At 41.6% G+C, this 115343-nt stretch carries 128 protein-coding genes (2 of these 128 cut by a window edge); 88 read left to right on the top strand and 40 right to left on the bottom strand.

Features of this window, described 5'->3' with window-relative positions; genetic code table 11:
* From FO442_RS02305 to FO442_RS02155, 31 genes are all read left to right on the top strand, one after another.
* Window positions 1–250 carry the 3' portion of a VOC family protein gene (locus FO442_RS02305; protein ID WP_144331520.1) on the top strand. The gene continues 167 nt to the left of window position 1, outside the view, so the window shows 250 of its 417 coding nt (coding positions 168–417); its start codon lies off the left edge, out of view; its stop codon occupies window positions 248–250.
* Between the two features lie 8 nt (window positions 251–258).
* Entirely contained in the window at window positions 259–648 is a 390-nt protein-coding gene (locus FO442_RS02300; protein ID WP_144331519.1) for a VOC family protein, read from the top strand.
* 318 nt (window positions 649–966) lie between these two features.
* Window positions 967–1869 (top strand): hypothetical protein, encoded by a 903-nt coding sequence (locus FO442_RS02295; protein ID WP_144331518.1) that lies wholly within the window; start codon window positions 967–969, stop codon window positions 1867–1869.
* Between the two features lie 54 nt (window positions 1870–1923).
* On the top strand, window positions 1924–2448 hold the full coding sequence (locus FO442_RS02290; RefSeq protein WP_144331517.1) for a GNAT family N-acetyltransferase: 525 nt from the start codon (window positions 1924–1926) through the stop codon (window positions 2446–2448).
* A gap of 23 nt (window positions 2449–2471) precedes the next feature.
* Window positions 2472–4277 carry a BspA family leucine-rich repeat surface protein gene (locus tag FO442_RS02285; RefSeq protein ID WP_144331516.1) on the top strand — a complete coding sequence of 602 codons (1806 nt, stop codon included), beginning with the start codon at window positions 2472–2474 and terminating at the stop codon, window positions 4275–4277.
* 138 nt (window positions 4278–4415) lie between these two features.
* Window positions 4416–5504 (top strand): serine hydrolase domain-containing protein, encoded by a 1089-nt coding sequence (locus FO442_RS02280; protein ID WP_144331515.1) that lies wholly within the window; start codon window positions 4416–4418, stop codon window positions 5502–5504.
* Window positions 5505–5598: 94 nt separating this feature from the next.
* Window positions 5599–6312, top strand: coding sequence for an SIMPL domain-containing protein (locus FO442_RS02275; RefSeq protein ID WP_144331514.1), 714 nt, complete (start codon window positions 5599–5601; stop codon window positions 6310–6312).
* Window positions 6313–6407: 95 nt separating this feature from the next.
* The gene (locus FO442_RS02270; protein ID WP_222101963.1) at window positions 6408–7019 is read left to right on the top strand and encodes a VOC family protein; all 612 of its coding nucleotides are present in this window, start codon (window positions 6408–6410) and stop codon (window positions 7017–7019) included.
* Window positions 7020–7155: 136 nt separating this feature from the next.
* Window positions 7156–7755 (top strand): hypothetical protein, encoded by a 600-nt coding sequence (locus FO442_RS02265; protein ID WP_144331513.1) that lies wholly within the window; start codon window positions 7156–7158, stop codon window positions 7753–7755.
* Window positions 7756–7902: a helix-turn-helix domain-containing protein gene (locus FO442_RS02260; RefSeq protein WP_144331512.1), complete on the top strand. Its 147-nt coding sequence runs from the start codon at window positions 7756–7758 to the stop codon at window positions 7900–7902. It abuts the gene before it with no gap.
* A 68-nt stretch (window positions 7903–7970) separates the two neighbouring features.
* Entirely contained in the window at window positions 7971–8822 is an 852-nt protein-coding gene (locus FO442_RS02255) for a VOC family protein (RefSeq protein WP_144331511.1), read from the top strand.
* A gap of 129 nt (window positions 8823–8951) precedes the next feature.
* Window positions 8952–9821 carry a L,D-transpeptidase gene (locus FO442_RS02250; RefSeq protein WP_342777655.1) on the top strand — a complete coding sequence of 290 codons (870 nt, stop codon included), beginning with the start codon at window positions 8952–8954 and terminating at the stop codon, window positions 9819–9821.
* 61 nt (window positions 9822–9882) lie between these two features.
* Window positions 9883–10575: an SMUG2 DNA glycosylase family protein gene (locus FO442_RS02245; RefSeq protein WP_425459991.1), complete on the top strand. Its 693-nt coding sequence runs from the start codon at window positions 9883–9885 to the stop codon at window positions 10573–10575.
* 32 nt (window positions 10576–10607) lie between these two features.
* Window positions 10608–11432 (top strand): helix-turn-helix domain-containing protein, encoded by an 825-nt coding sequence (locus FO442_RS02240; RefSeq protein WP_144331509.1) that lies wholly within the window; start codon window positions 10608–10610, stop codon window positions 11430–11432.
* Window positions 11433–11589: 157 nt separating this feature from the next.
* On the top strand, window positions 11590–11916 hold the full coding sequence (locus tag FO442_RS02235) for an ArsR/SmtB family transcription factor (RefSeq protein ID WP_144331508.1): 327 nt from the start codon (window positions 11590–11592) through the stop codon (window positions 11914–11916).
* Window positions 11913–12419, top strand: a complete 507-nt coding sequence (locus FO442_RS02230) for an SRPBCC family protein (RefSeq protein ID WP_144331507.1) — start codon at window positions 11913–11915, stop codon at window positions 12417–12419. The genes FO442_RS02235 and FO442_RS02230 overlap by 4 nt, the downstream gene beginning before the upstream one ends.
* A gap of 241 nt (window positions 12420–12660) precedes the next feature.
* Entirely contained in the window at window positions 12661–14115 is a 1455-nt protein-coding gene (gene bchE, locus FO442_RS02225; RefSeq protein ID WP_144331506.1) for a magnesium-protoporphyrin IX monomethyl ester anaerobic oxidative cyclase, read from the top strand.
* A complete protein-coding gene (locus FO442_RS02220) occupies window positions 14112–14564 on the top strand; it encodes a GNAT family N-acetyltransferase (RefSeq protein ID WP_144331505.1) in 453 nt (150 codons plus the stop codon). Before bchE ends, FO442_RS02220 begins: the two co-directional genes overlap by 4 nt.
* The gene (locus tag FO442_RS02215; protein WP_144331504.1) at window positions 14561–15106 is read left to right on the top strand and encodes a hypothetical protein; all 546 of its coding nucleotides are present in this window, start codon (window positions 14561–14563) and stop codon (window positions 15104–15106) included. Before FO442_RS02220 ends, FO442_RS02215 begins: the two co-directional genes overlap by 4 nt.
* Window positions 15107–15189: 83 nt before the next feature.
* Window positions 15190–16275, top strand: a complete 1086-nt coding sequence (locus tag FO442_RS02210) for a DUF998 domain-containing protein (RefSeq protein ID WP_144331503.1) — start codon at window positions 15190–15192, stop codon at window positions 16273–16275.
* A gap of 18 nt (window positions 16276–16293) precedes the next feature.
* Window positions 16294–16632: a hypothetical protein gene (locus tag FO442_RS02205; RefSeq protein ID WP_144331502.1), complete on the top strand. Its 339-nt coding sequence runs from the start codon at window positions 16294–16296 to the stop codon at window positions 16630–16632.
* A 111-nt stretch (window positions 16633–16743) separates the two neighbouring features.
* On the top strand, window positions 16744–17136 hold the full coding sequence (locus FO442_RS02200) for a DUF1801 domain-containing protein (RefSeq protein ID WP_144331501.1): 393 nt from the start codon (window positions 16744–16746) through the stop codon (window positions 17134–17136).
* 6 nt (window positions 17137–17142) lie between these two features.
* Entirely contained in the window at window positions 17143–17889 is a 747-nt protein-coding gene (locus FO442_RS02195; protein WP_144331500.1) for a sterol desaturase family protein, read from the top strand.
* 428 nt (window positions 17890–18317) lie between these two features.
* Complete coding sequence (locus FO442_RS02190; protein WP_144331499.1) at window positions 18318–19181, top strand: SDR family NAD(P)-dependent oxidoreductase; 864 nt, start codon at window positions 18318–18320, stop codon at window positions 19179–19181.
* A 64-nt stretch (window positions 19182–19245) separates the two neighbouring features.
* Window positions 19246–20169, top strand: coding sequence for a helix-turn-helix domain-containing protein (locus FO442_RS02185; protein WP_144331498.1), 924 nt, complete (start codon window positions 19246–19248; stop codon window positions 20167–20169).
* Between the two features lie 235 nt (window positions 20170–20404).
* Window positions 20405–20719 (top strand): TfoX/Sxy family protein, encoded by a 315-nt coding sequence (locus tag FO442_RS02180; RefSeq protein ID WP_186279834.1) that lies wholly within the window; start codon window positions 20405–20407, stop codon window positions 20717–20719.
* Between the two features lie 3 nt (window positions 20720–20722).
* Window positions 20723–21280, top strand: coding sequence for a GNAT family N-acetyltransferase (locus FO442_RS02175; protein ID WP_144331496.1), 558 nt, complete (start codon window positions 20723–20725; stop codon window positions 21278–21280).
* A 7-nt stretch (window positions 21281–21287) separates the two neighbouring features.
* Window positions 21288–21779, top strand: coding sequence for a GNAT family N-acetyltransferase (locus FO442_RS02170; protein WP_144331495.1), 492 nt, complete (start codon window positions 21288–21290; stop codon window positions 21777–21779).
* A 106-nt stretch (window positions 21780–21885) separates the two neighbouring features.
* A complete protein-coding gene (locus FO442_RS02165; protein WP_222101962.1) occupies window positions 21886–22311 on the top strand; it encodes a DUF1801 domain-containing protein in 426 nt (141 codons plus the stop codon).
* Window positions 22312–22322: 11 nt separating this feature from the next.
* Entirely contained in the window at window positions 22323–22682 is a 360-nt protein-coding gene (locus FO442_RS02160) for a hypothetical protein (RefSeq protein ID WP_144331494.1), read from the top strand.
* A 69-nt stretch (window positions 22683–22751) separates the two neighbouring features.
* Entirely contained in the window at window positions 22752–23129 is a 378-nt protein-coding gene (locus FO442_RS02155; protein WP_144331493.1) for a hypothetical protein, read from the top strand.
* Window positions 23130–23236: 107 nt separating this feature from the next.
* Here FO442_RS02155 and FO442_RS02150 read toward each other — a convergent pair whose 3' ends face one another.
* Together FO442_RS02150 and FO442_RS02145 are read right to left on the bottom strand one after the other, a co-directional pair.
* On the bottom strand, window positions 23237–23479 hold the full coding sequence (locus tag FO442_RS02150) for a hypothetical protein (RefSeq protein WP_144331492.1): 243 nt from the start codon (window positions 23477–23479) through the stop codon (window positions 23237–23239).
* 218 nt (window positions 23480–23697) lie between these two features.
* Window positions 23698–23937 (bottom strand): hypothetical protein, encoded by a 240-nt coding sequence (locus FO442_RS02145; protein WP_144331491.1) that lies wholly within the window; start codon window positions 23935–23937, stop codon window positions 23698–23700.
* Window positions 23938–24410: 473 nt separating this feature from the next.
* Between FO442_RS02145 and FO442_RS02140 the strand changes: the two genes are divergently transcribed.
* From FO442_RS02140 to FO442_RS02105, 8 genes are all read left to right on the top strand, one after another.
* Window positions 24411–24809: an OsmC family protein gene (locus FO442_RS02140; protein ID WP_144331490.1), complete on the top strand. Its 399-nt coding sequence runs from the start codon at window positions 24411–24413 to the stop codon at window positions 24807–24809.
* A 92-nt stretch (window positions 24810–24901) separates the two neighbouring features.
* Window positions 24902–25192, top strand: coding sequence for a hypothetical protein (locus FO442_RS02135; protein ID WP_144331489.1), 291 nt, complete (start codon window positions 24902–24904; stop codon window positions 25190–25192).
* 54 nt (window positions 25193–25246) lie between these two features.
* Window positions 25247–25690: a DinB family protein gene (locus FO442_RS02130; RefSeq protein WP_144331488.1), complete on the top strand. Its 444-nt coding sequence runs from the start codon at window positions 25247–25249 to the stop codon at window positions 25688–25690.
* Window positions 25691–25898: 208 nt separating this feature from the next.
* Complete coding sequence (locus FO442_RS02125) at window positions 25899–26351, top strand: hypothetical protein (RefSeq protein WP_144331487.1); 453 nt, start codon at window positions 25899–25901, stop codon at window positions 26349–26351.
* Between the two features lie 4 nt (window positions 26352–26355).
* Complete coding sequence (locus FO442_RS02120) at window positions 26356–26916, top strand: GNAT family N-acetyltransferase (protein ID WP_144331486.1); 561 nt, start codon at window positions 26356–26358, stop codon at window positions 26914–26916.
* Window positions 26917–27025: 109 nt separating this feature from the next.
* A complete protein-coding gene (locus FO442_RS02115; RefSeq protein WP_144331485.1) occupies window positions 27026–27595 on the top strand; it encodes a hypothetical protein in 570 nt (189 codons plus the stop codon).
* 99 nt (window positions 27596–27694) lie between these two features.
* Complete coding sequence (locus tag FO442_RS02110) at window positions 27695–28369, top strand: hypothetical protein (RefSeq protein WP_144331484.1); 675 nt, start codon at window positions 27695–27697, stop codon at window positions 28367–28369.
* A gap of 112 nt (window positions 28370–28481) precedes the next feature.
* The gene (locus tag FO442_RS02105; RefSeq protein WP_144331483.1) at window positions 28482–29387 is read left to right on the top strand and encodes an NAD(P)/FAD-dependent oxidoreductase; all 906 of its coding nucleotides are present in this window, start codon (window positions 28482–28484) and stop codon (window positions 29385–29387) included.
* A gap of 67 nt (window positions 29388–29454) precedes the next feature.
* Here FO442_RS02105 and FO442_RS02100 read toward each other — a convergent pair whose 3' ends face one another.
* The gene (locus FO442_RS02100; RefSeq protein WP_144331482.1) at window positions 29455–30432 is read right to left on the bottom strand and encodes a GlxA family transcriptional regulator; all 978 of its coding nucleotides are present in this window, start codon (window positions 30430–30432) and stop codon (window positions 29455–29457) included.
* Between the two features lie 131 nt (window positions 30433–30563).
* Here FO442_RS02100 and FO442_RS02095 point away from each other — a divergent pair, with 131 nt between their 5' ends.
* From FO442_RS02095 to FO442_RS02065, 7 genes are all read left to right on the top strand, one after another.
* Window positions 30564–31043 carry a DinB family protein gene (locus FO442_RS02095; RefSeq protein ID WP_144331481.1) on the top strand — a complete coding sequence of 160 codons (480 nt, stop codon included), beginning with the start codon at window positions 30564–30566 and terminating at the stop codon, window positions 31041–31043.
* Window positions 31044–31048: 5 nt separating this feature from the next.
* A complete protein-coding gene (locus tag FO442_RS02090; RefSeq protein ID WP_144331480.1) occupies window positions 31049–31480 on the top strand; it encodes an SRPBCC family protein in 432 nt (143 codons plus the stop codon).
* 150 nt (window positions 31481–31630) lie between these two features.
* Entirely contained in the window at window positions 31631–32137 is a 507-nt protein-coding gene (locus tag FO442_RS02085; protein WP_144331479.1) for a PepSY domain-containing protein, read from the top strand.
* Between the two features lie 233 nt (window positions 32138–32370).
* Window positions 32371–32841 carry a helix-turn-helix transcriptional regulator gene (locus FO442_RS02080; protein WP_144331478.1) on the top strand — a complete coding sequence of 157 codons (471 nt, stop codon included), beginning with the start codon at window positions 32371–32373 and terminating at the stop codon, window positions 32839–32841.
* 78 nt (window positions 32842–32919) lie between these two features.
* Window positions 32920–33447: a DUF4199 domain-containing protein gene (locus FO442_RS02075; protein WP_144331477.1), complete on the top strand. Its 528-nt coding sequence runs from the start codon at window positions 32920–32922 to the stop codon at window positions 33445–33447.
* Window positions 33448–33496: 49 nt separating this feature from the next.
* Complete coding sequence (locus FO442_RS02070; RefSeq protein WP_144331476.1) at window positions 33497–34216, top strand: hypothetical protein; 720 nt, start codon at window positions 33497–33499, stop codon at window positions 34214–34216.
* A 30-nt stretch (window positions 34217–34246) separates the two neighbouring features.
* Window positions 34247–34651, top strand: coding sequence for a hypothetical protein (locus FO442_RS02065; protein ID WP_144331475.1), 405 nt, complete (start codon window positions 34247–34249; stop codon window positions 34649–34651).
* Between the two features lie 89 nt (window positions 34652–34740).
* Here FO442_RS02065 and FO442_RS02060 read toward each other — a convergent pair whose 3' ends face one another.
* Entirely contained in the window at window positions 34741–35025 is a 285-nt protein-coding gene (locus tag FO442_RS02060) for a helix-turn-helix domain-containing protein (RefSeq protein ID WP_144331474.1), read from the bottom strand.
* Window positions 35026–35291: 266 nt separating this feature from the next.
* On the opposite strand from FO442_RS02060, the gene FO442_RS02055 reads away from it, so the two are divergent.
* From FO442_RS02055 to FO442_RS01920, 28 genes are all read left to right on the top strand, one after another.
* Entirely contained in the window at window positions 35292–35543 is a 252-nt protein-coding gene (locus FO442_RS02055) for a hypothetical protein (protein WP_144331473.1), read from the top strand.
* 247 nt (window positions 35544–35790) lie between these two features.
* A complete protein-coding gene (locus FO442_RS02050; RefSeq protein ID WP_144331472.1) occupies window positions 35791–36084 on the top strand; it encodes a hypothetical protein in 294 nt (97 codons plus the stop codon).
* A gap of 106 nt (window positions 36085–36190) precedes the next feature.
* Window positions 36191–38464, top strand: coding sequence for a GH92 family glycosyl hydrolase (locus tag FO442_RS02045; RefSeq protein WP_144331471.1), 2274 nt, complete (start codon window positions 36191–36193; stop codon window positions 38462–38464).
* 72 nt (window positions 38465–38536) lie between these two features.
* Window positions 38537–39001 (top strand): DinB family protein, encoded by a 465-nt coding sequence (locus FO442_RS02040; RefSeq protein ID WP_144331470.1) that lies wholly within the window; start codon window positions 38537–38539, stop codon window positions 38999–39001.
* Between the two features lie 8 nt (window positions 39002–39009).
* Complete coding sequence (locus FO442_RS02035; protein WP_144331469.1) at window positions 39010–39495, top strand: YdeI/OmpD-associated family protein; 486 nt, start codon at window positions 39010–39012, stop codon at window positions 39493–39495.
* A 39-nt stretch (window positions 39496–39534) separates the two neighbouring features.
* The gene (locus tag FO442_RS02030; protein WP_144331468.1) at window positions 39535–39957 is read left to right on the top strand and encodes a DUF1801 domain-containing protein; all 423 of its coding nucleotides are present in this window, start codon (window positions 39535–39537) and stop codon (window positions 39955–39957) included.
* A 161-nt stretch (window positions 39958–40118) separates the two neighbouring features.
* Window positions 40119–41477, top strand: a complete 1359-nt coding sequence (locus FO442_RS02025) for a PQQ-dependent sugar dehydrogenase (RefSeq protein ID WP_144331467.1) — start codon at window positions 40119–40121, stop codon at window positions 41475–41477.
* A 116-nt stretch (window positions 41478–41593) separates the two neighbouring features.
* On the top strand, window positions 41594–42184 hold the full coding sequence (locus FO442_RS02020; RefSeq protein ID WP_144331466.1) for a TetR/AcrR family transcriptional regulator: 591 nt from the start codon (window positions 41594–41596) through the stop codon (window positions 42182–42184).
* A gap of 68 nt (window positions 42185–42252) precedes the next feature.
* Complete coding sequence (locus FO442_RS02015) at window positions 42253–42711, top strand: hypothetical protein (protein ID WP_144331465.1); 459 nt, start codon at window positions 42253–42255, stop codon at window positions 42709–42711.
* A gap of 1 nt (window position 42712) precedes the next feature.
* Window positions 42713–43033, top strand: coding sequence for a DUF3817 domain-containing protein (locus tag FO442_RS02010; RefSeq protein WP_144331464.1), 321 nt, complete (start codon window positions 42713–42715; stop codon window positions 43031–43033).
* A gap of 1 nt (window position 43034) precedes the next feature.
* Entirely contained in the window at window positions 43035–43388 is a 354-nt protein-coding gene (locus FO442_RS02005; protein ID WP_144331463.1) for a rhodanese-like domain-containing protein, read from the top strand.
* A 56-nt stretch (window positions 43389–43444) separates the two neighbouring features.
* Window positions 43445–43795: an MmcQ/YjbR family DNA-binding protein gene (locus tag FO442_RS02000; RefSeq protein WP_144331462.1), complete on the top strand. Its 351-nt coding sequence runs from the start codon at window positions 43445–43447 to the stop codon at window positions 43793–43795.
* Window positions 43796–43806: 11 nt separating this feature from the next.
* Window positions 43807–44367, top strand: coding sequence for a hypothetical protein (locus FO442_RS01995; protein ID WP_144331461.1), 561 nt, complete (start codon window positions 43807–43809; stop codon window positions 44365–44367).
* 69 nt (window positions 44368–44436) lie between these two features.
* Window positions 44437–44877: a hypothetical protein gene (locus tag FO442_RS01990; protein ID WP_144331460.1), complete on the top strand. Its 441-nt coding sequence runs from the start codon at window positions 44437–44439 to the stop codon at window positions 44875–44877.
* 187 nt (window positions 44878–45064) lie between these two features.
* Window positions 45065–46117, top strand: coding sequence for a WG repeat-containing protein (locus FO442_RS01985; protein ID WP_144331459.1), 1053 nt, complete (start codon window positions 45065–45067; stop codon window positions 46115–46117).
* A 6-nt stretch (window positions 46118–46123) separates the two neighbouring features.
* A complete protein-coding gene (locus FO442_RS01980; RefSeq protein WP_144331458.1) occupies window positions 46124–46915 on the top strand; it encodes a hypothetical protein in 792 nt (263 codons plus the stop codon).
* A 136-nt stretch (window positions 46916–47051) separates the two neighbouring features.
* Window positions 47052–47834, top strand: coding sequence for a CPBP family intramembrane glutamic endopeptidase (locus tag FO442_RS01975; RefSeq protein ID WP_144331457.1), 783 nt, complete (start codon window positions 47052–47054; stop codon window positions 47832–47834).
* 16 nt (window positions 47835–47850) lie between these two features.
* Window positions 47851–48186 (top strand): hypothetical protein, encoded by a 336-nt coding sequence (locus FO442_RS01970; protein WP_144331456.1) that lies wholly within the window; start codon window positions 47851–47853, stop codon window positions 48184–48186.
* A 416-nt stretch (window positions 48187–48602) separates the two neighbouring features.
* A complete protein-coding gene (locus FO442_RS01965; RefSeq protein WP_144331455.1) occupies window positions 48603–49151 on the top strand; it encodes a GNAT family N-acetyltransferase in 549 nt (182 codons plus the stop codon).
* A gap of 218 nt (window positions 49152–49369) precedes the next feature.
* Window positions 49370–49702 (top strand): T9SS type A sorting domain-containing protein, encoded by a 333-nt coding sequence (locus FO442_RS01960; RefSeq protein ID WP_144331454.1) that lies wholly within the window; start codon window positions 49370–49372, stop codon window positions 49700–49702.
* 77 nt (window positions 49703–49779) lie between these two features.
* On the top strand, window positions 49780–50784 hold the full coding sequence (locus FO442_RS01955; RefSeq protein ID WP_144331453.1) for an LLM class flavin-dependent oxidoreductase: 1005 nt from the start codon (window positions 49780–49782) through the stop codon (window positions 50782–50784).
* A 41-nt stretch (window positions 50785–50825) separates the two neighbouring features.
* Window positions 50826–51542, top strand: a complete 717-nt coding sequence (locus FO442_RS01950; RefSeq protein ID WP_144331452.1) for a hypothetical protein — start codon at window positions 50826–50828, stop codon at window positions 51540–51542.
* A gap of 77 nt (window positions 51543–51619) precedes the next feature.
* The gene (locus tag FO442_RS01945; protein WP_144331451.1) at window positions 51620–52267 is read left to right on the top strand and encodes a tetratricopeptide repeat protein; all 648 of its coding nucleotides are present in this window, start codon (window positions 51620–51622) and stop codon (window positions 52265–52267) included.
* 180 nt (window positions 52268–52447) lie between these two features.
* Window positions 52448–53848: a tetratricopeptide repeat protein gene (locus FO442_RS01940; RefSeq protein WP_144331450.1), complete on the top strand. Its 1401-nt coding sequence runs from the start codon at window positions 52448–52450 to the stop codon at window positions 53846–53848.
* 44 nt (window positions 53849–53892) lie between these two features.
* Window positions 53893–54714 (top strand): phosphosulfolactate synthase, encoded by an 822-nt coding sequence (locus tag FO442_RS01935; RefSeq protein WP_144331449.1) that lies wholly within the window; start codon window positions 53893–53895, stop codon window positions 54712–54714.
* Window positions 54714–55607: an outer membrane protein assembly factor BamB family protein gene (locus FO442_RS01930; protein WP_144331448.1), complete on the top strand. Its 894-nt coding sequence runs from the start codon at window positions 54714–54716 to the stop codon at window positions 55605–55607. The genes FO442_RS01935 and FO442_RS01930 overlap by 1 nt, the downstream gene beginning before the upstream one ends.
* 130 nt (window positions 55608–55737) lie before the next feature.
* Window positions 55738–56589, top strand: a complete 852-nt coding sequence (locus FO442_RS01925) for a site-2 protease family protein (RefSeq protein ID WP_144331447.1) — start codon at window positions 55738–55740, stop codon at window positions 56587–56589.
* The gene (locus tag FO442_RS01920; RefSeq protein WP_144331446.1) at window positions 56582–57118 is read left to right on the top strand and encodes a Smr/MutS family protein; all 537 of its coding nucleotides are present in this window, start codon (window positions 56582–56584) and stop codon (window positions 57116–57118) included. Before FO442_RS01925 ends, FO442_RS01920 begins: the two co-directional genes overlap by 8 nt.
* Before the next feature lie 535 nt (window positions 57119–57653).
* Here FO442_RS01920 and FO442_RS01915 read toward each other — a convergent pair.
* From FO442_RS01915 to FO442_RS01890, 6 genes are read right to left on the bottom strand one after another with little or no spacing between them, the layout of a single operon-like run.
* Window positions 57654–57992 (bottom strand): MliC family protein, encoded by a 339-nt coding sequence (locus FO442_RS01915; RefSeq protein WP_186279832.1) that lies wholly within the window; start codon window positions 57990–57992, stop codon window positions 57654–57656.
* A 19-nt stretch (window positions 57993–58011) separates the two neighbouring features.
* On the bottom strand, window positions 58012–58521 hold the full coding sequence (locus FO442_RS01910; protein ID WP_144331444.1) for a GNAT family N-acetyltransferase: 510 nt from the start codon (window positions 58519–58521) through the stop codon (window positions 58012–58014).
* A gap of 1 nt (window position 58522) precedes the next feature.
* Window positions 58523–59023: a hypothetical protein gene (locus tag FO442_RS01905; RefSeq protein WP_144331443.1), complete on the bottom strand. Its 501-nt coding sequence runs from the start codon at window positions 59021–59023 to the stop codon at window positions 58523–58525.
* Between the two features lies 1 nt (window position 59024).
* Window positions 59025–60257, bottom strand: coding sequence for a nucleoside recognition domain-containing protein (locus FO442_RS01900; RefSeq protein ID WP_144331442.1), 1233 nt, complete (start codon window positions 60255–60257; stop codon window positions 59025–59027).
* Window positions 60258–60285: 28 nt separating this feature from the next.
* A complete protein-coding gene (locus tag FO442_RS01895; protein ID WP_144331441.1) occupies window positions 60286–60852 on the bottom strand; it encodes a glutamine amidotransferase-related protein in 567 nt (188 codons plus the stop codon).
* Window positions 60849–61466 carry an L-threonylcarbamoyladenylate synthase gene (locus FO442_RS01890; RefSeq protein WP_144331440.1) on the bottom strand — a complete coding sequence of 206 codons (618 nt, stop codon included), beginning with the start codon at window positions 61464–61466 and terminating at the stop codon, window positions 60849–60851. The genes FO442_RS01895 and FO442_RS01890 overlap by 4 nt, the downstream gene beginning before the upstream one ends.
* A gap of 202 nt (window positions 61467–61668) precedes the next feature.
* On the opposite strand from FO442_RS01890, the gene FO442_RS01885 reads away from it, so the two are divergent.
* Window positions 61669–62136, top strand: coding sequence for a hypothetical protein (locus tag FO442_RS01885; RefSeq protein WP_144331439.1), 468 nt, complete (start codon window positions 61669–61671; stop codon window positions 62134–62136).
* 56 nt (window positions 62137–62192) lie between these two features.
* Here FO442_RS01885 and FO442_RS01880 read toward each other — a convergent pair whose 3' ends face one another.
* Together FO442_RS01880 and FO442_RS01875 are read right to left on the bottom strand one after the other, a co-directional pair.
* Entirely contained in the window at window positions 62193–62687 is a 495-nt protein-coding gene (locus FO442_RS01880) for a DUF1573 domain-containing protein (RefSeq protein WP_246073802.1), read from the bottom strand.
* A 1-nt stretch (window position 62688) separates the two neighbouring features.
* Window positions 62689–64302: a S41 family peptidase gene (locus FO442_RS01875; RefSeq protein ID WP_144331438.1), complete on the bottom strand. Its 1614-nt coding sequence runs from the start codon at window positions 64300–64302 to the stop codon at window positions 62689–62691.
* A 185-nt stretch (window positions 64303–64487) separates the two neighbouring features.
* Between FO442_RS01875 and FO442_RS01870 the strand changes: the two genes are divergently transcribed.
* On the top strand, window positions 64488–65399 hold the full coding sequence (locus FO442_RS01870) for a C40 family peptidase (RefSeq protein WP_144331437.1): 912 nt from the start codon (window positions 64488–64490) through the stop codon (window positions 65397–65399).
* A gap of 98 nt (window positions 65400–65497) precedes the next feature.
* Here FO442_RS01870 and FO442_RS01865 read toward each other — a convergent pair whose 3' ends face one another.
* From FO442_RS01865 to efp, 6 genes are all read right to left on the bottom strand, one after another.
* Window positions 65498–66016: a hypothetical protein gene (locus FO442_RS01865; protein ID WP_144331436.1), complete on the bottom strand. Its 519-nt coding sequence runs from the start codon at window positions 66014–66016 to the stop codon at window positions 65498–65500.
* Window positions 66006–69317 carry a SpoIIE family protein phosphatase gene (locus FO442_RS01860; RefSeq protein WP_144331435.1) on the bottom strand — a complete coding sequence of 1104 codons (3312 nt, stop codon included), beginning with the start codon at window positions 69315–69317 and terminating at the stop codon, window positions 66006–66008. Before FO442_RS01860 ends, FO442_RS01865 begins: the two co-directional genes overlap by 11 nt.
* Window positions 69318–69409: 92 nt before the next feature.
* Window positions 69410–70462: an agmatinase family protein gene (locus tag FO442_RS01855; RefSeq protein WP_144331434.1), complete on the bottom strand. Its 1053-nt coding sequence runs from the start codon at window positions 70460–70462 to the stop codon at window positions 69410–69412.
* Window positions 70455–71738 carry a polyamine aminopropyltransferase gene (gene speE, locus FO442_RS01850; protein WP_144331433.1) on the bottom strand — a complete coding sequence of 428 codons (1284 nt, stop codon included), beginning with the start codon at window positions 71736–71738 and terminating at the stop codon, window positions 70455–70457. Before speE ends, FO442_RS01855 begins: the two co-directional genes overlap by 8 nt.
* 158 nt (window positions 71739–71896) lie before the next feature.
* A complete protein-coding gene (locus FO442_RS01845; RefSeq protein WP_144331432.1) occupies window positions 71897–72682 on the bottom strand; it encodes an alpha/beta fold hydrolase in 786 nt (261 codons plus the stop codon).
* Window positions 72683–72836: 154 nt separating this feature from the next.
* A complete protein-coding gene (efp, locus tag FO442_RS01840) occupies window positions 72837–73403 on the bottom strand; it encodes an elongation factor P (RefSeq protein WP_144331431.1) in 567 nt (188 codons plus the stop codon).
* Between the two features lie 262 nt (window positions 73404–73665).
* On the opposite strand from efp, the gene FO442_RS01835 reads away from it, so the two are divergent.
* A complete protein-coding gene (locus FO442_RS01835; protein WP_144331430.1) occupies window positions 73666–74085 on the top strand; it encodes a twin-arginine translocase TatA/TatE family subunit in 420 nt (139 codons plus the stop codon).
* A 33-nt stretch (window positions 74086–74118) separates the two neighbouring features.
* Here the strand turns inward: FO442_RS01835 and FO442_RS01830 are convergent, their stop codons facing one another.
* The 3 genes from FO442_RS01830 to FO442_RS01820 all read right to left on the bottom strand — a co-directional run bounded on the left by FO442_RS01830 (window position 74119) and on the right by FO442_RS01820 (window position 76731).
* Complete coding sequence (locus tag FO442_RS01830; protein ID WP_144331429.1) at window positions 74119–74685, bottom strand: T6SS immunity protein Tdi1 domain-containing protein; 567 nt, start codon at window positions 74683–74685, stop codon at window positions 74119–74121.
* A 153-nt stretch (window positions 74686–74838) separates the two neighbouring features.
* Window positions 74839–75378 carry a hypothetical protein gene (locus FO442_RS01825; protein WP_144331428.1) on the bottom strand — a complete coding sequence of 180 codons (540 nt, stop codon included), beginning with the start codon at window positions 75376–75378 and terminating at the stop codon, window positions 74839–74841.
* Between the two features lie 216 nt (window positions 75379–75594).
* Window positions 75595–76731 (bottom strand): NAD(P)/FAD-dependent oxidoreductase, encoded by a 1137-nt coding sequence (locus FO442_RS01820; RefSeq protein ID WP_144331427.1) that lies wholly within the window; start codon window positions 76729–76731, stop codon window positions 75595–75597.
* Between the two features lie 102 nt (window positions 76732–76833).
* On the opposite strand from FO442_RS01820, the gene FO442_RS01815 reads away from it, so the two are divergent.
* Both FO442_RS01815 and FO442_RS01810 read left to right on the top strand, forming a co-directional pair.
* A complete protein-coding gene (locus FO442_RS01815; RefSeq protein ID WP_144331426.1) occupies window positions 76834–82209 on the top strand; it encodes a hypothetical protein in 5376 nt (1791 codons plus the stop codon).
* Window positions 82210–82315: 106 nt separating this feature from the next.
* Window positions 82316–83683 carry a UDP-N-acetylmuramate--L-alanine ligase gene (locus FO442_RS01810; RefSeq protein WP_144331425.1) on the top strand — a complete coding sequence of 456 codons (1368 nt, stop codon included), beginning with the start codon at window positions 82316–82318 and terminating at the stop codon, window positions 83681–83683.
* Here the strand turns inward: FO442_RS01810 and FO442_RS01805 are convergent.
* Entirely contained in the window at window positions 83660–84232 is a 573-nt protein-coding gene (locus tag FO442_RS01805; protein ID WP_144331424.1) for a DUF4199 domain-containing protein, read from the bottom strand. The two genes, FO442_RS01810 and FO442_RS01805, sit on opposite strands and share 24 nt — an antisense overlap.
* A 47-nt stretch (window positions 84233–84279) precedes the next feature.
* A complete protein-coding gene (gene rho, locus FO442_RS01800; protein WP_144331423.1) occupies window positions 84280–86160 on the bottom strand; it encodes a transcription termination factor Rho in 1881 nt (626 codons plus the stop codon).
* Window positions 86161–86420: 260 nt separating this feature from the next.
* Here rho and FO442_RS01795 point away from each other — a divergent pair, with 260 nt between their 5' ends.
* Window positions 86421–87821: a dicarboxylate/amino acid:cation symporter gene (locus FO442_RS01795; RefSeq protein WP_144331422.1), complete on the top strand. Its 1401-nt coding sequence runs from the start codon at window positions 86421–86423 to the stop codon at window positions 87819–87821.
* 92 nt (window positions 87822–87913) lie between these two features.
* Here the strand turns inward: FO442_RS01795 and FO442_RS01790 are convergent, their stop codons facing one another.
* Together FO442_RS01790 and uvrA are read right to left on the bottom strand one after the other, a co-directional pair.
* Complete coding sequence (locus FO442_RS01790) at window positions 87914–88111, bottom strand: hypothetical protein (RefSeq protein ID WP_144331421.1); 198 nt, start codon at window positions 88109–88111, stop codon at window positions 87914–87916.
* 127 nt (window positions 88112–88238) lie between these two features.
* Window positions 88239–91025: an excinuclease ABC subunit UvrA gene (uvrA, locus tag FO442_RS01785; protein WP_144331420.1), complete on the bottom strand. Its 2787-nt coding sequence runs from the start codon at window positions 91023–91025 to the stop codon at window positions 88239–88241.
* 285 nt (window positions 91026–91310) lie between these two features.
* Here uvrA and FO442_RS01780 point away from each other — a divergent pair, with 285 nt between their 5' ends.
* Window positions 91311–91910 carry an RNA polymerase sigma factor gene (locus FO442_RS01780; RefSeq protein ID WP_144331419.1) on the top strand — a complete coding sequence of 200 codons (600 nt, stop codon included), beginning with the start codon at window positions 91311–91313 and terminating at the stop codon, window positions 91908–91910.
* A 300-nt stretch (window positions 91911–92210) separates the two neighbouring features.
* Here the strand turns inward: FO442_RS01780 and FO442_RS01775 are convergent, their stop codons facing one another.
* The 8 genes from FO442_RS01775 to elbB all read right to left on the bottom strand — a co-directional run bounded on the left by FO442_RS01775 (window position 92211) and on the right by elbB (window position 100026).
* Window positions 92211–92654, bottom strand: coding sequence for a carboxymuconolactone decarboxylase family protein (locus FO442_RS01775; RefSeq protein WP_144331418.1), 444 nt, complete (start codon window positions 92652–92654; stop codon window positions 92211–92213).
* A gap of 66 nt (window positions 92655–92720) precedes the next feature.
* Window positions 92721–93296: a Crp/Fnr family transcriptional regulator gene (locus tag FO442_RS01770; RefSeq protein ID WP_144331417.1), complete on the bottom strand. Its 576-nt coding sequence runs from the start codon at window positions 93294–93296 to the stop codon at window positions 92721–92723.
* Window positions 93297–93301: 5 nt separating this feature from the next.
* On the bottom strand, window positions 93302–94045 hold the full coding sequence (bla, locus tag FO442_RS01765) for a subclass B1 metallo-beta-lactamase (protein WP_144331416.1): 744 nt from the start codon (window positions 94043–94045) through the stop codon (window positions 93302–93304).
* Window positions 94046–94063: 18 nt separating this feature from the next.
* Entirely contained in the window at window positions 94064–94612 is a 549-nt protein-coding gene (locus FO442_RS01760; RefSeq protein WP_144331415.1) for a hypothetical protein, read from the bottom strand.
* Window positions 94613–94790: 178 nt separating this feature from the next.
* Window positions 94791–96401: a phosphoenolpyruvate carboxykinase (ATP) gene (gene pckA, locus FO442_RS01755; protein WP_144331414.1), complete on the bottom strand. Its 1611-nt coding sequence runs from the start codon at window positions 96399–96401 to the stop codon at window positions 94791–94793.
* Window positions 96402–96620: 219 nt separating this feature from the next.
* Entirely contained in the window at window positions 96621–97577 is a 957-nt protein-coding gene (locus FO442_RS01750; protein WP_186279830.1) for an extracellular catalytic domain type 1 short-chain-length polyhydroxyalkanoate depolymerase, read from the bottom strand.
* Entirely contained in the window at window positions 97574–99343 is a 1770-nt protein-coding gene (locus tag FO442_RS01745; RefSeq protein ID WP_144331412.1) for a MutS-related protein, read from the bottom strand. The genes FO442_RS01750 and FO442_RS01745 overlap by 4 nt, the downstream gene beginning before the upstream one ends.
* Window positions 99340–100026, bottom strand: coding sequence for an isoprenoid biosynthesis glyoxalase ElbB (gene elbB, locus FO442_RS01740; RefSeq protein ID WP_144331411.1), 687 nt, complete (start codon window positions 100024–100026; stop codon window positions 99340–99342). Before elbB ends, FO442_RS01745 begins: the two co-directional genes overlap by 4 nt.
* A gap of 123 nt (window positions 100027–100149) precedes the next feature.
* Here elbB and FO442_RS01735 point away from each other — a divergent pair, with 123 nt between their 5' ends.
* The 7 genes from FO442_RS01735 (at window position 100150) to FO442_RS01705 (ending at window position 108618) form a co-directional block, all read left to right on the top strand.
* The gene (locus FO442_RS01735) at window positions 100150–100554 is read left to right on the top strand and encodes a thiol-disulfide oxidoreductase DCC family protein (RefSeq protein ID WP_144331410.1); all 405 of its coding nucleotides are present in this window, start codon (window positions 100150–100152) and stop codon (window positions 100552–100554) included.
* A gap of 130 nt (window positions 100555–100684) precedes the next feature.
* Window positions 100685–101686: a CBS domain-containing protein gene (locus FO442_RS01730; RefSeq protein WP_144331409.1), complete on the top strand. Its 1002-nt coding sequence runs from the start codon at window positions 100685–100687 to the stop codon at window positions 101684–101686.
* The gene (aroF, locus tag FO442_RS01725; protein ID WP_144331408.1) at window positions 101683–102681 is read left to right on the top strand and encodes a 3-deoxy-7-phosphoheptulonate synthase; all 999 of its coding nucleotides are present in this window, start codon (window positions 101683–101685) and stop codon (window positions 102679–102681) included. The genes FO442_RS01730 and aroF overlap by 4 nt, the downstream gene beginning before the upstream one ends.
* A 62-nt stretch (window positions 102682–102743) precedes the next feature.
* Window positions 102744–103367: a KdsC family phosphatase gene (locus FO442_RS01720; protein WP_246073801.1), complete on the top strand. Its 624-nt coding sequence runs from the start codon at window positions 102744–102746 to the stop codon at window positions 103365–103367.
* An 8-nt stretch (window positions 103368–103375) separates the two neighbouring features.
* Window positions 103376–104599: an NAD(P)-dependent oxidoreductase gene (locus FO442_RS01715; RefSeq protein ID WP_144331406.1), complete on the top strand. Its 1224-nt coding sequence runs from the start codon at window positions 103376–103378 to the stop codon at window positions 104597–104599.
* Between the two features lie 9 nt (window positions 104600–104608).
* Window positions 104609–105961: an MFS transporter gene (locus FO442_RS01710; protein ID WP_144331405.1), complete on the top strand. Its 1353-nt coding sequence runs from the start codon at window positions 104609–104611 to the stop codon at window positions 105959–105961.
* A gap of 212 nt (window positions 105962–106173) precedes the next feature.
* The gene (locus FO442_RS01705; protein WP_144331404.1) at window positions 106174–108618 is read left to right on the top strand and encodes a PKD domain-containing protein; all 2445 of its coding nucleotides are present in this window, start codon (window positions 106174–106176) and stop codon (window positions 108616–108618) included.
* A gap of 227 nt (window positions 108619–108845) precedes the next feature.
* On the opposite strand, the gene FO442_RS01700 is transcribed toward FO442_RS01705, so the two are convergent.
* From FO442_RS01700 to FO442_RS01670, 7 genes are all read right to left on the bottom strand, one after another.
* On the bottom strand, window positions 108846–110369 hold the full coding sequence (locus FO442_RS01700; protein WP_186279828.1) for a thioredoxin-like domain-containing protein: 1524 nt from the start codon (window positions 110367–110369) through the stop codon (window positions 108846–108848).
* Window positions 110370–110433: 64 nt separating this feature from the next.
* A complete protein-coding gene (locus FO442_RS01695) occupies window positions 110434–111615 on the bottom strand; it encodes a hypothetical protein (protein ID WP_144331402.1) in 1182 nt (393 codons plus the stop codon).
* Window positions 111616–111618: 3 nt separating this feature from the next.
* Window positions 111619–112260, bottom strand: coding sequence for an ATP-binding cassette domain-containing protein (locus FO442_RS01690; RefSeq protein ID WP_144331401.1), 642 nt, complete (start codon window positions 112258–112260; stop codon window positions 111619–111621).
* A 52-nt stretch (window positions 112261–112312) separates the two neighbouring features.
* The gene (gene miaA / locus FO442_RS01685) at window positions 112313–113212 is read right to left on the bottom strand and encodes a tRNA (adenosine(37)-N6)-dimethylallyltransferase MiaA (protein WP_144331400.1); all 900 of its coding nucleotides are present in this window, start codon (window positions 113210–113212) and stop codon (window positions 112313–112315) included.
* Between the two features lie 27 nt (window positions 113213–113239).
* On the bottom strand, window positions 113240–114664 hold the full coding sequence (locus tag FO442_RS01680; RefSeq protein ID WP_144331399.1) for an MltF family protein: 1425 nt from the start codon (window positions 114662–114664) through the stop codon (window positions 113240–113242).
* A gap of 43 nt (window positions 114665–114707) precedes the next feature.
* Entirely contained in the window at window positions 114708–115277 is a 570-nt protein-coding gene (locus FO442_RS01675) for an acyl carrier protein phosphodiesterase (RefSeq protein WP_144331398.1), read from the bottom strand.
* Window positions 115278–115334: 57 nt separating this feature from the next.
* On the bottom strand, window positions 115335–115343 hold the 3' end of the coding sequence (locus FO442_RS01670; protein WP_144331397.1) for a GNAT family N-acetyltransferase. 525 nt of this gene lie beyond the right edge of the window; 9 of the gene's 534 nt are visible here — the last part of the coding sequence; its start codon lies beyond the right edge, outside the window; the stop codon is at window positions 115335–115337.

Genomic DNA, 115343 nt, shown 5'->3' with positions numbered 1-115343 from the left:
TTTGGAAATCGGTGAAGCTTGCCTGATGATTAGCCAGGCACGTGGGCAGTTTGAAGGAATGAGAACGGCGCTTTACCTGTATGTAGACGATGTGGAGGGTATTCATAAAAGAGCGGTTGACAATGGCGCGAAAGTTGAATTTGAACCAACAGATATGCCTTACGGAGACAGGCAATCTGGAATAATTGACCCTTGTGGGAACTATTGGTGGATTTCAAAGCGACAAGTTCAGAAAGGCTATCACGAATAAGTAAGCAGATGACAAAAATCGACCCGATAATAGCCGTGAAGGACGTAACTGAAAGTGCCAAGTGGTACCAAGCGGTTTTTGACTGTAAAAGAACCCATGGAGGAGATCATTTTGCCGTATTGGCGGATGAGAACGATGAAGTTCTGGTTTGCCTTCATAAATGGGGTGAACACGAACATCCGACCATGAAAAATTCCGGGATCCCGCCGGGAAACGGGTTGATACTTTATTTCAAAACAGATCGTTTGGACATGATCCGGGCGAATGTGGAGAAAATGGACTACCCGGTAGAAGAAGAAATGCATGTGAACCCGAATTCAACAAAAAGGGAATTTTCATTACGTGATCCTGATGGGTACTATTTAACCGTAACGGAGTACCACCGATATGAAGGTTGAAATACCTGATGCTTGAACTAATCGGCGTCGCACCCCTGAAATAACCGTACTGTTCGCTGTCAAAAATGTTTTGAAACCGACTTACCGCTGCTGAAAACTCCTGAGGATACATTGCAGAAAATACTATATTTGAACCGGTTTTGTTGCTGCATTAGCAGCGCTGAACAGGAAAAGGGTTAATGACAAACAAATCTAAAAGAAGACCATGAAAGGAAGTATTCAGTTTATTTTTCTTGCCTTTTTAATCATCCCGTCACACGTTTTGTTTTCTCAAAGCAGAACAGAAATATTCAATAATCTGCAAAAAAAGCGGAGATCTTGAATGGCGGGGTTTTATTCCAGGATAAAGAACAGGGAATTACTTATAAAATAAAAACGTATAAAATTACTGAGAAAGAAATGTCGTTGGTACTGGATATTAAGGTAAAAGAGTTTAAGTTTCTCAGCCACGATAGAAAAGGAGTCTACTCAGGGACGGATTGGGATCAGTTTTCAGACTTTAGTATAGAAGAATGTGAAGAAAATAATAAGTTGACAACCTTTAATTTACAGTTTAAAAATTATTTTTTTCTCCGGATGGAAGAGGATGGTGTGACGGAAGAAAGTGCGGTCAATAGCATTCCGTTGCTTTTTTTCGATAAGGACAAACAATACGTGATGGATGAACTCTCCAAACTAAAAGCCATGTCGGCCTGTAATAAAAAAGTACCGGAAACAACCGAATCTGAAGAACCGTTGGATCTTGAATTTTATGAAAATTTTCTGAATGACACGATGTTCAAAATTGATTTAACAGATCTCAAAGAAGTTGCTGAAACAGTATGTGAAGAGATCAATGAGTTGGTAAACAACAAAGATGGTAACCTGGTGTTCCAAAATGAAAAGGCCAAGGTGACCATAAAAGATTGTTCCATTAGCAATAAAGAGTTTAAACTGACCTCCGTGCTGGAAGAAGGATCTGCTAAGGATACAAGAAGATTGAGGTACTATGAAATTCCCTGGAATAAACTGGAAGACTTTACCATTACTTCTGCTTCAGACAATCCTGTTTTAAGAATTAGCCTGAAGTTTAAAGATTCTCTGATGCTGGAGAATACTTCAGAATCGGGAGGGGATATTAAAACGGAAAAAGTGGGTTCTATCGATTTTTATGCACTCAAAACAAGCGAGGAAAAACTTAAAGAGGACCTGATTTTTCTTCTGAATGTGTATGGAAATTAGGCCGTTTGATCGCATTCATATGAGCAGAAAGTTGGAAAATTCGGATGACAGGGGATGGACATAAGAAAAGCAACAGGTCAGGACGTCGAGGAATTAGCAGCGATTGGAAAGCAGACATTTGCCGAAACATTTTCTTCCCAAAACAGTGAGGAAAACATGAATGCGTATTTGGAAAGCGGTTTTTCAATTCAAAAACTGGAAGCGGAACTGGCTGATCCCGATACGGACTTTTACTTTGCCGAACTTAATGGAAAAACCATCGGATATTTAAAGGTCAATACCGGAAATTCCCAAACCGAACTAAAGGATAAAAATGCACTGGAAATCGAACGGATCTATGTTCTGAAGAAATTTCACGGAAAAAAAGTCGGACAAATCCTGTTTGAAAAAGCGATCGAACTGGCGAGTGAAAAGAACCTGGAGTATGTGTGGCTGGGAGTTTGGGAACAAAATCCGCGCGCGATCCGTTTTTATGAAAAAAATGGATTGGAGGCATTTGATAAGCATATATTCAAACTTGGGAATGACGAGCAGATCGACATCATGATGAGGCGGAAAATACGGACAGGAGACCTATAAATTGAAAGATAAAAGAGAATGATATGAAAAGCGTAAAACTACTGCTGCTGTTAATGTTGATTGCAAATAATGCTTATACCCAAATGGTGTTGGAACATCACCTGGAGTCTGTCGGTATGACTGTTGAGCTTCCATTGAAAGGTCCATACAACGTTACCATTGATTGGGGAGACGGTTCAAAAAAAGAGTCATTCCAGGAGGCCAGTGCGCCAACAGGTTTGTTTATCAGAAGTGATCGATTCGTATCACACACCTATTCCAATCCGGGAACCAAGATCATAACAATTACAGGGGCTTTGAATGCATACGGTTCGGCCAGTCCCGATCTCAATAATTCCTCACTGGTAAAAGTATTGAGCTGGGATGGCTTAGGAATTACTTCTTTTGAGAATGCTTTTAATGATGCGAAAAATCTTCAAAGTGTTCCCAATACGCTGCCGGCCTCGGTTACGAATTTAGGCGGTATGTTTTCACATGCTGCTGAATTTAACGGAGAGATCGGAACCTGGAATACTTCAAATGTCACGAATATGAATGCCTTGTTTTTCTGTGCAATAGCTTTCAATCAACCCATTGGTAACTGGAATACGTCACGGGTAACGGATATGGGAGAAATGTTCTGCTATGCAAGAAAATTTAATCAGCCTATCGGGAATTGGAATACAGCGAATGTGGTCAATATGTCGAAAATGTTCAATATGGCATTCTCTTTCAACCAGCCGATCGAAAACTGGAATACGTCCAAAGTAACAGACATGAACGGGATGTTCTGTGATGCGGTCGTGTTCAATCAGCCGATAGGAAAATGGAATACGGGAAATGTGACTAAAACTTACGACATGTTTAACGGGGCACTTTCTTTTAACCAGCAGATCGGTGATTGGAACATGTCTCGCGTAACCACTTTCAACCGGATGTTTCTGGGGGCCTCTGAATTCAATCAGCCCTTAAACAATTGGAATACGGAAAGCGTAACGAATATGAGTGATATGTTTGCCTGGGCAATGTCATTTAATCAACCCATTGGTAACTGGAATGTTTCCAATGTAACCAAGGTGAAAGATATGTTCCGGAATGCGAATTCATTTGACCAGGATCTGAGCAATTGGAAACTTCCGGCTGCTGTAGATAAAACGGAACTGTTTTGGGGAGCTGTTGAAACTCCACGGATAAAGGGAGCTTTTAAAAAGGGACGTAAAATTGGTACCTGGAATTATTACTACGAAAACGGGAAGTTGGAAGCTTCGGGAAATTATGACAACAATGGATTTCCTCAGATCGGATCCTGGGTTTTTTACACTAAATCAGGAAAAGTTGAGCCCGATTGCGGTCAACCCGATAAAGATGCTAAAACAGGTTTTTGTCACCAGGTGTATACTCAGCAGGAATATACAGGTCCGGAGGAAGGAGGAAATCGCTTTAATTTTGATTTTCAGCATGATCTGTGGGAATTGGCATGTGCGGATCCTTCGTATAATTCCTTTGAAGTTGCGCGGGTGAAAATTCAAATCATGTGGCTGAAAAACCGGGAAAATTTTATTGCCTACGGTTATGTTAACAGTTTGGCGTCAGATTTGAATGTGACGAAATTGGACGTCGACATGTCTGTTCAGCGCTTGCTTTATGAAGCACAAAAAAAATATTACCTGGACATGAACTTTATTGATCCTGCCGATAACAGAACCCTGATGGATTTCGTTCGGGATCAGATAAAGCGGGAAATGGGGTATGAACCTATTTACGTAGATAAGCTAAAGGAGTATGAAAGAATGTACTACCTGCTGAAAAAATACCTGAATGCAAAAACAGCATCCGAATTAAAGAACTAAACGGACAAACAAGTCGGGAAACAGTTGCAATAATGAGATGAATTAGCTGGGTAATCCGCATGAGAAATAGATGTTAACTGTTAGGTAAGCCGGCTGAAAGTCGTTAACTTACCTGTCGGTATCATTTTGGATTCAACAATGAAACAGATCTTACATATCAGTATTTCGGGAACAATGAAATTGGTTGCCAAAACAGGCTTGTTCTTTGTCGTTTACAATCTTTCTTCACACATCACAACCGGACAAACGATCTCGGAAAAAATTGACCGGGTTGTTCATGAATACGATAGCATGGGCGGGTATAACGGAATTATTATCGTGGGATTCGGTGCAGACAGTGTGTTGACTTTCAATTACGGCTACCAAGATCCCCTAACAAAAAAAGAACGTATTTCTTTAACTGACCGGTTTGACCTGGCTTCGCTGGCTAAAGAATTTACTGGTCTGGCAACAGTGAAACTGATTGAAAAAGGAACGATCCATCCGGATGATTGCATCGGTAAGTATCTGCCTGAACTCAAACCCGCTTTACAAAAGGTAACCATTAAGCAGCTGGCAAATCACACGAATGGGATTCATGATTTTTATTCATTGACAACGAGACACGATACCGTAAACAAACAAGAGGCACTTGAAATGCTGTTCCAGTTGGATACGACCGTGTTCCCGCCCGGAAGCAAATGGGGGTATAGTAATTCGGGGTATTTGTTACTTTCTGAAATCATTGAGCGGGTCACTAAAATGCCTTTCCAGGACCATTGCCTTTCAGAAATACTTGTGCCCCTGGGCATGACATCAGCCTGTTATTTGCCCGCATGTGGTGAAAAACTCTATGGGTATACCGATGAATTAAAACCGGTCGTTTACAACGCCTTTAGTTCGGGTGAAGCAGGAATGTATGCATCCGGAGAGGATATGATTGCCTATTACCAGACTGTTTGCAGGAATCCGGAAAAATGGCAGAAGTATTTTGCGCTCACTTATAAGTTTTCTGAAGCAAGTAATACGGAAAACTGGAATTATGGTTTTGGCTGGTACTTTACGGAAGACAGGCTTGGAAAATTCAGGGCGCATTCCGGAAGAAACTGGGGCGCTCATACATACATCAGGTGGTACGAAAAGTCCAATACCTTCTTATGCCTGCTTTCGAACAAAAAGAGCGATCATTTTTTTAAAAAAATGCGGGAAGAACTCAGCGATTTGCTGGTAGAAGAAATGTGCAGATGAATTCCGGTTCGGGAGCAGGATATTGGATACCATGTTTTTATGAATTGGCACAACTCTTGTTCCCCGGGTAACATCATTAAATAAAACAGCGATCATGAAAACACTTCTTTTAGTAATGGTTCTTGTATCAGGAACAGTATTCGGACAAACAGAACAGCAACCTTCCAAATCAACGATCACGGTCAACGGCACTTCCAAGGGGTCCGTTATTCCGGACATGACCCAGTTGAACATTCATATTTCATCGCTCAAAATGAACATGGCAGATGCGACCAAAGCACTCGGAGACCAGACTCAAACTTATTTGAAAATACTTAAGCAATTGGGATTCAATGAAACGGATGTGAAAACCACCCATTTCTCCGCATCTAAAAACCGGATTTACCGCCAGAACGGACCTGTTGACAGCGGATATGTGGTTTCACAGAACCTGACAGTCAAATTTGCCTACGATCAGGGCATGCTACAAAAAATAGTGGCGCGTTTTTCAGAAGCAAAAGATCCGGTAGATTTCAGTATCGGGTTCTACCTTTCCGATGCCCTGCGCGATAAAACTGCGGCAGAACTGCAGGCAAAAGCAGTGGCTGATGCCCGCATGAAGGCAAACAACCTGGTACGTGCTGCCGGTGTGAAAATGACCGGCGTAAAGGCAATTGTTTACGGAAATGATGCTTCAGCTCCGGTTTATTACAAAGACATGCGCATGTTTGCCCCGGCAGAAATGGCAGCCGATGGAGCAGACCTGAGTTTTGCGCCGCAAGAAATGGAATTGCAGGAAACGGTAACTGTCGTTTGGTTTATTGAATAAGGAACAGTGCTTTTGATGGACGGGCAAAAAGGTGTTCACCAGGTATTATGGTTGAGATTGATCGAATAATGTACCGTAAAAAATCTGTGTGATGAATGGTAAGCAGCAATGTATTTGAATATTCCGGTTTACAAGTTGAACAGGCACATTTTAAATTGCAGACACAATTTCTCACACCGCCTGTGGCGGTATCAGTTCTTTTTGTTTCGATCGTGAAAAAGCATATTTTAGTAACTGAATTGAATACACAACAAATGTCAAAGAGCAAGTTACTTAGAATGGACAACGTGGGGATCGTAGTGGAATCCCTGGATGAAGTCATTGCTTTTTTTATTGAACTCGGGCTGAAACTGGAGGGAAGAGGGATGATTGAGGGCGAATGGGCGGGCCGGGTAACAGGCCTGGGTAATCAATCGGTAGAAATTGCAATGATGGTTACACCTGACGGAAACAGCCGCTTGGAGCTTTCGCGGTTCATTCGTCCGGAAGTAATCGAAGATCACCGCAAAGCCCCGGTAAATGCCTTAGGTTATTTACGGGTAATGTTTGCAGTCTCCGACATCGATGATACACTTGACCGATTGTACAAACTCGGTGCAGAATTGGTTGAAGAGGTCGTGCGCTACCAGGATGTTTACCGGCTTTGTTACATTCGCGGGCCGGAAGGAATTTTAATTGGAATCGCTGAACCGCTTACAAAACAGTAAATAATCCAATCTCTCTGTAATCAGGGGAATCAAGGAAAAACGATTGGAATAGATTTTTTCCTGTGATGTCTTTACTTGAATTTAGTTCGTTCAAATCATATCTTTATGGAATGGGAAGTTTGAGTAAAACGCGTTTATGAATTATTACTATCGGGAGGTAAATCCGGATCTGCGTCAATATGTCCGGAGTATTCTGGTATTTGATGCAGGTGGCAAAAAATCGAATTTGCCGGTTGTTACCAGAGGAATTCCTGCATTGTTTTACAAGGAGGACCACTCCATTTTTCTTTACGGGGAATCTGTCCCGGACGAAGAATGGAGTTCGGAAAAGAATAAAACAAGGATCGCGTTTCTATTTAAACCCTTTAGTTTGCCTGCCGCTTTTAAATGTTCTGCGAAGGAGCTGAAAGAAAGTCCGCTGGATCTCGGTAGGTGGAATGCCCGGAAATCAAAGGCACTTCAGGATCATTTGCATCATTCCAAATCCACAGCAGACAAAATAAAGTGCCTGGAACGGTTTATTTCTGGACAAATAGAACGTAATCGACGGGATTGTGAAATGATTCGCTGTGCTACTGATGCACTGATGCAGGATTCAAGTGCAGAGGTGCTTGCTCAATTGGTGGCGAAATTAAATCTGACTGAGCGTACTTTTCAACGGATCTTTAAAAAGTATGTCGGTGTTTCTGCAAACGAATACAGAAGGATCTGTCAGCATTATTTTGCCTTTTCGTAGTTGAAAGGCGGTCATTTTGAAAAAATAACAGATGTCGCATATGCCAATGGGTATTTCGACCAAAGCCATTATATCCGTTCTTTTAAGGAGTTTACGAATACCACCCCGAACGGATACCTGCAATCGGGATTAGATCCGGAAAAATAAATTTTGTCGTTTTTATACAATGTTCCCGGCACTTTATAAAGGAATTTTGTGGCATAAAATGTTTAAAGATGAAAGAACAAATAACACCTTGTCTTTGGTTTGATAACCAGGCAAAAGAAGCGGGAGCGTTCTATTGCTCACAGTTGAAGAATGCAAAAATTGCGGCACAGTCACCGATTGTAACTGAAATTGAAGTTTCCGGACAACACCTTACATTGTTGGATGGTGGGCCAATGTTTCGTCCGAATGCATCAATCTCTTTATTTTATGTGTGTGATACGGAAGAAGAAATAAACCGGATTTGGGAAGCATTCACAAAAGAAGGAACCATTTTAATGCCTTTGGATACGTACGATTGGAGTGAACGATACGGTTGGGTTAACGATAAATACGGTGTTTCGTGGCAGTTTTGGCTTGGAAAAGTGGAAGAGGTTGGGCGGCGTATAACGCCATCTTTGCTGTTTACAGGAAAGCAATATGGCCGCGCCGAAGAAGCCCTGAACCACTATTCAACGATCTTCAAAAATCCGGTTTCGGATGGAATACTTTATTATGGTGATAATGAAGCTCCTGAACAAGCAGGCAAGGTAAAACATGCGCAAATAGGATTTGACGGGCAGAAGTTCATGTTTATGGACAGCATACAACCGCATCCGTTTGAATTCAATGAAGGGGTCTCGTTCACCGTTCATTGTGAAAACCAGGAAGAAATCGATTATTATTGGGCTAAATTGACAGAAAGCGGGGAAGAGAGTATGTGTGGCTGGTGTAAAGATAAATTTGGTGTTTCCTGGCAGGTGATCCCCACTATTTTGAGTAAATTGATGAGTGATCCTGCAAAAGCCGGAAAAGCAGCCCAGGCATTTATGCAAATGCGCAAGTTCGATATCGAAAAACTGGTTCAGGCATCCATTTCTTAGATCCTTTGAAAAGCTGCTTCCGGGCGATTCAATGAATCATTTTTAATTGGATTGCCCGGTATTCCAATAATTATGTAACTGTTTTTCGAAGGAATAAACAGATCTTCAGTTGAACACAATGAATCACGTATGAAGAAGTTTGTCATCCTGTTACACCTGCCGTTAGCCCTGTTGTTTTCCTGTCAGTCTGAGAGCAAAGCATCGGCGGGGAAAGCCGAAGCAGAAAAAGCACCTTCCGGGAAGGGGAAAACGCCCGAGAGATTCGCCTTTGAGCTGAAGGATGCAAAACAGTGGCTGCAGGATTCTGCCGTTACGGCTTCCGGACAGGAAATAGTTTGGGCCGTAAACAGAACAGATGAGCGAAATTTTAAAAAAATGGATACCATCATTGTACCGATCGATTTTAGCGGGGAGATAGCTTCTTATCTGCCGTTTCCTTCGGAAGTTTCGTATTTGAAAGCTGTCAATAAGATCATTTATTTCTCTTATCCGACACAGACTTTTGCCGCTTATGAAAACGGAAGGTTGATTCGCACCGGTCCGACAAATATGGGCAGGGAAAAACACCAAACTCCGACTGGGTTGTTCTATACCAATTGGAAAGCTAAAAAGACTGTTAGTACGATCAATGACGAATGGATATTAAAGTGGAACTTTAACATCCTGAATGAAGCCGGCGTGGGCTGGCATCAGTATGCTTTGCCGGGTTATCCGGCTTCTCACTCCTGTTTGCGCTTGGGAGAAAAAGACGCAAAACACCTCTACTATTGGGCCGATCAATGGGTGTTGGAAGATAAAATGACTATCCGGGTGAAGGGAACTCCGTTATTATTTTCGGAAGCTACGATTATTGTTCCCCAAAACCCTGGCTGCGATTGGTCTGTGATCCGCATGCGTTGGATATTTCGGAAGAAGAGATCCGCAAAGTCACAGAACCATTTTTGGAGGAGATTCTCTGTGAACAGAAAAACCGGGAGAATTTCGAGAATTCAAAAATAAAAATGCCACATTCAAAAGTAGATGTTTAGTTTTGTTTGAGAATACCTTTTTGTATTTTTGAATGAGCATGAATTTTGCAGACAAGGTAATTGTATTTAACCGTGAATTAAGCTATCAGGGGAAATTACCGGAAGGTTTCCGGGTACTGAATCCCTACTTGGATAATCCCGAAACAATGGAAGTCATGCGGCAATTTTATCACAAATATTACCACGACGGGATCAGGCGAAAATTCATCATCGGGATAAATCCGAGTCGTCATGGAGCAGGAGTGACCGGTGTTCCGTTTACCGATACGAAACGACTTGAGTCCGTTTGCGGGATCCCGATGCATTCGGCACACACGCATGAAATTTCTTCCGTTTTTGTCTATGATATGATTGCAGCATACGGCGGCCCGGAAGTCTTTTACAAGCAGTTTTACATCAACTCGCCATTTCCGTTGGCCATTGTGAAACAAACAAAGAACGGACAATGGCTCAATGCCAATTACTACGATGATCCGGTCCTTTTCGAATCAGTGAAGGAGTTTATGATAGAGTCGCTGGAAAAACACATCAGCATGGGATTGGACACTTCGAAAGTATTTGTGCTTGGAAAGAAAAATGCCGGTTTCATCCAACAACTGAATAAACAGATACGTTTGTTCGGCGAAATAGAGGTGCTGGAACATCCGCGTTTTATCCAGCAATACAAATTAAAAGAAAAGCAAGAATATATCGAGAAGTATCTTTTGGCTTTGGGGAACTATTGAATATCTTTGGCTGAACAGCTTATTTGAACTAAATGAATATCGTAAGCCTTCCACATCCGAATAACTTCCTGGTAGTTGAATCGTTGAATTACCCGAATCCGTATGATTTCAGCATTCCGCACCGGCATGATTATTTTGAGATCCTGCTCGTGAAGGAGGGGGGAGGAGAACAATTAATTGATTTTACTCAAACCGGCTTACGACCAAATTGCGTGTATACCGTTTACCCTGGGCAGATCCATCACTTGAAAAGGCAAGGGGCAGAAGGATTGATCCTGCAATTCAGAAAGGATATCTTTGATTTCATTTTTCCCATAAAATACCATTACCTGTATTTTTCACAGCCTGGATTACAATTGGATGCAGCTACATTTGATCATTTGTACCAGATCACGGAAAGTATTCTTTCGTTGAATAAAGAAGCACAATTGTCTTCGCTTTCTATTCACAAATCATACAGCTACCTGCAGATCGTATTGATTACGCTCATAGAACAGCACCAGCAACATGCGGATCAGCACGGAGGAAGTTTCGGCGGAAAATTTTTGCAGTTGCTGAGCCAGGGGGCCAGGGAAAAAAGAAAAGTGGCGGATTATGCAGAAATGATGAACCTGAGCACAGACAGGCTGACTACTCTATGCAAAGAAACATTCGGTACCACTCCGTTAAGATTAATTCATGAGGCCCTGCTTTTGGAAATCAAACGGTTGATGGTCTCAGGAAGTAGGACTCTGAAGGAAATTGCTTTTGAGTTGAATTTCGACAGTACGGCTAATTTCAGTTCATTTGTGAAAGCAGCAACGACCCTGACGCCTTCGGAATTACAGGAACAACTAAAAAGGAGCCTGGTTCCATAACTTCAAAAGTTTAAGGCTCTTTTTCGGATTGACAAATTAGGAAAAGCAGAAGCAATGAAAAGAAGGAATTATCCTTTCTTTGTTTTTTGTAAAAAAAGCAACTATATGGTTGCGTAATTAAAAAGAATGCATATATTTGCAATTAAATGGTTGCGTAATGGAAACAAGACGAGATATATTTCAGGCAATAGCCGATCCTACAAGAAGGGCAATTATTGCGCTCATTGCACTACAGGCAATGACGCCCAATGCAATCGCAGAACATTTTGATTCGACACGGCAAGCAGTCTCCAAGCACTTGCGCGTTTTGTCAGAGTGTGAATTGATCGCTCAAAAACAACAAGGCAGGGAAATTTATTACTCACTGAATGTAAACAAAATGAAAGAGATCGATGGCTGGCTGGAACAATTTCGCGCAATTTGGGAAACCCAGTTCAATCAATTAGACGAAGTATTACAAACAATGAAAAGCAGGAAAAAATGAATGGAGCATTGGTATTCGACTTTATTGTCGATAAGGAGAACAAGACAATTATCGTGAAACGCGAGTTTGACGCAGATCGTGAAACGGTTTGGGAAGCATGGACCAATCCTAAATTCCTGGAACAGTGGATCGCACCGAAACCCTGGACTGCAAAAACCAAAACCATGGATTTTCGGGAAGGAGGTTTTTGGCATTACGCCATGGTGAGCCCGCAAGGAGAAAACCACTGGACACGTTACGATTACCAGCAAATTGAACCACAGAAAAAAATTGTGGAATTGAGAGGTTTTAGCGACGAAAACGGAAACATCAATCCGGCTTTTCCACGCACAGAATGTACCAACCTGTTCAGTGAAACAGAAGGTAAAACATTGGTTGAAATTACTGCTGTATACGGAAGCCTGGAAGTGCTTGAATACATGGTGAAAAATGGTTTCAAGGAAGGAATGTCTGCAAGCCTTGGAAATTTGGACGAATTGTTGCCGGCAATCAAAAAACACTAAGGGATGCGATTGCTGATAAAATGCCTCGCAAAAATGCTGAAGCTGATCCTGCACTAGGATCCGCTTCGGCATGTTATTACCTGTTTCTTTGTAAAAGAATATTCCGGATTTAACTGATGGAGTGTAACTGAATTCCAATGAAAATTTAACATAATTTTACTTTGTATTTCAAAGCACTTTAAATACTTTTGATTCAAAGAAGAACGTTGCACAAATTCATCAATCATCTAAATCCATTCCAATGAAAATCCAAATAATCAACCCACCGCATTTATCCATCGGGAGCAGAATGGCTCATGAACATCTGCCGCCGTTGGGATTGTTGTCTGTCGGCGGACCACTGATAGATGCCGGACACGAAGTAACTCTGCTCGACGCTGATTATTACAATTATAAAATTGAAAAGGTCGTTGATTTGATCCTGGAAAATAATCCGGATGCAATCCTGTTGGGACATTCGGGCTCTACTTCGGCACAACCGATCATCCAGGAAATCACCCAAAAGGTCCGGCAAAAAAATGACAAGGTAAAGATCATTGTTGGCGGAGTATTTCCGACCTATCATTGGAATGAAATCCTGGAAGAGCATCCGCAAATAGATTACATTGTTTGCGGAGAAGGGGAAGAAGTCATTTTGAACTTAATTACGGCGATTGAAAACCATGCGGATGTGGAAATAATCAAGGGATTGGCATTCAATTTAAACGGAACTCCTTTTAAAACAGCTCCGGCTCCTGTGATTAAAAACCTGGACGATTACCGGATTGGCTGGGAATTAATGAAAGGATACAATTATACTTATTGGGGAAAACGAAAAGCGGTTGTCATTCAGTTTTCAAGGGGCTGTCCGTATCCGTGTACCTATTGCGGTCAGAGCTTGTTTTGGAAAAAATGGAGACACCGGAGTGCGCAATCGCTTGCAGATGAAATGGAAATGCTGCACAAGGAATACGGCGTTTTGGTCTTTAATTTTGCCGATGAAAACCCTTCCTCCAACCCGAAAGCCTGGCGGGAGTTTCTGGAAGTATTGATTGCGAAAAACCTGAAATTGATTTTGGTGGGTTCCATCCGGGCAGATAACATTGTCAGAGATGCCGAATTCCTGCATTTGTACAAGAAAGCCGGTTTCGAACGTTTTCTTTTGGGGATCGAGAACTACGATGAGGTCGTACTGGAGAAAATAAAGAAAGCCGGTACCATTTCCAAAGACAAGGAAGCAATCCAACTGTTGCGAAAACATAACATCCTTTCCATGGCAACGTATGTGGTCGGTTTCGGAGAAGAAAGAGCACGTGATTTTTACAATAGCTGGAAACAGCTAGTCTCTTACGATCCGGACCAGATCCAGTTGCTGTACGTCACGCCGCATAAATGGACCCCTTATTTCGAGGATGTAAAGGAACAAGAAATTATACTGACCGACCAGCGGAAATGGGATTACAAACACCAGGTCATAAAAACACAATATTTAAAACCCTGGAAAGTGATCCTGTATGTCAAATTGATCGAAATAACAGTGCAATTGCGCCCGAAAGCACTGAAACGCCTGTTCTTTCACAGAGAAGCGCGGTTAAGAAGTGCCATGCGCTGGTATACCAATATCGGCAGACGCGTTTGGTTCTGGGAATTGTATCAGTTCTTTTTTGTTACTAAATTGACCCGGGATAAAGTAAAAATGAAAGATTTTTGGAAATGATCACACTAAAAAGAACAACTTCGGATAATCCGGATTTCCGGGGGTTGGTTTCTGAATTGGATAACTACTTGGCCATACGAAATGGCGAGGCAAATGAGTTCTTTGCTCAGTTCAATCAAATTGATCGGATCAAACACGTAGTACTGGTTTATGAAGAAGAACGGGCTGCCGGCTGCGGAGCAATGAAGGAATATCGACCGGGAACAATGGAAATCAAGCGCATGTTCGTTCCGGCAGATCAGCGTGGAAAGGGAATTGCATCATTGGTTTTGAACGAATTGGAAAGCTGGGCAAAAGAACTGGGCTGCAGTAGATGCATTCTGGAAACCGGAGACGATATGAAAGAAGCTGTTGCATTGTATACAAAGCACCATTACCGCGTCATACCGAATTACGGACAGTATACGAATGTTGTGGATAGTATCTGTTTTGAAAAGGATATCCTATGAACCCCGTGACTCGAATGAAGGAAGCTGCTGATTTCTATTCGGAACTGGAATCATCACTTGCGGGGAGCACCGAAGCACAACGAAAAGCCTGGGCAACACTCCTTGTCGAACAAAACGGTGATCTGAAACAACTTTCCGGTTTGCTGCGTTGTGATAGGAAAACGGCAACCCGGTTCCTTTGGATGCTCAGTGGCGTTGGAATCATGAATCCGGGAAAGCTGTATGAAGCACTCCCTTTTTTGTTGGAATATGTGGAAGCAATCAATCCGGCTTACCTGACATCTTTTGCCAATTACTGGCTCATTGCCGGTGTGCCTCCCCAAAACGAAGGAAAAGCAATCGATTTATCCTTCGAATGGTTAATATCTGCCGAAACAAATGTTACAATTAAATCACGGGCTGCTTTCGTACTCCTTAAACTGACCCGGAAGTATCCGGAACTCAAAAACGAGTTAAGGTTTTGCCTGGAAGATCAAATGGATAAATACTCGAAAGATTTTAAAAAGAGAGCAGTCAAAAATTTAAAGGATTTGGAAGAATAGGTGATTTTGTCCCTGTAGCTTCCATGCATGAGCGGTGACGAATATCATTGTCCGGGATCGTTTCGTTCGTTTATTTTACTGTCATGGCAACAAAAACAGGAAATAAAAGCGGGGAACATCAAACACGCAAGCTTGCTGTTCGGCCGAAATGGGAATGGATCATATTGCTGTGCATTTTAGGATACGAGACAGTCGGTTGTTTACTGGGAGGTATTTTGCTGATGGCAGCTCCTGACGGAAGCTTGATGGATATGCCAGTCAGTATGCTGCACGGTGTATTCCAGGATTTCTTTTTTCCCGGAACATTTCTTTTTGAATTGGGAGTATTGAACCTGATGGGATTCATTATGGTCTATTTCCGGGCAAAGTCAGATTGGCTGGTGGCAGGACTGGCACTTGGTGGATTGGTCGTTTGGTTTGTTGTTGAGATCAGCATCATCCGGGAACTTCACTGGCTCCATGCAATGTGGGGATTTCCTGTTTTAGCGGGTTTGGTACTGGTTATACCCTTAATGGCTTTGAAGTTTAACAGCATACAAGTCACAAAGAATTTATTGATTTGCGGAATTCTTTCATCGCTTTGGTATGTTGCGATCAATATATTTGTTCCGGTGCTCTACGAAGGGTACAGCATGGTTTCCCTTACGGTGAGTGAATTGTCGGCAATCGGTGCGCCGACAAGGATCGTATGGGTGTTGTTGTGTATGTTGTATCCTCTGCTGTTTGCTGCTTTCGGATGGGGAGTGCTGCAAATTGCCCGGGGAAATCGTGCCTTGCGTATGACGGGAATACTGATCATTGGTTACAGTATCTTCAATTTCTACTGGCCTCCCATGCATCAGCGTGAAGTGATTGCTGCCGGACAGGGAACGTTGACGGATACCCTGCACATCACTTGGGCAACGATCACCGTTGTTCTCATGATGTTGCTGATGGGATTCGGAGCGGCAGCGTTGGGAAAGCGTTTTCGTGTTTTTACCGCTGTGATATTTGTTGTTTTTATAATTTTTGGAATTCTCATTGGTGTGGAATCCCCGGGTATCCAGGCCAATCTCCCGACACCGTATATCGGGATATGGGAACGTTTCAATATCGGCGCATTCATGTTCTGGATCATGGTCTTTGCAATTGCGCTCATTCAACGTGAAAATCGCGGGTTTTCCGAATAGAAATTCAACTGACTGAGCATGAAGAATGAAGGCAAATTACGGGTCATTAAAACGGTCCACACCGCTATTTGGTTTTTTTTCAACGTGGTGATCTTCTACATGCTTTATGCGGTCATTACGAATAAAATAGACCGCTGGTTGTGGATCGGGTACGGACTTTTTATCCTGGAGGGCATCATCCTGCTGGTTTTTAAATTCTTTTGCCCGTTGACAGTATTGGCCAGGAGATATTCCGATTCTGCAAAAGCCAATTTTGATATTTATCTCCCGGATTGGCTAGCGAAATACAACAAAACAATCTATACCTCCATTCTGGGAGTAATTATCGTTATTACCTTGGTTCGGCTTCTGAAATAAGTTCCTTTGAAACATACTTTACCAGGATATGAATGTCTGGTAGCCGTGTATGAATCACTTTTTGATTGAGAAAGTTGTATTTTAGAACCCAGGATAATAATTCAACAATTAATGGAACCCGAAATCCAAACATACAACCTCTCACAGCAAGACGAATACTTACTCATCTGTGATTTATTGGCGAATGAGATTTGCCGCGGACTTCCTGAGGCCGAAAACAAGATTTGGCATGCGCACCCCGTTTGGTTCCTGGATGGAAACCCGATCGTTGGTTATAGCACTCAAAAGCGTGGAGTGCGGTTGATGTTCTGGAGCGGGAAAGACTTCGACGAACCCGGATTGAATGTAGAGGGAGAAAAGTTTAAAGATGCATCGGTTTTTTATACTGATCTGTCCGAAGTAAACCTGGAGAACCTGGAACGCTGGCTGGAAAAAGGCCGCAACATTCAATGGGATTACAAAAACCTGGTGAAGCGGAAAGGACAATTGGAACGCTTGAAGTAGAAACGTATGGAAGTCATCCCTGGAGCATTGGAGCGCGCCGGTCTTTTCGGTGTGATTGGTTACGGATTGGTCATCAATTTCGCAATTTATATCGGGTCTTTGGGTGTGTATTCAATGCTGAGTGTTTTTCCGGGAAATCAGCGTTTGGGAAATCGGCAACCCGTTATCTTACAGGATATACTGTTGAGTATCGTCACCGTTTTCTGCAATACTCTGGTATTTGTTCTGGGAGTTTATCTCTGGAAATACGGATTCATCAGGCTGGATAAGGAGTACGGTTTTCTTCAGGTGGCAGTGGAACTGGTATCACTGACACTGATCATGGACTTGCTGATGTACGTGTTTCATCGGGCGGTCCATTTCTTAAGTCACATGAAACAAATTCACGAACGGCACCACGAACACCAATCGACGAATCTCCTGAGTTTGTTTGTGCTCCATCCCATTGAGTCCATTGGTTTCGGAGGGATGATGCTTGGCGTTTTGATCTTCTATCCTTTTTCCGCTATGGGAATTTCACTCTATTTGCTGCTCAATTCGCTTTGGGGAACAATCGGACACCTCAATCATTCCATATTGCCTCCGTCCTGGATAAAGCTTGCCAAAAAAGGATTCCTGTGTACTTCAGAATTCCACTACCTGCACCACCGGGACCCGAATTACAATTTTGGTTTTTATACTTCTGTCTGGGATCTTCTTTTTAAAACAATTCATCCTGCTTATAGAAATGCAGCAACAAAAACAACCATTTAAAACAAGATCACAGATCCAATTAGTTGGATCCATAAAATCCGTTAAGTAATCGTCCCAAATATTCATCAGCGAGATCCGCGTGTAGACAAAAAATAAATAAGGATCTTGGATCAAATTAGTTGGATCCGTTAAATCCGTTAAGTAATCGTCCCCAAATATTCATCCGCGAGATCAGCGAGATCCGCGTGTAGACAAAAAATAAATAAGGATCTTGGATCAAATTAGTTGGATCCGTTAAATCCGTTAAGTAATCGTCCCCAAATATTCATCCGCGAGATCAGCGCGCAGACAAAAGAAAATATATACCGAATGCAAAATATCCCGGATAAAAGAGCCCTTCCTCATTTTGGATACAAAGTCCCCCAAAAAGGATACAATCAAAAACCGGGAGTTGAAGACCTTTGGAGTATCATTTAAACAAACAAGTTATGGTACATCAAAAAGACAATTCAAACAACACGTCAACTCCGAAGATTTGGTTTATAACAGGAACTTCCCGGGGGTTCGGGCGTGTCTGGACGGAAGCAATTCTCAAACGCGGCGACAAAGTGGCAGCAACAGCACGTAAACTGGAAAGCATCGCTGATTTCAAAGAAAAATACGGCGACCAGGTCCTCACCCTGGAACTCGATGTGACGAATCACGACCAGGTGAAAAAAGCGGTCGAACAGGCACACGCACATTTCGGAAGACTGGATATTGTGTTCAATAACGCAGGTTATTCATTGGTAGGAACGATCGAAGAAGCAAACGCGGATGAGGTTCGCGCCATGTTCGAAACCAATGTATACGGTCCGCTTGCAGTGATACAGGCGGCTTTGCCATTGTTGCGCAAACAGGGTGGTGGACATATTTTAGGAACATCCAGTAATTTGGGGCATGTGACTTTGCCGGTAATCGGGTACTACTGTTCCTCCAAATGGGCTTTTGAAGCCATTCACGAAAGCCTGGCGGAAGAAGTGAAGGCATTCGGGATCAAAGTAACGATAATCGAACCTGGTGCCTACGCAACGGAATTCGGAAGTCCCGAATCGCTTAAGTTTTCAGAAGGAATGGAACTTTATGCCGGTTACAAAGAAGCGTTTTTCGGACAACTGACCACCATGGAAAGAGGAAACCCGGAAGCAACTCCGCAAGCGCTCTTCCAGATAGTTGATGCAGAAAATCCGCCGCTGAGATTCTTTCTCGGAAGCCACAATTTACCATGGGTGCGCAAAGCTTACGCGGAGCGCATGGAAGAGTGGGAGAAATGGGAGGCGGTTTCCAATTCTGCCCAGGACCTGGTTCATTAAAAAAAAACACAAATGGTAACCGGGAACCAATAGGTTATTCGGTTATCATTGTTTAAATTTCAATATGAAAAAGGAAGAAGTCATTCATCAGCGCTTCAATAGCTTATCGGAAGCATTTCACAGTTTTGGTTTGCCTGACCCGCAGCATCCCCTGATCGGGTTTATCAATGCCGATGCGAGCCAGTCAATAAACGGGAATTTCCCGCAATCGCACGTATTGAATTTTTATAAAATATCCTACAAGCGGCAATTGAGCGGGAAGATCCGATACGGTCAGACATATTATGATTTTGACGGAGGAGGATTGCTCTTTGCTTCGCCTAACCAGATCCTCGGAAATCAGACAGGGACCAACCCCGGGGAATGTTCGCAATATACACTGCTCATTCATCCGGATTTTTTGTGGAATTACCCGCTCGCAAAAAAGATCAGGCAATATGGCTTTTTCTCTTATTCGATCAACGAAGCCCTGCATTTATCCGATAAGGAAAAAGAAACCGTCATTTCCATTTTTAAAAATATTGAGGAAGAATTGAATAGCCGCATCGACGATTTCAGCCAGGATGTGATCATTTCCCAAATCGAATTATTGCTGAATTATGCAAACCGGTTCTACAAGCGTCAGTTCATCACCAGGAAAACAGTCAATGCCGATCTGCTGCAAAAATTGGATGAGATCCTTGATGATCACTTTGACAGCGAGGTTTCCCTCAAACAAGGATTACCGACTGTTCAGTACCTTTCTGAGAAGCTGAATATTTCGCCGAGTTATTTGAGCGACATGCTGCGTTCGTTAACCGGGCAAAATACACAGCAGCATATTCACGACAAACTCATCGAAAAAGCGAAAGAAAAATTGTCGGTGACACAGCTGTCCGTCACTGAAATTGCCTATGAATTGGGGTTTGAATACCCGCAGTCGTTCAGTAAACTCTTCAAAGCGAAAACAAACCAATCGCCCCTCGAATTCAGAAGGACATTTAATTAATAGTTATATTTTTCGATAAATGTTTATCGGTAGTGTGATTTCAATATATTGGAATTTGTACAGGATGAAAATTGAAACAACGAATTTATGTATTTTTAATTCGTGTTTATCCGGGTAATCTCATCCGTTTTGAAAGAATAAAACGAAAAGAACAGCTTGTTACCGATAGATGATACTGGCAGGGATTATCGGTTGTCTTCGGGAGAATGTATTCGGAATAATAGAAAGCAATGGTATGAAAAAAGAAGCAGCAGCGTATCTGGAAATCGGCCGCAAACTGAAAGAAGCTCAGGAAAGCCAGATGTTCGGAAAACCGTGTTTTAAAATCAAAGGAAAGGCTTTTATAAGTTTGTTTGACAACGAAATGGTCTTCAAGCTGACCGGGGAAGTACATCGGGATGCTTTGAGCTTGGATGGTACCCGTCAATTCGATCCTTCCGGTAAGAAACGTCCCATGAAAGAATGGGTACAGGTTCCGTATGATTACGTGGATAAATGGGCGGAATTCGCAAAAGAAGCCTTGAATTATGTCGGATCCGAAACAACCTGAAGCATGATGGACTTTAAACGCATAGAAACAAACCGGCTCTTGCTCAAAGGACTTTCCCCACAGGATATGACCATACTTTTTGAAAATTATCCGAAAGAGGAAATCAAAAGTATCCTGGGGCATCAATCCGAGGAAGCTTACCAAAAGGAAGCATTCAAATACCAAAACGGGTATTCTAGCTACAACCGCAGTTTCTTATTGTTTTTGATGGAATACAAAGCATCGGGAAAGATCATCGGCCGCTGCGGATTGCATAACTGGAATACAGATCATGCACGGGCGGAGATCGGTTATTTCATGGAAGATGAAAGCTTTAAGCAAAAAGGCCTGATGTCGGAAGCGGTGGAAGCAATTGTTGATTACGGGTTTAAAATACTGAACCTGAACCGGATTGAAGCGCTTGTTGCCGATTACAATACCGCTTCGTTGAGATTACTGGAAAAAAATGGGTTTGTGCAGGAAGGTGTTCTTCGGAATCACTACCTGGTGAACGAGGTCTTTGAAGATTCATTGATGTTTGCGAAACTGCGCGAAGAGCACCTGGTACAGGAGGAAAAATGAGATTTCAATGATCAAAACCATAACGATGCATAAAATAGTTCCCTTCGACAAACAATACCAGGAAGAAATCTGTATCCTGATGGATCAAATCCAGAACGAATTCGAAATCCCGTTCCGAAATCCGAACGGGAAGCAAATTTCCGATATTGCAGATCCGGAAAATTTGTTTTGGGTGGCATTGAACGAGAACCGGGTAGTTGGTACGATCGGTTTGACCCGGATCAATTCCTGTTCCGGATTCCTGAGACATCTGTTTGTAGTGAAAGAAAACCGTGGGAAAGGAGGTGTTTCACAAGCCTTGTTGGATACCGCACTTGCAAAAGCGACAGAATTGAATTACGAATCCATTTACCTGGGCACAATGGACCAGTTCAGGGCCGCTCAGAAATTTTATGAGAAGAATCGCTTTAGATGTATTCCCAAAGAAACATTACCTGCTGAGATGCCGGTGAGCCCGGTGGATACGATATTTTATTGTTGGAAGAATGAAAACGCGTAAAGTCATCAATTGTTTCTTTTTCCGATTACGGAGAAGCATCTCAAAAAGAGATCAAAAGTGATATCGCGGAAAACCAAAACATTTACACTATCAAAAAAACAACAGGATGGCAGAAAAGAAACCGAAGTTGGCAGAGATCAAGACCAAACCGACAGCTATCAGCGCAGAAGATTTCATCAATACCATCCCGGATATACAAAAACAAAAAGACTGTTTTGTTTTGATCGATAGGATGAAAAAAGCAACGGGACAAGAACCCGTGATGTGGGGAGGTTCCATTATCGGTTTCGGCAACATGCGGTACGAAAGTCCGCGCACCGGGAGACAAGTCGATTGGTTTCTGGTTGGTTTCTCCCCGCGAAAAGCAAACCTCACACTGTACATTGGAGCAGGAAGTGAAGCACATACGGATGCGTTGAAAATATTGGGAAAACACAAAGTGTCGGGCGGTTGCTTACACATCAACAAACTGGCAGACGTAGACCTGAACGTCCTGCAGGGAATGATCGATTCTTACCTGAGTAGAAAATAATTTTTTTGGATATGGAAACTACTGATTTTGAAGCTCTGGAGCAATATTTTATGAAAGAAATGATGCTGCTTCATCTGAAAAACACGAGTATAAGAAAAGCCGTCAGAACCTTTAATATGACGCGGGAAGAGGCGGAAACCCATTATTTAATTGCCAGAGGTAAGATAAAAAAGCAAGCTGCAAAGAGAGCCTGGACCTATTTATTGATCGGTTCCGTTTTTTTTGGTGTAGGATTCGTTGGGACATTCACCAAAACAGGTTTTGTATTTATTGGCGCCTTATTGGCAGGGACAGCTTGTACAATAACTGCAATAGGACTTTTTCGTTTATCCTTGTTGAGGTCCGAAATTCAGGTTGAAAATCCCGGTTAAGAATGGGATTCGTTCCCAATCTAAAATAATCACTACATTTCCGTGGTAAAAAACCATTCACAAACCGCTATGAAACTATCACGCACATCGCTAAACAGGCTCGAAGGAATCGGATTGGTCCTTATTTTATTCTCCTTTTTTGTACAAAATGCTCAAAGTTACTCTGAAAACTCGTTCAGGGAATCCCAGAATTACCATTTAAACAAAAAACTGGACCATATCTGGACGGTACTGAAGAAACATTATTCGGAAGAACATCAGCAAGCTGCAACGAAAGTAGACCTACAAACCTTTAACAAGGATTGGGAGTTTTATTCCCGGCAGGTGAAAGAATTGGAAAACTGGGAAGAGAAAATCGGGTTCTTCTCTCAAATCGGCACCTGGATTTTTGTGCTTGGAACCATGATGGTCATTGCGCCGAAGTTCATTAATGAAAGAGAAGGATAAGAGAAAAAATGAGATCAAAGCGGGGAAAGGAAACCACTTAATAGGGCAGTTCCTTTTGACAAAAATAGAAACGCCGCAAAACAAACTTTCACAGCGTCTAAAATCAGTTACCGGATATCACATTCTCTCGTATAATTTCCGTAAAGGTCTGTTCCGGTTTCTTCCAGGTCATTGCATTTTTTTTCTGCCCGCAAACGGGAGTCTTTAAATGTATAATTCCCGTCTGATGAACTATTTCTGTTTCCGTCACTGTCTGTACGAACCTTCGCACATTCACAGGTGTAATCTTTTTTGCAGGATACCAGTGTAAATCCCGCCAAGAATAGTGCTGTTACAATTACGTGTTTCATAATCGTCCTTTTAGGGTGTTTCTAAAAAAGTTCCGCAGGGAACAACCCTTGAAATATGAAGAATTTACGAAATAAATCTATTACACAAAAAACTCAAAAATTTACATAATTCTTAGATTTGTTAAATAAAAATACAGTCAGCGGGGAATGCTTTTTCCAAAAAAAAACGCCGCAAAACAAAAATGTTGCGGCGTTCTCCCGTTAAATAGTCCGATATCTTAGATATCACACTCTCTGGTGTAACTTCCAAGAAGATCAGTACCCGTTTCTTCCATGTCGTTGCATCGGTCTTCGGCACGCGGACGGGTATCTTTAAATGTATAGGTACCGTCAGAATTAGTAACGGTGTTTCCATTATCATCCGTTCGGATTTTTCTGCACTCGCACGTGTAATCTTTTTTGCAGGATGCCAGTGCAAAACCTGACAATACCACTATTGCGAAAATGACTCTTTTCATAATTGTTTATTTTTTAAGGTGTTTTTTGAATGTGTGAAACAACTGGAACAAAGATGGGCGATCATACTAAAATTTCTGTTACAGAAGTTTCCTGAAAACTTACATGATTGCCAGATTCAGTTGATTTTATGCCGGATCGACGAAGTGTGAATGATGTAAATTTTTTAAATAATTTCATAACAAACACTGTTTTTTTCTGATCATCTTTATTGCTGACAATACAAAACAGAGCACCCTGATCCTTCGGTTTGGAAATGTAACCGAAGGACAACAGCGGGTAAGGCATAAAAGGATGTACATCGGGTTAAACGCGATGTGAAATCCTCCTCGGGTTGTGGTTGCAATCCGGTCCGCAGAAGTGGAACGGATTGGTGCGGTAGGTAGGGAGAAGTGTATCAGATTAGTTTGATACACTTTTCTGGTTTAAAAAGGGTATCTTTCGATTTATTGAGAAGCAACATAACAAATAACCGATGGCATCAGTAACGGCGAGTATCAAAAAAGAACTGTACAGGGTAGAAATAGAATCCCCCTCAGGAAATGTGGTGATAGCGGATGAACCTTTGGAAAGCGGAGGAAAGGACCTGGGGTTTTCACCGACTGAATTACTGGCATCCTCTTTAGCTGCCTGTACCAGTGCAACCCTGCGTATTTATGCAGACAGCAAAGGTTGGGACCTTCAGGAAGTCAAGCTGGAAATTGACCTGGAACGGGATGAAGAAGGAAATAAAACCGTCATTAACCGAAAAATGCAGTTGATCGGGAACCTGGACGAAAAACAGCATGAACGCTTATTCAAAGTGGCAAATGCCTGCCCGGTACATAAGATCCTGACCAATCCGATCGAAATCAATACGGAGATTCTTCCATAGCTGTTTTTTTTCAAAAATAATTGCAAAATCCCGATTTAATTTTTTACTTTGTTTTTCAAAGTACTTTACTTGTTTTTTTAAAATAGCTAAACATGAAAAACAAACGATTACTGATTATTTTGTCACTAGTAGGAGTACTATTGCTGATACCGCTTATTGCCATGCAGTTTACAATGGAGGTGAACTGGTCTGTATCTGATTTCGTGATAATGGCAATCTTACTGCTTGGAACCGGCCTGGGATGTGAATTGATCCTGCGAAAAATAAAAAAACGCGAAAACAGGATGATTCTTTGTTTAGCTGTATTGGGTGCATTCCTGCTGATCTGGATGGAACTTGCAGTGGGTATTTTCGGAACTCCGTTTGCCGATCTTAATCAATGAATGCTTATTTTGAAAGAGAATCTTATATTTATAGGGTAAGAAAGTTCCTTCAAAATGACTGAAACAACCAAACGACTGGAAGAGCTTCTGAAATCCGGATCGGCTTATTTGGAGGTGGCTTCGGATTCCGATTTAAAGCACAAACGTTTGCCTGGAAAATGGTCCAAACAGGAAATTTTAGGCCATTTGATCGATTCGGGAATCAACAACCTGCAGCGTTTTACGGAAATTCAGTTTGCAGAAACACCGTATCGGATCCGAAAGTATGAACAGGATCACCTGGTGATTGCAAATGACTACCAGCACGCCGAAACCGGTGAATTGCTTTCATTGTGGCTTGCCTTAAACAAAAGGATTAACCAGGTAATGCGGCAACAAACGGAAACAGCTTTGAAAACTGAAATCATTCTTCCGGACGGACAGCTTTCTGATTTGAAATTTCTGATGGTTGATTATGTGGACCATTTGGAGTACCATTTGAAACAAATCATCCATTAAACTTCTCTGCTGACCAAACGCTGCGGATGGGAGTGCATTTTGATAAAGAAGGGAAGAGGGGCCTGATATGGTTTCGAAAACCAAGGAGTATAAACGTTATCTTGAAAAGCCTGATGCTTCTAAAAGCTTTGGGATCTCCCCGCTAAAAAATGCGTATTCTTGTAATCAGGTATTCTTAGTGTTGAATGCCTTGTAAAGAATAGGAAAGATGAAACACATACACATCCTTTTTTGGTTCATTTCGATTGGAATATTCAGTGCTTGTGCCGAAGACAAAACGGAAAACAACCTGGAGACCGGCGAACGCACCTTCATCGAAGAATTAGGGATTTTGGACCCCGGGGAAGAAATGGAAATGTTTGAATGCAACAGTGGGTTTGATGACGTGACAAAATCCGGGAATTTTATTACAAATCGCAGGATTGCCTCTTACTGGATCGAAGACGGGAAGAAAGAAATTCATTCCGCTCTTTTCGGGAATGAGATTGATTCCTTGTCCCAAACAGATAATCACACCAAATTGACCTATGCTTCCTTTGTGACGGTGTATAAAACAGACGGAAGTTCTTTCAATGTGTACATTGATAAAGACAGTACCCGCGTACATGACTTTTTCAACAAAGCACAGACAAATTGGGAAAGTAAACGAAAGAATAACTAATTCCATGAACGAATTTACACTGCAAACCACCAAATTAACCCTCAAAGAATTGGAATTGGAAGATCTGCATCAAATTCATATACTTCATTCCCTGCCTGAAACCGATGAGTTCAATACAATGGGAATTCCTGCTGATATTTCCGTAACTGAAACCATGCTGGCAGATTGGATTGGAATGCGGGAACTGGAACCCAGAACACGCTATGTCTTTAAGATTGAGTGTTATAAGCAGTTTGTCGGGTTGATTGGATTGAAGAATCTGGGAGTACCAAATTACAGATCCGGAGAAGTGTGGTATAAGCTCCACAAAGATCATTGGGGAAACGGGTACGCCACGGAAGCCCTGCAGCGCATATTGGAATTTTGTTTCTCGGAATTGGACCTGCACCGGGTCGAAGCCGGTTGCGCTGTTGAAAATTACGGGTCGGTTCGTGTACTTGAAAAAGTTGGAATGATTCGGGAGGGGCGAACGAAGAAGAAATTGCCGATCCGAGGGGAATGGGTGGACAGTTACTTTTACGCTATTTTGGAAGAAGATTTTTCGGCAAGAGAATCCCGGAAATAAATAGTATTAAATAGTCTCAAACCGGGAAAAAAAGAAGGAATACGATTATTTCTAGGAGAGAACATTTATTTTTATGCGATCTACCCTTAATTTGAAAATCCATCTGACAATGAAACGCATTTTATCTCCGCCAAAAGAGTACCGAAAGACTGTCCTCAGCCTGCTGTTACTTCTTTTATCCCTGAATCTCTTCGGGCAGCAGAAACTCATTCTTCATAATAAATTCAGAAAAAAACAGACAAAAGAATTGAATCTGACCTATGCAGTGACTGTGACCACTACCTTGGGAAAGTTTGATTATTGCCAGTTAGGAGTACTTAACGACACTTCCCTGACTATTCGTTCCAGGAAATGGGTGGGTCAAACTTACAGCGATACCACATTTATGATCCCGATTCATCAGGTGATAAAACTCGAGTACGATAAAATGAATAGACGCAAATTGGCTTTACCGGCGACGTTGGCGGGAATGGGCGGGGCTGTTGGCCTGATCGCACTTCCCATCGAGGCAGCAAAAGGAAATCGGGAATCTGTTGCTTCCGGAGCAATTGTTTTGGGATCATTGGAAGCGATTTGTCTTTCGATTATGTATATCGGAACGCGAAAAACCAGCTATGAACTCGGACATAAATGGATCCTGGTTGTAGAGAGTTCAGCAATCTCTCCACCGGTTCGTTAAACGGATTAGGATGATAAAAAATTCTCATAGGGAGTGTCCCTTTGCTTGGCAGTGGTCAATAAAATTCAATAATAGAATCAATACCTTTCAATATACCTAATGGATTTCGAAAAAAAATACCCGATGACGCAAAGGCCCAATGAATATTTAGTGGTTCAATGGACACGAGGCTACAAACAAGTGAATGTCTATTTTAACGATGAACTCATCGGCTCCGTTCAAGGGGCGGCCAAATTGCTGAAAGGCATCTCACTTCCTTCCGATTTGGGAACACTGACCCTGAAATTGTCTGAAAAACCGGTTACACTGGATGTCATTGTAGACGGATACCACAGCCGGGTAAATGTTTCACATCCGGTAAAAGAATTGAAGAAAACAAGTACTTATTTTTGGATTATCTCTGCCTTCGCTCTGATTGCGGGGGGAATTGATATGGGAATTTTCTTAGAATGGAGCGGAGTGGGAACCATTGTATTCAGTATGAATCTCATTGTTTTTGTCTTGTATATTTTAAGTGCGGTATTTGTAGGACAAGGAAAACCCTGGGGTTTTTATCTAGGGTTTGCGGTTTTCTCTTTCTGCACGCTCATTGCTTTGCTTGCTTTGATGGGTGGATTGGTGGGAGGTTTTATCTTGTATATTTTTATGGCCGTTCGGATCGGTGGACTGGTCATTTTGATAATGAACCTGAAAACGGCCAATGCTGCTGTCAGGCATTTAAAGTACCGTGATCCCGTAATGGAAGATTTGCTCGATTCGAAAATAAGGGAATGAGTCAGGAAGCTTCTAATTATTCGTGCCATTTTTTTAACCAAATTACTTTAATGCAATTTAGTTGCATTAATAAAAAAGTGTATATTTGCCGGACAAACAAACTTTTAGCAACATGACAAACAAGATTTACGACGCAATCATCATTGGTGGAAGCTATGCAGGGCTTTCCGCAGGAATGGCCCTGGGAAGATCGCTCAGAAATGTACTCATTATTGACAGCGGGAAACCATGCAATGCGCAAACACCGCATTCCCACAACTTCATTACTCAAGACGGTGAAACACCGCATGCCATCGCATCGAAAGCCAGGGAGCAGGTAGCGCAATACAAAACAGTGGAATTTTACTCCGGTTTGGCCATTGGTGCAGAGAAAACAATTGATGGATTCACCGTCACGACTGAAAACGGGGAAACTTTCCGGGCTAAGAAACTGGTGTTTGCAACCGGGGTCAAAGACGTCATGCTACCGATCAGGGGAGCAGCTGCCTGTTGGGGAATTTCCATGATCCATTGTCCGTATTGTCACGGCTATGAGGTAAGGAACGAGAAAACAGGAATCCTGGCAAACGGAGAAATGGCATTTGAATTTTCAAAGCTTATCCGAAACTGGACCAAAGATCTGACCTTATTTACGAACGGAAAATCCACTCTAAAGGCAGAACATGCCGCTAAACTAAGGGAGCACGGAATAGACATAAATGAAGAAGAGATCGATGCATTTGAGCACGTTGGTGGTTTCTTGGAACAGGTCCATTTCAAAAACGGGAAGACCATCAGGCTCAAAGCCATGTATACCAAACTGCCTTTTATACAGCATTCGGACTTACCCGAAAAATTAGGATGTGCATTTACCGAACAGGGTTTTATCCAGGTCGATTCGTTTCAAAAAACGAGTATTCCAGGAGTTTATGCCTGTGGTGACAATGTGACCCAGATGCGGTCCGTTGCCAACGCAGTGGCGGCGGGAACACTTACCGGTGCCATGCTCAATCGGGAATTAATCGACGAAGCATTTTGATTCGGATAGAATTCCGTATTGAATGATTTGTTATGTATTTAATTATGAGTAAATTATCATTTATTACTTAAACTTTTTCTTTGTTATACCTTCCTTTGTATTCAACCGGAGACATTCCCGTAAACTTTCGGAATACTTCCCGGAAAGCCTTTAGATCGGAATAACCGACCTCATACATGACTTCGCTCACTGTTTTCCGGCTTAGTTCCAATGACTTTTTGGCCGATTCTACTTTGACGCGCTGAAGGTATTCGATCGGTGTGTTCCCGGTTGCTTTGATAAATCTGCGGTCAAAATTCCTTCTCCCGACGGAAAATCGGGTGGATAATTCTTCCACGGAGATCTTGTTGCGGAAATTTTCCTCCAGGTAGTTTTGAACTTCTTTCACAACCTCGTCATCGTGTTGCTTTTGTCCCCTGAACATGGTAAAGACGGATTGACTTTTGCGGTCCGGCTCTATTTGGAATACCTTGGAGCAGTAAATCGCTGTTTGCCTGTCGTAGTATTTTTCGATCAGGTAAATAATCAGGTTCAGGAATGAATAGGCGCCTCCGTTTGTGTAAATTCCATGTTCGTCGGTGATCAGCTGGTCTGTTTGCAGCTTTACTTTTGGAAATCGCATCCTGAAATCTTCTGCCGCACTCCAATGGGTCGAACAATTTTTGCCGTCGAGCATCCCGGAAGCCGCCAGGATGAAAGCGCCGGTACAAATACTTGCTACTTCAGCACCTTCCTTGTACTGCTTTTCAATCCAGGAAATCAATGCATCATTCAATGATAAGGTGTGTGAATAGTTGTGATTCAGGGAAGGTACAATGATCAGGTCGGTTTTTGAAATGCGCGAAATAGTGGTATGCGGTTTTACGGAAAATAATCCCTCATAAAAATCTACCTGGTCGGAAAGCCCGGCAAGCTGAATCTTGAAAATTTCTTCCCCGCCTCTTTCCTTCCAATAATCATTTGCCCTTGAAAATAGTTTGTAGCTGCCAACAAGACTGCTTAAATTGTTTTCACCGTCGGGGACGATGATCGTCAAATGCTTCATGAAACCTTTTTTACAAAAGTAGGTAATTGACATGTCCAAATCAACCCGTTAGATTGTCTTTTTTACACCTTTCAGGATTCGGATCCGGACCATACATTTGTCATATCGAATAACAAACTAAAACGTACAAGATGAATACAACACAAACAATGGTAAAACTGATATTAGACAGATGGGAAGCGTCTATGCATAACTGCGATACACTTTTAAAGGAATTGTCGGACGATCAGTTGCAACAGGAGGCGGCGCCTGGCAAGAACCGGGGGATTTATTTATTGGGACATTTGATTGCCGTGCATGACAACATGCTTCCCTTATTGAATTTCGGGGAGAAACAGTATCCGGACTTGACGAAACCGTTTATTGAATCGCCGGATAAAGCAGTCGGTGAAATTCCTTCTGCCCGTGAATTGCGCGCAATCTGGGATAAGCAAAAAGCTCATTTAAAAACTGAAATGGACCGGGTAAAAGCGGAAGATTGGTTCGGAAGACATACCGCTGTATCTGAAGAGGATTTTGCAAAAGAACCGCACCGGAACAAACTGAACATTATCCTGACAAGAACAACCCACCTGGCATATCACACCGGACAATTAATTTACCTAAAATAAGCAGGATGGAAACAACAGATTTTACCTTCAAATTACTGACGGAGAAAAGTCCGGAGCATGTTTTTAAAACCATCCGGGATGTACGCTCGTGGTGGTCGGGCCTCTACAATGAATCGTTTACGGGAGAGACACATGAATTGAATGACGAATTCAGTTTCAGGGCAGGAGAAGGAGCTCATTACTCCAAACAAAAACTGATTGAAGTGATTCCGAATAAAAAAGTCGTGTGGCAAATCACGGAAAGTGAGTTGAGCTTCCTGGAACAAACCGATGAATGGGTCGGAACGAAAGTGATTTTCGACATCGCGGAAAAAGACGGGAAGACTGAATTGACTTTTACACACCAAGGACTAACTCCCGAAATTGAATGTTACGATTCATGTGCACCGGCCTGGAGCATGTATTTACAGGATAAATTATTACCGCTTTTAAAATAGGATCGGTATAGCGATTTACCGCAAAGATCAAAGTTTGGAGGATATTTCCTTTGTTTACGTTGATCTTTGTGGTTTTTATTGTGAAAAACCGACCTTAAAATCACCTGTTTTAGTGAAATGGATTATCGGTTGATTTGTTAATTTTGCCGCATGAATAACTCAAAACTCTCCATGCGTGTTCTTCACCGCTACCTCGGTTTTTTTCTTGCCGGAATTATGGCAGTTTATGCAATCAGTGGAATTGTCCTGATCTTTCGCGATACGGATTTTCTCAAACGGGAACAGACCGAAGAACGGAAGGTCGCACCGGATATCAAAAAAGAGAACCTGGGAAAAGTGCTTGAACTGCGCAGATACCGCTTTGAAAGGGAAGAAGGAAGCATGATTTATTTCAATAACGGTGATTATAACCGGGAAACAGGGATGGCACACATCCGATCGAAAGAACTTCCGTACATCCTGGATAAGATGACCCATTTGCACAAAGCATCTACCGATGATCCGCTCTATTGGCTGAATATTTTCTTTGGTGTTTCCCTTTTGTTTTTCGTTATTTCTGCGTTCTGGATGTACTTGCCGAAAACCAAGGTGTTTAAAGCGGGACTGTTGTATTCATTAGCCGGAGTGATTTTGACTTTGATCTTATTATTGGTATAAATTTGTGATAATTCGCCGAATCGAACAATAAACAGATGAATGACTTCATGGAATCATTTTCGGAAAAGGACTTAAATGGATCTTCAGTGCCGCATATTTAGCAGTGCATGAAAGAAATGATAAAAAACGATTTGACGGCCGGAAAGCAGCGGGAATCCCTTGGTACTTAATGGATTTGAACAATTTCGCTTGGAGCAGATGATTTCCTGTATCTTTGTCTTTCAGGTAAGAATATGTTACAAAAATTATTCGGATCATATAAATTGATTTTGCTTTACGGGGTTTCACTTGCAGGATTATTGTTCCTCGTACGCTGGCTGGAATTCCGTGTGATGATGATCAGCCACGCAACGGAATTGTATGTGGCGGCCATTGCCATTGTATTTATGGTACTGGGAATTTGGCTGGCGAAGCAACTGACCAAACCGAAAACCGTGCTGGTCGAAAAGACGGTCTATGTTTCTCCATCCGGAGCTTTTGAAAGGAATGAAAAAGCCATCGAAGAATTGGGGATCAGTAAACGCGAACTGGAAGTACTGGAACTGATCGCTCAGGGATTAAGCAACAACGAAATTGCGGAGCGGTTATTCGTATCACTGAATACAATCAAAACGCATAGTTCCAAGTTATTTGAAAAACTGGAGGTCAACCGAAGAACCCAGGCAGTTGAAGCGGCAAAACGAATGGGAATTATTCCGCTTTAAACCTCAAAATCACCCGAAAGTATGAGTGATAAAACCATACTGGACCTCACTTTTGCTGAAATTTTAAAACAAAGAAATATGAAAAAAAATGTATTGGTTTTTGGAGCTGTTTCAGGGTTGATCAGCGTTTTGTGGTTCTTGTTCGCAATGACCTTCCTGGATTTTGATACGCATATGACATGGGGAATGTACTTGGGATATGCTTCTATGTTTATTGCAAACATTTTCCTGGTGATCGGGGTGAAAAACTATCGGGATAAATACAATGGAGGAGTAATAACTTTTGGGAAAGCGTTTAAGGTAGGAATTTTGATTGCGTTGGTCGCGTCCACGGTGTATGTGCTGACTTGGCTGATTTATTACTATACTTCCGGAACTGATTTTATGGAAGTATATGCGGAATGCATGAAAAAAGAATTGGTCGACAGCGGTGCAAGTGCAGCAGCGATTGCAAAGCAGGATGCCGAAATGAAAGAATTTGCTGTGATGTACCGGAATCCGTTCTTCAATGCAGCCGTGACTTACATGGAAATCCTTCCGATGGGAATTCTGTTCACCGTGATTACGGCGGTTGTTATGAGAAGAAAAGTACCGAAATCCAATTGATTTATCGGGCAAACTATCCGGGCAGTCTTTGATTTTACTCAAAAACAAAATGAAATATACCAAACTGAATGCGAATTGGGATGTCGCTCCGGACGCTTCCGGAACTCAGACAACTGTAACCGGACACACACTGGAACTGGTCTTTGATCTGGACCCCGTTTTCGCGCACATTGATGAAGGGGACAGGGGAACATTGGAATTCGTTGAAGTCTATGCGTATAAACTGTGGGAAATTACCCGGGAAGACTATCTGAACGGGAAGTTCCGTTTCAAAAAGGACCGCTTGCCCTGGGGTGGTTTTTACGAATTGCCGGTTTCCGGCCGGAAAGAGGATTTTCCTTCCGACATTGTTGTAGTGGACGAATCGTTAAAGGAAACCGGATTAACTCATTACATCTTTTTTCTCCCGGGCCAGGTGCTGGAATGTTGGGCATCGGATTACTACTTTCATTTTGACTACCGGGTTTCCGCAAAACTGGAAGAATTGTATCCGAAAGGATATTTCAACCATTACCTGGCGATATTCTCGGCTCATTTTAACCAGATGAACACGGATAATTACAAAGTCTATACGAATCTCTATATCCAGCTGGAAGGTAAAAAAGAATTCGAAGGATTGAAGGAAGAACTGAAAAAGATCAAAGCCAATAAGGATTTGGATTCCTATGTGAAGATCGCCAATTACCGGATTCTGAATTTAACCGGGAAACAATTGGATGAAATGATCAAAGTGATCGAAACTTACGATGCGAAAAGTAAATATGCATAACCATTTGAACCATTTTTTAACCCTTAAACAATGAGCAAACAAGCAGCCGGACGCATGTTCCAGGACATGAGTTTCACCGTAAAAAGTGCCAAGGGAAAGAAACTCGAACAACTGATCGGGGTGGAGGATCCTGACAAAGAAGACGGCGGGCCTGTTTTGGTATATATCAAAATGGAAGGCATCAGCTGGTCGCAATATTTCCTGGATGTTTGTTTCGGTGTGTGGGAGAACTGGGGAGAAATCGATATGGAAGACCATGCATACGCCTACCACGATTATGCCAAAAAATTTGGGGTGGAAGGTCTGGCAATCAAATCGGCATCCTGTAAAGACAATGAGATTGTGCTGGAGTTTGAAACAGGAACGAAACTGGTACTGAAATACAAAGATCCCGAAGATTGGGAAGGATATACGGAGATGATTAAAATCGGATAAGCAGTATTCACAGCAAGAATGAATGAGCCGGTTTCTTTACTGAGTTTCTATTAACTTAAAAGAATCGTTCGATAAATACGGATTTTTGTTTACTTGGAGACAGGCTTAATCCGCGTAATATTTAAGTCGGGAGAGATCGGATCGTTTAGTCTTTGGTACAACTCATCCGTAAATTTGGCAGGATCAATATCCAAAGCCGTGTACAATCTGTTCATCCAAAACAAAGAAGGACACCTCTCTCCTCGTTCGTAACTCGATATGTTTTGGGCATTTACGTTCATGCGGGAAGCCAATTCTTCCTGGGTTACATCTCTTTCCTCTCTTACCCGCTTAATTTCCCTTCCCAGTATGTAATTGAATGACTTGGTATTCATGAAGACAAAGTGGAAATTTTTAACATTTCACATGTAACACGATTGTGTTTATTTATTAGATTTGTGAAATTGAAACCCATTATTTAATTGACCATAGTTGTATTCATGAATCCAATTTCCTTTCAAGGTATATCCCATCTTTTGGACATCAGCAGCATACCAGACACGAAAAAAAAAAATCAACGTGGCTCAATCAATAATTTGCTTTTATAATTAGTTCCGGTCATCAAACAAAATTGTTTAACAACTACCCATTTACTGAAAAGATGAAAACTAAAAAGGCAATTTACCAACTGCTGTTAAGTTACGAAAAATCATACGAGGAAACAAAAGATTTGGAAGAATTGAAAACCAGCCTCGGCAATCTCATACTTGACATTGAAAACGTAACACCCGTGAGTCCGTCATACTCCTCCTATCTTTTTCAAATGAAACTGGATTATGAACACATGGACCGGTTCAATGCCCTGCACCTGGTTGACTCTTTGAAAAACTTTTTGGAACGGTTGGAACTCTGAGGTTTTTGCATGGTTTTAAGCAACTTATGTCTTATTCTCCGTTTTGGAATAACCTCTTTTTTACACTTGCTGATCACAGAATGGTCAGAAAAACACTCGTAACGGCTTCCGTGGTCGATCCTATAGGAAATATCCCTTGAATGAGCACTAATGTGCATTATTTGAATGTATTGAAACAGAAGAATTCCGGAAATTGATTGTTCCATGGAGTTTAAATAGTTATTTTCAAGGGATTATTTTATCCCGGATGCAAAAAGGATTTAACAAATTGACCGAAGGGATTGCCTGGCTTCAGATTGTGGCATCTCCAACACTGATTGGGGTGGTGCTGGGAATCCTGGCGGGGCTGGCGGGAAACGGAGGTCTTGGTATCGTAATTGGGGTAACCGGTTTGATTATCGGTGTCTTGTGGGCAACGCGTGTCTCCAAAAAGGAAGGGGCGGTTCGGTTTATTTCCCGGGCGATGGCAACACCGGAATTGGATGGAGAAGAATCGGATATCCAAAAGAAATCCATTGAAAATAACACGGCAGAAAAATGAGCCCCTATTCCTTGGAGTTAAAATAATCCACTGTATTTTAATCTGAGTTACCTGTGTGTAATTAAGTGAAACAAAACTTATATTGTGGTCTGATTTGAAGAATACCATGAAACGCTTACTCTTTTTACTGATTCCATTTGCCGCAACAGCCCAATTCAAACCGATCGAATACGTTAATCCGCTGATGGGAACTGACTCCAAAATGGAACTGTCCAACGGGAATACCTATCCCGCCATCGGTTTGCCATGGGGAATGAACCTCTGGACACCGCAAACGAACGTTATGGGCGACGGTTGGGCGTATCAATACAATGCCGATCAACTCCGCGGATTCAAACAAACCCATCAGCCTTCTCCTTGGATGAACGATTATGGCCAGTTTGCCATCATGCCCGGAAGCGGAAAAGTTGTTTTCGACCAAAACGAACGAGCCAGCTGGTTCTCACATAAATCCGAAGTGTCTAAACCGAATTATTACAGTGTTTACCTGGCAGATTGTGATGTGACGACGGAGATTACCCCAACGGAACGTGCTGCTGTTTTTCGCTTTACTTTTCCAAAAAATGACAGTTCATTTATTGTGATTGATGCGTTGGACCGCGGATCATACGTGAAAGTATTTCCCAAAGAACGAAAGATCATAGGTTACACGAAACGGTATTCACGGGGTAAGCTCACGAACTTTAAAAATTATTTCGTGATATACCTGGATCGCGATATCGCATTTTATTCTGTCGCTTCAGATGGGAAACTGATCGGGAAACAAGAGGAATCAGCCTCGAATCATTCCGGAGTGGTGGTAGGTTTCAAAACAAAGAAAGGAGAACAGGTACAATTGAAAGTTGCGTCTTCATTCATCTCTCAGGAACAGGCAGAATGGAATTTGCAGCGGGAAGTGGGGGCGAAAGATTTCAATAGGATTCGCACTGCAGCCGAAGAACAATGGAATAAGACTTTGGGAAAGATTGAAGTTTCCGGTGGAACGGAAGAACAAATGCGCACTTTCTATTCGTGTTTATACCGCACACTTTTTTTTCCCAATAAGCTCTACGAGATCGATTCCTCCGGAAAAGAAGTGCATTGGAGTCCGTATAACGGGAAAGTTCTTCCGGGGAAAATGTTTGGCGGAACAGGCTTTTGGGACACTTTTCGTGCCTTGTATCCCTTGCTGAACCTGGTGTATCCGGAAATCAACAAGGAAATGCAGGAAGGATTGGTTAACGATTATCTGGAAGGTGGTTTCCTTCCCGAATGGTCCAGCCCCGGATTTGCGGACATCATGATCGGGAATAATTCGGCTTCCATCGTTTCGGATGCATACATCAAGGGATTGCGTGGTTACGATATTGAAAAACTATACGAAGCCTTGCTTCACGGAGCAAATAATGAAGGACCGGTAAATGCCGTCGGACGCGAAGGAGTAGAGTATTACAACAGGCTGGGCTATGTTCCATACGACGTAAAAATCAACGAAAACGCAGCGAGAACGCTGGAATACGCCTACGATGATTTCGCCATTTACCAATTGGCAAAGGCACTGGAACGCCCGCAGGAAGAAATCGATCTGTATGCAAAACGCTGTCAGAATTACAGAAATTTGTTTGATCCTTCCACCGGTATGATGCGTGGAAAGAATACAGATGGTGCGTTCCAATCACCATTCAATCCGTTTAAATGGGGAGATGCATTTACGGAAGGAAACAGCTGGCATTACACCTGGTCTGTTTTCCACGATGTACAAGGGTTGATCGATCTGATGGGAGGAAAGGAACGTTTTGTGACAAAGCTCGATTCAGTTTTTAGTTTACCTCCGGTTTACGACGACAGTTATTACGGCGGAATGATCCACGAGATCAAAGAAATGCAGATTGCCAATATGGGACAATATGCACACGGAAATCAACCCATCCAACACATGATCTATTTATACAATTATGCCGGTGATTGCAAGAAAACCCAGTATTGGGTCCGGGAAGTCCTCAATCGCTTGTATAAACCAACTCCCGACGGATATTGCGGAGACGAAGATAACGGGCAAACTTCTGCCTGGTATGTTTTTTCGGCTTTAGGATTTTATCCGGTCTGTCCGGCAACAGACGAATACATCCTGGGTGCACCGCTCTTCAAAAAAGCAATCATCCATTTATCGCAAGGAAAACAGGTTGTATTGAATGCTCCGCAAAATTCGGTTCAGAATAAATACATTTCATCGGTAAAAATGAATTCAAAAGATTATTCCAAATTATTCCTTAAACATTCAGAATTGCTGAGAGGAGCAGTCCTGGATTTCGACATGTCCCCGACACCCGCTTTGGACCGTAAATTGGACGACGGAGATTTCCCTTATTCATTTTCGAGGGAGAAAAGACCGGCGAAGTAGGATCTGAGTGAAAAATCAATGAAAATAGATGCCGGTAACGACAAAAAAATAGAATCTTTGGAAAAAAAGCAGATGAGTATATCCAAACAACTGGCAAAACATCTGAGAGATGTTCATTTCGGAGGTAACTGGACCGTAACGGATTTGCGATCGACCTTGTCTGATGTGAAATGGGAAGACGCACTGACACAGGTTTATTCACTCAATTCAATCGCAGCATTAACGGTTCATATGACCTATTATGTGAATGTGTTGATAACCGTTCTGGAAGAAAACAAACTGACGGGAAAAGATGAAATGAGCTGGCTTCTGCCTGCCATCCGGTCAAAAGAGGATTGGGAAGAATTACTGGAGGGAATTTGGCAAAGGGCAGAAAAAGCCGCCTCGCTGATTGAGCAATTACCGGACGAGCAACTCACCCGGGATTTCTTCGACCCGAAATACGGGACCAATTACCGCAACATAGCCGGGATCGTAGAGCACATGCATTATCATTTGGGACAGATTGTGATCATTAAAAAATTAATAGTTCAATAATTCGGGAAATGAACATATTCGATGCGAAAATAAAGATCATTGGAATGAATCCGTTCGTCTTCGTTCCCGGGCCGGTTTTAGCGGACTTATTCCGGGAATTCGGGAAAGATAAAGGTCCGGTTCCGGTGAAAGGGACCGTCAACGGGAAACCATATCAGCAAACCCTGGTTCGCTATGCGGGTGAATGGAGATTGTACATCAATACGAAAATGCTTCCGAAATCCCCGGAGAGAATAGGGGAGAAAATAAAAATAGGAATCGAACTGGACCTCTCGGACCGTACGATTCAGCCCCATCCCAAATTAGTACAAGCCTTGAAAGAAAACGCTCAGGCCAATGTGATATTTGAAAGTTTGGCACCATCCCTTCAACATGAAATAGTTCGCTATATTGCAAATTTGAAAACAGAAGCAAGTGTAGACAGAAACGTTATAAAAGCAATTGATTTTTTATTGGGCAAAGAGCGCTTCATCGGCAGGGACGGGTTGAAATAAACTCCCTTTCTAAAATATTTACACTCAAAACTCTCAATCATGGCAAAAACAAAAACAGCGGAAACAACCAAAGACGTTAACGAATTCATCCTGGAATTCACCGATTCGGAACAAAAACGCAAAGACAGTCAGGAACTTATCGGTTTGATGGAAAAAGTTTCCGGGTTCAAAGCGAAAATGTGGGGACCAAGTATCATTGGTTTCGGAACATATCACTACAAATATGCCAGTGGACATGAAGGAGATGCTCCGCTGTTGGGATTTTCTCCGAGAAAAGCCGCTATTTCATTGTATGTTTCCACCGGGGAGCACGGACAGGAAGAATTACTAAAGGATCTGGGGAAATTTACCATGGGAAAAGCGTGTATTTACGTCAAAAAACTGTCGGATATCAACCAGGATTGCCTGGTCAAACTGATGAAGGATACTGTGGCCCGCACCACGAAAAAATACAGCACATGAAAATCATAAGGAAGTAGAAACTCAGGCATTTCTCATACGTGTAAAAAAAGGAAGAATTCAAAATTATTCTTCCTTTTGAATTACCATTTATTAACGCCTGTTTTTTTGTATCCGTTCCCGCTTTCCCTAACTTGAAATAGAGTAAACTAAAATTTTCGGTTATGGAATTCAAAAAAATACTTTTTATCGTTTTGCTGGGATTTGTTCCGTTGGTTCATGCTCAAACGGCTCAGCAGGTTGGCGCAACAACCGTTTATATCGACACACTTGCAACCAATAGTTCGGTTCCTTGGGAGATTACACTGGAAGGAGAAAATTATTTGTGGGTAACCGAACGTGACGGCCTGGTAAGCCGGATCAATCTGCTTACTGGAATCAAAGATACCGTGCTGGACATAAGAAATGACATACACGCTGTTGGAGAAAGCGGTTTGTTGGGAATGGCACTTCATCCCGATTTTCCGGTCATTGCAGAAGTTTTTCTTGTATATACCTACGGGCCCGAAGACAGTCAGGGATACTTTAACGAATGTTTGGTGAAATATACATACGATGGGACTGATCTGACCATCCAGGATACACTCATTGACAGTATTCTTGCTTATTCGAACCATGACGGTTCACGCCTGCATTTCCTTCCGGATAAAACCCTGCTCATGTCTACAGGAGAATGCTCACAGGATCAGCTGGCACAAGACCCCAATTCGCTTTCGGGTAAATACCTCCGGGTAAATACGGATGGAACGATCCCTGACGACAATCCCGATCCGGGATCATACATTTATACCATGGGACACCGCAATTCACAGGGAATTTGCACCTTGCCAAATGGGACGGTCATCATTTCCGAACATGGTCCGACAACCGACGATGAACTTTCCGTACTTGAACCGGGAAAAAATTACGGGTGGCCATTGGTCCACGGATTTTGTGATGAACCTTTTGAAGACACACCGTGCGCAACCGGTTTGTACCAGGAACCAATCTATGCTTGGACACCCACCATCGCAACAGCTGATTTGGTGTATTATGACAATCTGGCATTCCCTGAATGGGACCAGCGGATTCTGCTTACAACCTTGAACGGTCAGCGCCTGGTAGCACTGAAACTCAATGCCACAGCAAGTGCTGTGATTGATGAAGACCAGTATTTCTTTGGTCAGTTTGGTCGCTTACGTGACATCGCCATTGGACCTAATCTGGAAATTTACATCGCAACCAATTCGGGAACCAATCCGATTATTAAAATAATAACGCCGAATTCATTGGGAGTAAAAGAGTTCGACGCAAATGCTTCCCTGGTGATTCCGAATCCTGCAGACAACTATATCCAGCTCATGCCGGGTAATGCTGCAGAACAGGTTTCTATCCTGGACTTAAACGGGAAAACAGTTCTGGAATTTAAGAATGTGGAAGCCGGACAGCATCTGGACATCACCAAACTGGCTACCGGTACTTACGCGGTAGAAGTCAAATTCGTGGAGAATGATCAGGTCCAGCGGTCAAAATTGATGAAATAGAAGGGGTTGATAACACCATAACGAATTGAAACAAAAACGGGATCTGTAAAGAGTTTGCTCCTTGCAGATCCCTAAAGTTTTCATTCCTTTGTAAAAAACAGGAAGCAACAATCGTTATGAAAAAAGCGGAGGCAACACGCCTGACCATCTTGCAGAAAGCATTTGAACTGATTTACGTCAAAGGCTATCAGACAACCAGTATCGATGATATTCTTGCAACAACACGGGTAACGAAAGGAGCTTTTTATTATCATTTCAAAAACAAGGATGAAATGGGGCTGGCCATTATTCGAGAAATCTTGAAACCCACCATGGCGGAAAGTTTCATTGTGCCACTTAAAAACCAGGGAAACCCGTTGGAATTCATTTACGAAATGGTGCATCACTTACTGATTGAGAATCCGTTCCTGAAACCAGAGTTTGGTTGTCCTGCTTCCAATCTGACGCAGGAAATGACACCCTGGAATGCCGATTTCAATCATGCAATGAATGAACTGTCCCATCAATGGGAGGCGGCACTGACAGAGGCTTTGGATGAGGGTAAAAAGAACGGCTTTGTCCGAAGAGATGTAAATGCCAGGCAAGTGACTGTAATGATCATGTCGGGGTATTGGGGGGTGCGGAACCTTGGGAAATTGGATAACGGAAAAGAATCCTATCTTCTTTATTTAAAAGAACTTAAGAACTATTTGAAGAGTTTGGAGTGATTTTTTTATCTAAAAACATACTAATCAGTATGTTTTTAGATTATTTTTACATCGATTAAACTTTTTCGATGTATTCAACGCTTATATTTCTTCATTCCCTGACCCGGTGGCTGGTGGTAATCAGTCTCATTTACGCAGTTTATCGCGGATACACAGGTCTGAAGTTCCGGAAACCCTTTTCGAAAACAGATAATGCCGTGCGTCACTGGACAGCAACCATCACACATGTTCAGCTGATCATCGGGATTTTGGTATACGTGCAAAGTCCGGCCGTGAAATACTTTTGGAAACACACAGGGGAAGCGCTAAGGAATTGGGACGTGACGTTTTATTCATTGGTGCATGCACTGATCATGTTGCTTGCAATCGTAATAGTAACGATCGGTTCCGCAAAAGCGAAACGAATGGAAAGCGATTCTGCAAAGTTTAAGACGATGTTGCTTTGGTTTCTGCTTGCCTTCCTGTTGATTTTTAGTGCTATTCCGTGGCCGTTTTCACCATTTTCAAACAGACCTTATTTCAGATAATATGATCCGATTCATTCAATCAAAAGTTGACCGTTTACGCCTTATCGGGTTCCTGGAAGGAATATCCCTGCTCGTACTGCTGTTCATAGCGTTGCCTTTAAAATATAGCCTCGGAATCCCTGAGTTTTCAAAAGTAATCGGTACCATTCACGGAGCATTATTTCTGTTGTTTATTTTCAATACGCTGAGTGTTGGAGTAGAGTATCAGTGGAAATTCAAAGAAACCACCTGGAAAGTGTTGTTGGCTTGCATCGTCCCGCTAGGAACCTTCTACATCGACCGAAAAATTTTAAGAAGGATGAGATCCTCAAATAACAAATAGGATGAAAGCAATTGGAATTATAGCAGGAGCTTGTTTGCTGCTGTATATTGGTTACAGAACTTACCGTTTCCTGAACCTCGATAAGGGATTGGCAAAGAAAATAGAACAGGGAGCCATCGTCCTGGATGTAAGAACACCGGCGGAATACCGGACAGGGCATTTGAAAGGATCCGTTAACCTGCAATTGAGCCGGTTGCATACGGCCAAACTTCCACTGGACAAAAGCAAAACGTATATCACCGTTTGTTCGCACGGACTAAGGAGTGTCAAAGCCATGAACCTGTTGAAAGAAAAGGGATACAAAGTATTCAACGGCGGGGCTTTGGCTGATTTGGAAAACGAAATTAAGCAGTAATGTAGTCGTTCATTCAATATTTGTTTACTTTCAAACCTGGATTTGAAAGTAAACACATGGATATTGAAACAATGCGAAGTATCTGCCGGAGTTTCCGGGGTGTAACGGAAGACGTGAAGTGGGGACATGATCTTGTGTTTTCTGTTGGTCTGAAAATGTTCTGCGTAGTGGAGCTTGATGAGACTCCTGTTTCGGCTTCCTTCAAAGTGAAAGACGAGGAATTCGAAGAAATGACGAACCGGCAGGGATTTAAGCCGGCACCTTATGTTGCCAGGTACAAATGGGTACTGATTGATGACATCACTCGGATGAGTCGGTCAGACTGGGAATTTTACCTGCAGCAATCGTATAAACTAGTTAAAGAAAAACTTCCGTTAAAGATCCGGAAGGAACTGGATAATAATTAACTGAACAGTCTATGAATAAGCTTAAATTGTACGCTTGGATCTTTTTGCTTTTTCTGTTAAGCATTCCTGCCGGATTTTTGACCATTCTCACCGAGAAGCCCTATACGCCCAAATCGGAGTATCTCTTTATACTGATCGGCGGAACAATTGCCGTTACCATCGTTGTCGGATCTCTGAGTTTGATCCCATATTTCATCCTGAAAAAGCATAACCGGGAAATTGCTTTGAAAAGAGCGCTTCAGTGTTACACCTTTTTTGCATTGGCAATGATCGCGCTGGGAAGTTACAACTACCCCGAAGCAATGAAGGAACGGGATCGGTATCATTTTTCCTTGTATTATGCACCTGTTTTTGAAAAGCTTGTAATGGAGACCATAGAAGCGGGAGAGGAAATACTTCCGGCTTCAGTAGCAGAGAAACGGGAGGAATTCTGTTTTTGTATGATCCACGAAATGGAATACAACGATCAATTGATCGGAAAATTAAGAAGGGGAAAAGATCCGGAGGACTTGTTTTACCATGACCCGGAAGTCAAAAAAATTAAAAAGCACTGCATTGATTTATACCAATAAGTTTGGTTATCCGGTAAATTGAATTCCCTTTGATACTTCAACTCTTTGAACTTTTTTAAACTGATTACGATGAAAAAAGCACTGGTTTTATTTCTTGCAACGACCATATTCTCGTGCGATACTTCCAATGGAACTGGTGCGGAAAAAACCGGACCGGATCCGCGGGTTGCTCTGGACGTGTTAAATGAATATACAGCAGCTTGCAAAGCACTGAAAGATCCGGGGAAATGGGTCGAAAACCAGGATCAGTTGACAGTCGATTTCAAAAAAGAATACCAAAAAATCATGAAGCAAGCATGGGAAGACGATCCGGAAATGGGGCTGGGCTTCGATCCGATCTTTGATGCTCAGGACTATTCAGAGAAAGGTTATGAAATCAATTTCTTCGACAGCAAAACCGGTTTGGTTATTTTGCAGGGAGTGGATTCCCCCGGCTTTAAGGTGAGTCTCCGTTTGAAAATGGTAGGGAATCGTTGCCTGGTAGACGGTGCAGGAGTTATCCGGATGTAAGAACGTAACGCATTGGCCCGGGTTAAAAACTGGGGAATTATCGATAAAACGGGCTATTGGATCGTAAAACCCGAGTTTGATATTGTAGGGAATTTGAGCGTACGGAATAATCGCTCAGGCACAGATTTATTTTTTTACCGGGAATAGCTGGTTTTTGTATCTTTAAGACAACGAAAAATCAAGGAGTATGATTCAAAGACTATTCACAATCGGGGCACTTATACTAAGCTCCTTTTTGGCACAAGCTCAAATAGGAATTGTTCAGGTAAAACCTGTTGGTTCCAGAACCTGGGGATATGCTGGTATCGATGGAAAAATGATCATTCCGGCAGAATACGATAAAACGTATCCGTTCAGTTCAAACGGATTGGCAATCACGTACAATACGAAAGACCGGCAGCATCATTTTATTGACGCAAAAAACAAGGTGCTGAATACCGAAGAACCGAAGTTTAAGATCAAAGAAGTATTTGGATTTGGGGTAAAAGGATTTCAGGATGAATTGATTCCTGTTCAGGTCGGTTCGAAATGGGGCTACATGAATACCTTCGGAAAAATGGCAGTTCCTGCTGTTTATGATGATGCAAATGATTTCGACGGCGGTTTTGCTGCGGTAAAAAAAGGTGCCCAATTCCTGGTCATTGATACGAAGGGAGCGGAAACTGCCATTGCAAGTCCGGCACTCGATGTGCGCGATTTTTCAGAAGGGTTGGCCCCAATAAGAGCCACGGATAAAAAGTTTGGGTTCATCAATACAAAAGGTGAAATGGTTATTCCTGCTCAGTTTGAAAGCGTGGGATATTTCGTTAACGGCATTGCATGGGCTAAAACATTCGATAAGAAAGTAGGGTACATTGATAAAACCGGAAAATGGATCATTGAAGCACAATTCGATGTGGGAAAAGAATTTGATGCGAAAAGCGGATTGGCCTTGGTAAGGACCGGCGACCAATGGTTTTACGTAAATGCCAAAGGAACTCCGCTGAAGGTAACCGATACGGAATCGTGGGGAAATTTTTCGGAGGGACTTGCAGAAGGGAAAAAAGGTGTTCTGAAAGGATTTTACGACACAAAAGGCGTATGGGTAATCCAACCGCAATTCGAAGATGTACGCGATTTTCACAACGGGTATGCCGCGGCAAAACTGAACGGGAAATGGGGGTTGATCGATAAGACCGGAAAGTGGAAAATGGAACCGCAGTTCGAACAAATCAAAGATGTCGTGCTGATTAAGAAATAGGATTTTATGAGAATATCGTTTATTTCAGGACTCTTTCTCCTGGTCTTTGCAGCTTGTTCAGCTCCGGAAAAAGGGACCAGTAAGGGAAAAAATCCCGGCAAACAGACAGGACAAACTGAAAAGGATTCCATTGGAGTGCTGAATTGGGAATCTGAATTATGCCAGCATAAAAGTACATTTAATACCAGTTTGTATCGCGAAGAAGAATTAAGAGGAACCCTTCAATTGTTGCGAATGACAGGAGGAGTGTTGCTCGAAGTAAAAGATGTAGCCTTTAAACCGGATCAGATAGCTGATTTGAGCAGCCTGGAAGAATTAGACCAGGAATACCGCGAAAAGAAAAAACAACTGCAGAATCTGAAAATTGTAGCCGATGCTTACTGGGTGAAGGTAAAAAAGCAGCTTGTTTTAGCAATGAAAGACGAGTATGATGTAAGCCGGATCAGTATTCAGGCATATACAAATCCGAATATTTTAAAGAGAAACCGCTTCTCTAAAATTTGTCCGGACCTGATAACGGCACTCACATCGGGGGATACATCCAAACTGATGGCTGCATGGAAAACACAGGTAGAAGCGCAATGTAAACACAATGCTTCCCCGGAGAATCTGATCAGACGCTTCGAAGAAGAATCACAGGATCCCGATTGGGCTTTGTATGCGCGCATTGAACTCATCACCTTTGGATGGAACAACCGGGTAAATGATCAGATTGTACATGTAGCTAACGACCAGGCGATCAATGATAAATTTGACCAACTGTTCCTGGAGACCCGTTCTGAATGCGAAGAACCGTGATTTTGATTCTTTCCGAAGCAGAGAAAAGCCTTTTTTCCTAAATGGTCTTGGGGAAAATGATTGCGCAGAACGTTAAATTATTGCCCAGGTCTCCGGGAATTGGTAATTTAACTTGTTAGAACCCAAATACAGACCAATGAGTAGATCCTTAAGTGTAATTGCTATCACACTCTTATCCTTCGGGCTTTACTTCTTTTTGTCTCAATCTTACTTTTCCGAACTGAGAACGTGGATCAACAAATCCGTTCCGGATTTGGGGATAAGTCATGTATTGGTTTACCTGATCGTTTCCCTGCCAATTGTTTTTGGTGCCTCCGTGATCAACGAATTTAAGCGTTGTCAAACCACTTTGGGATTGAACCGTTCCATTACCAAAGGCATTTTGTTTCCATTGATTTGCACCATTCCGATGGTTGTCGGTTTTGCAATCTGTTTTTCATGGAATAAAAACCTGTCGACGGATGAACTCATCATCGCCGGTTTTGCAGCTGCATTTTTTGAAGAATTTATTTTCCGCGGATTTCTTTTCGGTCAGTTGTTCCGTTTCACCAAACTGGGTTTCATTCCGTCTATTTTACTGGGTGCTTTGCTCTTTGCTGCGATGCATTTGTATCAAAGCAGGGAACTAGCCACGTTGATCGGTGTTTTTGCTACTACTTTCATGGGAGCAATTCTCTTTTCCTGGCTTTTTGCCGAGTGGAATTACAACCTGTGGATTCCGATCTTTCTGCATCTTTTCATGAACCTGGCCTGGATGCTTTTTGCTGTCTCGGATAATGCCTTCGGGGGTGTTTACGCGAATATCTTCCGTATAATAACCATTGCGCTGGCAATCGTATTAACTCTGGCCTACAAAAAGAAAAAACGGGTTCCGTTGAATATCAACAAAGAAACCATCTGGATGAAAAATCGAAATTAATGTGGATATTGGTTGAATGAAATACGCGATTTACTTCCTGTTGGCAATTCCCTTGTTCGGGTGCAATTCATCGCAATCCCTGCCGGGAAAAAAGCTCCGGGAAATGCGTCTCTTTGAAGCTCGTTTTGACCGGGGTAAACAAATGGATTGGAAGCTGGTTGAAAAGAAGTGTTACAATAGGAGAGAAGTACCAATCTCGGAATTTTATTACGACGAAAATGGAGTGATACCTAGCCAGACCAACTATGAATACGATTCAAAAGGGCGCGAAATAAAAAGTACCGAACGGCTCAATGGAAAAGTGATCTATTTCTGCTATGCGTTTAATCGAACAATTGGCAAACTCTCTTAACAAAAGAGATGAAATTCCCAATCAGGAATTGGCGGCAAAAATGGCTGTTTCAAAAGATAAACAAGGCATATAAGAACTGATTGAAAACCTGCAATCAAAGAGCCGGGATATACAGTGACTGTATCAAAAAGTTGTATGAGATCTGTGCCCATGTATGCAGAGCGCGTTTTAGCCATTGTTACCTTCCTGAATAAGACACGTTTCATTGCAGTTTTGAGCAGTTGTTTGAATGAGTTAGAAAAAGAATCCGAATGCAAGCGGGTCGAAAAAGCAATCTTGAAAGTTAAAAAATAGACGGACAACAAAAGCCACTTAAAATGAGGGTTTAACCTGATTTAAATCACAAAAAAATTAAAAAAGGAATATTTTTAAACAGGGTGTCTTAACTTATGTTAGGGAACGCAAAAACAAACGGTATGGAAACAATTAGTTGGCAGCCTGTACTTGAAAATGAACTGGTACTTCTGCGCCCGTTGGAATACTCCGATTATAATGAATTGTATGAAGCAGCTTCCGATCCGTTGATTTGGGAACAGCATCCGGTATACAACAGACACGAACGCGAAGAATTTAACTCCTTTTTCGGAGAATCCATGGCTTCGGGGAAAAGCTTCGTGATTATTGACAAAAAAACAAATAAAATAATCGGCAGCACGCGTTATTGCGATTATAACCCGGAGGAATCATCGATTAAAATAGGATTTACCTTCCTCGACCGTGCACATTGGGGAGGCAGTTACAATTTTGCCAAGAAACAACTGCTGATTGATTATGCATTCCAATATGTAGATACGATTTTCTTTGAAATCTCCGAAAAGAATGTTCGTTCCCAAAAGGGAAATGCCCGCTTGGGGATCGAACCAATCAGGCATTTTATGAAAGATATCAAAGGAAAAAAATACCGGTATATTACCTACAGCCTCACACCTGAATTGTGGGAGCAGGCCAAGCGAATGCGGGCTTAAGGATATTATTGACCGCAAGGACAGGGGGAAGCAAAGTCGTCAGTCATCCTTCTTCGCGCTCTTTGATTCTTGCGGTTCAATTGTTTCACAAATGAATTAGTTCAAAAACAGTACCTTTTTGTTATGTTTTTTTAAGGTTTTGTATGTAACAAACCACTGAAATTAGGCTTATATTAGAGCTACACAGACTGGAACCGTAATTTTTAATTATTGGTGAGATGGAAAAGATCAGACTTTTGGCTTTCGGTTTGTGCTCCTGCCTGTTGGGAACGAATTTACTCAGTGCACAAAGTACCGTTCCGGTTTTTTCGGAAGAACGAATGACTCCAACTACTTTGATTGTTCGATCAAGTCCCTATTCGAATTACATTACATTGGAATTACCAGGCAGTGACCAGGCTGTTTCTTTTGAAATTTACGGCATGGACGGAAAAGAAGTGTATGCAGGAAGAATCCGTGGACTCCAGTTAATTGAAGTTTCCACATGGCGTTCCGGGACATACTTCATTATTTGTGGTTTGCAGCGGGAAAAACTGATCGTGAACAAATAAGTTTCCTTTAGGAAACGAACCACAAATTTTAACTTTCTGCGGTTTGTACCTATATCATCAATCCGTAATTTTACTACATGAAAAAAATAACCTATTCCGTCCTGGACTTATCCATGATTACCAGGGACGGCAACGCAGCAACAGCAATCAAAAGAACAGTAGATTTAGCACAAAAGGCAGAAGAATTAGGATACAAACGGGTTTGGCTGGCAGAGCACCACAACATGGAATTTATAGCCAGTTCAGCGACATCTGTATTAATCGGACACGTGGCCGGGCAAACAAAGAGGATTCGCGTCGGTTCAGGTGGAATTATGCTTCCCAATCATGCGCCCCTGGCAATTGCAGAACAATTCGGAACATTGGAAACACTTTATCCCGGACGAATAGATCTGGGGCTGGGAAGAGCTCCCGGAACAGATCAGCAAACAGCTATGGCTTTGCGAAGAGGAGATTTGAATACCGCTTACCAGTTCCCAACTGATGTAACGGCACTTCAGAAGTACTTTAGCAAAGAAAACAAAACAGCTTCTGTGCGCGCATTTCCGGGGGAAGGATTAAACATTCCGCTTTGGATTTTGGGTTCCAGCACAGATAGTGCCTATTTAGCGGCAGAAATGGGATTGCCTTACGCTTTTGCGTCTCATTTTGCACCGAAACAATTTAAAATCGCATTACAGATTTACCGCAACAACTTCCAGCCGTCACAATACCTCGATAAACCGTATGTATTGGCTTGCGTGAATGGAATCGCAGCAGATACGAACGAAGAGGCAGAATTGTTATCTATGAGTCTGTATCAGCTATTTTCCGGAATTTTAACCAATGCAAGAAAACCATTGTCTCCGCCGATTCCGAACCTTTTGGACTCGTGGCCACAGGAATTATTGGATGCCGTACACGGAATGACAGCCTGTACTTTTATCGGGGACAAAGACACGCTGATTGAACAATTCAGCCGGTTTATCCGGGAGTATGAGGTGGATGAGTTAATGATCACCGGGAATATTTTCGACAATACAAAGCGCCTGCGTTCCTATGAAATCCTGTCGGAAGTTTTTAATGCGATTAAAATTTTTTAATCGAAGAAAATGTGTAGTTTCATTGGTGTAATCCTTAACCGATGAAAAGAACGAACTTCGCCATCACTTTGTTGATCCTTTCACAAGGAATTTTCCTGTCCTGCAGTTCAAATGCGAAAAAAGATACTCCGAAAGCGGATGAGCCTGTGACGCAGGTCGATTCTTCTCTCTTTCAGAAAGAAAGTGTTTACGCGGAGTTGCTGAAGAAATTCAAACCGATCTCCTTTGATACCCTGGAAGTCACATATGAATATGACACAAAAGATAAACGCTTCAAAGGACAGGAATTAACACTGAAAGAAGCAAAGATCTTTCCACTTGGCATCACAGAGAATTTTTTCGGGAAATTATCAGGTGTTTATGCCTGTTACCAATTTCCGCTTGATTCGACCTATATCGGATTAATTGCCCGGATTCCGGGAGAGTACGACGCTAATTCGGTGGGTTTATTCATTTTTGACCGTCAGAAAGATCAGCTGCTGAAAGAATACCTGCATTTGTCGGTTGATTTCGGCGATGCCGGAGATGTGTATGGGCGGACTTCCTGGTTAATTAAGTCAAAAAACAAGCAATACCAATCACTGGCTTATGATTACAGTGCGTATTATCACGAAGTAGAAGATACGAATGACCATACTGTTGATGAGTGGGAAGAATACTATTTATTCAATTGTATGTCCCCGAAATTTGATACAATTTCAAAAAACGGGACGAGGCTGAAAAAGCAGTTTAAGCGTATTTTAAAAACGGTGAATTAAGGATTTTTAGCCGGGAATGCGCTGGTAATTCGTTTGAATTGATTAAGTTCATATCCTCAAATCAAACTGACATTTTAATGGAAACAGGACCGATTAACGAACAAGCAAACTTATTACATTTAGAAGCAAGAGAAGCCGGACAAGCCGGAAACTACTCCGTGGCGATCGAAAAATTGCAGGAAGCGATGAAAATAGAACCTCTTTGGGCTTACCCGGTTTATGATCTCGCATTTACCTATTTGTTGGTCGGTGATTTTGAGAATGCTTTGAAATATTACCGCGAGACAGATACTCTCGAACCAGATGGTTTCTTTACTACAAAAACGGCAATTTATACCCTGGAAGGAGAGAAGTCGGGTTTATTTCCGGAAGGCTTGTATACTTTTTACATGCAGATCGAATGGACAGACGAGCCCGAAAAAAAGTATGACATTGCGAAACAGATCGTCGACAATGTTCCGTCTTTTGCACCGGCCTGGAAAGAAATTGCTTATCTGCAAACCGATCCGGAAGAGCGTTTGTATTCCATCGAACAGGGATTGGCAGGAGACCCGGACCGGGAGACTAAGGGAATCTTGCTTTTGAATAAAGCAATGATATTCAGTGAAAGAGGCGATAAGGAAACTGCTAAAAAATTGCTGTCGGAGATTATTGAGTCACAGGAAACGACGATTTCCAATAGTGCGATAGCGAAAGTTGCATTGAAATCGATTAAGGATAACTGATCTGAATATAACATATACCCGGGTAGATGGTGGATAATCTTGCACTTATCCCCAGGGAACCAAATGTACTGGTTCTAATGGAGCCGGTGAAATTGTTTAATAACCTGTTCATAAACTTTCCTAAAACTTTTCAAGTCACCTCCAATTTTCGCTAATTTTATGGAAACACAACGATAGCGTATGTTTGACTGGGAAGACGATAACGACAATTTTGAAAACCACCTGAACGATGATTTGGCTCGCTTTGAGTCACAATTGGAGAACAATTCGGTAGGTTTTTTTGATAGTGATCGTTTAGAAGCGATCATCGATCATTACCTGATGAATGGCAATTATTCCAAAGGAGAATTAGCTGCTGAGATCGGGATACAGCAATATCCGTTTAATACCTTATTTCAAATTCGAAGAGCTCAGGCAATGTCCGGTTTGGGAAAATTGAAAGAAGCCCTGGAATTATTGGATGTTGCTGAACAAATCGACTCTGAATCAATGGAGCTTTACCTCACAAAAGCGACTATTTTCAGTCAGTTGAGAGATAGTAAACGGGCGGTGAATTTCTTTCGTCGTGCACTTGAATTGGCCGACAGGGAGGAAAAAGACGAAATTTTCCTGGATTTGGCGACTGAATTGGAGCAATTAAAAGATTTTAAAGGTGCTGTTGAAGTTTTGGAAGAGGCCATGCGCTCAAATCCTAAAAACGAAGGGGCACTCTACGAATTGGCTTTTTGCTTTGATCAGCTGGGAAATAATGCCCGTGCAATTCAAACATACAGACGGTTTTTAGATGACAATCCATATTCATTTACGGCCTGGTATAACCTGGGAAACACTTATTCAAAAGAAGAAAAATTCAACGATGCGATTACGGCTTATGAATATTGTGTAGCAATCAACGACCGTTTTTCCCCGGCATATTTCAATATGGGAAATGCGCAACTGACCGTTGAACAATACAAAGAGTCTATTGAGTCCTTTGAGCGGTGCATTGAAATTGATGGTGACGATCCATTAACATATTGTTATCTGGGAGAAGCAAACGAGCAATTGAATAATCTGAGCCTTGCCTGGGACTTTTACCAGAAAGCATTGTCGATGTCTCCAACTTTGGCAGAAGCCTGGCTGGGATTGGGAATTGTGAAGGATCTACAGGGACAGCCAAAAGAAAGTCTTCATTACATTGAAAGAGCATTGGAGTTGGAGCCAAATATGGACGGGTATTATCACGTCTATGCAGGAGCACTTGAAAATGCAGAACTTTTGCAGGAAGCGGAAGAAGCTTATCTGGCTTGTTTAACCCTGGATCCTGGAAATGAAGACTGCTTTTTTGATTACGTCGATTTTTTGCTCGAACACCGCGTGGGAGAAGCAAGAACATTTGTTGAGAATTATATCTTAAAACACCAGTTGTTCTTCTCTGTTCTTCCGATTATATACCTGAATTGGGTTGCAGGAAACAAGGAAGGTGCTAAGTTAGTGTTAGTTGAGTCATTCAACAAAGATCCCGAAAAAACAAAAGACGTTTTTATTCGCTATCCTGAATTGGCAGATGTTCAGGAATTAGTAAATTTGACACGCTCTTAGAGCATTTAGTTTGACATGTGTCGATAGTACCCAATTTATAAAAAATGAATTTTAGTTTACCACATATTCCGGAACGTACAAAACAACCGCGTAAAAACGGGATTACAATGATGATGGACAAAGGCTTAAGTTTGAATGAAGTCGAAAACTTTATTCAGGCAAACGGTCACTTAACAGATATTGTAAAGTTTGGTTTTGGAACCGCATTTGTTACAAATGACCTGGAAGAAAAGCTCAAATTGTATCGTTCTGCAGGCTTGAGACCCTATTTCGGGGGAACACTTTTTGAAGCCTTTCATGCACGCGGACGTTTTGAAGACTACTTACGCTTATTGGACAAGTACGATTTGGATTTGGCAGAAATTTCGGATGGATCGATTATTATCAATCACAATGAAAAGCTGGAGTTGATTCAGCGTTTGGCAAAAACAAGAACGGTGCTTTCCGAAGTAGGATCGAAGGATTCGGGAATTTTGATCAGTCCGGGGAGGTGGATTAAAATGATGAGCTCCGAATTGGAAGCCGGATCTTGGAAAGTTATTGCCGAAGGTCGTGAAGCAGGAAATGTGGGTGTTTTTCGTCCGAACGGAACAGCACATACCATGTTGATCAATAAGATCATTTCAAAAGTGAAACCGGAAGATATTCTGTGGGAAGCACCTCAAAAAAACCAGCAGGTTTGGTTCATTAAGTTATTCGGAGCAAATGTCAATCTCGGAAATATCGCACCGAATGAGGTAATCCCTTTGGAATGCCTGCGTTTGGGATTAAGAGGAGACACTTTCTTTGAGTTCCTTCCCGAAGATTATGCACAACGATTGAAACAAGTAGATTCGGACGAACCTGAAGAGGAAGAAGAAGCATAATGTTTCAGGCCAAAGTAGTATTGAATGGACATGCCGGACCGATCTATTCGGCTTCCTGGGATGGAAAATGGCTATATACTTCTTCAGGCGATAAATATGTTACACGCTGGGACCTGGAAAACGGTCTGCAGGACTCCTCCTTTACGGTAAAACTAGAACATGCGGCATATACTTTGAAAGCCGGAAATCGATTTTGTTTTATCGGATGTACGGACGGAACATTATTGGGAATCGATACCGAAAGCAAACAAATTCTTTGGGAACACAATTTCTTTGGAAATGCCTGGTTTTCATTGCAGATCGATACTGAACGCAACTGGCTTCTTGCAGGTGATTCCGAAGGGAATTTAGCGGTGCTGGAATTGCAAACCGGAAAAAGGGTGTTACACCTCCCCTTGGCTGCGGGAAAGATCAGAGCGATCACGATATCGGGAGATCGTTGTTTTGTCAGTACCCAATTGATCGGTGTCCTGGTTTTTTCCTGCGAAAACTGGAATGAACTGGCATCTTGGGAGCCAAATGAATTGGGAAGCAATGTACTTCTTATCAACCTTTCGAAGAATGAGATCATTACCGGTGGAAAAGATGCCCACCTTGTGATCAGTAATTCAAGGTATGAAGTACTGAAACGCATTCCAGCTCATTATCAGACCATTTACGGACTGATCCGGATGGGGGATCAATTCATAACCGCTTCTTTGGACAAAACGATCAAAGTGTGGAATTCTGATTTTTCAAAAGTGGAACAACGTATAGAGTTCAAACATGGTGGACACAATCGTTCCGTCAATGGAATAGTGCGGATTGATGAATGCACATTCGCAAGTTACGGGGATGATAAAAAAATAATTGTTTGGAAAAAAGACCCGTTAATTTCATGGTCCGATAATTGATTCTGAGAAAGTTATTTTGTATCTTAGTATCATTATGGACAATGACTTTAATTCTCTTTATCCGCCAAAACCTTTTTTGGAAAAGGAGCCTGCCAGGCCAGGTCATATTGCCGTAACCGTATTTTCTTTAATGCTTTTTATTCTAAGCTTCCTGGTGTTTTTTGACAATCAGTTTGTCTTTTTAATAGAGTTGGTTGCAGTATTAATTCTTCACGAAGGAGGGCATTATTTATTCATGAAAATTTATGGATATGAAAATGTCCGGATGTTGTTCCTACCGTTGATGGGAGCTTTTGTTCACGGACATAAAGAATCGTATCGTCAAAGGGAAAGTCTGATGGTCGTACTTGCGGGACCGCTTCCGGGAATAATTGTAGGTATTGCGCTTTGGTTGCTCGGTTTTCAATATGAAATTCACTGGATGGTTGAATCCGCCATGATCCTTTTTGCTGTGAATATTTTAAACCTGCTTCCGATTCTTCCGCTGGATGGGGGACGGATGCTCAGTATTTTATTCTTCGAACGGATCGAATTATTCCAGGTGATTTTTTCCTTCATTTCCTCTCTGGCTTTAATTGCGATTGGTTATTTCTTCGAATTCTATATCATCCTGGTATTCGGGTTTTTAATGGGGTTCCAGGTAAGGAGCTTACACCGGCGTTACCTGATTCATAAAGGACTAAAAGAAGACGATGTGAATTTCAATTCGACCTACGACAATCTTTCCGATCGTTCATATCATTTTGTAAAAAACCATGTATTGGAAAATACACCAGGTCTTCGCCGCTTTGTAGAGAATATGGAAGGGGAAGAGACAAAAACGGTTGTTGCCAATGAAGTAAAGAACATGTTGGTTCCGCCAATGGTCCAGGATGTCAATGATTTCATGAAAGTAATCGTAATCATTGCCTGGATTTTGGCTATTTTTGGACCCATTTACCTGATGTGGAGTCAGGGAGTTTTTAAGGGAGTATATGTTTAAGATCGGGCAGAAAGTTTCTTTTTTATATGAAAAGGGGGACGGGATTATTTTGAGTTTGGAAAAGAACCGGGCACAGGTTACCGATGATTCCGGGTTTGATCGGTGGTTTCCATTGAATGAGTTGGTTTTTATTCATTCTGAAAAATATGCAGACGATGAAATAACGATTTCCAAAGAAGATTTGGAGCCAGAAACTACCTTTAGAGTAATTGAGGAACGAACAGGAGTGAAAAAGCCCAGGACCATTTGGGAAATTGACCTGCACATCGAAGAAATCCTCGAATCTACTCAAGGTATGTCCAATACCGAAATACTGCTTAAACAAATGGCAGAGTTCCGTGCGACATTCAAAAAAGCAAAAAACCAATCGGTCCACAAATTAGTAGTGATCCACGGAGTAGGAGAAGGGGTGCTCAAAAACGAGATCCGCACATATTTGGCGCAGCAGGACCAAATAGAAGTGTATGATGCTGATTTTCATGAATATGGAAAAGGAGCAACTGCGATTGAGTTTCATCCGAATTGGTAAAATGAGCGAGAAATTAATTGATGATTTTCATTCAATAAAAAAAGTCAAGCCATCCAATCGATTAGTGAAGGTAATAATGATTGTTTCAACACTTTTGTTCTTGATTATCAGTTTACTGTACTGCTTTCAAATTCATGCCATAATTGGAAAGTATTATGAGTTTAGACATAAATTGGTAGCAGTTATTCGAACTCATTCGTTAATTAATGCGGTAACAATTTCACTTATTCCCTATATGGCTTATCACGTTTGGACGAAAAAAACAAGTTTTGTGAAGGTTAGAAGTTATTTATTGTTACTTCTTTCTGAAGTGATTTTGTTTGTGTTTTTTCTTGTTTTAGGACTTGAATTGATTCTGCAAACGGGGGTGGATTATTCAAATTCGAATCCTTTGTTGCCATCATATATGCTTGTCCCAAGGTTTCCATATAGTTTTATTTCGATCTTTTTTTTCGCAGCACTATTGAGTTTTCTATCCTTAAAACTAATATTCAGAAAGAAAAGTAAATAGATTTACCGATTTTCTGTCCCCTTTTTAATCACACAAACAATACGTTGAATCTTCCGTTCCGAATTTGAATTCGCCCTGGTGTTCCCAGAAAATGTATTTCCCGTCTTTGGACGCGTATTTCACGCCGCTTGCAGCACGAACCTGTTTCATATCGTACGCTCCGTTTAGTTTGGGACTTTTTACTTTAACAGTGATTTTGTCGGTGCTATCAGTGCCGGAAATCGTAATACTTTCTGTAAAAACGACTTTAAAATCCTTGTCACAATCGAATTCCAGGTGACGGTTCTTTTTCATCACGCTGTTTCCTGCGCAGCCTCCCAGAACAAGGATTAGGATAATTCCTGAAGTTAAAAGGTTCATCATGATCGGATTTTTAACCAAGTTACAAAAATCCATTCAATTCTTTTACCATCACAAAATCATCCATCACATATCCGTTACCGATATCAAGAACTTCTTCGCGATCAGTAAGAAAACCGTTTTTTTGATAAAACCCGACTGCTGTATTCCGTTTATTAACATTGAGGTGAAGTTTTGTGCAGCCGCATTTCCGGGCTTCTTTTGCCACGTGATCAACCAGGGTTTTACCAATTCCGGAACCTTGCGTTTCGGGAAGAATATATAGTTTATGAATACGTGTAATCCCGGTTTCAGGATAGTTGTGTTCAATTCCGCAAAATCCAAGGACTTTCCCGTTTTCTTCGGCGAGCCAGAAAGCCTGGGATGGATCGTTGATTGCTGCTTCAATCTTTTCCGGATTATACATGAGATCAAGCATATATCGGATTTGTCCCGGAGAAATAACATGCTTGTAAGAAACGGGCCAGGTTTTTTCAGCAACTTCCCATATGGAAGGAACGTCTTTTTTTTCGGCTAAGCGAATGTGAATCATATTAGAGATCTTTTCCGAAAGAATACATATCGTTGTGATTGAATTCGATCTTGTCTTTTACGTTTTTAATAGTTTTGATCAGCCCGAAAATAAACTCGTCCGTATGAAGGTTGAGCCATTTAAAACTGGCTTCTTCACCGTCCACTGCCATCGCAGCATGGTACAGGAATTCGAAACCATGTACCTGAAGCCAATGTTGTGCACTTTCATTTCCCTCAGCAGCATTCACGAATGCCATGAGATGCGGATACCCGTTTGCCAGCAGCCAATCCCGTGCTTCCTGCTTCAGGTTAATGGCCTGGTTCAAAAAAAAGATTTCTTCATAACCGTTATCGTACAGGAATTTTTCCAAGTCTTTGTGACCCTCCAGAGCTTTGATCCAGGCAAGGATAATCTTTGTCGGATAATTGAACTCCGCAAAATCAATGTTTGCTTTTTTCACTTCCACCTTTTTCTTTTCTTCCAAAGGCTCTTTTCCAAATATGCGCTTAAACCAATTCATATTACGAGAAGAATAAATAGGCAATTAAAACTGCTGCTATTGCCCCGACCAAATCGCAAAATAATCCTGCCGTAGCCGCATAGCGTGTTTTTTTGATTCCTACTGACCCAAAATATACGGATAAAACATAGAATGTGGTCTCCGTACTTCCCTGGAAAGTGGCAGATAAGTTACTGACGAATGAATCGGGACCGAACTGGTGCATATTTTCTACCATTAATCCTCTTGCTCCCGAGCCTGAGAATGGTTTCATCAATATTACTGGAAGTGCATCGATGAATTCAGTTGATTTTACTCCCATTTCAATTACCAGCCACTTGATAGCATTCATCAGGTCGGAAAGTGCCCCGCATGACTTGAATAAACTAATAGCGCACAGCATGGCAACAAGAAAGGGAAGGATATTCAGAGCAACCTGGAAACCGCCTTTTGCACCTTCTACAAAGGACTCGAATGCTGCGATCTTGCTTTTTATTGCCATGACAATGAAGAAGGTTATGAAAGCGAACATGATGGTATTGCTCAATATCCTGGAAATGAAGTTAACCTGATCGGGATGTGTATTCAAGTACCACAACAGCAATACGATGAGTGAAGTTAGTCCGCCTATATAGGCCAGGACGGTTGTGTTCAGTATATTGATTTTCTGTCTGATGGCAACAAAAAGCAATCCTCCCAATGTTGCAAAATAAGTTGTCAGTAAAATGGGAATAAAAATGGATGTAGGATTGTGAGAGCCTGCTCCTGCACGGGCAGCAATGATAGAAACAGGAATAATCGTCAGTCCCGAAGCATTCAGAACCAAAAACATGATCTGTGCGTTCGATGCTTTGTCCTTTTCGGGATTAATATCCTGCAGTTGTTGCATGGCTCTCAATCCGGCCGGAGTAGCAGCATTGTCTAATCCGAGCATATTTGCAGAAAAGTTGAGCATAATACTTCCCATTGCCGGATGATTCTTAGGAATTTCCGGGAAAAGTTTGGAAAAAAGTGGATTAACAAGCTTTGACATCACACTTACAGCACCACTGTCTTCCCCGATTTTCATGATTCCCATCCAAAGGCAAAGAATTCCGGTCATTCCAAGGATCAATTCAAATGCGGCCTTAGCGGCATTGAATAAATCATCCATCATGTGTTTCAGGATCCAGGTGTCATGCCAGAAAATGAGTTTCGAGAAACCCATGATGATCGCAATTACGAACATTCCAATCCAAACTCTGTTCAATACCATAAATCAAAAATCGGAAATTATTGCACGCTTATTTCGAATGCGTTTCACAAATATGAACAAAGTTTTCAAGAATAACAGCGCCGTGATTGCCGGAAACTTCCGGGTGAAACTGAACTCCGTAGAGTGGAAGCGTGTGGTGCATCATTCCTTCATTGACCGTAGCATCAGAAACGGCTACATGGATAAAATCTTTCGGGATGCTGATTGCTTCACAATGATCTTCCATTAATTCGATCTCAACTGGAAGTTTATCAAACAGCGGACATGCTGCAATAACTTCAATGATCTGCCAATCACGGTCTTCTCGCTGCCTGTTTGAAAGTGCACCGAAAGTTAATCCCAGCATCTGGTGTCCGAAGCAAATTCCTAAAACCGGCAGCGTTTCTGTTTTCAGCCATTCAAATTGTTTCAGATAGGGTTCTGTATCGACTTCAGTAATCAGGATCGGAGCACCCGAAATCACAAAACCAAGTGCATCGGAATGTTGTTCTCTTTGGAATTCAAAAAGAGGAATAACCCGTGTATCCATAAATTCATAAACAATGGATTCAATGAGTGATGTTTTTGAACTTCCGCAATCAATAATGACAATCATAAGTAGATCTGCCCAACTCCCTGGCGTATAATTTCCGTATTTCCATTGGTGCAGTCCACAATAGTGGATGCATCCAGTTTTCCCGGTCCGCCATCTATAATCATGGCCACCTGATCATCGTATCGTTCGTAAATCGAAGCAGGATCCACAAAGTAATCCAGGATCTCATCCTCTGAATCGTGAAGAGAAGTAACGGCCATTGGATTTCCCAGTCGTTCCACAATAGCTTGAACAATTTTATTATCGGGAATACGGATCCCAATTTCCTTTTTGCTGGAATCAAATAATTTGGAAACTTCATTAGTAGCGTCCAAAATAAAGGTGTAAGGTCCCGGCAAATAATGTTTCAATAAACGAAAGGTATTTCGGTCCAGCTGTTTCACATATTCCGACACCTGGCTCAGATCCGAACAGATAATGGAAAAATGTGCCTTTGAAAGCTTCACATCTTTCCACCTTGCAAGCTCTGCCAAGCCTTTTTTATTCATTACATCACAGGCAACGGCATATACGGCATCTGTAGGAATGATAACGATTCCTCCTTTCTTTAATTCGTCGACCACTTGTTGAATGAGCCGGTTGTCAATATTGTCCGGATTAATTTCTATGAACATCTTGAATGATTTACCTGTATAAATTTACTTAAATTCAGTGAAAAGGCTTTATAAAAATCCCACATCCCGTTTTTGGAACACCATTTGCAATTCGGAATTCAATGCGATGAATGCAAAATACAAAACAGGTTCGTCTTTTCAACGGCTGAATTTTAAATTTTTCATTTTGAATTAACCGGTATCTTTGTAAAAAAGTAAAAAAATGAAATACCTGCTTCTTATTTTAGTGTCTGCGTTGAGTTTAAGTACCTATTCTCAATTGGATCGAAAAGCGATATACGCTGCACTTGCGAGTGAGTCGAAAGAAACCGTTCAAAAACAGTTGGATGGGATCCAAAACATGAAGGAAACCCCGGAAGTGAAAGCATTCAAAGGAGCTTTACAAATGAAAGCTGCCCAGTTCCAAAAAACGGCGAAGGAGAAGCTGAATTTGTTTAACATGGGAAAGAAAGCATTGGAATCGGAGATCAAATCGAATGACGGGAATGTAGAATACCGTTTTTTGCGGTTGCTGATCCAGGAAAATGCACCGAAACAACTGAAATACGACGGGAATATTGAAGAAGATGCCTTAAGTATCGTTTCCGGTTACAGTAAATTAAAGGAATCTACCAAAGCAGCAATTGAATCGTATGCAAAGAAATCTGCTTCATTGAAAAACCTATTATAATAAACACGTAGGGTTGCGATTAATCGCTATCCTACGTATGTTTGCATAAATTTCAATTATTGTACGTCTGCTTTCACCTTTACCACGGTAATCCGCGGATCTGTATTTGCAGTGATCGTAATGGTTTTTTCGCTTACACCTTTCCCGTTCGGTTTAAACCCGACTTCAATCTTATCGGATTTCCCGGGAGCAATCGGTCCTTCCGGCTTACTCGGAGTGGTACATCCGCAGCTGGCTTTTACATCTGAAAGGACCAATGGTTTGTCTCCTGTATTCGTTACTGTAAATGAACAATGATTTTCTACCCCATCAACCACTTTCCCGAAATCGTGGATTTCTTTGTCAATCGTCATAGATGTGGTGGAAGCTGCTTCGATCCGTTGCTGCTCTTTTAATTCCTTTAAAGCTTGTTCGTTTGCTTTGACCGTTTCAGGATCGTCCGCGACCTCCATTACCAATTCTGCTGATTTGTCTACTTTTTCTGTGTCCGAACAAGCGCTTAATGCTCCGCCTAAGATTAAAAGGCCGATAAAGAAACTCTTTTTTTTCATGTTAGTTTAATGCCAGTTTTTGTTTGTCGTATTCATTTGATTCCAGCAATTGAATTGCTTTTTGAAGAATTTCATTTTTTTTATTGTAGATCATGTAAAAGGCTTCAATCCCATATAAATCATTGGCAATCGTTGCTTTCAATCTCAATTCCATAATGTCTTTACTGATCTTGTATTGATCTTCGTTAAACTCAAAATCTTTGTTTTCTTTTTTTACGTACGCAAAGAATTCATCCATCAATTGTTTATCGACCTTAAAATTAGCAATGAACTGGTCTACCGTTTCATATTTTTTGTGCAAATCATCTCTGTTTTTATCCACGTAAGTCAATGGAAAACTTGTGAATGCACCATTTTGAATGGTATTACGATACAGATCTGTGATTTCGGAAGTATCAATCGGAACAAAGAAGTCCGGCATAATACCACCTCCGCCGTACACCGCTCTTTTGGTAACACGTGTTTCAAATTTTAATGAATCGGGAAGTTTGATGCTATCGAGATGAGAAAATTCGCCATGCATGAACCGACGCATGTATTCGTTTTTATAATCATCAATGTTTTCGTACGAACGCTGAATAAAACGTCCGGAAGGAGTGAAGTAACGGGCAATAGTCAGACGCATCTGGGAACCATCCGAAAGATCAATGGGTCTTTGAACCAATCCTTTTCCATAACTTCTTCTTCCCACAATTAAACCGCGATCCCAATCCTGGATAGCTCCGGAAAGGATTTCGGAAGCAGAGGCCGAGTTGTCATCGATTAAAACGATTACTTTTCCCTTTTCCCAGGAACCGCTCCTTCCTGCATTTAAATCCTGTCGGGGCTGAGCACGCCCTTCGGAATAAACGATTAGCTTATTGTCGGATAAAAATTCGTCAGCGATCAATTGAGCGGCGTACAGTAAACCGCCTCCATTTCCCTGCAAATCAAGGATCAGACTCTCCATTCCGCGTGCTTTCAGTTTGTCCAGTCCCTTTTTGATTTCATCATGAGAACTGCGTGAGAACGAGGTGAGTTTTAAATAACCGATCTTCGGGCTTACCATGTAAGCACAATCGACAGAATTTACAGGGACTTTATCTCTTGTAATGATATAATTGATCAGTTTCTTCTGTGCTTTTCGCATAATGTCAACGCGCACTTTCGTTCCGGCTTCACCCAGCAGTTTCTCGCGTACCTGGTTGTTCTTTAACCCGATACCTGCGACACTTTGTCCGTCGATGGCAACGATCTTATCACCTGCACGGATTCCCAGTTTTTCAGATGGGCCGCCGACAATGGTTTCGACGACCATGAGCGTGTCTTTCAGGATCTGGAAGCGAACCCCGATTCCAACAAAACTTCCGTCGATTGCCACATTGGCTGCATCCACTTCATCTTTGGGAATATACACCGTGTGCGGATCCAATTTCTCGAGCATAGCTACTATTGCTGCATCCATCAACTCTTTATCGTTTACCGGATCAACATACAATTTATCTACATATGTGAAAATTTCATCTAAGCGCTGACCATTTGAAGGAGATTTCGGTTCAGTCGGAACTTTTTGAGCGAAAGATATAAAGGAGTTGATACTTAATCCAAGGATCAACAAAACACCACCGTATTTCATACAATTTTCTTAAGGATACTAATATAATGATAAAACGTTCAATCAACTTGTCTGATACAGTCGAAGTTCGTGAATCGTGTTAAAAAAAGATAATTTGAATCCGGAGTTACCAACAATCCGATGTTGGTCTTTTATTCAGCCAATAAAGCAGTGCTTTTTGTAATTTTAAAACGTATAGTTCTGATATGAAACAGTTGAAAGCAATCTTATTGACCGCCCTCGTCTTAGGTTCATTTACTTCTTTCGGGCAAGTAAAAGCTTTGGATAAGCTGGAAGTCTTATATGATCAGGGGCATTATAAAATGGTTTTGCGCAAAGCAAATCGCTTGTTGGACCAGCCTGATTACGACTATTCATTTAAGCCTGAATTCTACAAAAGCCTGGCACTCTTTCAATTAGCGGATAAAGGATTGTGGGCAGAATTTCATCCGAAAGCCTTACAGGAAGCCAGGGAGTTGTTCAGCCAGGTTTTGGCTTCTCCGGATGGGATCAAAGTATTTAATACGCATTTGAATCACGTTTCTCAATTGAAGCGGGATTTGGTACAAAAGGCTTTGGCTTATAAATCGGAAGGGCAACAGGCCAAGTACGACGAGATCCAGCAAATCCTATTCGGATTATTTGACCGCATCCCTGATCTGGATATTCCGGGAGAAATTCATTCACCGACTGTGGATGCACCGGAAATCAAAGAAACTGCAGCAACTACCGAAGAACGGGAGAAAATTGTGAAATACGCAAAGAAATACATCGGTGTTCCTTACAAATGGGCAGGAGCAGATGCAAATGGATTTGATTGTAGTGGTTTTACCTGCTATGTTATGAAAGAATTCAAAGTAACATTGGACAGAAGGGCAGAAGATCAGTATAATTCATCTGCAAAAGTGAAGCAGAAAAACGCACAAAAAGGCGATTTGGTGTTTTTCAATAACGGTTCGGGAATTTCTCATGTGGGAATTATTGTCTCCGCTAAAGGAGAACCGCTAACAATGATTCATGCAAGTTCCAGCAAAGGAGTGATCATTACAAATATTGAAGATTCCGAATACTGGTTAAAACGATTGTATGCAATCGGGACGTATGTGAAAGGAGAATAGAGTTCTTCTTTTGCCACCCTCCTTTATCCTCCCTCAAGGGAGGAGCTGATTTGGGTTTCCCTCCTTGAGAAGGGATTAAGGGAGGTGGCTCCCAAGTGTTAATTGTTTAGCTGCTCTCTCTTAGGGTTGAACAAAAAGATATTCATCAATACGATCAACCCGGAAATAATGGCACTGATAAAGCCTATGTTCATTAAGTACGGTGATTTGTCGATAAACAGGAACGCAAATAAACTGATCACTAGCAAAACCAGCAGCAGCCATTTGGAAAACAAGCGTTTTTGAATAAACCGATTATTGAGATCAAGTAAATATACATGTGTTGCAGCAAGTAAGAACAGCATGTTGAATTTCCAGATTTGGTTGATTTCCACAAGAGAGAATAAAAAGGATGTCAGAAACAATACCTGGACAGTCAGTAAGGAGATATTGATCAGGCGAAAGGTTTTCGAGCTGATTCTGCTGACGGTCAAAAACTGAAAGAACAGAAACAGGCAACTGATAAAGAATGGAAGTACTTTTGTCAATTTCCAGGAGAATTCACTCCATCCCAGGAGAAGTAAGATCATGAGTGCCAGAAACACCCATGCCAACAATGCGGGCCATTTAGCTCTCATGCGAATGTTTTATATATTTTACGGCAAATACACAGACATCATCTACCTGATCCACATCGTGTTTCCAAGCATCAAATGTTCGCTGTATTTCTTTGTATTGTTCATTCATGTCCATTTGATAAATTGTAGCCAGTAATGCTTTAAATGGTCTGGATTTGAACTTTTTCAAACGGTCGCCACCAAATTGGTCTACATATCCATCGGTGTACAGGTATACGCAATCTCCGTGTTCCAACTGGAATTCCTCAACAGTAAACGGTTTTGCATCGATAAATTGGCCGATCGGCTGTTTATTTGGTTTTAATTCAATGATCTCCCCGTTGCGAATGATGACACATTCGTTATTGGCTCCGGAGAATTTTAAGAGTCCTGTTTCCTGATCAATCGAACACAGCGCAATGTCCATTCCGTCTTTTACATCGGATTGACCCTCCGCACGGAATGCATCGATAACAATTTCGCGGAGTTTGTTCAGGATGTCATTCGGCTCTGTGAGCTTAAATTCATTGATCGCACGAAGTAATCCGTTGTTACCAACAATACTTACCAGTGCACCCGGAACTCCGTGTCCGGTACAATCCACTGCAGAGAAAATGACTTTACCCTGAACTTCTCTTGCCCAGTAAAAATCTCCTGATACAATGTCTTTCGGGCGATAAAACACAAAATGTTGTCTGAACAATTCATTCAGTCGGGAAGTAGTTGGAAGAATTGTCGATTGAATGCGCTTTGCATAATGGATACTGTCCAGGATATCCATTGTTTTCGTCGTAATTTCCTCTTTCTGGATCTCTAACTGATGGTTTTGTTCAGCAATCTCTTTTGTCCGTTCCTGGACGATCAATTCCAGTTTTTGATTTTGGCTTTTCACCCGTTGAAGCGACAGTTGCACAACCGCATAAATGAGGAATATCAAAACGATGACATAGAAAATGTATGCCCAAACAGTTCTGTACCAGGGAGGAAAGACGATTACTTCGTAAGTTAAGACTTCGCTTTCGATTCCATAAGCTGATTTTGCTTTTACTTTAAATGTATAAGTTCCTTCCGGAATCTTTTCGAAATTGGCAAAGTTGAGCGGAGACCATTGCGACCATTGATCGCTGAATCCTTCGAGTTTATAGCTGAAAGTTGTCGGGCCAAGGCAGGAGAACGAATTGGCGTGAAAAATGAGCTTAAAGGAATTTTGAGAATAGTTTAAACCTTCTGGCTTTTTACTTTTTGATACGTCGTAAAGGAAGTTTTTTCCGTTGACTTCAAAGCGATCGATTTGAACTTTGAAAGGGTTGCGATTTTTGCGGATCGCATCGAGGTTCAAAATAAACAGGCCGTCGTTTGCCCCGATCCACACTTCATTTGCCAACGGATTCTTTTCAACGGCGAAGACCAATCCCGCATTCTTTAAACCCGTAAGCGGCCAGGCTGTCCATTCCCATTCGGAACCGCGTTTTTCAAACCAGCCAAAAATATTCTCAAATTTCCCGTCTTTTTTATCCTGGTATATAACGACCCACAGTTGTTCGTTGTTCACGTTGATAATCCGGTGAATGGTGTTCTTGTAATTTTTTGTTTTAAACACTTTTGCCGGTTCGAAGGGATCTATTTTACCGGTTTTCTCGTTGTAAACAAACATGCCATTGGCTGTCCCGACAAAAATCTGACCTTTGAATTCCTCCACGTAGAAATTGTTGTTTTGATCTTCTTTGCTCAGGCTTGGAATCGTTACGGTTTTGAATTTTTTTGTAGCCAAATTATAGATTCCGACTCCTTTTGAACGGATACTGAAGAAAACGTTGTTGTGCAGGTAGGCGAGGCTAACGGTTTCTCCTCCGGCATCTCCGACCAGTTCTTCGTATTCCCATTTTCCGTTTGGCAACAGGTTTAATTTTGCCAATCCTCCTTCCAGTGTGAGGTAAATGGAATTGGGATCTTTCGGATTTTTTTCAAACGCAATGGCATATTGATACGATGCCGAAACATGTTTGGTAGTAGTAGTATTCAGATCAAATACTCCATTGTACCCGATGACCATGGATTTGTTTCCTGTCCGGGTTTTGATCGTCTCAATATCAAAAATAATTTCATTCAATGAACCGAAAGGAAGGAGTTTGGTCCCGGATTCGTTTCTTTGAGGAGAGATGATCCCGTTGTGGGTTCCGATCAGTGGAATTCCGGAGTTAAAATCAATGGTTTCAATCTGTGAGGTGACTCCTTCGTTCTTGTGAAAATAGGAGAGGGGTGAGCCGGTTTCAATAAACTGAATTCCATTTCCCAAACACAGCCACAAGTTAAAGTCATTATCGAAAAAAGACTGATTGATCGTCAGGTTTGCCAGGTCGTCTTCCAGGTTATATTCCCGAATGATCTTGCCTGACAGATCTCCGATTACCAACCCGTCGTTTTCAGTACTGACCAACAAGTAGTTTCCCGCTTTCGTAACAGTATTTACAAAGTATTTGCTCAGACAAGGGAATTTTGATCGGGGAACAGAATCCCAGTGTTGTGAATTAGCACCTGTGCTGCTGACACTGAAGACTTTACTTCGGGCATCAACAATGTACCATACGTTGTCAATTTGAAAACTTCCCCGGATATTTTTGATGTGAACAGAAAGCGGAAGTTTAAGTTCTTTCAGTTTTGAATTCACCACGTCATAATAGAGGTAGTTTTCTTTCCGGGATTTGAATTCTGCTTTTGATTGAAATGTCAGTAATACACCATTGAGTACACGACAGGATGTTTTACATTCCAATTCCTGGAAAGCAACAGGAAGCTGTAATGCAGCAGCTTTTCCGTTTTTGAACACATACAATCCTTTTTCAGCAACGAAAAGAATGGAATTATCTCCCAATTCAAAGATGTTCCAAACCTGCCCGATATTGTTTTTTAGTCCGCCGTAAAAAACAGGATAATAGACTAATTCACCTTTACTTGAGTAATCCAGGTATCCGAAATTATTATCCCGTCCAACATACACGCGGTCGTCGGAAGCCAGGTATAACTTGGAAACATAGGTTTCGGTGCAACTTTCCTGGATGTTTTTTTGAGTTTTTTCAGAATCTGTTTTGATCTTGGACCATTCGATACCGTTGAAGGACAAGATATCCTGCCTGTTTCCGAAGAGAACATTTCCGTTGGCGGACTGTAAACCTGTCCAGATCTGGCCCGCGCTACCGTAGTCATTGATGGAAAAATGTTTGGTATTAATTCTTCCCTGCAGGGTAATGTTCTGAGCAGAGGAAAGCACCGCAAAATGAACAGTAAATAGAATTAATATAAGTAGCCCTTTGTTTTTCAACATTTCTTTCCGTTATACGACACGAATATATAAATAAAAAAACACCTGAAGCCTATTTTTCTTCAGGTGTTTCCTTCCCTGTTTAAAGGGAAATATCAGTAGTTTAACTTTCTGCTTTTTTCCGCAGCACAAACCAGATTCCAAAGGGCTCTTGCGCCCACGTTCGCGTCCCAATCACCAGTGTTTCCGGGAGAAACTTCATTGAGGTCGAACCCAATGATTTTTCTGCCTGATTCAACCAATTGGAAGAACAGGTAATTAACTTGTTCCAGTTCAAATCCGCCGACTACCGGGGTTCCTGTATTCGGGCAAAGGGAAGGGAGTAGTCCGTCGATATCAAATGAAATATACACGCGATCGGGTAATTCATTCAGGATCATGGAAACCTGTTCTTTCCAGGTCTGACCTTCAAACTGACCTTTCTTCAAATCCCAGTCGTAGAATGTTTTTACACGTGGGTCCGAATCGGAAAGAAGTACTTCCGAGTGCGCAATATCACGAATTCCTACCTGTACCAATTTCTGCAGGTTATTACATGATTGCAGCACATTATACATGATACTTGCGTGTGATTGCTGAAATCCCTCGTAAGCTTCTCTTAAATCTGCATGTGCATCAATCTGAAGAATTCCAAAAGGTTGCCCCAAATCATTTAAAGCTTCCATTAAACCTAAAGGTGTACTGTGTTCTCCTCCGAGCACGGCCACGATTTTATTTTCAGCAAGCAATTTGGTCGCCCGTTCTTTTAAATTCGTTCGCAAAAGATCTGAGGTTGCATTGACTTTTTCAAGTACTTCGTGGAACGGACTGTTTTCCTCCAGTTCGCCACCTTCTTCCAGGAAACCAATGTACTGAACCGTGTCGATACACATCTGATCATTGATTTGCTTCATTTCGGAAGAAATCGGAGTCATGAATACTTGCGTATTCCAGGCTTCCGGTAACTGCGGATGATAAAAATCCAGTTGGGTGCTTGCATCCAGGATTGCTTTCGGTCCGTCACTGGTTCCTTTTCCGTAGGACGCTGTTGCGTCCCATGGAACCGGAATGATTACAATGTCTGCCTGTTGTTCCTCTACGGGAAAGCCAAAAATGTTCCCGTTTGCAATTCCTACTCCGTTTGGATCAAATTTCTTTGACTTATCCATTAATCAGGCTTTTCACGAAATTAGGTAAAGCAAAACTTGCTTTGTGAATATCGGAATTGTAGTATTTCAATCCTTTCGCATTCACAAAGTTCTCTATTTCAGCTTCGTTTGTAATGGCTTTGGGTTGTGCACTTCCCTTTAACCCGTATTGGAAACTCCACATTCCTGTTGGATACGTCGGAACAAAAAATAAGGAAACCGGTGCATTTTCTTTCCCGAAAATGTGTTGCAGCGTAATATTCAATTCAGTAAATGCCTGTTCGTTAAATTTCGGTGATTCACCCTGAGCGACCAGGATTCCACCCGGTTTCAAAATACGGTGACAATTTCTGTAGAATTCTACCGAGAACAATCCTTCAGCAGGTCCGACCGGATCAGATCCATCAACGATTACCAAATCAAAGGATTCATTGGCAGCTTCTTTCGCAAAAGCAATTCCGTCGCCTACGATCAGGTTCAATTTCGGATGATCAAAGGAAGCTGCAATCGAAGGTAAATGCTCTTTACATGCTTTAATGACTTCTCCGTCGATCTCTACCATCGTCACTTTCTCAACACCTTCGTGGCGAAGGAATTCACGAACAGTTCCTCCGTCACCACCACCGATCACCAGGATGTTTTTTGCATTTCCGTGGGTAAACATAGCAGGGTGGGAGATCATTTCATGGTAATGGAATTCATCTTTTTCCGTAGTCATGAACATGTCATCCAAAGTCAGCAGCTTGCCGTATTTCGGAGATTCCAGGATGCGTACACGCTGGAACGGGGATTGCACATCGAAGAATACTTCTCCTGTGTAGCGCAAAGACAAGGCCTGGTTGTCATCTTTATCGGTAAACCATACATTGCGTGTATACATTTCCGGGTTGGACCACTCACTTGCTTTCTGACGCATCGAAGAAATATCAAAGTCATTTCTTGTTAATAACTGAACTGCTCCACGCTTCATTTCCAAAGCAGAATAGTTCTTGGCACCAAAACACTCCTTCAGGTAATCAAATGAAATCCAGGCATCCATTTCCCCGCAAGTGAACAGATCCACAGCAGCATAACCGTATTCCGGCCATGTATGAATTGCCAAATGGCTTTCTTGAATTACCACTACACCGGAAACTCCGTAGGGAGAAAAATGGTGGAATGTAGAATTAATCACAGTTGCACCTGCTTTCAATGCCGCGTCGACCATGTCGCGTTCGATAGAAGATACATCATTCATAATGTGCGGATCGCACCCCATAAACTCAACAAGAATATGGTTCCCCAATGCATTACTCATTAGCTATTCAGTATAAATTATAAAAACGAGCGCAAAGTTACTGGTTTTAGATGGTTTAGAAGGGAAATAATTGAAAAAATAACGCAGAGTTAATTACGAATGAGGTATTAAGTAGTTCAGAGAAGGGCTGTTTGTTGGCTTTCAAGGGATCGAACAAGCTATTTGATAAGTCGATGCAGATTCCACATCCATCGGGCAATCGCTTTCATGGTTTCTTCGGGTTTTTCCAGGTGTGGATGATGTCCGCAATTCGGGATCATGATTCCTTTGCGTTTTTCATGACCAGAAACAATGGAATTGACCTGTTCTTCTGTGCCGTATTGATCATTGGTTCCCTGCAGAGCTAAAACAGGAGTTCGGAAATCCTGAATTGTGCTTCGAATATCCCAGTTCTTAAATTCCGGATTGAGCCAGGTGTTTGCCCAGGCATAAAATAAGAGGTTTGTTTTCTCTCCGTGTATTTTGTTCAGGCCGGCCAGTTTTCCGGCTTCAAATGCATTAATTGCGGGATGGATTCCAGCTAAAGTTTCTTCTTCCACAAAAGTATGTGCGGCCATGGTTACAAGTGCCATAAGGCTCTTTGGTTTATGTGAAGCAATGATTAATCCGATGCTTCCGCCGTCGCTGTGCCCAATGATGATGTATTTCTGGTCCGGATTTAGAATCTCCCGAAGAACTTCCGTGGTTTCGTCTGCATACTGATGGAGGTAATGAATATCCCGCTCACCGGTTAAACCGCTAGACTTTCCATGTCCGCTGCGTTCAATTACAATCCCCGCAACATTGAATGAAGTGCAGATTTCGGAAGGAAAACTTTTCCACTGAACGATGCTTCCCAATGCTTCATGTAAGAATACCAAAACAGGTTTGGGGCCACTTAGTAAGTTGGTGTTGATCCACTGGATATTGATCTCCTTTATTCCTAAACGAATGATTTTTTCCATTGACAAAATATTCACCAGTCCACTGGTTTAAAGTGTTCAAATTTTGGTTCCTGAACTCTTGGGTATTTAATTTTTTTGAACCCGTTAGAACTGTTAAAAGAAAAACCATCAGCCGGTTGACCAATGGTTTTTACAAAATCTATGATTTTTATGATCAGTTTTTTACACGCTCTACATATATACCTGTTCGTGTATCTACTTTAATGATTTCACCCATGTCAATGAAAAGGGGAACTTTTACTTCTGCACCTGTAGCAATGGTTGCTGCTTTCATCGAGTTTGTCGCAGTATCTCCTTTAACTCCCGGTTCTGTGTAAGTTACTTCCGAAATCAAGTACATTGGTAATTCAACTACTAGTGGAACTTCATCATTTGCATCGTATAAGATATTACAAATCATTCCTTCCATTAAGAACGCAGGTTTTTCGATCATTTTTGCAGGGATCGGAACTTGTTCGAATGTTTCGTTGTTCATAAAGATAAAATCTTCACCCTCCTGGTACAAGTACTGGTATTCACGGTTTTCTACACGAACGATATCAATTTTATGCCCAGCAGAAAAAGTATTGTCGATCACCTTTCCACTTTCGATGATACGCATTTTAGTACGCACGAAAGCCGGGCCTTTTCCAGGTTTTACGTGTTGGAATTCAATAATCTGACTGATTTTGTCATTGAATTTAATACACAATCCATTGCGGATATCTGCTGTAGTTGCCATGCTTCTTTTTTATTGTTTTCGGGCGCAAATATAACCAAATTTTCATCTAAAAGGCAATAATTGAAAGCATTGGATTAAAATGGTGCGGACCAGGTTTAGCTGCCTATTCAGGCATTTCCATTTTGCTTACTGTTGCATAACAAGATCGTTTTTAGCTCATTTGCTTTTCAGATATTCGAACCAAAACAGGGTATTAAAATTAACGTTTCATTAGACAATTGGCTAGGATAGCTCAATTAAATCGATTACTTTTGTTGTCATTATGACAGTTTTACCTTTATTTCTAAGTGATGTCGGTGGTTCGGAGATCGTTTTGATCTTACTGGTCATACTGATGTTTTTCGGTTCAAAGAGTATTCCCGGAATTGCTCGCACGATGGGTAAAACAATGCATCAAATCAGGCAGGCTTCCCAAGATGTTCAAAATGAGATCAAAAAATCAACAGGGGATATGAAGACCGATTTTGATTTGCAGAAAATGGTGCGTGAAACAACCGATATTATTGAAAAACCGCTTTTGGAAGAATCGGTAAAAATGGATCAGATCATCCAAACTCCGACCCAGTTTTCCAAACCTTTTGGCATGCCGAATCCTGCATCGCCGGCTGTTACGGCTCCGGATGGAAATCCAACATTGGATCAGCCGGTTGAAGAACCGAATAAGGATTTGGCACAGGAATAATTGCGAAAATTGAAAAGGTTTTTAATTTTTAATTCAAGTCGTCATCTGAAATACCAAATCCAGGTAAACCTGGGCATTTCCTTTATTTAGATATTCAACTTCTTCAGCACCTCCAAATGCAAGAATTGGAGTAAAAGTAAATACCTCGTGTTTTTCCAATTTCCCCAGTTGTTTGAATGCTTCAACAAACAGTTTTTCACGCAGCCAAATAGTCCGGTCCTCTTCGTCTAATAAAAGATCTTCCAGGAAGCCCTTCATACTCAAAATCAATGTTTTGATTTCGCGGTATTGGATATCAATGATGCAAACATCTTCGTCCACTTCCGTCAGTCTTCGGTAATAGAACAATTCTCCGAATGCGCTGATTGCAAAGGGAACATAATTGAAAACTTCTTTTCCCAGCCATGTCCATAAGTTGTCTTCAAAATCTGCCGGATTGACAAATTCGATCAGCCCGTCGTTGTATTTGCCAAATCCGCTGGTTTTCCAGATCTCAATCAATGATTCCGGGACTTTTTGCTGATAACGTTCGATTATTTCTGTTGGTGCGGGAGTACAGTCTTCAGCAGGATGGTAGAATGATTTGAAATTTTCAAGCATATTCTTATAAATTGAAAACGTAAAGTTGACAATTGAAAAGAAGAGAAAGCGCTGCTTTCACTATCAATTCGTCTTGGTGGACCGATAAATCTGCATCGTAGATATATATGAAACCAAATCTTGTCAATTTTCCATTTTAAATTATCAATTGGATTAGTCTTCGTCCTGGTAGGTCGTTTCCTTCAATTTGAAGTCTTTCCGGATTTCAGGGTGTGATATCTCGCCACCCGAATTCCCGACTTCTTTGGCAAAGTAAGCAGCGATTACCCCAACAATCAGTACAATGATCGAAGCGGGCATTGCCATTGATTTTTTTCTGAACTCCAGGAATAATGCGATGATCGATAAGGCTATTATTCCCCACATGATAGGCATTAATTCCTCTGCATGTTCTTCGTGGATATGGATCAGGGTTTCGGTTTCTTCTGTATTTTCCAATGTTTGCTGAATGGCGTCCGGGCAATCTTGAGAAAGAGTACGTTGTTCTACCGCTTCTTCAACAAAATGTTCTGCGCCTTCTCCTGTTGCATCCGAAATCTGTGCCGTAATCCCTGCAATTACAAAAAGCAATAAGCCTACCCTTCTGGTGACGGAGGATTTTGCCAGAATTCCGATTAACAGAACAATAATTCCCAAGATCAATCCGATGATTGGAAAATGGTTAATAATTAAGTGCGAATGTGCTGCGTTCATAGTTGTTTAATTTGCTTCGAAAATACAAGAATAAAATAAGAGAAAGCAAAGCTTTCGGTAAAAATCTGCCACAGCAGATTACGTGAATTCTTCAATTATATGAATAAAGCAAAGCTTTCGATAAAAATCTGCCACAGCAGATTATGTGAATTCTTCAATTATATGAATAAAGCACAACTTTCGATAAAAATCCGCGTTAGCGGATTGCATGGACATTTAATCCTGCAGGAGCGAAGCAAGTCTTTCACCTATTAATGAACCGATTGCGACACCCATTCCGCCGAGACGAACCCCGACTGCCACATGGGGCTGTACCTTTTCTATGATCGGTCCTTTTTCCGCACCGATACCCATGGTTCCGGACCACCTGTAATCAATTGTAAAATTGGTATTCGGGATGATTTTTTCTTTTAAGAGGTGTTCCAGGGCGTTTTGGATCAGATCGGTTTGGTCCAACTCGAAGGTGTTTTCAGCCATGAAATCCAGGTTTCTTCCGCCGCCGAATAAAATCCGGTTTCCGACATTTCTGAAATAGTAATAACCTTTGTCCATGTGAAAAGTCCCTTTTACCTGGAGATCCTTGATTTCAGAAGTCACCAAAACTTGTGCTCTTGCGGGTTCTACGGCGAGCTGAGGCAAGAGCTTTTTAGCAAACCCGTTGATGGTAATTCCTACTTTTTTGGCTTTGATTTCTCCGTAATTGGTTTCGATAAATGCTTCATTTTGGTTCGTTTGCACCTGAGTTACTTCAATGCCGTTCAATACCACGATTCCTTTTTTTGCCAAATCTTTTTGAGTAGCCAGAAGTAATTTCCCGGTGTCGATTGCCCCTTCCAGGCGATTGAAATAACCGCCCTCGAATCCTTTGAACCCAAATTTTCCATTCACATTTTTCTCGAAAGAATAACAATTCTTTTTACCGGTTATAAACTCAATCTGATGATTCAGGTATGCTAGTTTTGAGCCATAAAACATCCGTTCGTCTTCATCCTTAATCAGGTCGTAAGAACCGCAATTTTCATAATTCAAATCCGAGGAAGAAAAGCGCTGAAGCAATCGCTCCAGTCCTTCGTAACGCAATTTCACCGTGTTCCATACGCGCTCTTCCGGCATCTTTTCAAGGTCGTCCAAAAGTTCCGTAACACTTCCGAAACAAGCAAATCCTGCGTTCTTTGTGCTTGCTCCAAGCGGCAGGTAGCTGCGTTCCAGGACCACGATTTTCGCATCCGGATGCTGTCTTCGGAGTTCCAATGCGCAGGCGGAACCTACTATTCCATTTCCAACTATCAGAAAATCAATCCCTTCCAGAAGCGTAACTTTTTCCCAAAAACTGAGTTGTTTAAATTGAATCATAGCAGCGAAAATGAACTTTTTTACCGATATTTGTATGAATAAGTTGACTAATTTAAACCAAATTTAAATTCGGTTGTACTGCGACTAGAATAAACTAAAAACATGAGAGTGAGACTCCTTATTTTAATTTCCTTTTTCTTTCTGACCAATCTTGTTTTTGGACAGATCGATATGAACTTTTTCATCAAAACGACGAATTATACAACGGGTAAGAAGGAGTCGGGTGTTACCGTTAAGCTGATGGAAGGTTCCAGCACAGTGTCTACGATGACTACGGATGCTTCAGGCGAAGTGAAATTATTGCTGAAAGCGGGAAAGAAATATAAAGTCGAAGTCTCAAAACCGGGAAAAGTTTCGCGTATCCTGAATGTGAATGTTTCAAATGTGAATGATGAATTGCTTCAAGGAACCGCAAAACCGGAAGGTCAGGCACAGATTTCATTGTTTGACGAACAACCGAATGTAGATTACAGTTATGTCAAAACAAATCCGATTACAGAGTTTTATTTTGACGGTCAAAATACCGTTTTGCAATACGATGAGATTCTTGCCGAAAAAATGGCCAAGAAAATCGAGAAAATCATGAAGGATGCTGAAGCCTCCCAAAAACAAGGAGAGGCCAATTATAATTCCATTATCAAACAGGCAGATGCCTTGTTTGCCGCAAAAAAATACGAAGATGCTTTGGCTCAATACGAAGCGGCGACCAAAATCAAGGGAAAAGAAACTGAAAAACATCCGAATGACCGGATTATTGAAATCGATGGAATCCTGAAAGCCGCAAAATCAGCAAACCTTGCAAATTCCCAACTGGATAGCGAATACAAAGCATTGATTACGGCTGCGGACGGGTTGAGAGACCAGAAAAAATACCCGGAAGCGATCGCTCGTTACCAGGAAGCTCTGACCAAGAAGCAGGAACAATATCCGAAAGACGAGATTGAAAAGTGCGAACAAGCTATTGAAAATGCGAAGAAGGATGCAGAAAATGCTGCGAAGTATGATGCTGCGATGAAAGGAGGGGATCAATTCTATGCTCAGAAGAGCTGGATGGCTGCCAGGGATAAATACAAGGAAGCATTAAAGATTCGTCCGGGTGATGCTGCTGCAACCGCAAAACTGGCTGACTTGGAAGGTAAGCTAAATGCGCAAAAATCCGAGCAGGAGAAAAAACAAAAATACAATGATGCGGTTGCTGCCGGTGATGCTTTAATGGGCGAAGAGAAATGGAATGAGGCTGTTGCCAAATACAATGAAGCACTTACGTTTGAAGCTTCTGCAACCTATCCGAAAAGCAAAATTGCCGAAGCAAAAGTGAAATTGGATGAGATCGCGAAAGCAAATGCCTTGAAAGAACAAATCGCGAAATTAATCACAGAAGGAAATACGGCACTGGCTGCCAAACAATATCCGGGTGCAAAAGCAAAATTCGAACAGGTACTGGCCCTGGACAAGGAGAATGCAGAAGCAAAAGCTAAGATTGAGGAAATCAATAAGCAGCTTGAATTTGAAAAAGCAAATGCAGAGAAAATTGCCAAGGCAAAACAGTTGGTAACCGAAGGAGATGCTTTGGATAAGGGATTAAAATATGCGGATGCAAAAGCAAAGTACCAGGAATCCTTAACATTAATTCCCGATGCTGCCGTTCAGGCTAAGATCGATGCAATGGATGCCAAGATTCTTGCTGAAGGGAAAAAAGCAGAGCAAAAAGCGAAATTTGACCAGGCAATCCTGGATGGTGACGCGGCTTTGGCCACTTCTAATTTCGAAACAGCGAAAAAGAAATACGAAGAAGCACAATTACTGGACGCGGCGTCACAGGTCCCGAAACAAAAACTGATCGAACTTGCGAAAAAAGAAACTGCCGCAAATGCTGAGAAAGACAAAAACCAAAAATACCAGGAGGCATTGAATGCAGGTGTGACCGCGATGGGTGCGAAGGATTATACGACTGCAAAGGAAAAATTCCTGTCTGCGACTACCATTGATAATACCAAGAAAGAAGCGAAAGATAAATTGGCAGAGGTTGAAAAGATTCTTGCTGACAACGCACAGGCTGCTGCACAGAAAGATAAATATACAGCTGCCCTGAAAGCTGGGAATGATTTACTGGGACAAAACAAATTAGCCGAAGCAAAGAAGAAATTTGAAGAAGCTCAAACGTTGGATCCTGTTCAAACCGAACCGAAAGAAAAGATTAAAGAAGTGGAAGCTTTAATTGCGAAAGCAGATAAAGAAAAACAAATCACCCAGTTGTTGGCTGATGGTGCTGCTGCATTGTCCAGAAAGGATTTGAGCGGAGCAAAAGGGAAGTACCAGCAGGTTCTCGCATTGGAACCTACAAATACTACCGCATCTGAAAAGATGACCGAAATTCTGAAATTGGAAAACGACCAGGCAAGTGAGGCTCAAAAGCAAGCAACTTTCGATAAATTGAAAGGGGAAGGAATGTCGTTCCAAAACCAAAACAAGTATGCGGAAGCAAAACAGAAATATTTAGAAGCCAAAGCAATCAAATCAGATGAAGAAATTGAAAAAGCGATTATCTGGTGTGATAAGAAGATCGCAGAAGAATTAAAAGATGCGGAACTGAACAAAAAATACAATACCATTTTAGCGGAAGCGAAAGAATTGGAAGCTGCCAAAAAATACGATGAAGCAATCATGAAATATGGTGAAGCTTTAACTGTGAAAAATGAGCAGGAACCCAGGAATCGTATTGATGCGATTAAAGCGCTGAAAGCTCAGAATGCAGAACAACAAAAAGTAGAAGAGCAATACCTTGCTGCAATCAAAAAAGGAGATGACCTGGTTTCGGCAAAGAAATATACCGAAGCGATCCAGTCCTACAATGCTGCATTGGTTTTAAAACCGTATGAAAAATTACCGGTAGAAAAAGCGGAAAATGCGAAAAAACTTTCGGAGCAGGAGACCAGTGACGGTGATCAGGCTTACCAGAAAATTATTGATGTAGGAAATAAGGCATTTGAAGAGAAGAATTATATAAAAGCAAAAGAGATGTTTAATCGCGCGATCAATTTCAGACCTGCCGATCAATATCCGAAACAAAAACTGCAGCAGATCGCAGACCTGGAAAAAGAAGAAAAATTAGCTCAGGATCAGCAAAACCAGTTTATTAAAAAAATGGCCGAGGCGGATGGATTGGCAAAAGCCAATAAATTACCGGAAGCAATTAGCACATATAAAGCTGCGAAAACGATCAAACCGGATGACATTACACCGGACAAAAAAATTGCAGAGTTGGAAGCGTTGCTTGCCAACAAAGTCGACCCGGCAGCGGAAGAACAAAAATTATACGAAGCGGCTATGTCTAGAGGAAATAATGCTGCTTTCAGTAAGGATTATAACGGTGCGATTTCCCAGTACGAGGAAGCTTTAAGACACAAAGCAAAGGATCAGACCGCTGTAAATAAAATTGCAGAGATGCGCCAGATCCTCGATGACATTGCAAAGGAAAATGCTGCAAACAAGGAACTACAGTCTTTGATCGCTGCCGCTGATCAGGAATTCAACAACAATAAATGGTCTGATGCAAAATCTGCATACGATCTTATTTTGACGAAGTTCCCTTCCAATGCTTACGCATACGAGCAATCAAAGAAATGTGAGATTAAATTGAAAGAAGAAGCTGATGCCGACAAAGAGCGGATTTACAGAAATATTATCAGCAGTGCTGATGATAAGTTTAATACTAAGAATTATGACAAAGCGAAGGAACTTTATGAGCGTGCGGTTACTCAAAGGCCAGCTGATCCATATCCGAAGCAACGATTGAAGGAAATTCAGAACATTACCAGCCAACCTGTGGCAAGTAAGACAACTCCCGAACCAAAAATTCAGACAGTGGAATTAAAAAGTTTGGGGGAAGAAACAGACGACTCATTTATCGAAGGAGCTGCCAGATTACAAAAAGCGAAAGAAACACGGAAAGGCAGAAGAACCAGTAAAATGGTGGAAAAACTTCGCGGGACTACCGATAAAAACAATGAATTGACTAAAAAGCAAAATAACTCTGCATTATCTGCTGATAGTACTTTCGCTGAGATCAGGGTGGATAACAGTGCCCGGGATGCAGCTGCCAATGCAAAAGTTCAGAACAATGTTGACGTTATGAATCAGAAGTCTGATGAAATGACTAAAAGTAAAGAAGAGTACAGCACGATCAATCAATTGAATATTGTAAACCAGAAAGAACAACTGGAGGCTGCAGAGCAAGCGGTGATTGTTTCAAACAATGCATTGGATGGTTCAGCGGTTGATAACAATGAAGCGCTTAAAAAAGCGACAACAAACCTGGGCAATACGGGGGTTGAAATGACGAATGAAGCGTATTCCGACATTACAAAAAATGAGGAGACGTTTACGGACATTCGAACCAACCAGGAGAAAAATTCCATTGATGATTTTGAAGAACGTCTTGCGGAAGAAAAGAAAGTGAAAGATGCAGCGATTAAACAGACCGAACTAATGAATAAAAATTCGAATCAGGCTGCTGAACGAACGGTTGAAACAAAGGAAGTGTTGAAAAATGTAGAAAACAACATTACCATTAAAACAACTGATGACAAAAATCTTTCTTTGAATAATGAGGAAAAAATGAAGGAGATCGAAAAGGTTCAGTCCGAAAAGAAACTTACAAATGACCTGGCGCATGTAGAAAATACGGCACGTTTTGCAGATAAAAACAGTGAAACGGCAAAAGTAGTTGCAGAAGCAATATCCAGCAGAATTGAGGTGCATCGTGAAAATATAGAAGTTGTTGAAAATAAAAGAGATCAAAAGACAGAGATCGACAGAGCAGATTATAATAAAACATATCTGAAAAATATTGAAAATAAGAAATTGTTGAATGAAAAAGTTTTGGAAGCGGAAAAGAGAGAAGAATTACCTTCCATTGCTGCAGCAGAGAATGAAAAAGCCTTTACAGAAATTCAATATGCAAATACCCAATCACAGCTCGAGCAGCAAAAAATGAATGATGACAAGATTGTCGAGAATAAAAACAAGATTACGCATGTTCAAAACCAGGTTCAGGAAAATAGTGGTGAGAACAGTCATTCAGCGGAGAATGATGCGCTGATCAAAAATTCTGTCAAAGAACTGGGGACCAGTACTCAAATTATAGCTGAGAAAAGTGATGAAAGAGCTATCTCTGCTAAAAAAGCGATTGACGAAATTGAATCAAAACAACCTGAAAAAACAACAACAGGAGCTTATGATGTGGATCTTACGAAATACAAGGAAGGTGTAAATCAGGAGCAATTCGATCAGTTGGGAGCTGACGGTTTGGTTTCCGCAGTGGTTACCCGAAGAGTTGTTGTGATTGATGGAAAGGCAAATGTTTACTTGAGAACTCAGACGATGAATATCGTGACATATTCGAAAAACGGACAACCTTGTACGGAGTTGATCTGGCAAAAAGAGACGCAGGATGCGAAACTGAAACGCAATTATTAATTTCTTTTTAATTATAAACAAGCCGGGGCGGAAAATTTTCCGCCCCGGCTTGTTTTTGTATGGCTCATTTCGGTTAATTTCGATTTTTAAATTTAATTTCTGTTTTATGAATGTTCATTTTATAGCAATCGGAGGAAGCGCGATGCATAATTTAGCAATAGCTTTGTCTCGAAAAGGAGCGAAGGTAACGGGTTCCGACGATGAACTATTTGAGCCTTCAAGAACACGGCTGGAAAATCAGGGAATTTTACCCGAAGCAATTGGCTGGTTCCCTGAAAAGATTACAGAAGATTTGGATGCCGTGATTTTGGGAATGCATGCTAGAGAGGATAATCCGGAGCTGTTAAAAGCAAAGGAATTGAATATTCCGATCTATTCTTACCCGGAATATTTATATGAACAGAGTAAAAATAAATACCGGATTGTGATTGGCGGAAGTCACGGGAAAACAACAATTACTTCCATGTTGCTTCATGTCGTGAATGCACTTGGATTGAATGTGGATTACATGGTGGGCGCTCAGTTGGAAGGGTATGACTGCATGGTCAAACTGTCTGATGAAGCTCCGTTCATGATCCTGGAAGGAGATGAATATTTAAGCTCTCCTATCGACAGAAGGCCGAAGTTTCACCTTTATAAACCCAATACGGCGTTAATCAGCGGCATTGCCTGGGATCACATCAACGTGTTTCCAACTTGGGAAAATTATGTGGATCAATTCCGAAAATTCTGCGAGGTAATCGAACCGAACGGAATACTGATTTACAATATCGAAGATCCGGTTTTAAAAAGTCTCGGAGAAGAATTTGAAGAAAGATTAGATACCAAACCTTATCAAACACCGGTTTACCGGACAACCGGTACGGGAACGATCATGACATTCGACGGAAAGGAATACGAGTTACAAATCTTTGGAGCTCACAACCTTCAAAATCTTGTTGGAGCTATGTATTTGGCCGAGTCAATGAATATTTCCAACCATGATTTCTTACGTGCTGTCAGAACGTTTAAAGGAGCAGGAAAAAGGCTTCAAAAGGTAGTGGAATACGATTCGTTCACGATGTTTAAGGATTTTGCGCATTCCCCTTCGAAGTTGAAAGCGACTACCTCTGCTGTGAAAGAGCAATATCCGAATCGAAAAGTAGTTGCCTGTATGGAATTGCATACGTTTTCTTCTTTGAGGAAAGAGTTCTTACCACTTTATGACGGAGCAATGAATGCTGCAGATGAAGCACTGGTTTATTTTAGTCCGGCGGTAGTGGCGCACAAGAAATTGGAACCGCTGACTATTGAGCAGGTTCAGGCTGCTTTTGGAGGAAAGGTAAAAGTTGTGAACGATACACAGGAAGTATTAGATTTCATTCGTGCAAAGAATTGGGACCATTCGGTTTTATTGATGATGTCATCCGGTAATTTCGACGGGATCGACTACGATAAATTGGGTACAGAACTAGTGTCTGGGCTGTCTGAATAGGACGCGTCGATAAATGATGGTCAATATCAATGCATTGATAACGGAAAGCATAAGCATTCCCAGGAGTGAAATGGTCATAACCGTACTGGCCTGATACCACGGACGGATACTTTCTGCTGATTTTTCCAGGATTTCTTCTTTCGAATATGCTTCGAACTCAGGTCTCTCTGCTTTGAATTTCTTCAACTCTTCCGGATTATTCACCATTTTCTCCATGGATTCCTGGATCACTGCAATTTGGTTTTCATTGTAAGCCGGATCAATTTTCGCATAATACAGGTAGATTAATCCACCTACAACCAAGGTATAAATCATCCCGATCCCAAGAATGGACTTGATATCACCTAATGCACTGCTTTCACTTCTGACTTCCTTTCTTTTTTCAACAATGCTTCCGATAGACATTGCAAGAAGCAAACAAAGGATGTTCCACATGACCTGAATAGGATATTTCTCTGTAGTCTGAAGAACCTGAAAATAGAAGAAGCAGTATTTTCCTAAAAACCAAATACCTGCAAACAATAAGGCAATTTTTGTTGATGTGCGCATGGGACAAAAGAAAAAAATCCTCCGGATTCAGTCCTGAGGATTCAAATTTATGAATTCATTGATACTAAAAATTCTTCATTGGAACGGGTGTTCTCCATGTGTCCTTTTACAAACTCCATAGCTTCCACCGGATTCATATCAGCAATGAACTTGCGTAACAACCAGATTCTTTGAAGGACGTCTTTTCCGACCAACAAGTCTTCACGTCTTGTTCCGGATGCCAAAATATCGATTGCAGGATAAATTCTTCTGTTTGAGATCTTGCGATCCAATTGAAGTTCCATGTTACCGGTTCCTTTAAATTCTTCGAAAATGACCTCGTCCATTTTGGAACCTGTTTCCGTTAGTGCCGTTGCAAGAATAGAAAGTGAACCGCCATTTTCAATTTTACGGGCAGAACCGAAGAAACGTTTTGGTTTGTGTAATGCATTTGCATCCACACCACCGGAAAGTACTTTCCCGGAAGCCGGTGAAACCGTATTGTATGCACGTGCCAAACGCGTAATGGAGTCTAATAGGATACACACATCGTGACCACACTCAACCATGCGTTTTGCCTTTTCCAGTACGATATTTGCCACTTTTACATGGCGGTCAGCCGGTTCGTCAAATGTAGAAGCAACCACTTCTGCTTTTACGCTGCGGGCCATATCTGTAACTTCTTCCGGACGCTCATCAATCAACAATACAATCAGGTAAACCTCCGGATGATTTGCCGCAATTGCATTTGCTACGTCTTTCAGCAACATGGTTTTACCCGTTTTTGGCTGGGCCACAATCATTCCGCGTTGTCCTTTCCCGATCGGTGCAAATAAATCCATTACTCTTGTCGACATGGATTCGTCTTTGTGACCGGTCAATTTGAATTTTTCGTCCGGGAATAATGGTGTAAGGTATTCAAAAGGAACGCGATCACGGATGTATCCGGGATCTCTTCCGTTAATGGAGTCTACTTTTACAAGCGGAAAAAATTTCTCACCTTCTCTTGGTGGACGAATCGTTCCTCTAACGGTATCTCCGGTTTTTAAACCGAATAATTTGATCTGGCTTTGAGAAACATATACGTCATCCGGAGACGGCAGGTAATTGTAATCGGAAGAACGTAAAAATCCGTATCCATCCTGAATAACCTCCAAAACACCTTCAGCTGTAACAATTCCAACCAGGTTGTAAGCTTCTTCATCCACTTTTTCTTCCTGTTGGGCCTGATTTTGTTGCTGTTGACGATTCTGGTTCTGGTTTCGCTGTTGATTGTTATTATTCTGGCGATCCTGATTTCCCTGATTATTTTGGTTACGCTGCTGATTTCCCTGGTTCTGAGGAGCGTTCTGATTTGGAGTATTTTGATTTTCGCCGGGATTGTTTTGATTCTGCTGGCGATTTTGATTTTGGTTCTGGTTTCGCTGGTTTTGCTGGTTTTGCTGATTCTGAGGTTTTTTATTTAATAAACGCTCAAAAGGTTTGGGTTTATCAGCTGTTTTATTTTCCTGGGTCTCTCCTTCAGCAATTTTTGGAGTCGTGTCATTTGAGGTAACAGGAGTTTCAGCTTTGGCTTCAACCGGAGCGTCTTCTGTAACTGTAATTCGTTTACGCTTCTCTTTCGGAGGATTTGAGGTTTCTTGTTTTACTTCGGCAATTTCCGTTTTTGGAGATTCCGGAGCATCGGCAGAGAATAAATCTACAGCAGGAACTTCTGTTGCAGCTGTAGCTGCCGGCGAGATACGATCTGCTTTCGACTCAACAGCCTTTTTAGCTCTGGGTTTAGCCGGAGCTTTTTCGGTTTCAGTAGTTGCAGTACTTGCCGCATTCGCCTGGATCTGTTCGATCAATTCGTTTTTCTTGAATGATTCCACTTTCTTCACTCCAAGAGATTTAGCAATTTCCCTTAATTCTGGTAATAACTTACCGTTTAAGTCTTTATTATTCATATAAAATTTTGGACTAGTTGTTTGTATTCGAATGAATACGTGCGAAAAGCAATGTGATTTTAATAACGATGATGCAATATTACAAATATTCCTTAGACGAACACTATGTATTCACTTTTTTTCGAAAAAAAAACCGTTTTGTTTTCATCATTATCCTGTTAAATTTGTGCTCACGGCAAAAAAAACGCTATAATATTAATTTCAATAATAGTCGCATCATGTTCCTTTGTGGCTGTTTTTGTCCATAAAATCAATAGATTATGAATGCAATAAAGTCTCCCTTTTCATTATTCTGGTATGTAACCATTTTTATGCTTTGCGGAGCACTTTACTATTTGCAGAGCTTATTCCCCGCATCCAATGCATTGGTTTTTCAAATCCTCCGCTTTGCATTGATGGGGTATTTGATGGTGATCTCGTTCAAGCGTAAAAAATTGTCGCTTTGGATTTTCGTTGCGATGCTTTTAGGTGTTGAAGTAGGTTTGGACCTGCCATTTATAGCTGCCTATACTCAAAAGTTCAGCGATATCTTCCTTCGAATGGTGAAAACACTGGTGGGGCCGCTTTTGTTTGCTACTCTGGTAGTTGGTATTGCGGGCCATGGAAATATTCGTCAGGTAGGACGAATTGGATTGAAGTCGATTTTGTATTTTGAAATTGTAACCACTTTTGCATTGTTTATCGGGTTGTTGGCTATTAACATTTCACAAGCCGGAAAAGGAGTGGATTCCGGTTTGATTACAGATTCGTATAAGGAGAAGGCAGCCAAATATATTGTAGGTGCACAGGAACAGCATAAGGATCACATTGTAGAAATTTTCCCGGAAAGTGTTGTGAAGTCAATGGCTGAAAACAATGTTTTGCAAATTGTGGTGTTTTCGGTGATTTTCGCCATTGCTTTGAGTTTACTCAAGAATACAAAGCAAAAGGAAACCATGCTGACCTGGACTGAAAGTCTATCGGAAATCATGTTTAAATTCACGGATATTGTCATGTATCTTGCACCTTTTGCCGTATTCGGTGCTATAGTCTCGACTGTTGCCAATTCGGGTGTAGAGATATTATTGAACTTATTTAAACTGGTAGCGACTCTTTATGTTACCCTGGTGGTTTTCGTTGTGGTGGTATTTCTGCCGATTGCCTGGTTGGCAAAAATTCCGATCAAGCGCTTTTTCAATTATGTGTACGAACCGATGTCCATTGCATTTGCAACGGCAAGTAGTGAGTCTGCGTTGCCTAAAGCTTTGGAAAATATGGAAGCGTTCGGTGTTCCAAAGAAAATTGTTGGATTTGTCTTACCAACGGGGTATAGCTTCAATCTGGACGGAACGACTTTATACCTTTCAATGGCAACTGTGTTTATCGCGCAAATGGCAGGAGTAGAGCTTACAATCGGGGAACAAATCGCAATTTGTGTAACGCTAATGCTTACGAGTAAAGGTGTTGCGGGAGTGCGGGGAGCTTCTTTTGTTATTTTGGCTTCTACAGTAGGCGAATTTGATAAACTGGCACCCCATGTAGAAAAGACAGCGATCATTTTCGGCGTAGATGCATTGATGGATATGGCACGAACTTCTATCAATGTGCTGGGTAATTGCCTGGCATCTGCCGTTATCGCACGAAGTGAAGGAGAACTTGTCCTAACAAAAAACGACGAATAGCTTGAATCATTCGTCGTTTTTCAATTCGTTGTACTTTCACTTACCGTGTATCCATCGGATCATGCGATTCGCAAAAGCATTTGGTTAAGGTTCTATTGATGTGCTTTACAACCGTGGAACTGCATTTTTAAATCCTCAGCCGAAGCCATTTGACCGTCTGTTTCTTCTTCGGCGATATAGTCCTGAGAGGAAAGCGAAGAAACAGCTTGATCGGGTGCTTCTGATTCAGTAGAACAGGATTGTAACCCGTTTATAAAGAATAGTGTGAAGCAAAATAGTTTTAACCTCATAATCATGGAGCTAAGATAGCCGATTCGACTTTCTCACCCAATTCGGATTGTATTTTTGGCTGTTTTCGTCGAATGAAATGTTGATTTCGTCGATTGTCGAAAGGTGCTTAAAGTGATGCTTTAAATCTTACTTCAACTTATGCTTTAAGTGTATTCCCGTATAATTGTTTTTTACCTTTACCAATTCTTCCGGAGTGCCTGTAAATTCAATAGTTCCACCATTTATTCCACCTTCAGGACCAATGTCGATAATCCAATCTGCCGCCTTAATCACATCCATGTTGTGTTCGATGACAATGATGGAATGCCCGTCATCTACCAACCGATTGAATGCGATCAGCAGCTTTTCAATATCAAAAAAATGAAGTCCGGTTGTTGGCTCATCAAAAATGAAAAGTGTTTTATTGCTTTTTTGTGCACCTTTGATCAGGAATGAAGCCAGTTTGACGCGCTGTGCTTCACCGCCGCTTAACGAACTGCTGGATTGTCCCATTTGCAGGTATCCCAAACCAACATCTTCCAGCGGTTGAATTTTTTGAACGATTTTTTCTTCCAATTTGTCTTTCCCTTCCTTGAAAAATGCCAGGGCAGAGGAAATATCCATATTTAGAATGTCGGAAATATTTTTGTCGCGGTAATGAATTTCCAGGGCTTCCTGACGGTAACGGCTTCCTCCGCAAGATTCACATACCAAATGTACATCGGCCATGAATTGCATGCTGACGGTTACAACACCTTCTCCTTCACACATTTCACAGCGCCCGCCTTCCACGTTGAACGAGAAAAATCCCGGTTTATAGCCATTGTGTTTTGCCGCGTTTTGTTTGGCAAACAATTCCCGGATGTCGTCAAAAGCCTTTACATAGGTTACAGGGTTGCTTCGGGAGGATTTCCCGATCGGATTTTGATCAATCAATTCAATTTCAGCAATACTGGAAAGGTCACCTTCGATGCGTTTCACATTTCCCTGGTGATCTCCATATTGTCCCAGGTATTTGCGAATGCCCGGATACAATATTTCTTTGACAAGTGTCGATTTTCCTGAGCCGCTTACCCCGGTCACTGCTACGATGCGATTCAACGGAAAATCAACCGATATGTTCTTCAAGTTGTGTTCTTTCGCACCAATGACTGAAATTTTATTCTTTCCGTTTCTGCGTTTCTTTGGAACGGGAATTTCACGAACCCCGGTTAAGTATTGTGTCGTAAGACTGGCATTGTTTTTCTTAAGTGCGTCGAATTTTCCCTGGAAAACGACTTCTCCACCGAATTTTCCGGCTGCAGGACCGATGTCAATAATTTCATCAGCATGAAGCATCATGTCTTCTTCGTGCTCTACAACAATGACCGTATTTCCGATGTCGCGCAGCTTTTTCAGCACACCGATCAACCGTTCTGTATCTCTCGGATGTAACCCGATACTTGGTTCGTCCAGAATATACATGGATCCGACCAAACTGCTTCCCAGCGATGTTGCCAGGTTAATTCGTTGGGATTCCCCACCCGAAAGTGTATTGGCAGCCCGGTTCAAGGTTAAGTATCCTAAACCGACTTCACATAAAAATGAAAGACGTTGCGTAATCTCCGGTAAAATCCGGTTGGTGATTTTCAATTCCAGCGGATCCACTTCCAGTGTTTCGAAAAACTTCAATGCATTTTCAATGGGCATTAAAACCAGTTCTTTGATACTGATCCCGCCAACCTTCACATAGTTAGCATCTTCTCTCAACCGCGTTCCATGACATTCCGGGCAAAGTGTTTTTCCCCTGTAGCGTGAAAGCAGTACGCGGTATTGAATTTTATACGATTGGCTTTCTACGAATTTAAAGAATCCGTTAATTCCGGCAAAATGGCTGTTTCCATTCCACAGGGTATCCAATTGTTCTTCCGTCAGCTCTTCCACCGGTCGATGAATCGGGAAGTCGAATTTCCGTGCATTCCGGACCAGTTCTTCCTTGTATTCACCCATGACTTCACCTTTCCAGGGAACAACTGCACCTTCGTAAACGCTTAAACTGGGATCCGGGATCACCAGGTTCGGGTCAATCCCGATAATAGAACCGTAACCTTCACATGTCTTACATGCTCCAAACGGGTTGTTGAAAGTAAACAGGTGAGGAGAAGGTTCTACGAAAGACATATTGTCCAGTTCAAAACGATTGGAGAAAGTGCGTTCCTCCATACTTCCCATATGAATGACTGAACAATCCCCGTGACCTTCCATAAATGCCAGTTGAATGGAATCTCCGAGCCTTCCGGAAAAATCAGGATCCATGTCCTGGGTAACGATCCGGTCTACAACGATCTGGATCGAATCGGAGAGATTGAAGTCTTCTGTTTTGAGGTCTTCGAGTTGTTTGAGTTCGTGGTTGTGCATGATGCGTACATAACCTTGCTCCTTGAGCAATTTCAGTGTTTTCTCGATCCCGTATTTTTCAAGGGAAGGAAAAGGCGCCGTAATCAACAGCCGAATCTCATTCTCCAGGCTTGCGATATAATTGATGACATCTGTCACCGAATCTTTTTTAACCTCATTTCCTGAAATGGGAGAGAAGGTCTTACCGATCCGTGCAAATAATATTTTGAGGTAATCGTAAATCTCCGTAGTTGTGCCAACCGTTGATCGCGGATTATTGGTTATTACCTTTTGTTGAATGGCAATTGCCGGAGCAATTCCTTTGATGAAATCTGTTTCTGGTTTATCCAATTTCCCTAAGAACTGACGCGCATAAGAAGAAAGGCTTTCAATGTACCGTCTTTGTCCTTCCGCATACAGGGTATCGAATGCCAGGGAAGACTTTCCGGAACCCGAAAGTCCTGTAATGACAGTGAACTTACCATGTTCGATCTTAACTTCCAGATTTTTAAGGTTATTGACGCGTGCGCCTTTGATGTGAATGTATCTTTCGGACATAGTACAAATTTCGGAATTAATTGCGAATTCCGAACGGATATGAATAACGAATTACATGGAATTTCCATGATTTTTCAGAAGACCTTCTACTTGAAATAAGTGATGCAGGTAAAAGGGGGTAACCTTGAATCTGAAATTGGTTACTTGCATTCACAATTTTTTAAGGTTTTTTTTGATTTTATTCTGAAAAGTTCTATCTTTCCAAAAATAATTCATAGAGCCTATAGAAAGAATTCTACTTTAAACTGTTAATAAACAACTGGTTACACCTTTAAGAGTAGAGTTATGGCTATGAAATTTCTAGACGATCAAGTCCTTATTCATTATTATTTAGAAGGAAACGAACAAGCTTTTGAAGTTCTGTTGATGCGTCATAAAGACAAAATATACCGTTCCATTTATCACAAGATCCGTGAGCGCGAAATTGCGGAAGATATTTTTCAGGAAGCATTTGTGAAGATCATTCAAACATTGAAGTTGGGTAACTACAATGAAGAAGGAAAATTTTTACCTTGGGCCATGCGCATTGCACAAAACCTGGTGATCGATTATTTTCGTAAGAACGGAAGAATGAAACTGGTAAGTGAGCGTAATGCGAAAAGTGAGGATTTTACTATTTTTTCCGTTCTTAAAATGGAGGAATTGAATATCGAACAGAGTATTTCCAAAACAGAACTGGAGACACAAATGATCGAACTGATCCAACATTTGCCTGAAAGTCAAAAAGAGATCATTGAAAAACGCATTTTCCAGGACCTTTCATTTAAAGATATTGCAGAAGCAGAAAACATTTCAATCAACACGGCATTGGGAAGAATGCGCTATGCGTTGATTAATTTAAGGAAGTTGATCGAGAAACACCAGTTAGTTACGGATCTCGATTAATTGTTAGCTACCATATATAAAATAGGATCCCTTTCACGCTGTGGTGGAGGGGATTTTTTTGTGGTTCTGCTCTGCTAATGCTTACGCTGATCGCATGCCGCCAGTAGTTCTTCACTTTCACATAACCGCTACCGTGGAGCAAGGTTAGCGATGGCACAAGCTTCATCATAGGTTACCACACTCACTATATTAAGTAATACAATCAATTGATTTAACCTGGAAAGAAGTGACTGGTAAAATACATGTAAAAAGCCCCTGAAATACTATCAGGAGCTCAGGTTATTGGTGTCAACCTGTCTTTTACTCCGCCGGTTGAAACAATCCGCTGATTGCAATTCTATTCCATGAATTGATCGTTACGATAGCCATAATGATCTGAGCCAAATAATTCTCTTCGAACGTCTCGCTTGCCTCCTTGTACAAATCGGACGGAATTCCTTCCTGTGAAATCAGTGTTACTGTCTCGGTCAATGCCAGGATCACGCGTTCTTCTTTCGTATACAGATCATTCACTTCTCTCCAAGCGTTCAGTAAAACGATGCGTTGAATAGTTTCACCGTGTTTCAGTGCATCTTTCGTATGCATGTCGATACAATAGGTACAACCGTTTATTTGGGAAGCGCGTATTTTGATTAATTCCTGGTGTGTTTTTGTCAGGGTACTTTTTTCAATGTAACCTTGTAATCCATACATTGCTTTTGTTGCTCCGGGTTCTGTTTCCAGAATGTTGATTCTTTTTTCCATTTTGTTTGTTCTTTAGATTTACCTAACAAAGGTCCGGAACAAATCCTGGAAAAAACTTAAACTGGTTTAAGAACGGTTTTTTCTTCGAAGCTCACTTAAATATTCCGGGGTGAGACCAAGGAAGGAAGCCAGTAAATACTGAGGAACACGTTGTACGAACTTCGGATACGAATCGTAGAAATGGAAGAAGTAATCTTCTTTGGACATGGTGTATAAAAATTTGATTCGCATTTGGTAGGCCGCAAAAGCCCGTTGGTACACAAAACGGAAATAGCGTTCCATAATGGGGAAATCCCGGTAGAGTTTTTCCAATGACTGTGCTTCAATAGTCAGTATTTCCGAATTTTCCACGGCCTGGATGCTGAATAAGGCTTCGGTTTGGAATTCAAAAGCACGATTATCGGACATCCACCAAGTTTCCAGGGCAAATTCGGTGGTTACTTCAACTCCTTTCTCATTGATCAGGAATTTTCGAAGGCAACCGGTCAATACGAAGTATTGGTAACGACAACTCCTGCCTTCTTCCTGCAGGATCTCTTTTTTTGATACTTGGATGGCATTGAAATAGGTCATAATTGCCTCAAATTCTTCATCTGAAACAGTAATAAACTTAGAAATATGTTGTTTAAAGATTTGTGACATAGAAACTAATGCTTCGCCTTTTTCTTATCCTGTTTTCTGCCTTTGTAGGTTTCCCGTGCAAGTCTGTAGGTGTGTTTTATTGCTCCTTTGCCCGGTACGATTTTCTGATGTCCCGGAATAACCCATTTCGCTTTAGGATACTTCTTCATTAGGTTTTTTGCAGCAACAGGCCACATTCCGATATTCGCATCCGAAAGGTTTCCCAGGTCTTCAGCTTCTTCAGCCTTGATAAAGCATCCCCCGACGAGGATTTTGTCCGTGGGGAAATACACAACAATATTATCAGAGGTGTGACCTGCTCCCGGGTAATATGTTTCGAAAACCGTTTTTCCAATGCGAAAAGTCGTATCCCCTTCAAAGGTGTACTGTGCCTGTGGGAAGTTGTTTTCCCGACACAAATTCCTGGTAGCATAAGTACTGTAAGTGGCAATTCCTTTTTTTCTATAATAATCCAATCCTGCACTCCGGTCTTCATGCCAATGTGTGGAAATGACCAACAATACTTTTTTGTGGAATCTCAGATCGATGGAATCCAATAAAGGTTGAAATTGAGTGGTATCCCACGGAGTGTCGATCATCACTACGCCGGCAGAAGTAATTTTCAATAGGCCATGAGCAGAAAAACGGACTTCCTTATAAACCTGGTAAGTTGTGAAAACATATGAACTGTCCGAGATTTTTTTGAAATCCAGCTGTGCATTTATCCCGAACGAACAAAAACAAACCAGTGAAAAAAGAAGCGTTTTCATACTTACAAACCTACGGATTTATCTTCGTCTGTTCATTCTTTTTTGCTGGTTTTCTTGCATTTTCAAAGCAATATGGTCAACCACTTCATAAGATGTTAAAGCTCTTAGATGATTCATGAAGCTAAGTGCCATTTTGTAACTCGAAAACTCATAAATAACAATCTTTTCATCTCTCTTTGTGTACACAGCCACATTGTATGTAATTGACTTGCTTTTTACGGTCGGGCCGGAGCCATAAAAAGCCGGAGCGGTAAGCATAGGAGTATTGTATGAATTGTTTTCTATCGATAAGTATAAATGAAAACTATCCGGATGGTTAATTTTCCTCCAGTTTCCCCACTTGAAACCAAACAATGATTGGAATTTTCGAAACTCCATTTTTTCAGCGTCGAATTCCAGTCCGCTTTCGATTGATCCCAAAAGAACACAGGTAACAGCAAGGATTATTCCCAAAGGGAAAAAGAGTACAAAACTAATCGCAGATGCGATGCCGCAGAATAGCAGGGGAATGAGGTAGTTAAATGTTTTTCCCTCACTGAAAACAAGGGGCGTTGAAGCTTGGTTCATTGAAAATAAAAAAATGAAGATGAAAATTAGGTGAAAGTTTGGTTCATGAAATGGAATTGGGATTTTTTGGGAAATGGAAGGTGTCGGTAAGTAAGTTTACTAACGTGCTAAAAAAAAGCTGTCAAAGAAAAAGGCCTCCCACATCAGGAAGACCTTTTAGCTAAATAATAAAACTAGATTAAACAGTAACCTTAGGGGCTGCTGCTAAAATATCTGATGATGTTTCTGCCGCAAACTGTTCAAAATTCTTAACGAACTGATCAGCCAAATGGTTGGCAGTTTTATCGTATGCTACTTTATCTGCCCAAGTTTCACGCGGATTTAAAATTTCGCTTGGAACCTCCGGACAAGAAGTAGGGAAGGATAGTTCGAATACCGGCAATGTTTCGTATACAGCATTGTCCAGTTTCCCTGTCAATGCAGCAGTAATCATTGCACGTGTGTAAGACAATTTCATTCGGCTTCCTATACCGTAAGATCCACCTGACCAACCTGTGTTGATCAACCACACCTTGATATCTGTTCCTTGTAGTTTTTCACCCAATAATTTCGCATACTTCGCCGGATGAAGCGGTAAGAATGCTTTTCCGAAACACGCAGAGAATGTTGTTGTAGGTTCTGTAATACCAACTTCTGTTCCGGCAACCTTTGCAGTGTAACCAGACATGAAGTGATACATTGCCTGCTCATTCGTTAAGCGGGAGATCGGAGGCAATACACCGAATGCATCAGCTGTCAGGAAGAAAATATTTTTTGGGCCTGATCCGATAGACGGTTTCATGATGTTATCAATGAAATCAATCGGGTAGGAAACACGGGTGTTTTCTGTAATAGAACCGTCTGTGTAATCCGGAGTTGAAGTTCCTTCGTAGAACCCGATGTTCTCCAGGATTGCACCGAACTTAATCGCATCGTAAATTTGCGGTTCTTTTTCTTTTGAAAGATCGATCGTTTTCGCGTAGCATCCTCCTTCAAAGTTGAATACGGTATTGTCTGACCAACCGTGCTCATCGTCACCAATCAAACGACGATTCGGATCTGATGACAACGTTGTTTTTCCCGTTCCGGATAACCCGAAGAAAATAGCTGTGTCGCCATTCTCTCCAACGTTTGCAGAGCAATGCATGGAAAGTACATTTTTCTCATGAGGCAATACGTAATTCAATACAGAGAAAATTCCTTTTTTGATCTCACCTGTATATCCTGTTCCACCGATAATAATCATTTTACGAGTGAAGTTCAGGATTGCGAAATTTGATTGGCGTGTTCCGTCAATTGCAGGGTCAGCTTTGAATCCGGGAGCGCAAACAATGTTCCACTCTGCCTCAAAATTTTCGATTTCCGCATCAGTGGGACGCAGGAACATGTTGTATGCAAACATGTTTGACCAAGGGAATTCTGCAGTTACACGAATGTTCATTCTGAATTTGTCGTCAGCACAGGCATATGCATCACGAACATACACATCTTTGTCAATCAAATAAGCCTTCATGCGGTTGTATAACGCATCGAATTGTTCTGCAGAAACAGGAATATTCACATCGCCCCACCAAACACTGTCTTCAGTTTTAGCGTCACGGACAACAAAACGATCTTTAGGAGATCTCCCAGTGAATTCACCTGTCTCGATAGCGATCGCTCCGGTGTCTGTTAACACACCCTGACCGCTGATAATCGTGTCTTCCACTAGTTCTGCCGGCGTTAAATTCCAAAATACGTTACCGAGATTTTCTAATCCGATAGTTGCTTTTAAATCGGCGTTTTTTCCTCGTTTACCAAATTCATTCATAAAATGTCTTTTTGTTTTGCTCTTGCGCCTACGCTGTAGCTACTGCGTAAGCGTTGGTGCTAACTAATTTCGGTGCAAAAGTACATGGATTCATGAAAAATTCACCCTTTTTTCAGTATAAATATTAACAGAATAAGAACAAATCCGTTGACTTATAGCTGATAACGCCTTTATTACTAGTTTATTGCAGGTGATGCAGGGTTAATAACTTATTAAACTTTACTTCGTTAAATTCCAATCTTTTGCAATCTGGTATGTACTGAAAAAATCGCCGTCTTTAGCATGTTTGGAAACTTCGCCCCCCTGATTGATGGCAGGACCGGGGTCGATCATTAAGTAATGGCCCCATTTGTTGGCTTTATAAAGAATGATGACTGAACGTCCTTTTTCATCTTTATAGTCGGTGCGCATAATAGTCGGGGTTGCAGGACCTCCCTGAACTTGTTTTTGAGATTCCGAAACGATTTTAAATGCTGTTTTCCATTGTTTTACCAAAACTTCTCCGTTTCCATACTGCACGACCTTATCATCAGTTCCATGGATAACAATTAAATGCGGAAACTCTCCTTTGTAAAGAGAATCCTGTGAGTGAAGTCGCTGACGTAGAATAGAGTCATTGAACATCGTTGGTTGTTTCATTTGTGAAAAGGATTTCATCGGTGAATCTACTTGCTTGTAAGAAGTTCCGGCTAAAATGGCCCCTGAGTTGATACTGCCCGGGTAACAAGCCATGTAATTCACACTCATTGCTGCTCCGGCACTCACTCCGTAAATAAATATTTTGGAAGTGTCAATCGGATAGTGGGAAACCGCATATTTCACCATTTCATGAATGCTGGCAATTTCACCTTTGTCCTTTTCCTGGTCATCTTTCGCAAACCAGTTGAAGCATTTGATCATGTTGTTTGCCGCTTTTTGTTCCGGGTAAAGCACCAGGAAATTCAATGAATCAGCTAATTTATTCCAACCTGATCCGCTTGCGATTTCCGTTGCATCCTGGTTGCAGCCGTGAAGAACCAATACCAGCGGAATTTTACCGCTTGTTTTTTTCACCGGCTCATGAATGTATGCATTCAGGTTTCCCGGGTTTTGAACTATCGAAGCGGTGATGTCGGTTAATTGAGCACTTCCGAAAAAAGGGAAGAGCAGTAGTGAGAAGAGAATCGTTGTTTTCAAATTACCTGGTATTTTTTCATAATGAATGTAGCACTTTTATTTTGACAAATTCCATTTCGAAGTTTGTAATCAAAAAACAGGTCGTTGTCCCTGATCTCCACTTCAAAACATTTGTTGTTTAAGTACGAAGGATGTGAACGAGTGGTTTCGCAAACCTCCAAATCATGGGTGGCAATCATGCCGATCGCATTCAAGCGAACCATTTGTTCTACCATTCCGATTGTTCCGTTTTGCTTGTCATCCGAGTTGGTCCCACGCAGAATTTCATCTAGTAAAACAAAAGCCGGGCCCTGGTTGAGATTATCGATGATTAGTTTCAATCGTTTTACTTCGGAAAAGAAGTAAGAGGTACTTTCCTCCAGTGAATCGCTCAGACGCATGGAAACCAGCAAAGGAATAGGGAAGAAAGTTGCGTTTTCGGCAGGAATAACGGAGCCCGCATTGGATAAAATCACGGCAATTCCAAGTGTTCTTAAAAAAGTACTTTTCCCCGACATATTGGATCCGGTAAGAATCACGAAACGTTCCCGGTCAAACGAAATGGAATTACAAACGCGTTTGTTTTTCGGGATCAGCGGATGCCCCAGATCTTCAAAAGAAATTTGTTTTTCGTTCAAATCAGGAAAGGAATATTCCGGATTGTTGACTTTGAAATTACTGAAGGAAAGAATGCTTTCTACTTCAGCGATCTGTTCAATCCATTGACTGATTGATTCACGGTGTTTCTTCTTCCATTTCACCAGTTGCCGGAATACATGCACATGGAACTGAACCGTTCCGTTCAAAAGAAAAACGGCCATCCCGTTGTTGACGCTGTCCATGTTTCCATATATTTTGGAAGCCTCTTTCAATAGTGTGCTTGCTGCCTGATTTTTGGAATGGATTTTTTCATGGATTTCTTGGAGCTTCGTTGATTTCCAATCCCGTTTCTCTATTAACCGGAGCATTTCGCTGTAAGCCAAAAGTGCAGCACCTATCCGTTCGGTTTTTCCGATCTCATTCTTTATTTTTCCAACGATGGCACCAAACAATAACATGTTTATAACGTATAAGATAACCCCGACATTAAACCAGTAAACCCGGTCAGTTTGCCACAATAAGATCATACTTGTCAATCCCAGTGCTGGAAAAATGAACGCGAGCACGGTGGAAACAATGGATAGTGACTGTCTGGAATCCTGCCAATGTTCAATGTAATTCCGGATTTCATGACTGTCTTTCCCCAGTTTTGCATATACTTGGAAAGCTTGTCTCCATTCGAGGTCTTCTGCGATTTCGGCAATTGCTTCCTGGGAGTTTTTAAGTGCTTCGCTGCTTTGAGTCTGAAGCAGGGAAGCAGCCAGTTTTTCACTCCCGATAACGGTGGATGTGCGGTTTAAATGCTCAAATAATGAGTGCGGACCAAACAAATCGATGTCAAAAGAATAGGGATGTTTCGTGTCCAGGAATTCTTTTCCGTTTTCGTAGTAAGGTTTTGCTTCTTTCAGGAACAAATCTTCCGACTCGTTTAACCATTGATAGGTCACTGCAACCTGGAGCTTGCGTTTTACCCGGAAGTGATAATTCACCAAAAAAGCAAACAATCCGAGAAAACCGATCCCTCCGATTAAAAAAGGCAGCCCGTTTTCTGCCCTGGAATAATAAAAGCAGGTTCCGGAAACGAGCAAAGCAATCAATCTTGACCAACCAATTAACTGAAGCTGTTTATTGATTTGATTAACAGACTCTTGATATGATTTTGATCTTTCAGTATAATCCGGAATCATACAGTTGCCATTTTTTTCAATTCACTCACTGCCTGTTGAATGTTCTTCCAAATATCACTGATTGTTGCATCCATCATATAACAAGGTGCAGAAACAATTTTATTTGCCTGATCTACCTGAATTTCTTTGACGGTTTTGTAAGTGGTGGTTGCTCCCGTTTTTACCAAACCCTGGGAAAATGCTTCAATATCATAAGGAGAAGATTCGGTCGTTGTCCCCAAAGTTAAGGATGGATGAATATCAGAGCCTTCCAGGGCTTTTGCCAAAACTACCGGACTCACACACAAAGCGGCAATGGGTTTCCCAATATTTACCAGATTGACAAGTAATAATTTTACTTCCGGCAAAATAGTTCCGTCCGGACCTTCAAATGCCCAGTTCGTGAAGTTTTTTGCATTTCCGAATCCTCCGGGAATGATTAATCCGTCAATATCTGCCGGTTGTATGTCCTGGATCGGTACAATGTTTCCCCGTGCAATCCTGGCAGCTTCTATGAGCATGTTCCGGGATTCATTCATTGGTTCTCCGGTAAGGTGATTGATTACATGAAACTGATCCGCATCTACTCCAATACAAGTGTATGTGTCTCCTGATTCGGATACTGCCAGCATACTCAGTACGGCTTCCTGAATTTCCGCTCCGTCATAGACTCCTGACCCGGAAAGTAAAATTCCAAAATTCATGGTATTGTGATTTAATATAAAATAGGTAAAAAAAATTTAACCACCCTTCCAGGGTTATAAACCCTGGAACAGTTTTTGTTTTTCAAAAATACGATTCTCCAGCTATTTCGTATCTTTGTTCAAATGGATAAACCAATAATATTTTACGACGGTGATTGCGGTTTTTGCAATAAAACGGTTCAGTTTGTCCTGAATCATGAAAAAAACTCCGAGATCCATTTCTGTGCCCTGCAAAGCGATTTTGCAAAAGATTTTTTTAAAAAGCAGGGAATCCACGAACTGGATTTGTCAACCTTTTATTTTTGGGACGGAAAAAAATTGAATAATCGATCTACTGCAGCACTCAAGGTTTTGAACTATTTGCGTTTTCCATCGAATCTGGGCAAGATAGGTTGGGTTTGTCCTCGCTTTATTCGGGACGGGATTTATAATATGATTGCCAAGCGGCGTATGCGTTTGGCTCCTGCTTTTTGTGCCCTCCCGACGCCTTCGCAGGCTGCCCGGTTTTTGTCCCAAAAAGCGATTTAATTTTTACTTTCTATCAGGAAGTTTTAAATAAAACCAGATGTTAAGAAAGCAATCAATTTTGTGTAAACTCTTGTTAATATCATTCTGAAAATAGAAGGTATGAAGGAAATACTTTCCTTATTTTTGTCCTATGAGAATATCTGCTTCGATTTATTCGGATAAGAAACGCGAACTGTCGGAAACGATCCAAGATTTGGCCGCTCACCATGTGGATCTGCTTCATGTTGATTGTAATGATGACCCTTCTGTTTTTGAAGATATCAGCCGGGTCCGGGCATGGTGTAACATTCCGATCGATTTGCATATCATCACGAAGAACCCATCCAATTATTTCGATTTGCTTCGGGCCGTACCGGTGGAATATGTAACGTTCCAATTGGAGGATTTGGAAGAGGACTTGTTGATTCCTTCCGATATTAAGGGAAAAAAAGGATTGGCAATTATTACTCCGACCCCGATCGAAGCATTTGATACATACAGCAGTTTCGATTTCATTTTGATCATGGCAACCGTTCCCGGACAAAGCGGAGGTGTTTTTGATGCTGTAAACTTCAAGAAAATTCGCGATTTTCAAAAGAAATACCCGTCAAAATCCGTACATGTAGATGGTGGAGTCAACGGAGAAGTTTCCTTCATTTTACGGAATATGGGAGTTCATACTTCGGTTTCCGGATCTTATTTGTTTAACGCACCTAGCGTGGGACATGCATTAATGGACCTGACGAAACGCAATGTGGATTCCCAGTTTTTGGTGAAAGACTTCATGATTCCGCTGACAGAATCACCATCAGTGGGGGAGAATGCATCCATATCTGAAGTGTTGAATTCGGTGGAAGATGGAAAATTGGGCTTTACTTTAGTTGTTGACGAAACAACTAATTTGAGAGGGTTGATTTCCAATGCAGATATCCGCAAAAGTTTAATCCGTACGGGGGGAAATCTGAACAATGAATCCATTGCTGAAATCATGAACTCCAAACCTTTGGTAATTCACGAAACAGCAACAGTCAATGATTTACTGCAGCAAATTAAAAAATACACGTTCCCGATTCTTTATTTACCCGTTGTGGACCAAAACAATAAAGCAAAAGGAATCTTAACATTCGTAAACCTGATTAAAGGGGAAATATGATCATTCATTTAAAAAAATCAGTCAATTCAACTGAAGCAGCTAAACTGGCTGCAGAAAACAAAGCATTCCACCTGGTTTCTCAAGGTATCAATGTATTGGTAACCGGATCCGGTGTGAAAGAAGTTCCTGCAGCTTTGGAATCGGTGACTGAAGCGCATTGGGTATTTCCCAATGACATGCAATTGGCTTCACGAAATTACCGTCCGGAAACCCGTGAAGTGAAAATCGGGGATGTAACGGTAGGTGGAAAAACAGGAAACACCATTCTAATTTCCGGACCATGTTCCGTTGAGTCGGAAGAACAGATCAGGCAATCTTCCGAATTGCTAAAATCCTTGGGATTAACGGCACTTCGCGGTGGATGTTATAAACCGAGAACAAGCCCGTACAGTTTCCAGGGATTGGGATTGGAAGGATTGAAGTTACTCGCTAAGATGCGTGAAGAATATGGATTTGCAGTCGTAACAGAAGCGCGTGACGCAACACATATCGATGAAATCATCGAATATGCGGATGTGATCCAGGTCGGAGCGAAGGCAATGTATGACCAGGGAATTTTACGGGCATGTGCAAAAACGCAGAAAACAGTTTTGATTAAACGTGGATTCGGCACCACTTTACAGGAGTTTGTTCAGGCGGCTGAGTTTGTTCTTTCCGGTGGAAATGAAAACGTAGTTCTATGTGAGCGCGGGATACGTACTTTTGAAACGGGTACGCGTTTTACATTGGACTTGTGCGGAGTGGAATGGTTGAAGCACTATACAAATCTTCCTGTCATTTTGGATCCGAGTCATGCAATGGGATACGCATATGGTGTGGCAGGGTTGTCCCGGGCATGTATTGCTTTGGGAGTTGACGGATTATTGGTGGAAGTTCATCCGAATCCCAAAGTTGCCAAATCCGATGCTTCCCAGCAATTGAATCATGAGGAATTCAAGCAATTGTTACAAACACTTCATCCGATTGCAGCAAGCGTTGGATATAAAATGGTATAATCTTGTTTTTAGAGCAAAATATAAAAGGTCTTTGTGCAAAATTCGGGGTCGATTTTTATCAGATGCTGAAGGACTTTGACATAGACGGGGTCACCGAATTGTCTGTCCTGGATTTGGAAGCAATAGCAGAGGAGTATGAAGTTGATTTTTATTCCCTGTTGTTCAAGCCATTATTTGTCTTTGATCATTTGAAATCCAAGATTGAAAAGATCAAGTTCCTAATCCTGGATGTGGATGGTGTCATGACAGATGGAGGAATGTATTATACAGAATCGGGAGACCAGGTGAAAAAATACAATTCCAAAGATGGAATGGGTATAATGAAAGCTCAGGAAAAAGGATTGCTTTGTGGGATTATTTCATCGGCATTTACGGATCAAATGGTTCGAAACAGGGCTGAGACACTGAATATAACTCGAGTTTATGTCGGTAGAGATCAGAAAATTACGATTCTAAGACAATGGTGTGAGGAATTGTCCATTACTTTGAATGAGGTAGCAATTATTGGTGATGACATCAATGATTTGTCCATTATGCGCGAGGTTGGACTGAGCGCGTGTCCGAAAGATGCCGTTCAGGAAGTCAAGAAAGAGGTAGATATTGTATTAACAAAAAATGGCGGTACGGGTGTTGTGAGAGAATTTATCGATAATTTTCTGCTTTCCGAACCAATAAAAGAATTTTAAACAACAACATGAATCAAGTGAAATTAGGCATCATCCGGGAAGGAAAAGTGCCGCCTGATAAGCGGGTTCCACTTACACCAAAGCAATGCAGGTTAGTTGAAATGAAATTTCCACAAGTGAAAGTTTTTGTTCAGGAAAGTGAGATCCGTGCATTCAGTGATGAAGAGTACGCGGCTGAGGGGATTGAAGTGGTGAAGGATTTGTCGGATTGTGACGTTATTATGGGAGTGAAAGAGGTAAATATTGAAGACCTGATCCCGGGAAAGAAATTCCTGTTCTTTTCACACACCATTAAAAAACAACCCTATAACAGGAATTTACTAAGGGCGATCCTGGACAAGAAAATTCAATTGATCGATTACGAAGTTCTGAAGTCCAAAGAAAATAAACGCATTATCGGTTTTGGTCGCTATGCCGGAATTGTAGGTGCTTATAACGGAATCCGTGCCTACGGAGAAAAAACAAATACTTTTCATTTGAAACCGGCCAATGAATGTGTAGGCAGAAAAGAAATGGAAAACGAATTGCATAAAGCGGTTTTTCCTGAAAACATGAAACTGGTTTTAACCGGTTTTGGAAGAGTGGGGTACGGAGCGCGCGAGATTATGGATATTTTGCCGTTTACGGAAGTGAGCCCGGAAGAATTTCTGAGCGAAAAATTTGACACGCCGGTTTTTACACATTTGGAAATCGAAGATTACTACCGACGTAAAGACGGGAAACCGTTCGTTAAGCAGGAATTTTATGCGACACCGGAGCTGTATGAATCCAGTTTCAAAAGATATTCTGAAGAGGCAGACGTGTATGTTGCCTGTCATTTCTGGAGCAATAAATCACCGTTCATTCTCACCGATTCGGATTTGAGATCCGATAAAAACAAGATCAAGGTGATTGCGGATGTTTCCTGTGATATCCAGGGACCGATTGCATCCACACTGCGGGCTTCCAAAATTGCAGATCCGTTTTACGGGTACGATCCGGAAACACGACAGGAATGCGATTGGAAACAAGAAGGGTCGATCATGGTAATGGCAGTAGATAACCTGCCGTGCGAATTACCGAAAGATGCTTCGGAGGATTTTGGAAACGAATTGATCAAATCTGTTTTCCCTCATTTATTCGGCGATGATCCGGATAATATCATTGGAAGAGGTTCCGAAACGGATTTGAATGGAAATTTAACTTCTTACTTTGCATACCTGAATGATTATGTCAATCAGGTGACAGCTTAAAACCCTGCTATGGCGATACAGAAAGGCGACAAAAAAGTTATCAGGGGATGGGTCATGTATGACTGGGCAAACTCCGTCTACAACCTGGTGATCTCATCTGCCATCTTCCCGATTTTCTATGATAACGTAACAACAAAACATTTCAAGGAGACTCACGGTTATCTGGAAACTCAAAGTTTGCCGGATGGCGTAAATGTCACCGTGAATTTCTTTGGTTGGGAACTGTCCAATACGGCTTTGATGAGTTTTGTGCTTTCTGCCTCGTTCTTGTGTGTATCCTTCTTTTCGCCTTTTTTGTCCGGAATCGCAGATTATTTGGGAAATAAGAAGCGCTTTTTACAGTTTTTCTGTTACTTGGGTGCGGCATCCTGTATGACGCTTTATTTCTTTGATCCGGCTAAAATAGAACTGGGACTGACCAGTTTGTTCTTTGCCAGCATAGGTTTCTGGAACAGTTTGGTTTTCTACAATGCCTATCTGCCGGAAATTGCCGAACCGAAAGATCACGATAAAATATCGGCAAGAGGTTTTTCTATGGGATATATTGGGTCTATGATCCTATTAATTATTTGTTTAGTACTAATCCAAACAAAGACCCTTGAAGCAAAATGGTGTTTCGTTCTTGTAGGAATCTGGTGGTTATTATTCTCCCAATTCACCTACCGCGTACTTCCGAATTCCGTCAGAAAGGAAACGAAGGAAAAAGGGTATATCTGGAAAGGGTTCCGGGAATTACGGCACGTTTTCATGGAATTCAGACAAACTATCCGTTTAAAGAAATACTTGACGGCATTTTTCTTTTTCAATACAGGGGTACAAACCGTGATGTTGATGGCCACTTTTTTTGCGAAAAAGGAAATTCTGTGGCCTGTAAAAGATGGGAAGCCGGATGACAGCGGATTGATCATTGCTATTTTGCTCATTCAGTTATTAGGTGCCGGAGGTGCATTTATCATGTCGCGACTTTCAAGACGTATCGGGAATATCCGGACATTGGGAATCTCTATTGTGATTTGGATAGGAATTTGTTGCGCAGCGTTTATTATTAAAACGCCGGTTCAGTTTTATGCATTGGCAGCAACTGTCGGTTTGGTAATGGGAGGTGTGCAGGCAATGGCTCGTTCTACGTATTCCAAGTTTCTACCTGAAACAGAAGATCACGCAAGTTATTTTTCTTTTTATGATGCGACAGAAAAGATCGGTATCGTAACGGGTACCTTGTTTTTCGGAACAATGGAAATTATTTTCGATGACATGCGCTTTTCAGTCGTTTCTGTGGCGTTCTTCTTTGTAGTCGGATTAGTGATGCTGTTCCGGATACCTAAGCACGAACGCAGTGATTTGGAAGGAGTATACGAATAATTATCAAGAAGTGCATATCCTTGATTATTGACAATTCGCTTGACATATCAATCATTGTCAGTTGCAATCAAAAAAAATAGATTTGGATAAACTTTTTTCTGGAAAGGTGCGTTATTGCTTTTAAGCACGCCGTTTTTATGAAATTTTGGTTTCTTTTTCTAATTATTTTCTCAAGTTGTTTATTCAACCGAATTCATGCGCAAATTTCCGGCGTGATTAATCAGTACACACCTGTGACCAGTATTTCATGTAATCAGATTGAAGTGCAGAACACTTCTTTTCTTTCAGTTGGAGACCGTGTACTGATTATTCAAATGAAAGGCGCAGAGATTAATACCGGCAATACACCGGCTTTCGGCACGATAACAGATTACCACCATTGCGGACGTTATGAGTTTGCAACTGTTTCATCGATTTCGGGAAATGCGGTTTCGTTTCAATACCGATTGTTAAATACCTATGAAGTAACTGGCTATGTGCAGCTTATCCGTGTTCCTCAGTATACCAATGTTACAGTTACGGGCACGTTGACGGCTCAGGGTTGGAATGGAAGTACCGGTGGTGTTTTGGTAATGGAAGTTTCCGGAACATTGACTTTAAACGCGCCTGTTTCATTGAACGGGAAAGGGTTTAACGGTTCATTTTCATCATTAAATCCGGATGGAGGGTGCGGTAATTTTCCTGATTACTTTTATCCGGTTGCATCCGGTTACGGAGCTCAAAAAGGAGAAGGAATTGCAGAAGTTCCTTTTACCATGAATGGAGGTCGTGGCGCACTGGGAAATGGCGGTGGCGGCGGAAATAAGCACAACACAGGTGGCGGTGGCGGTTCCAATGGGACCAAAGGCGGACGGGGTGGCGATCAGGCATTTTTTTGCGGGCAACAACCTGTCGGTGGAGAAGGTGGGACTGCATTGGATTACAGTAACGGAAGACTTTTCATGGGAGGCGGAGGCGGATCTCCTGATTTTAATGACGGAGCGGGAAGTGCCGGAGGAAACGGAGGAGGGATCATTCTGATTCGTGCGGCAACAATCCTATCCAATAATATGATTATCGAATCGTGTGGTGAAAACGTTGTTTCCGTTCCCAATACGATTGGAGATGGTGCTGGCGGCGGCGGCGCAGGTGGCACTATTGCTTTGGATGTAAATGCATTCAGCGGAAATGTGATCTTACGCGTGGATGGTGGTAACGGAGGGGATATACAGACGACGTATCCATCCTGTTTTGGTCCTGGCGGTGGAGGTGGAACCGGTGCGATCCAATTTTCAGGAAGTGTACTTCCTGCAGCCAATGTAACCACTTCATTCGTTCCCGGTGATCCGGGAATTAACATATCCAACAATTCCAATTGTGCTCAACAGCCCTATGGAGCGACTGCCGGTCAGTGGGGGCCGCTTTATTCTTTTAATATAGGCTTTCCGGAAAGTACCGTGCCTTTTAGTTCAATTAATATCGGTCCGGATATCGAAGTGTGCGAAGAGAGCGTCACGATAACCACAACTATTATTGCAGCTTCTTATTTGTGGTCTACCGGTGAAACCACTCCTTATATAACGGTTTCTACTTCCGGGGATTATTGGCTTTCCGTAGTTTATGGTCCGACGAGTTGTTCGGCCAGAGATACCATTTCGGTTAACCTGAATAATTTAAGTATAGACGCGGGGCCAGACCAAACGATCTGTAGCGGAGAAAATGTCCTGTTGCACGCTTTCTCAATGAGTAACAATGCTGTAATGAGCTGGAATAACGGCGTTGTTAATGATCAACCATTTTACCCACAAATGACAACTGTTTACACAGTAGTTGCTGTAAGTCCCAACGGGGAATGCACGGCTACGGACAGTGTATTGGTCACGGTGAATCCTTTTCCGGTCATTTCAGTTAATCCTTCCGTAACTTCCGGTTGTGCCCCTTTGACTGTTTCGTTCAATAATACAACAACCGATTGTACTTCTTCTACCTGGACTTTTTCGGATGGAACGACCATTTCCGGGTGCGGAAATCAATCTGTGATATTTGACAATCCGGGTTGTTATGACCTGTCTCTGGAAGTAACTTCGAGTGGCGGTTGTGTTGATACAATGGATTTTGACTCGCTCATTTGTGTATCGGCTTCTCCGACAGCATTATTTTCGCCTGTACCCGCAATTTTGAATGATGAGAATTCAACGACTACCATGATCAACAATTCGGTAGGTGGGAATCAGTATGAATGGAATTTTGGTGATAATACCTTTTCAACTCTTTTTGAACCGGCTCACAGTTATTCTCCGAATGCATTTGGTTCGTATCGAATTGCATTAACTGTTACGAATGAAGATGGTTGCAGTGATATTGCGTATGGGGTTATTTACATGGAAGGCGGAAGTATTTACTACGTCCCGAATACGTTTACACCGGATGGGAATGAGTTCAACCAGGTCTTTCGTCCTGTTTTTGCTTACGGAGTTGATCCTGCTGATTTCAATTTCCTGGTTTTCAATCGCTGGGGAGAAGTGGTTTTCGAATCAAATGATCCGGAAGTCGGGTGGGATGGCACGTATCACGATGAATTGGTTTCGGATGGAATTTATATTTGGCGAATTGAGTTTGGTTCTATTTGGAACAGTGAAAGGGAAGTGGTTCATGGTCATGTGAATTTGTTGAAGTGAATAATAAATTGACGTAATAACGCAAGGTTACGTCACAGGTGGCACTGAAATGAGGGGGGGACTCTGCAAATATCTGGTATAACCAAATACATTGATATTGTTGTCGTAACAGGAAAATAAAACGCAGGATATGCAGGCAATGAAATGCGTGTTTAATTTTGATTCACGTTCGACCGTTGATCGGGTAAAAAAAAAGGCCAATCTGCGGTAGACTGGCCTTTCAATGATCAATGAGCTTCTTCTTCCGGATCAGGAGGGAAGATCTTCTCAGGGTTTTTAATATTCTGCATGCGGTCAATGAAATCTTCCAATTGAGAGATAGTCAATTGCTTCGCGATAATTTTTTTGTCTTTATCCAACACGAAGATTCTTGGTGTTGCATAGATATCATAGGTATCATGATAATTCAACGCTTCCAGTGTCGTGTATTTGGGGATAAACTGCCGTGGGTCAGCGGTTGCATCTTCAAATAATTTCTTGGTCAATCCCACATTGATAAACTCGAGTTTGTTATCGCGAATGAATTTTTTCCACTTCTCGAAATCTTCTCCTGTTGCTTTTCCTACCGCAAAAATCTCTACGTTCCGCTGTTTGAATTTCTTTTCGTACAAAGTCTGTAATTTCGGAGTCGTTTTTTTACAATGCCCGCATTCAGGGTCCCAGAAATAAAGAATGGTGTATTCGCTTTTCAGGCTGTAGAAGTCCTTCCAGTTTACATCTGTCGTATCCCGTAAGCTGATGTTTGGTGGGCGAACACCCTGCACGAGGTTCATTTTAATCTTGTTTTCCTCACACAATTCTTTCAGCTTTTCTTTGTCTTTCATCCAGTAAGCAATCGAATTTCCTTCAGCATCATTCTGACAGTAGTAACGATTGACCATGTAGACATAGACTTTGTCCATTCCCATGATGTTTGACTTCGCAAAAGTATTGGTAATGTAATCTACGGAATATTTGAATAATTCTGATTTTTTGTCCAATTGATCGCAGAACGGGAATGCAAAGGCCAAAACCGTATCCGGATGTTGGATCAACATATTTTTTCCAAAAAAGTATTCCATTTTAGAACCGAAAACCGGTGTATTTACCAAGCGGTCATCTTTCAGGTCTATATTGTCCCAGTAGTGGGAACGGTAGTATTCGTATCGATAGTTGGGATTGATCACTTTTCCGTTTGCATCTTTCGGTGCTTCGGGAACTTGAACATCCATCGACATTTTAATGATTTTGGAAACTAATTTTGTGGGATTGTTCTTTTGTAAATCTGTTTGGTAGGCTGCAACTAATTTGGAAACAGAGTCCATCTTCTCTCCGAAACTTTTGTATTCAGGATCTCCTTCTTTGTATTTTTCCCGTTCTTTGGAGAATCCTGTTGCTACTTTGCGTTGTTCCTGCAAATAGTTGATGTAAGCAACAAATACTTTGTTCTCCTCTGATTTCTTTACCTTCATATTGGTAACAAAATCGGGAGCTTTTGTCTCGATATTGATGTCTTCTTTGTTGTATATGACTTCGAAGTATTTTTGCCCGGGCATTAATAAAGCAACGATTCCCGGTTTTAGATCCGGTTTAGCGGTAAATTCAACTACTCCGCCTTTCATTTCAGCTGTATCGGCATAAAACAGCTTAGAGCCATAATATTTTGTCAGGAAAACGGTGGTGTCTTTGGCTCCTTCTACTTTGAAGCGCAGTTTTTGACTAAATCCAAATGTTGATACAAGCAGTAAGGGAATTACTAGAAGTTGTTTCATGTTTGCGTGTTTATTTATTATCATGACGTAGCAAATTTAATAAAGTCATTGGTTTAACAGAAAATTAACCATTGTTCTGTTCGTAAATTCCCTTGCGGGCGCTTAAATAGGAGGCGAGTGCGAACAGGGAATAAGCAAAAACCAATGCAAGAATACTCAGCACACTTAAACTCGTATCGATATACAAACCTCCATCCTTTAATAGGGAGTCTAAAAATAACTTAAATCCGATAAAGGAAGCCAGACTTAGCATGCCAATTACTCCAAAAACTTTGGAAAAGTAAACAAAGAAGTTCTTTACCAATGAATTAGGATGATGTCCCAAACGCATCAAAGTTCGTACTTCGTATAAATTCTTACTCAATAACAACTGGAGGTATTGAATTAAAACCAAACCGGAAAGGAACACTGCAATGACGGAAATTCCCAAAACCACGAGAATCAGCGTTCCGACAGTACTTTTTAAACGACCGATAGCAACCTGTGCATTTTTGGATTCCAGGTGTTTTTCTTGCAGCATGTGTTCTACCAGTCCAAATTCATTCTCTTTTCCGGAAATCATGATCTGCGTGATCTTTTGTTCTGTATTCGGAGCGAAACGATTGTTTGCCCACGTCATAAAGTTTTGAGGAACCAATACAGAAGGCATATCATTTGAAAAGCCAATTATTTTGCACGAAATATACTGTTTCCCGGTGTCGCTGATCAGGGCAAACTTGAATTTGATATCCATAGCCAGTTCATCACTGATCTGGGGCATGTTTTTCGAACTCATGAACATGTTCATCATAACGAGCAAGTCGCGTGGCATGAGAATAGGAACAAGTGTGTCGCCATCTTTCCAATGGAAATCAGTTAAGTTGATATCCAGGAAGTCCGGATCTACGGTTTGAATGAAAATATCTCCTCTGAATCGTGGCACAGAGGGATCTGCTGTTTCGATCGTGATGTTGAAGTTATTCGATTCAACGGGCTGTACATCCAGAATGAAGGGTTTCTTTTTCATCTCTTCGATTTCGCTCAGCGAGAAATCGGTTTTGGCCAGATTGAGTGTGTTGAAGCTGGAAACTTTCTTTTGAACGATAACGGTGTTCGGACCGAGTATTTCTGCTCCTTTCCCAAAATCATTGACCTTGATCAGGTAGTGAATGGAAGTAATCAGGAAGGTCATTCCCAGAAAAGCTCCGATAACAGCAATTACCAATTGGCGTTTGTCCTGGTATTGAAATAATAATTTGCGTAACATGGCTCAGAGCTTTAATTCGTAATCGTAAGAAAAACGGTTGTCATCATCCAGAGATGTGAGTACAAATCCTGCTTTTTGTCTGGTACATTCCGCATCGATCATAGACAAACAGCGCAAACTGTTTCGTTCATCCAGGTGGGAAAAAGGTTCGTCGAGAATCAGCCAGTTGAATGGCTGACAAAGAGATCGTACAATTGCCACACGCTGTTGTTGTCCCATCGACAAGAGTCCGCATGGATCATTCCACTTATGATCGATCTCCAATTCGGCCAGCATGGTTTTGATTTCAGATTCCGTTTTATAGCCGGTCAATTGATTCTTTAGCAACAAGTTTTCTGCTACGGTCAATTTATGGAAAAGCTGCAGGTCCTGGAATACGGTGGATATTTTTCGTTGACGGATTTCTACCCATTCATCTACAGAAAACGTTTTGATGTCGCGCCCATTATACAGAATGTTTCCGTCGTAATCTTTCCGGATCCCGAAAATTGTCAGGGAAAAAGTCGATTTTCCTTTTCCGGAAGATGCATTCAGGAGGATTTTTTTGCCGGTCTCAAGCTGTGCGCTGTTTCCCCAAATACTCTCTGTTCCATGAGAAATGGAAGCGAGCGGAAATGGCATCACCTGGTTAAATTGAATGTTCATCTTAGTTCCTTTTTGATCTCAATTTCAAATATCATTCCAAGATTGCAAGGTATTACTTTTCAACGAATTGAAGGATCTCATTACACAGTTCACCGACCGGTTTTGCATTGAGCCAAATAGTATCCGGGTGTTTCTTAAACCAGGTCAGTTGTCTTTTGGCATAATTGCGTGTATGCTGTTTTATTTTTGAAATACACATAGCCAAATCGATTTTTCCGTCCAGGTAATCAAACACTTCTTTGTATCCAACCGTTTGCAGAGCGGTCAGGTTTCGATATTTTGCCACGTTTTTCACTTCTTCGATCAACCCTGCTTCGATCATCCGGTCTACGCGTTGATTGATACGCTCATACAGAATTTCTCTCGGATGATTGATCACAAAACGGATGACTTCAAAAGGGCGTTTCGGGAGTTCGTTCTTTCTCCAGTCACTAAAAGGGATATGCGTAGAACGAATGACTTCCAAAGCTCTTAAGATCCGCATCGGGTTTTGTTTGTCGACCTGGTGATAGAATTCCGGATCTGTTTCTTTTAATTCCAGGAGCAGGGGTTCGATTCCTTTTTCTTCCAGTTCTTTTCTCAGTTCCTGCTGCACGTCAGTATTTGTTGGAATCGGGTCAAGACCGATGCATAAGGCGTCAATAAACATTCCGGAACCCCCGACTAAAACCACTTTCGGATGAAGTGCCAATTCTCCGCAGATCAATTCCATGGCTTCCGTCTCAAATTGGGCAGCACTTACGGGTGTTGAAATGGGATGAGAATCGATAAAATAATGCCGGATACCTTCCATTTCTTCCAAAGAAGGTTTGGCCGTTCCGATCGCCAATTCTTTATAGAACTGCCTGGAATCCGCAGAAATAACAACTGTATTCCATGCTTTGGCCAATGCCACGGCAAGTGAAGTCTTTCCACTCGCTGTCGGGCCTTCAATAACGATCAGCTGTTGCATGCGCAAAAGTACGATTTCTAAGTGAAATCAACGCTTAACAAGTGTTTTGTATGTTTCGTAACGAGCGGTAATTCCACGAACATAACGAATACAGATGTTGCCTCTGAAAGCACCGCTTTTAACAACTTCGTCTGTGTAATATGCGTGTTTTCCGAGATTCATAACCATGGCTTCCACGTTGTTTTCCCAAACATGCGGGTTCAATCCTTTCTTTTCAGCCAGTCGCTGCGCATCCAGGATATGCCCGGCACCGGCATTGTAACTTGCCAGAATGAATTTATTGCGTTCATTGTCGTCTTTAATTGCTGTCCACAATTTGGTAATCCGACTCAAGTACTTGTATCCTCCCTGAATTTGTACTTCCGGAGGTGAAGTGGGATAGACTCCGAATTTCGGTCCGGTTCCTGGCATAAACTGCATCAACCCGTATGCGCCACCAAATGCACGGGCATTCGGATTGAATTTACTTTCGTGGTAGATCAATGCAGCAACCAAACGCCAGTCGATGTTGTATTTCGCTCCTTCCACTTTTAAAATGGCATCAAACGGTGAAATACTTCCTCTTCTCGATTTGAAGTTGCTGGCTACTCCTAATGAACTGTTGATTTGTTCGAAATACTTGCGTTTAATATACGAGAAAGCTTCCTTGTTCATAAATTTGGAAAGCCAGATATTCAATCGTTTTTGAAGGATGGGTGATTTTTTATTCAACCCGAAGGCAATGTTCTGTTTGAAAGAAATCGGCATGCTTACGTCCAGATTATCGTAAAATCGTTCGTTGATTTCAGCTACATTGCGTTCTGCAACGGTATAATCGATGACCCCGTTTGAAACTTGTTCGATGAGTTCTTCTACACCTTCCTGTGCCTGAGTCGGGCGGATCATAATCGTATCGCCAATTTCATCCTGTAAATGAATCAGCCGGGTATAATAACTGGAATGTTCCCAAACTACTACTTTTTTATTCCCCAACTGGATCGGATCGGTAATAAAGGTGACTTTTTGGTCTTTTGTTTCCGGGGTGAGTTTTCGTTGGATCAATACCTGATTTGTTTGGAGGAAAGGGGTCGAGAAATTGATTTCGGATCTCCTTTCACGGGTAACAGTATAGTTGCACGCAATGATATCTCCTTCACCGCGATTCAGCATGGCGTTGATCTCATCGAGGTTGTTGACGATTTTCACTTCCAGTTTTACCCCCAATTCTTCTGCAAATTCTTTCAGGATTTCATATTCGAACCCCATTTTTTTGCCTTTGTAAATGAAGAAAGATGTGGAACTGTTTTCTGCCAGAATGACCAGGCTGCCACGTTTGTAGATTCCCGGAAGATCAAAATCATGTGTATCTAACGGCTTCTTTCTCGAATCTGTTTTTTCTTCGGAACAGGATGCCATAATCAGGCACCCGACTAGAAGGAGAAGACAAGAAATTCGCGATTTGGTCTGCGGCATAATAATCAAACTTACGAACAAATTACGAGAAAAAAGCGGAATCTCACTCCATTAAATATTCATTTGCATCGCGCATATATTCATGAAAGCAACTAGTAATTTCGTTCTCAAAGTGCTGAAACACGGTGTGCCCGTTCGTTAGCGCGTTTTCAAAAGAGAGCTTGCGGCTCACTCCCTGGCACATCCGGTATAGCCCTTCTTCTGTGGGATAATAACTGATCCAGTTCCGTTCGATCAATAAATTCACAAACTGCTTAAAATCGGCTGGGTAAGGTTCATTTGTCAGATCAATTTTGGAATAAAAATCTGCTAAAAAAACGGGTAGTCGGAGTGGATGGTACCGGTCCCAGTTTCTTGCCAGCAAGTGATCGAAGTAGATATCAATGGCAATCGGGGCTACTTTCGGTAACTGTCCGCGAATGGTATGGATCAGGTGAATGACCTCAAAATGGTGGTCGATGAAGTTGTCAATTTTGCGATGCAATAAAACACCTTTTTGAATGTGTTCGGGATATTCCAGGTATTTTTTTCCTTTGATAAAATCACCGAAAAGGTTTGCTACAGCCAGTTGTGGGTCGTTGTTGGAAAAGTAGATGTGCCCGAGATAGTTCATGGGGTTAAGATAAATAAATAATCCATTCTGAAATTGTCAATTGTTTAATAAAGTCTTTTATCCAAA

The sequence above is a fragment of the Fluviicola chungangensis genome (assembly GCF_007558725.1).
Taxonomy (GTDB): Bacteria; Bacteroidota; Bacteroidia; order Flavobacteriales_D; family Crocinitomicaceae; genus Fluviicola; species Fluviicola chungangensis.
Note: the sequence above shows the minus strand (reverse complement) of the source record. Positions and strands in the feature narration are given on the sequence as shown.

Excerpts from the sequence above, each read along its gene's own strand:
- FO442_RS02300 (WP_144331519.1), top strand. The coding sequence starts at position 259 with ATGACAAAAATCGACCCGATAATAGCCGTGAAGGACGTAACTGAAAGT.
- FO442_RS02290 (WP_144331517.1), top strand. The coding sequence starts at position 1,924 with ATGGACATAAGAAAAGCAACAGGTCAGGACGTCGAGGAATTAGCAGCG.
- FO442_RS02285 (WP_144331516.1), top strand. The coding sequence starts at position 2,472 with ATGAAAAGCGTAAAACTACTGCTGCTGTTAATGTTGATTGCAAATAAT.
- FO442_RS02280 (WP_144331515.1), top strand. The coding sequence starts at position 4,416 with ATGAAACAGATCTTACATATCAGTATTTCGGGAACAATGAAATTGGTT.
- FO442_RS02275 (WP_144331514.1), top strand. The coding sequence starts at position 5,599 with ATGAAAACACTTCTTTTAGTAATGGTTCTTGTATCAGGAACAGTATTC.
- FO442_RS02270 (WP_222101963.1), top strand. The coding sequence starts at position 6,408 with ATGGTAAGCAGCAATGTATTTGAATATTCCGGTTTACAAGTTGAACAG.
- FO442_RS02265 (WP_144331513.1), top strand. The coding sequence starts at position 7,156 with ATGAATTATTACTATCGGGAGGTAAATCCGGATCTGCGTCAATATGTC.
- FO442_RS02255 (WP_144331511.1), top strand. The coding sequence starts at position 7,971 with ATGAAAGAACAAATAACACCTTGTCTTTGGTTTGATAACCAGGCAAAA.
- FO442_RS02250 (WP_342777655.1), top strand. The coding sequence starts at position 8,952 with ATGAAGAAGTTTGTCATCCTGTTACACCTGCCGTTAGCCCTGTTGTTT.
- FO442_RS02245 (WP_425459991.1), top strand. The coding sequence starts at position 9,883 with ATGAGCATGAATTTTGCAGACAAGGTAATTGTATTTAACCGTGAATTA.
- FO442_RS02240 (WP_144331509.1), top strand. The coding sequence starts at position 10,608 with ATGAATATCGTAAGCCTTCCACATCCGAATAACTTCCTGGTAGTTGAA.
- FO442_RS02235 (WP_144331508.1), top strand. The coding sequence starts at position 11,590 with ATGGAAACAAGACGAGATATATTTCAGGCAATAGCCGATCCTACAAGA.
- FO442_RS02230 (WP_144331507.1), top strand. The coding sequence starts at position 11,913 with ATGAATGGAGCATTGGTATTCGACTTTATTGTCGATAAGGAGAACAAG.
- bchE (WP_144331506.1), top strand. The coding sequence starts at position 12,661 with ATGAAAATCCAAATAATCAACCCACCGCATTTATCCATCGGGAGCAGA.
- FO442_RS02220 (WP_144331505.1), top strand. The coding sequence starts at position 14,112 with ATGATCACACTAAAAAGAACAACTTCGGATAATCCGGATTTCCGGGGG.
- FO442_RS02215 (WP_144331504.1), top strand. The coding sequence starts at position 14,561 with ATGAACCCCGTGACTCGAATGAAGGAAGCTGCTGATTTCTATTCGGAA.
- FO442_RS02210 (WP_144331503.1), top strand. The coding sequence starts at position 15,190 with ATGGCAACAAAAACAGGAAATAAAAGCGGGGAACATCAAACACGCAAG.
- FO442_RS02205 (WP_144331502.1), top strand. The coding sequence starts at position 16,294 with ATGAAGAATGAAGGCAAATTACGGGTCATTAAAACGGTCCACACCGCT.
- FO442_RS02200 (WP_144331501.1), top strand. The coding sequence starts at position 16,744 with ATGGAACCCGAAATCCAAACATACAACCTCTCACAGCAAGACGAATAC.
- FO442_RS02195 (WP_144331500.1), top strand. The coding sequence starts at position 17,143 with ATGGAAGTCATCCCTGGAGCATTGGAGCGCGCCGGTCTTTTCGGTGTG.
- FO442_RS02190 (WP_144331499.1), top strand. The coding sequence starts at position 18,318 with ATGGTACATCAAAAAGACAATTCAAACAACACGTCAACTCCGAAGATT.
- FO442_RS02185 (WP_144331498.1), top strand. The coding sequence starts at position 19,246 with ATGAAAAAGGAAGAAGTCATTCATCAGCGCTTCAATAGCTTATCGGAA.
- FO442_RS02180 (WP_186279834.1), top strand. The coding sequence starts at position 20,405 with ATGAAAAAAGAAGCAGCAGCGTATCTGGAAATCGGCCGCAAACTGAAA.
- FO442_RS02175 (WP_144331496.1), top strand. The coding sequence starts at position 20,723 with ATGATGGACTTTAAACGCATAGAAACAAACCGGCTCTTGCTCAAAGGA.
- FO442_RS02170 (WP_144331495.1), top strand. The coding sequence starts at position 21,288 with ATGATCAAAACCATAACGATGCATAAAATAGTTCCCTTCGACAAACAA.
- FO442_RS02165 (WP_222101962.1), top strand. The coding sequence starts at position 21,886 with ATGGCAGAAAAGAAACCGAAGTTGGCAGAGATCAAGACCAAACCGACA.
- FO442_RS02160 (WP_144331494.1), top strand. The coding sequence starts at position 22,323 with ATGGAAACTACTGATTTTGAAGCTCTGGAGCAATATTTTATGAAAGAA.
- FO442_RS02155 (WP_144331493.1), top strand. The coding sequence starts at position 22,752 with ATGAAACTATCACGCACATCGCTAAACAGGCTCGAAGGAATCGGATTG.
- FO442_RS02150 (WP_144331492.1), bottom strand. The coding sequence starts at position 23,479 with ATGAAACACGTAATTGTAACAGCACTATTCTTGGCGGGATTTACACTG.
- FO442_RS02145 (WP_144331491.1), bottom strand. The coding sequence starts at position 23,937 with ATGAAAAGAGTCATTTTCGCAATAGTGGTATTGTCAGGTTTTGCACTG.
- FO442_RS02140 (WP_144331490.1), top strand. The coding sequence starts at position 24,411 with ATGGCATCAGTAACGGCGAGTATCAAAAAAGAACTGTACAGGGTAGAA.
- FO442_RS02135 (WP_144331489.1), top strand. The coding sequence starts at position 24,902 with ATGAAAAACAAACGATTACTGATTATTTTGTCACTAGTAGGAGTACTA.
- FO442_RS02130 (WP_144331488.1), top strand. The coding sequence starts at position 25,247 with ATGACTGAAACAACCAAACGACTGGAAGAGCTTCTGAAATCCGGATCG.
- FO442_RS02125 (WP_144331487.1), top strand. The coding sequence starts at position 25,899 with ATGAAACACATACACATCCTTTTTTGGTTCATTTCGATTGGAATATTC.
- FO442_RS02120 (WP_144331486.1), top strand. The coding sequence starts at position 26,356 with ATGAACGAATTTACACTGCAAACCACCAAATTAACCCTCAAAGAATTG.
- FO442_RS02115 (WP_144331485.1), top strand. The coding sequence starts at position 27,026 with ATGAAACGCATTTTATCTCCGCCAAAAGAGTACCGAAAGACTGTCCTC.
- FO442_RS02110 (WP_144331484.1), top strand. The coding sequence starts at position 27,695 with ATGGATTTCGAAAAAAAATACCCGATGACGCAAAGGCCCAATGAATAT.
- FO442_RS02105 (WP_144331483.1), top strand. The coding sequence starts at position 28,482 with ATGACAAACAAGATTTACGACGCAATCATCATTGGTGGAAGCTATGCA.
- FO442_RS02100 (WP_144331482.1), bottom strand. The coding sequence starts at position 30,432 with ATGAAGCATTTGACGATCATCGTCCCCGACGGTGAAAACAATTTAAGC.
- FO442_RS02095 (WP_144331481.1), top strand. The coding sequence starts at position 30,564 with ATGAATACAACACAAACAATGGTAAAACTGATATTAGACAGATGGGAA.
- FO442_RS02090 (WP_144331480.1), top strand. The coding sequence starts at position 31,049 with ATGGAAACAACAGATTTTACCTTCAAATTACTGACGGAGAAAAGTCCG.
- FO442_RS02085 (WP_144331479.1), top strand. The coding sequence starts at position 31,631 with ATGAATAACTCAAAACTCTCCATGCGTGTTCTTCACCGCTACCTCGGT.
- FO442_RS02080 (WP_144331478.1), top strand. The coding sequence starts at position 32,371 with ATGTTACAAAAATTATTCGGATCATATAAATTGATTTTGCTTTACGGG.
- FO442_RS02075 (WP_144331477.1), top strand. The coding sequence starts at position 32,920 with ATGAAAAAAAATGTATTGGTTTTTGGAGCTGTTTCAGGGTTGATCAGC.
- FO442_RS02070 (WP_144331476.1), top strand. The coding sequence starts at position 33,497 with ATGAAATATACCAAACTGAATGCGAATTGGGATGTCGCTCCGGACGCT.
- FO442_RS02065 (WP_144331475.1), top strand. The coding sequence starts at position 34,247 with ATGAGCAAACAAGCAGCCGGACGCATGTTCCAGGACATGAGTTTCACC.
- FO442_RS02060 (WP_144331474.1), bottom strand. The coding sequence starts at position 35,025 with ATGAATACCAAGTCATTCAATTACATACTGGGAAGGGAAATTAAGCGG.
- FO442_RS02055 (WP_144331473.1), top strand. The coding sequence starts at position 35,292 with ATGAAAACTAAAAAGGCAATTTACCAACTGCTGTTAAGTTACGAAAAA.
- FO442_RS02050 (WP_144331472.1), top strand. The coding sequence starts at position 35,791 with ATGCAAAAAGGATTTAACAAATTGACCGAAGGGATTGCCTGGCTTCAG.
- FO442_RS02045 (WP_144331471.1), top strand. The coding sequence starts at position 36,191 with ATGAAACGCTTACTCTTTTTACTGATTCCATTTGCCGCAACAGCCCAA.
- FO442_RS02040 (WP_144331470.1), top strand. The coding sequence starts at position 38,537 with ATGAGTATATCCAAACAACTGGCAAAACATCTGAGAGATGTTCATTTC.
- FO442_RS02035 (WP_144331469.1), top strand. The coding sequence starts at position 39,010 with ATGAACATATTCGATGCGAAAATAAAGATCATTGGAATGAATCCGTTC.
- FO442_RS02030 (WP_144331468.1), top strand. The coding sequence starts at position 39,535 with ATGGCAAAAACAAAAACAGCGGAAACAACCAAAGACGTTAACGAATTC.
- FO442_RS02025 (WP_144331467.1), top strand. The coding sequence starts at position 40,119 with ATGGAATTCAAAAAAATACTTTTTATCGTTTTGCTGGGATTTGTTCCG.
- FO442_RS02020 (WP_144331466.1), top strand. The coding sequence starts at position 41,594 with ATGAAAAAAGCGGAGGCAACACGCCTGACCATCTTGCAGAAAGCATTT.
- FO442_RS02015 (WP_144331465.1), top strand. The coding sequence starts at position 42,253 with ATGTATTCAACGCTTATATTTCTTCATTCCCTGACCCGGTGGCTGGTG.
- FO442_RS02010 (WP_144331464.1), top strand. The coding sequence starts at position 42,713 with ATGATCCGATTCATTCAATCAAAAGTTGACCGTTTACGCCTTATCGGG.
- FO442_RS02005 (WP_144331463.1), top strand. The coding sequence starts at position 43,035 with ATGAAAGCAATTGGAATTATAGCAGGAGCTTGTTTGCTGCTGTATATT.
- FO442_RS02000 (WP_144331462.1), top strand. The coding sequence starts at position 43,445 with ATGGATATTGAAACAATGCGAAGTATCTGCCGGAGTTTCCGGGGTGTA.
- FO442_RS01995 (WP_144331461.1), top strand. The coding sequence starts at position 43,807 with ATGAATAAGCTTAAATTGTACGCTTGGATCTTTTTGCTTTTTCTGTTA.
- FO442_RS01990 (WP_144331460.1), top strand. The coding sequence starts at position 44,437 with ATGAAAAAAGCACTGGTTTTATTTCTTGCAACGACCATATTCTCGTGC.
- FO442_RS01985 (WP_144331459.1), top strand. The coding sequence starts at position 45,065 with ATGATTCAAAGACTATTCACAATCGGGGCACTTATACTAAGCTCCTTT.
- FO442_RS01980 (WP_144331458.1), top strand. The coding sequence starts at position 46,124 with ATGAGAATATCGTTTATTTCAGGACTCTTTCTCCTGGTCTTTGCAGCT.
- FO442_RS01975 (WP_144331457.1), top strand. The coding sequence starts at position 47,052 with ATGAGTAGATCCTTAAGTGTAATTGCTATCACACTCTTATCCTTCGGG.
- FO442_RS01970 (WP_144331456.1), top strand. The coding sequence starts at position 47,851 with ATGAAATACGCGATTTACTTCCTGTTGGCAATTCCCTTGTTCGGGTGC.
- FO442_RS01965 (WP_144331455.1), top strand. The coding sequence starts at position 48,603 with ATGGAAACAATTAGTTGGCAGCCTGTACTTGAAAATGAACTGGTACTT.
- FO442_RS01960 (WP_144331454.1), top strand. The coding sequence starts at position 49,370 with ATGGAAAAGATCAGACTTTTGGCTTTCGGTTTGTGCTCCTGCCTGTTG.
- FO442_RS01955 (WP_144331453.1), top strand. The coding sequence starts at position 49,780 with ATGAAAAAAATAACCTATTCCGTCCTGGACTTATCCATGATTACCAGG.
- FO442_RS01950 (WP_144331452.1), top strand. The coding sequence starts at position 50,826 with ATGAAAAGAACGAACTTCGCCATCACTTTGTTGATCCTTTCACAAGGA.
- FO442_RS01945 (WP_144331451.1), top strand. The coding sequence starts at position 51,620 with ATGGAAACAGGACCGATTAACGAACAAGCAAACTTATTACATTTAGAA.
- FO442_RS01940 (WP_144331450.1), top strand. The coding sequence starts at position 52,448 with ATGTTTGACTGGGAAGACGATAACGACAATTTTGAAAACCACCTGAAC.
- FO442_RS01935 (WP_144331449.1), top strand. The coding sequence starts at position 53,893 with ATGAATTTTAGTTTACCACATATTCCGGAACGTACAAAACAACCGCGT.
- FO442_RS01930 (WP_144331448.1), top strand. The coding sequence starts at position 54,714 with ATGTTTCAGGCCAAAGTAGTATTGAATGGACATGCCGGACCGATCTAT.
- FO442_RS01925 (WP_144331447.1), top strand. The coding sequence starts at position 55,738 with ATGCTTTTTATTCTAAGCTTCCTGGTGTTTTTTGACAATCAGTTTGTC.
- FO442_RS01920 (WP_144331446.1), top strand. The coding sequence starts at position 56,582 with ATGTTTAAGATCGGGCAGAAAGTTTCTTTTTTATATGAAAAGGGGGAC.
- FO442_RS01915 (WP_186279832.1), bottom strand. The coding sequence starts at position 57,992 with ATGATGAACCTTTTAACTTCAGGAATTATCCTAATCCTTGTTCTGGGA.
- FO442_RS01910 (WP_144331444.1), bottom strand. The coding sequence starts at position 58,521 with ATGATTCACATTCGCTTAGCCGAAAAAAAAGACGTTCCTTCCATATGG.
- FO442_RS01905 (WP_144331443.1), bottom strand. The coding sequence starts at position 59,023 with ATGAATTGGTTTAAGCGCATATTTGGAAAAGAGCCTTTGGAAGAAAAG.
- FO442_RS01900 (WP_144331442.1), bottom strand. The coding sequence starts at position 60,257 with ATGGTATTGAACAGAGTTTGGATTGGAATGTTCGTAATTGCGATCATC.
- FO442_RS01895 (WP_144331441.1), bottom strand. The coding sequence starts at position 60,852 with ATGATTGTCATTATTGATTGCGGAAGTTCAAAAACATCACTCATTGAA.
- FO442_RS01890 (WP_144331440.1), bottom strand. The coding sequence starts at position 61,466 with ATGTTCATAGAAATTAATCCGGACAATATTGACAACCGGCTCATTCAA.
- FO442_RS01885 (WP_144331439.1), top strand. The coding sequence starts at position 61,669 with ATGAAATACCTGCTTCTTATTTTAGTGTCTGCGTTGAGTTTAAGTACC.
- FO442_RS01880 (WP_246073802.1), bottom strand. The coding sequence starts at position 62,687 with ATGAAAAAAAAGAGTTTCTTTATCGGCCTTTTAATCTTAGGCGGAGCA.
- FO442_RS01875 (WP_144331438.1), bottom strand. The coding sequence starts at position 64,302 with ATGAAATACGGTGGTGTTTTGTTGATCCTTGGATTAAGTATCAACTCC.
- FO442_RS01870 (WP_144331437.1), top strand. The coding sequence starts at position 64,488 with ATGAAACAGTTGAAAGCAATCTTATTGACCGCCCTCGTCTTAGGTTCA.
- FO442_RS01865 (WP_144331436.1), bottom strand. The coding sequence starts at position 66,016 with ATGAGAGCTAAATGGCCCGCATTGTTGGCATGGGTGTTTCTGGCACTC.
- FO442_RS01860 (WP_144331435.1), bottom strand. The coding sequence starts at position 69,317 with ATGTTGAAAAACAAAGGGCTACTTATATTAATTCTATTTACTGTTCAT.
- FO442_RS01855 (WP_144331434.1), bottom strand. The coding sequence starts at position 70,462 with ATGGATAAGTCAAAGAAATTTGATCCAAACGGAGTAGGAATTGCAAAC.
- speE (WP_144331433.1), bottom strand. The coding sequence starts at position 71,738 with ATGAGTAATGCATTGGGGAACCATATTCTTGTTGAGTTTATGGGGTGC.
- FO442_RS01845 (WP_144331432.1), bottom strand. The coding sequence starts at position 72,682 with ATGGAAAAAATCATTCGTTTAGGAATAAAGGAGATCAATATCCAGTGG.
- efp (WP_144331431.1), bottom strand. The coding sequence starts at position 73,403 with ATGGCAACTACAGCAGATATCCGCAATGGATTGTGTATTAAATTCAAT.
- FO442_RS01835 (WP_144331430.1), top strand. The coding sequence starts at position 73,666 with ATGACAGTTTTACCTTTATTTCTAAGTGATGTCGGTGGTTCGGAGATC.
- FO442_RS01830 (WP_144331429.1), bottom strand. The coding sequence starts at position 74,685 with ATGCTTGAAAATTTCAAATCATTCTACCATCCTGCTGAAGACTGTACT.
- FO442_RS01825 (WP_144331428.1), bottom strand. The coding sequence starts at position 75,378 with ATGAACGCAGCACATTCGCACTTAATTATTAACCATTTTCCAATCATC.
- FO442_RS01820 (WP_144331427.1), bottom strand. The coding sequence starts at position 76,731 with ATGATTCAATTTAAACAACTCAGTTTTTGGGAAAAAGTTACGCTTCTG.
- FO442_RS01815 (WP_144331426.1), top strand. The coding sequence starts at position 76,834 with ATGAGAGTGAGACTCCTTATTTTAATTTCCTTTTTCTTTCTGACCAAT.
- FO442_RS01810 (WP_144331425.1), top strand. The coding sequence starts at position 82,316 with ATGAATGTTCATTTTATAGCAATCGGAGGAAGCGCGATGCATAATTTA.
- FO442_RS01805 (WP_144331424.1), bottom strand. The coding sequence starts at position 84,232 with ATGCGCACATCAACAAAAATTGCCTTATTGTTTGCAGGTATTTGGTTT.
- rho (WP_144331423.1), bottom strand. The coding sequence starts at position 86,160 with ATGAATAATAAAGACTTAAACGGTAAGTTATTACCAGAATTAAGGGAA.
- FO442_RS01795 (WP_144331422.1), top strand. The coding sequence starts at position 86,421 with ATGAATGCAATAAAGTCTCCCTTTTCATTATTCTGGTATGTAACCATT.
- FO442_RS01790 (WP_144331421.1), bottom strand. The coding sequence starts at position 88,111 with ATGAGGTTAAAACTATTTTGCTTCACACTATTCTTTATAAACGGGTTA.
- uvrA (WP_144331420.1), bottom strand. The coding sequence starts at position 91,025 with ATGTCCGAAAGATACATTCACATCAAAGGCGCACGCGTCAATAACCTT.
- FO442_RS01780 (WP_144331419.1), top strand. The coding sequence starts at position 91,311 with ATGGCTATGAAATTTCTAGACGATCAAGTCCTTATTCATTATTATTTA.
- FO442_RS01775 (WP_144331418.1), bottom strand. The coding sequence starts at position 92,654 with ATGGAAAAAAGAATCAACATTCTGGAAACAGAACCCGGAGCAACAAAA.
- FO442_RS01770 (WP_144331417.1), bottom strand. The coding sequence starts at position 93,296 with ATGTCACAAATCTTTAAACAACATATTTCTAAGTTTATTACTGTTTCA.
- bla (WP_144331416.1), bottom strand. The coding sequence starts at position 94,045 with ATGAAAACGCTTCTTTTTTCACTGGTTTGTTTTTGTTCGTTCGGGATA.
- FO442_RS01760 (WP_144331415.1), bottom strand. The coding sequence starts at position 94,612 with ATGAACCAAGCTTCAACGCCCCTTGTTTTCAGTGAGGGAAAAACATTT.
- pckA (WP_144331414.1), bottom strand. The coding sequence starts at position 96,401 with ATGAATGAATTTGGTAAACGAGGAAAAAACGCCGATTTAAAAGCAACT.
- FO442_RS01745 (WP_144331412.1), bottom strand. The coding sequence starts at position 99,343 with ATGATTCCGGATTATACTGAAAGATCAAAATCATATCAAGAGTCTGTT.
- elbB (WP_144331411.1), bottom strand. The coding sequence starts at position 100,026 with ATGAATTTTGGAATTTTACTTTCCGGGTCAGGAGTCTATGACGGAGCG.
- FO442_RS01735 (WP_144331410.1), top strand. The coding sequence starts at position 100,150 with ATGGATAAACCAATAATATTTTACGACGGTGATTGCGGTTTTTGCAAT.
- FO442_RS01730 (WP_144331409.1), top strand. The coding sequence starts at position 100,685 with ATGAGAATATCTGCTTCGATTTATTCGGATAAGAAACGCGAACTGTCG.
- aroF (WP_144331408.1), top strand. The coding sequence starts at position 101,683 with ATGATCATTCATTTAAAAAAATCAGTCAATTCAACTGAAGCAGCTAAA.
- FO442_RS01720 (WP_246073801.1), top strand. The coding sequence starts at position 102,744 with ATGCTGAAGGACTTTGACATAGACGGGGTCACCGAATTGTCTGTCCTG.
- FO442_RS01715 (WP_144331406.1), top strand. The coding sequence starts at position 103,376 with ATGAATCAAGTGAAATTAGGCATCATCCGGGAAGGAAAAGTGCCGCCT.
- FO442_RS01710 (WP_144331405.1), top strand. The coding sequence starts at position 104,609 with ATGGCGATACAGAAAGGCGACAAAAAAGTTATCAGGGGATGGGTCATG.
- FO442_RS01700 (WP_186279828.1), bottom strand. The coding sequence starts at position 110,369 with ATGAAACAACTTCTAGTAATTCCCTTACTGCTTGTATCAACATTTGGA.
- FO442_RS01695 (WP_144331402.1), bottom strand. The coding sequence starts at position 111,615 with ATGTTACGCAAATTATTATTTCAATACCAGGACAAACGCCAATTGGTA.
- FO442_RS01690 (WP_144331401.1), bottom strand. The coding sequence starts at position 112,260 with ATGAACATTCAATTTAACCAGGTGATGCCATTTCCGCTCGCTTCCATT.
- miaA (WP_144331400.1), bottom strand. The coding sequence starts at position 113,212 with ATGCAACAGCTGATCGTTATTGAAGGCCCGACAGCGAGTGGAAAGACT.
- FO442_RS01680 (WP_144331399.1), bottom strand. The coding sequence starts at position 114,664 with ATGCCGCAGACCAAATCGCGAATTTCTTGTCTTCTCCTTCTAGTCGGG.
- FO442_RS01675 (WP_144331398.1), bottom strand. The coding sequence starts at position 115,277 with ATGAACTATCTCGGGCACATCTACTTTTCCAACAACGACCCACAACTG.